We start from the raw sequence: 112136 nt of genomic DNA on the forward strand, positions 1-112136 counted from the left end.
GGATGAATCTGGAAAAATTGGCTCACGAAGTCGTCCTGTTCATACCGCCATAGGCTGTTCATGTCGGAATCTGCGCCACAGGGGTGGCAGGTCCTCGGGCAAGGGCCGGTAGGCACCGATCTCGCCCCAGGTGCCAGGGCCGTGGAAATCGCTGCCGGCGCTTGCCAGCAGGCCGAACTCACGGGTGAGGATCGACAGCGTCCCCACCTGTTCGGGCGGCATCATCCCATTGACCACTTCCAACGCCTGCCCTCCTGCCTGAATATAGTCGGCAATCAGCCGTCTGCGCTTGCTGCGGGTCAGATCGTAATGCATGGGATGGGCCAGGCTCACCCAGGCATTGGACGCACGCAGGGTGGCGACGGTTTCCTCGAGGGTCGGCCAGTGCAGCTTGACGTCGCCCAGCTTGCCCGCGCCCAGCCACTTGCGAAACGCCTCGCCGCGGTCCTTGACGAACCCGGCACGCACCATGAATTCGGCGAAATGCGGCCGTGCCGGGGCATTGCCGCTGTCGCCCAGTTCCTGCTGCACCGCTCGCGCGCCTTCCAGCGCCCCCGGCATGCCCTTGGCCGCCAGCTTGCGGTCGATTTCCTCGGCGCGCAGCCAGCGCCCGCGATGCAGGCCCTCGATCGCCTCGAGCAACGGCGCGGCGTCGAGAGGGAAGTCATAGCCGAGCACATGAATGGTCGCGCCACCCCAGGTGCACGACAATTCCACGCCACTGACCCAGCCCATGCCGCGCTCGGCGCAGGCCTGGCGCGCCTCGGGCAGGCCATCGATGGTGTCGTGGTCGGTGAGCGACAGTGTGCGCACCCCGTGCTCATGGGCCCGGGCGACCAGCGCCGTGGGCGACAGGGCGCCGTCGGAGGCCGTGCTGTGGCAGTGCAGATCAACATTCATGGAGGAGCGCTTTCGCAGGAATCGATGTTTGTTATTATGCCGTCACATCCCGCTTCTGGCTGCCACTGTGAAACAATTCATCGATTTCATCCCGCTGCTGCTGTTCTTCATCGTCTACAAGCTCGACCCGCGACCGGTCGAAATCGCCGGCCACGGCTTCGAATTCGGCGGGATCTACAGCGCCACGGCGATGCTCATCGCCAGCTCGGTGGTGGTCTACGGCGCGCTGTTCCTGCGCCATGGCAAGCTGGAAAAGGGCCAGTTGCTGACCCTGGTCGCCTGCCTGGTGTTCGGTGGCCTGACCCTGGCCTTCCACAGCGAGACCTTCCTCAAGTGGAAGGCTCCGGTGGTCAATTGGTTGTTCGCCCTGGCCTTCGCCGGCAGCCACTTCATCGGTGACCGGGTACTGATCAAGCGCATCATGGGCCATGCCCTGACCCTGCCGGACGCCATCTGGACCCGCCTGAACCTGGCCTGGATCGGCTTCTTCCTGGTGTGCGGCGCGGCCAACCTGTTCGTCGCCTTCACCTTCCAGGACTTCTGGGTCGACTTCAAGGTGTTCGGCAGCCTGGGCATGACCGTGCTGTTCCTGGTGGCCCAGGGTGTCTACCTGTCGCGCCACCTGCACGATGCCGACCCCTCCACCTCCAAACCCAAGGACTGACATGCTCTACGCCATCATCGCCAGCGACGTGGAAAACTCCCTGGAACAACGCCTGGCCGCCCGCCCCGCGCATCTTGAACGCCTGCAGCAACTCAAGGCCGAAGGCCGCGTGGTCCTGGCCGGGCCACACCCGGCCATCGACAGCAACGACCCGGGCGCTGCCGGTTTCAGCGGCAGCCTGATCGTCGCCGAGTTCGACTCGCTGGCCGCCGCCCAGGCCTGGGCCGATGCCGACCCGTATATTGCCGCGGGCGTGTATGAGCGGGTCGTGGTCAAGCCGTTCAAGCAAGTCCTGCCCTGATCCAGAACCGCAGCGCCTCATTCGCGGGTAAACCCGCTCCCACAGGTGTCGCACACCGCTGTGGGAGCGAGTTTACCCGCGAATGAGGTTGACTCGATACCCGCCTCATCTAATCCGACAACCGGCCGACAACCTCCTGAACCGATTCGAATCAGGAGTTCCAATGCGTCAAGGCCCGATGTCCCTGTTGCTTTGCCTGTTGCTGCTGTCCCCTTTCGCCACGGCCGAGCAGCCGCTGTCGCTGGAAGCCGGGGCGCGGATCACCGACTTGCAGCAGCGCCTGGAAGAGAGCGAGAAACAGCGCGACGCGCTGACCCAGCAACTGCAACGTCAGGACAGCGAGCGCGAGAGCGCCCAACTGACCCGCCTGCGCCAGGACAACCAGCGCCTGAAACTGGCGGTCAAGGAGCTGCAGGCCGGCGCCAGCGCCCCCCAGCAGTGGCTGACCGAGCAGCAGCAATGGTTCCTGGTCGGCGCGGTCGTTGCACTGTTGTCGGCCGTCTGCGGTATCTTAGCCAGCGGCGGACACAGAAGACGCCGTCAATGGTTGAATTGAGTGAGACATGAGCGAGCTGTTACTGATTGATGATGACCAGGAACTGTGCGAGCTGCTCGGCAGCTGGCTGACCCAGGAAGGGTTCGCGGTACGCGCCTGCCACGACGGCCAGAGCGCGCGTCAGGCCCTGGCCGCCCATGCCCCGGCGGCGGTGGTGCTGGATGTCATGCTGCCCGACGGCAGCGGCCTGGAACTGCTCAAGCAACTGCGCAGCGAACACACCGACTTGCCGGTGCTGATGCTCTCGGCCCGCGGCGAGCCATTGGACCGCATCCTTGGCCTGGAACTGGGCGCCGACGACTACCTGGCCAAGCCCTGCGACCCTCGCGAGCTCACCGCCCGCCTGCGCGCGGTGCTGCGCCGCAGCCACCCCAGCGCGCCCGGCAGCCAGGTCGAGGTCGGCGACCTGGTGTTCAGCCCGGTGCGCGGCGTGGTCAGCATCGACCAGCGCGAGATGACCCTCACCCTGTCCGAAAGCCGCATCCTCGAGGCGCTGCTGCGCCAACCCGGCGAGCCGCTGGACAAGCAGGAGCTGGCGCAGATTGGCCTGGGCCGCAAGCTGACCCTGTACGACCGCAGCCTGGACATGCACGTCAGCAACCTGCGCAAGAAGCTCGGCCCGCACCCGGACGGCCGCCCGCGTATCGTCGCGCTGCGTAGCCGGGGTTATTACTACAGCCTTTGACAGGCAACACGATCTCTGTAAGCGGCCTTGTGTCGCGATGGGGCGCGAAGCGCCCCCAGAATCGCGGCGGCATGCAAAATTGCCGGGGCTGCTGTGCAGCCCATCGCGACACAAGGCCGCTCCTACAGGGTCCGCGCGGTGGCTACCGACATCTTTACCCAGCCTTTACCCTCGCCTGACCGCCCTTGACCTTGATCTCCCTAGACTGGGCTCATCCGGTAACCACCGGCCCATGACAGGAGAGACGCCATGCGCAAGACCCTTATCGCCCTGATGTTCGCCGCCGCCCTGCCGACCGTGGCCATGGCCATGCCTGAAGGTGGTCCGCGCCACGACGGCCCGCATCACCGCGGTGATGCGCCTTTCGCCCAGCTGGACCTGAGCCGCGAGCAACGCCAGCAGATCGGTAAACTGATGGGCGAGCAGATGCAGCAACGCCGCGAAATCACCGAGCGCTACATCAACAAACTGCCCGCCGGCGAGCAGAAAGCCCTGAAAGACGAGCTCAAGGCCAGCCACGACAAGACCGACAGCCAGGTCCGCGCGCTGCTCAAGCCCGAGCAGCAGAAGAAGTTCGACGACCTGCAGAAGGAACGCGCCGCACGCAAGGCCGAATGGAAGGAATTCCAGGCCTGGAAGGCTGAAAAAGCCGGCAAGGCCCAGTAAGCTGTCCACCGATGCCCGACCCGCGCCCCAGCGGGTCGGGCTTTCGTCATTTCCTGGAGGTGCTCGTCTTGCGTTCACTGTTCTGGCGCATCCTGGCCAGCTTCTGGCTGGCCATCGCCCTGGTCGCCGGCCTGTCGATCCTGCTCGGGCACATGCTCAACCAGGACACCTGGATTCTCAGCCGCCACCCCGGCCTGAGCAACCTGGCCAGCCGCTGGGCACAGCACTATGAACAAGAGGGCGTGGAGTCGGCCCAACGCTTCCTCGAGCGCCGCAAGCACCACTACAAGATCGATGTACAGGTGCTCGACGACAGCGGCGAGGCCGTGGTGCCCGGGACCTTCCCACGCCGTGCCGCCGCCTTCGAGGCGCGCCAGCACAACGATGAGCGCCGCCTGCCCTGGCGCCGCCTGACCGAGGAATACACCAGCCCCGGCAGCGGCGAGACCTACCTGCTGATCTACCGCATTCCTCACCCCGAACTGGCCGCCTGGCATCGCGAAAGCCTGATCTGGCCGCTCAGTGCCCTGGGCATAGCCCTGGTGGTGCTGACCCTGTTCAGCCTGCTGGTGACCCTGTCGATCACCCGTCCGCTCAGTCGCCTGCGCGGCGCCGTGCATGACCTGGGGCAGACCAGCTACCAGCAGAACAGCCTGGCGCGCCTGGCGGTGCGCCGCGACGAATTCGGTGTGCTGGCCAACGACTTCAACAAAATGGGCGCGCGCCTGCAAAGCCTGATCGGCAGCCAGCGCCAGTTGCTGCGCGATGTCTCCCACGAACTGCGCTCGCCGCTGGCGCGGCTGCGTATCGCCCTGGCCCTGGCCGAACGCGCCGAGCCCGAACAGCGCCAGGCGCTATGGCCGCGCCTGACCCGCGAGTGCGACCGCCTGGAAGATCTGATCAGCGAGATCCTGGTGCTGGCCCGGGTCGATGCCGAGCAGGCCCACGCCGAGCCGGTGGATCTCAATGCCCTGCTCGGCGGCGTGCGCAAGGATGCCCAACTGGCCGCGCCGGAACAGGACGTGCGACTGGAGGCACAGCCAGGCCTGACCCTGCACGGCTGGCCAACTTTGATCGAACGGGCGCTGGACAATTTGTTGCGCAATGCCCTGCGCTTCAACCCGAGCGGCCAGCCGATCGAGGTGCATGCCCGGCGCGAACAGGATCGCATCGTGCTGAGCGTGCGCGATCATGGCCCGGGAGTGGCGGCAGAGCACTTGGCGCAGCTGGGCGAGCCGTTCTTCCGGGCGCCGGGGCAGGACACAGCGGGGCATGGGTTGGGGCTGGCGATCGCGCGCAAGGCGGCGGAGCGCCATGGTGGGACGCTGGTATTGGCCAACCACCCGCAGGGCGGGTTCATTGCGACGCTGGATTTTCCCTGCGAGAGTGCTATTGGCTGACGAATCCTGGGGCTGCTTTGCAGCCCCAACAGTCACTCGCCCCAGGCGCTGACGTACTGCGCGGTTTCCAGCACCGGCGCCGTGCGCGGCTCACCCAACGGCGTGCCGACATACAGGTAGCCGATCACCTCTTCATTGGCCTCAAGCCCCAACCCCTCGTGCACATGGGCATCGAAGGCCATGTCGCCGGTACGCCATACCGCGCCGATGCCCTGGGCATGGGCGGCGATCAGGATGCCATGGGCCGCGCAACCGGCCGCCAGGCGCTGCTCGATCTGCGGCACCTTGAAATGTTCCTGCAAGCGGGCAATCACCACGATCAGCAGCGGCGCGCGCAACGGCATGGCACGGGCCTTGTCCAGCGCGGCCTGGGTCGCATCGCCCTTGGCCTGCACGGCCTCGGCAAACAGCTCGCCGAGCTTTTCGCGGCCCTGCCCCTCGATGGTCAGGAAACGCCAGGGCCGCAACTGGCCATGGTCCGGCGCACGCAGCGCAGCCAGGAACAATGCCTCGCGTTGCGCGGCGTTGGGCGCAGGTTCGGTCAGGCGTGGCACGGAAACACGGTTGAGCAATGCGTCGAGAGCCTCCATGGGCTACCCTCCTGGCAGATTGAAAGTGCGGCCATTCTCAAGCGGCAAGCATCAAGCTGCAAGCCACAAGAAAAAGCAGCCTTCGCAAGCCGCATTGGCGCTTGGCCCTTGCAGCTTGCAAGTTGCGGCTTAAAATGGCGCCCTTTCCGTAACGAGTCAGAGCAGATCACATGGCGTTGCCGACCTTAAGGATCATTGGTTTCATCATCGGCATCTTCCTGATCACCCTGGCAGTGAGCATGGTGGTGCCCATGGCGACCCTGGTGGTCTTCGAGCGCACCGGCGACATGCCGTCGTTCCTCTGGGCCAGCCTGATCACCTTCATCGCCGGCCTTGGCCTGGTCATTCCCGGTCGCCCCGAGCACGTGCACCTGCGTCCCCGCGACATGTACCTGCTGACCGTCAGCAGCTGGCTGGTGGTATGCGTGTTCGCCGCCCTGCCCTTCCTGCTGACCCAGCACATCAGCTACACCGACGCCTTCTTCGAGAGCATGTCGGGCATCACCGCCACCGGCGCCACGGTACTCAGCGGCCTGGACACCATGTCGCCGGGCATCCTGATGTGGCGCTCGATGCTGCACTGGCTGGGCGGCATCGGCTTCATCGGCATGGCGGTGGCGATCCTGCCACTGCTGCGCATCGGTGGCATGCGCCTGTTCCAGACCGAGTCCTCCGATCGTTCGGAAAAGGTCATGCCGCGCTCGCACATGGTCGCCAAGTCGATCGTCGCGGTATACGTCGGCATCACCGTGTTCGGCAGCCTGGCCTTCTGGTGGGCTGGCATGAGCCCGTTCGACGCGATCAACCATGCCATGTCGGCGATTTCCACCGGCGGTTTCTCCACCTCCGACCAGTCGCTGGCCAAGTGGGATATCCCCGCGGTGCACTGGGTTGCGGTGGTGGTGATGATCATGGGCAGCGTGCCGTTCACCCTCTACGTGGCCACCCTGCGCGGCCATCGCCGGGCGCTGATCAAGGACCAGCAGGTCCAGGGCCTGCTGGCCATGCTGGTGGCCACCTGGCTGGTGCTCGGCACCTGGTACTGGGCGACCACCGACCTGCACTGGCTCGACGCCCTGCGCCACGTGGCACTGAACGTCACCTCGGTGGTCACCACCACCGGCTTCGCCCTGGGCGACTACAGCCTGTGGGGCAACTTCTCGCTGATGCTGTTCTTCTACCTCGGCTTCGTCGGTGGCTGCTCCGGCTCCACCGCCGGGGGGATCAAGATCTTCCGCTTCCAGGTCGCCTACATACTGCTCAAGGCCAACCTCAACCAGCTGATCCACCCGCGCGCGGTGATCAAGCAGAAGTACAACGGCCACCGCCTCGACGAAGAGATCGTGCGCTCGATCCTGACGTTCTCGTTCTTCTTCGCCATCACCATCTGCATCATCGCCCTGCTGCTGTCGCTGCTGGGCGTGGACTGGATGACCGCGCTGACCGGCGCCGCCGGCACCGTCTCCGGCGTTGGCCCGGGGCTCGGCGAAGTCATCGGCCCGGCCGGCAACTACGCGACCCTGCCCGATGCCGCCAAGTGGATCCTCGCCGGCGGCATGCTGCTAGGCCGCCTGGAGATCATCACGGTGCTGGTGTTGTGCATGCCGGCGTTCTGGCGTCACTGACCGCCAGGCGCAAGCGGTATTCGCTCGGCGTGGCGTCGAACCAGCGGCGGAACGCCCGGTAGAAGTTGCTCGGGTCGGCAAAGCCCAGCAGGTAGGCGGTTTCCAGCAAGGTGGTGCCGGGCTGCGCCAGGTATTGCTCGGCCAGTTCGCGACGGGTGTCGTCGAGCAGGGTCTGGAAACTGGTGCCCTCGTCCTGCAGCCGCCGCTGCAAGGTGCGTTGCGACAGGTGCAGGGCCTGGGCCACAGTTTCGCGCTTGGGTTCGCCCTGGGGCAGGATGCGGCACAACACCTGGCGCACCCGGTGGGTCACGCGGCTTTCCGAGAAGCGCGCCAGGTATTCCCCGGCAAAGCGGTCGTGCAGCACCGCCATCGCCTCGTTGGCCGTAGGCAAGGGTGCTTCCATGTCGGCGCGCTCGAACACCAGCGCGTCATGGGCCGCGCCAAATTGCAGCGGGGCATGGAACGCCGCCTTGTACGGCTCGACACTGCTGGGCTGGGCGCCCTGGATCAGCACCCGCCGCGGCTGGATCGGCCGCCCGCTGAGCCAGGTGCACAGCGCCAGGGCGCAAGCCAGCGACGCTTCGCCACTGTGACGGGTCGGCGGCAGGTGATCGCCGTGCACGGTCAGGACCAGGGCATAACCTTCGGGCTCCAGGCGAAAACTCAGGTCCGAGCTTTCGGCGATGATCCGCTGATAGCGCACCAGCCGGGCGAACCCTTCGGCCAGGGTGCGGCTGGACATCAAGGCATAACCGACCACATGGAACGACGCCGGGCGCACCACCCGCGCCATGTTCAGGCCGATGGCCTGGTTGCCGGACAGCTCCACCGCCAGTTGCCACAGGCGGGTCATGGAATCCTGGGTGAAACGCGCATCCGGGTCGTCGAGGGCGGCGAAATCCAGCCCCAATTGCTTGAACATGGCCGGGCAATCGAGCCCCTCCAGCTCAAGCGCCTTGACGATCCCTGATGCCCAGCTGGCTGACGTGGTTCTCTCGCTCATGACAGGCTCTTGTGCCGACCGCTCCTGCGGTGAATCGAAAGGATACTCAATTGGCGCTTATTGTCACTGGCCACTGCCCCCAATGACTCTAGACTCGATTCAGGCTCCACGCCGTATATCCTGACGCCACGCCCGCAGATCCGGAAAGCACGCCATGACCAGCACCGCGCAGTTCCGCAGTTTTGCCGAGTTCTACCCGTACTATCTGGGCGAGCACAGCAACCCCACCTGCCGACGCCTGCACTTCGTCGGCACCGCCCTGGTGATTGCCCTGCTCGCCTACACCGTCGGCAGCGGCAAGTGGCTGTTGCTGCTGGCCGTGCCCCTGGCCGGCTACGGCTTCGCCTGGGTCGGACATTTCTTCTTCGAGAAGAACCGCCCCGCCACCTTCAGCCATCCGTGGTACAGCCTGATCGGCGATTTCGCCATGTTCCGCGACATCCTGCTGGGGCGCATCGCCCTCTGATTGCAGGCTCGGCGGCAGCAACTGACTTGCTGATCTTTCTCGATCTGGCGCGATCCCTGTGGGAGCGGGCTTGCCCGCGAACACCGGCGCAGCCGGTGCCAGCCACCGCGTAGCCTGCTTCACCAGTCAAGCTGGCCTCTACAAGGAACGCCCGGCTTGCCCCGCAATACCACCGCGATTCGTTCAGGCCGTCTCGCCCAGCGCCGCCAAGCGTCGCGCCGTTTCCCGTGCCTGGGCCTCGGCGAACCGGTACAGCTCGATCTGCCCGTCCCAATGCTCGATCAGCGCCGTGCACGACTCCACCCAGTCGCCACAGTTGAGGTATTGCACCGCACCGACCTGACGGATCTCAGCGTGGTGAATGTGCCCGCACACCACGCCCTGGAAGCCACGCCGGGTGCACTCATGGGCAATGGCGTCCTCGAAGTCACTGATGAAGTTCACCGCGCCCTTGACCTTGTGCTTGAGGTAGGCCGACAACGACCAGTAGCCATACCCGTAACGGGCGCGCCAATGGTTGAGCCAACGGTTGAGGACCAGGGTAACCTCGTAGGCGCGATCACCCAGGAACGCCAGCCAGCGGTGGTAGCGGGTAATCACATCGAACTGGTCGCCATGGATCACCAGCAAGCGCCGACCATCGGCGGTCAGGTGCTCGGCCTCGTCCACCAGCTGGATATTGCCGAGCATCAGCTTCGAATAACGGCGCAGGAACTCGTCATGATTGCCGGTGACGTAGATCACCTCGGTGCCGCGCTTGCTCATGGTCAGCAAGCGGCGGATGACGTTGGTGTGGGCTTGCGGCCAGTAGATGCCGCTGCGCAGCTTCCAGCCGTCGATGATATCGCCGACCAGGTAGATGCGATCGGCCTGGTAACCCTTGAGAAAATGCGCAAGGTGTTCAGCCTGGCAATCCCGGGTGCCCAGGTGCACATCGGAAAGCCACAGGGTACGGACACGCTGCTTGCGTGACGGGCGGGCGGGTTCGGCGTGGGTCATGGGCAGGCTCCGGCGCTGTTTGCTGGAGACTGGCAGCCGCAGGTGACAGGTTGGTGGCAATCCGGTGACGATCCGAGCGCCGGTACTGGGTGTACACTGCGCGTCTGCCCACGAGGATCGACCATGACCACCGGCCCGCTGCTTTCGCTGCGCCATTACCGCCATGACCTGATCGCCCACAGCCATGAACACGCGCAATTGGTGTTCGGCCTGGGCGGGCGCCTGGAATTCGAGGTGCAGGGCCGCGGCGCGCAGATCATTCGACAAGACCTGATGGTGGTCCCGGCCGGTGCCCACCACACCTGCGGCAGCCCGGCCGGCAGCCATTGCCTGGTGCTGGATGTCCCGGGTGGGCAATGGCTCGACCTGCACCTGGGCGAGCATGTCGACGGCAGCCGCCGCCTGCTCGACCGCCCCGGCCCCTTGGGCCTGAACAGTCGCCAGCAGCAGTTGGTCGACTGGCTGGCGGCAAGCCCGGTGGACGACCCGTTGATTGCCCGCCAGGGCGCGGTGCTGTTGCTGGCCAGCCTCAACCCGCAAGCCGGAGCCCCGGTACTGACCAGCAGGCGCCTGCCCTATGCCGCCTTCGACCGACATATCGAACAGCACGCCGCCTACCCATTGCAGGTCGCCGACCTGGCGCGGCTGGCCGGGCTGTCCAGCGCGCGACTGCATGCGCGCTTTGCCAGCGAGTGCGGCGTGACGCCAATGGACTATATCCGCCAGCAGCGGCTATCGATGGCCCGGCGCCTGTTGCGTGAGACGCTGTTGCCGGTGGGCGAGGTCGCGGCGCGGGTGGGGTATGGCTCGCAGAGCGCCTTCAGCGCGGCGGTGATGCGGGTGTTCGGGTGCACACCGTTGGCGTTGCGGCGCGAGTCTGGCGACAACTGACGCAAGACGCGCGACAGACACGGGCAGACCGGGCTCTTACACTGAGCGCCACGATTTTCTCTCCCTGTGTCGGCCTCTTCGCGGGTAAACCCGCTCCCCACAGGCCAGTGCGAAACCTGTGGGAGCGGGTTTACCCGCGAAGAGGCCAGCACAGGGACCTGCGCATGCAAAGGACCACCATGAACCACCGCACTGCCCTCGGCGCCCTGCATATCGGCGCGCTGTTCTTCGGCCTGACCGGCGTCTTCGGCAAGCTGGCCGCCAGCGCCAGCCCCTCGATCATCGTCTTCGGCCGCGCCGCCTTCGCCGTGCTCGCCCTGGGCCTGTTCGCCAGCCTGGCCCGCCAGGCCTGGACGCCACTGCGTGGCCAGGACCTGCGCCGCCTGCTGCTCGGCGGCGTGCTGCTGGCCGGGCACTGGGTGAGTTTCTTCATCGCGGTCAAGGTCGGCGGCGTGGCCATCGCCACCCTCGGTTTCGCCAGTTTCCCAGCTTTCACGGTGATCCTCGAAGGCCTGCTGTTCCGCGAGCGCATTCGCCGCAACGAAGCGCTGCTGGTCATCCTGGTGAGCATCGGCCTGGTGCTGGTCACCCCAGCGTTCGACTTGGCCAGCGAGGCCACCAGCGGCCTGCTCTGGGCGTTGCTGTCGGGCCTGCTGTTCTCGCTGCTGTCGTTGACCAACCGCGCCGGCTCCGGGCGTCTGCCGGCGGTACAGGCGGCGCTGTGGCAGAACCTGGTGGTAAGCCTGTGCCTGCTGCCTTTCGCCGCCCCCGGCCTGGGTGCCGTGGCACCGCTGGATTGGCTGTGGATCGCCCTGCTCGGCATTTTCTGCACCGGCGTGGCCCACAGCCTGTTCGTCGCCAGCCTGGCGGTGATCAAGGCACGCACCGCGGCGGTGGTGTTCGCCATGGAGCCGGTCTACGGCATCGCCGTGGCCTGGGTGGTGTTCGCCGAAACCCCGACCTTGCGCATGCTCGCTGGCGGCGCGCTGATCATCTTCGCCATCGTGCTGTCCAGCCGCCTGGCCGCCGAACAGCCCGCCCGCCAAGCCGTGGCCGAAGGCACCTGATCAACGATCGTTGTGACCGAGGTCGCGCTGCGGGTCGATCTGGTCACGCACTCGCTGCTTGAGCACCTTGGCCTCGGGGAAGCCGCCATCGGCCTTGCGCTCCCAGATCTGCACACCGTCGCAGGTGATGTGAAACACCCCGCCCGTGGCAGGGGCCAGGGCCACCTGGCCCAAGTCGTCGGCAAAGGTGCTGAGCAACTCCTGGGCCAGCCAGGCGGCGCGCAGTAACCATTGGCACTGGGTGCAATACGTGATGACAATTTGCGGCTTGTTGTCGGCCATGTCGGCGAACTCCGTGGGAAGGGCCGCTTATACTAGCGGTCTTTACCCCAGGTTTGAGACTCACGATGCGTCGCTTGCTGTTCTGCTTCCTGTTGCTCACCTCTTTCATCGCGCAGGCTACCGAAGCGGCCCGGCCGAAGATCGGCCTGGTGCTGTCCGGCGGCGCCGCCCGGGGCCTGGCGCATATCGGCGTGCTCAAGGCCCTCGAGGAACAAGGCGTGCGTATCGATGCCATCGCCGGCACCAGCATGGGCGCGGTGGTCGGCGGGCTGTACGCCTCCGGCTACAGCATCGCCGAGCTGGAGAAACTGGCCACCACCCTCGACTGGCAACAGGCGCTGTCCGACGCCCCGCCACGCAAGGATGTACCGTTCCGGCGCAAGCAGGACGACCGTGATTTCCTGGTCAAGCAGAAGCTGAGCTTTCGCGACGACGGCAGCCTGGGGCTGCCGCTGGGGGTGATCCAGGGCCAGAACCTGGCTCTGCTGCTGGAAAGCAAGCTGGCCCACACTGCCGACATCCGCGACTTCGATAAACTACCGATCCCGTTTCGCGCCGTGGCCACCGATATCACCAGCGGCGAGAAAGTGGTGTTTCGCCGTGGCCACCTGCCCCAGGTAATCCGCGCCAGCATGTCGATCCCAGCGGTGTTCGCCCCGGTGGAACTGGACGGCCGCCTGCTGGTGGACGGCGGCATGACCGATAACATCCCGCTGGACGTGGTACGCGAGATGGGCGTGGACCTGGCCATCGTCGTCGACATCGGCACCCCGCTGCGCAACCGCAAGCAACTGGCCACGGTGGTGGATGTGCTCAACCAGTCGATCACCCTGATGACCCGGCGTAACTCCGAAGAGCAACTGGCCAGCCTGCGCCGCGAGGACATCCTGGTCCAGCCGCCGCTGGCCGCCTTCGGCGTCACCGACTTTGGCCGCGCCCAGGACATGATCGACGCCGGCTACCGCGCCACCCGCAACCTCGACCCGCGCCTGCTGGCGCTGCGCCAGCCCGAAGGCGACGCCAACCTGGCGGTGGCCCGCTCGCCGCGCCAACGCACGCCAATGATCACCGCGATCAAAGTGGAGAACGACTCCAAGGTCAGCGACGATGTGATTCGCTACTACATCCGCCAGCCCATCGGCGAACCGCTGGACCTCGGCCGGTTGCAAACCGACATGGGCACCCTGTACGGGCTCGACTACTTCGATCAGGTGCAGTACCGGGTGGTGCACAAGGGCGAGGACAACACCCTGGTGATCAACGCCCGTGGCCGCCGCGGCGGCACCGACTACCTGCGCCTGGGGCTGAACCTGTCCGACGACCTGCGCGGCGACAGCGCCTTCAACCTCGGCGCCAGCTATCGGGTCAATGGCATCAACCGCCTAGGCGCCGAGTGGCTGACCCGGGCGCAGATCGGCGACGAACAGGAACTGTACAGCGAGTTCTACCAACCCCTGGATGTCGGCTCGCGGTATTTCATCGCGCCGTACCTGGCCCTCGGTTCGCAGAATGTCGAGGCAACCCTCGACAACGACCCGGTGGCCGAGTACCGCCTCGAACGCTATGGCTTCGGCCTCAATGTCGGCCGGCAGATCGGCACCTACGGCGAGGTACGCCTGGGCGTGGGCAAGGCCTGGGGCAACGCCGAAGTGCGCATCGGCGACCAGGACCTGCCCAAGGTCAGCTTCAACGAAGGCTTCTACGAGCTCAAGTACTCGTTCGACACCTTCGACAACGTGTACTTCCCCCACAGCGGCGAGGACATCGGCCTGACCGTGCGCAAGTACGATCGCTCGCTGGATTCGGACCAGGACTACCGGCAATGGCTGGTCAACCTGGACAAGGCCATCAGCAGCGGGCCGAATACCCTGGTGCTGGGCGGGCGCTACGGGCGCACCCTGGATGAGGCCGAGGTGGTCACTTCAAGCTTCGTGTTCGGTGGCGCGCGGCAACTGTCGGGCTTCCGCCAGGACTCGATTTCCGGGCAGAACATGAGCCTGCTGCGCATGGTCTATTACCGTCGGCTGACGCCACGGGCTTACCTGCCGCTGGACTTCCCGCTGTACCTGGGCGGCTCGCTGGAACGTGGGCGGGCGTGGAACAACGACAACGAGTTCGACAGTGGCTATATCAACGCGGCGAGCATCTTCCTCGGGCTGGAAACGCCGCTGGGGCCGCTGAACCTGAGCTATGGGGCCAACGATGCCCATGAAAAGGCGGTGTACCTTAACTTGGGGCATACCTTCTAAGCTGCAAGCTGCAAGCTGCAAGCTGCAAGAAAAAGCGGATCGCGTAGGTACACAGATCCGCTTTTTCTTGAAGCTTGAAGCTTGCGGCTTGCAGCTTGCAGCTTGCGCCTGCTATCAGGACTTCTCGAGATTATCGAGAATCTTCGCATGCACGCGCATGCACACTTCCATGTCAGCCTCGTCTATGCCGGTGAACAGCTCGAGGCGCAAGGCATTGGCGATGGTCTCGATCTGCTCGATCAAAGGCTTGGCCGGTGGGCACAGCAGGATCTTCTTGGCCCGGCGGTCTTCCATCACCGCCTGGCGCCGCACCAGGCCCTGGCTTTCCAGGCTGTCGAGCAGGCGGGCCAGGGTTGGGCCCTCGACCCCGACGCTCTGCGCCAGCTCGCGCTGGGTCGGCGCCTCGTCAAAGCGCGCCAGGTGCAACAGCACCAGCCAGCGTGCCTGCGAAAGGTTGAGCCCGGCCAGGCGGCGATCCAGTTCGGCACGCCAGCCCCGGGACATCTGGGCCAGCTGCATGCCGAAGCGGTGTTGGTTGTCGGTCAAGGGCATAAGCAACTCAATAAACAGAACTAATTATTAGTCAGCTAATCATGCCCTTGCCGATCCGGCAAGGCTCAGTGCCGAGGAAATCGCTGAGAATCGTGTAAGGGCATGACAAAGATCATCAATTGGCACAAATGCCGGCGATCAGAGCTCGAACTCCGCGGCCAGCGCCGCGCGCACGCAATGCAGCACCCCCTCGGGCACCCGCGCGCCGAACAATGGCGCCACCACCGATACCGGGGGCAGTTCACCCTCGCCGTCGAGGAAGGCGTCCTGCACTTCCATCATCAGGTCCTCCGGCAGGTCGAGGGCCTGCTCCAGGCTCAGCTCCTGGCGGCCGATGGCCTCGGCCAGCAGGCTGTAGACATTCTTCTCGGTGCAGTTGAGCTGGCCGGCGATCTGCGCCGGGGTCATGCCGGCGCGGGCCAGGCTGACCAGTTCATGACGCAGGTCGAGCACCACCTTTGGCGCCTCTTCGGTGCCGCCGGCGCCGTTGAGCACTTCGAGGAAGGCCTGGCCGTAGCGCTCCAGCTTGCGTGCGCCGACACCGCTGACCTGGGCCATGTCGCTGAGGCTGGTGGGCATGCTGCGCAACATCTCCAGCAACGTCGAGTCGGGGAAGATGACATAAGGCGGCACGCTGTGCTCCTCGGCCAACTTGCGCCGCAAGGTACGCAACGCCTCCCACAGTTCGCGCTCCTCGGCGCGCACCAGTTGGCTGGCCGGGCTGCCGCCACTGCCGCCGGAGGCCTTGGCCGCGATCTGCGGCTTGAGATCGCGACGCAACTGCAGGTTCACCTCGCCGCGCAACAGTGGCCGGCAGCTGTCGGACAGGCGCAAGCCGCCATAGCCCTCCAGGTCGATATCCACCAGGCCGCGGGCCACCAGCTGGCGGAACAGCGAGCGCCACTCGGCCTCGGCTAGGGCCTTGCCGACGCCGAACACCGAGAGTTTCTCGTGGCCGAAATTACGGACTTTTTCGGTGTCCTTGCCCAGCAGCACATCGACCAGGTGGCCGACGCCATAGCGCTGGCCGGTGCGGAACACCGCCGACAGCGCCTGACGGGCAGGTTCGGTGGCGTCCCAGGTCTGCACATTGTCGACACAGTTGTCGCAATGCCCGCAGGGTTGCTCCAGCACTTCGTCGAAGTAGGCCAGCAGCGACTGGCGGCGGCAGCGGGTTTCCTCGCACAGCGCCAGCATGGCGTCGAGCTTGTGTTGCTCGATGCGCTTGTGCCGCTCGTCGCCCTCGGAGTTCTGCAGCATCTGCTTGAGCATCACCATGTCCTGCAGGCCGTAGGCCATCCAGGCGTCCGATGGCAGGCCGTCACGGCCGGCCCGGCCGGTTTCCTGGTAATAGGCCTCGAGCGACTTGGGCAGGTCGAGGTGGGCGACGAAGCGCACGTTGGGCTTGTCGATGCCCATGCCGAAGGCGATGGTGGCGACCATGATCAGCCCTTCCTCGTTGAGGAAGCGGTGCTGGTTGGCGGCGCGGGTCTCGGCGGCCAACCCGGCGTGGTACGGCAGGGCCGGGAAGCCCTGCTCGCAGAGGAAGGCGGCGGTCTCGTCGACTTTCTTGCGCGACAGGCAGTAGACGATGCCGGCATTGCCGCGGCGCTCGCCGAGGAAGGCCATCAACTGCTTGCGCGGCGCTTCCTTGGGCACGATGCGGTAGAAAATATTCGGCCGGTCGAAGCTCGACAGGAAACGCTCGGCGCCCTGCAGGTGCAGGCGCTGGACGATCTCCTCGCGGGTGCGCATGTCGGCGGTGGCGGTCAGGGCGATACGCGGCACATGGGGGAACAGCTCGGCCAACTGGCCCAGTTGCAGGTACTCGGGGCGGAAATCGTGGCCCCATTGCGACACGCAGTGGGCCTCGTCGATGGCGAACAGGGCGATGTCCAGGCCGCGCAGGAAGTCCAGCATGCGCGGCTGCACCAGGCGCTCGGGGGCCAGATAGAGCATCTTCACCTCGCCGCGGCGCAGGCGCCCGGCGAGGTCGCGCTGCTGCTCGGCGCTCAAGGTGGAGTTCAGCGCGGCGGCGGCCACGCCCAGCTCGTCGAGAGTGGCGACCTGGTCGTCCATCAGCGCGATCAGTGGCGACACCACCACCGTCAGGCCCGGACGCAGCAGCCCCGGTACCTGGAAGCACAGCGACTTGCCGCCGCCGGTAGGCATCAGCACCAGGGCATCGCCGCCGCCCGCCACACATTCGATGATCGCGGCCTGGCGCCCACGGAAACTGTCGTAACCGAAGACATCCTTGAGGACGCGCTGAGCCTGTTCGAGCATTTGCCACTCCAAAATCGCCGTACCATCCTGGACTCAGGCTGGACGATAAATCCGCCGCGCACACACCGAATGCGTAAGCGGTTTTTGCCGGCTGGCGCGAAAATCGCCAGCCGGCACGAAAAACCGCAGAGTATACCCGACTGCCACGCCCCCCGGCATGCCCCGGTGACAGACGTTCCCTTTGCCCTGGAAAGCCTGCAAGGTGCTAGAATTCAGCATCGTTTATTCCCCAAGGTAGCCCTGTAATGTCCTTCGCCGAGCAACTGACCCGCCTGCAAGCCTTCCTCGACGCCGATGAGCTGCACGAAGAAGCGCTGGACTACGTCGCCGCCCACGGCTACCTGACCGCGCTGTCGATCTGCTCGGAGGAAGTACCAGAACGCGAATGGATCGACGCCCTGTTCGCCGAAGAACCCCACTACGCCAGCGATGCCCAGCGCACCGAGATCGAGGCCACCCTGGTTGCGCTCAAGGGCCACATCGCCCGTCAGCTGGCCAGCGACGAGGAGTTCGACCTGCCCTGTGAGCTGGACCTGACCGACGAGCCGGACGATTCCGACCTGCGCGGCTGGTGCATCGGCTTCATGGAGGGCGTGTTCCTGCGTGAAGAGGCCTGGTTCGAGAACGCCGAGGAAGAAGTCAGCGAAATGCTCCTGCCGATCATGGTCGGTTCGGGCCTGTTCGACGAACAGCCGGAATTCGCCGACATTGCCAGCAACGCCAACCTGCAGGACGACATGATCGTGCAGATCCCCGAGGCGTTGAGCGCGCTGTTCCTGCTGCTGCACGCGCCGGAAGAAAAGCCTGCCCTGCTCAAGCCGCGCCACCACTGATCAGCGGTGGTGCGCTACCTGCTGCTGGCCGTCGGCTGGCTCAGCGTCGCGCTGGGGGTCGTGGGGATCTTCCTGCCGGTACTGCCCACTACCCCATTCCTGCTGCTCGCGGCGGCCTGCTTTGCCCGCAGTTCGCCGCGTTTTCATGCCTGGCTGGTCAACCACCCGAAGCTCGGGCCGTGGATCCGCGACTATCTCAGCGGCGAGGGCATCCCGCTCAAAGGCAAGGTCTACGCCATTGGCCTGATGTGGGCGAGCATCGGCCTGTCCTGCTACCTGGTGCCGTTGTTCTGGGCACGCGTGTTCATGCTGAGCAGCGCGGTACTGGTCAGCGCCTGGATCCTCAAGCAGAAGACCCTGCAGCGACCGTAGCGAGCACAATACTTATCCTGTGGGAGCGGGCTTGCCCGCGAAGCAGGCAACGCGGTGCCTGGCACCGGCTATGCCGGTGTTCGCGGCTGAAGCCGCTCCCACAGCGACCGCGCCGACCTCAGGGCATGCACCACACCTGTGGGAGCGGGCTTGCCCGCGAAGCAGGCGACGCGGTACCTGGCACCGGCTACGCTGGTGTTCGCAGCTGAAGCCGCTCCCACAGCGACCGCGCCACCCTCAGGGCATGCACCACACCTGTGGGAGCGGGCCTGCCCGCGAAGCAAGCGACGCGGTGCCTGGCACCGGCTGTGCCGGTGTTCGCGGCTGAAGCCGCTCCCACAGGGACCGCGCCGACCTCGGGGCATGCCCCACACCTGTGGGAGCGGGTTTACCCGCGAAGCAAGCGACGCGGTGCCTGGCACCGGCTGCGCCGGTGTTCGCGGCTTCCCACAGGGACCGCGCCGACCTCGGGGCATGCCCCACACCTGTGGGAGCGGGCTTGCCCGCGAAGCAAGCGACGCGGTGCCTGGCACCGGCTACGCTGGTGTTCGCAGCTGAAGCCGCTCCCACAGCGACCGCGCCACCCTCAGGGCATGCACCACACCTGTGGGAGCGGGCCTGCCCGCGAAGCAAGCGACGCGGTGCCTGGCACCGGCTGTGCCGGTGTTCGCGGCTGAAGCCGCTCCCACAGGGACCGCGCCGACCTCGGGGCATGCCCCACACCTGTGGGAGCGGGTTTACCCGCGAAGCAAGCGACGCGGTGCCTGGCACCGGCCGCTGCGCCGGTGTTCGCGGCTGAAGCCGCTCCCACAGGGACCGCGCCGACCTCGGGGCATGCCCCACACCTGTGGGAGCGGGTTTACCCGCGAAGCAAGCGACGCGGTGCCTGGCACCGGCTGCGCCGGTGTTCGCGGCTAAAGCCGCTCCCACAGGGACCGCGCCGACCTCGGGGCATGCCCCACACCTGTGGGAGCGGGTTTACCCGCGAAGCAAGCGACGCGGTGCCTGGCACCGGCTGCGCCGGTGTTCGCGGCTAAAGCCGCTCCCACAGGGATCGCGCCGGCCTCAGGGCATGCCCCACACCTGTGGGAGCGGGTTTACCCGCGAAGCAAGCGACGCGGTGCCTGGCACCGGCTGCGCCGGTGTTCGCGGCTAAAGCCGCTCCCACAGGGATCGCGCCGGCCTCAGGGCATGCCCCACACCTGTGGGAGCGGGTTTACCCGCGAAGCAAGCGACGCGGTGCCTGGCACCGGCTGCGCCGGTGTTCGCGGCTAAAGCCGCTCCCACAGGGATCGCGCCGGCCTCAGGGCATGCACCACACCTGTGGGAGCAGGCTTGCCCGCGAAGCAGGCGACGCGGTACCTGGCACCGGCTACGCTGGTGTTCGCGGCTGAAGCCGCTCCCACAGGGATCGCGCCGGCCTCAGGGCATGCACCACACCTGTGGGAGCAGGCTTGCCCGCGAAGCAGGCGACGCGGTACCTGGCACCGGCTACGCTGGTGCCGCTCCCAGTGTTCATGGCTAAAGCCGCTCCCAGCACCACACCTGTGGGAGCAGGCTTGCCCGCGAAGCAGGCGACGCGGTACCTGGCACCGGCTACGCTGGTGTTCGCGGCTGAAGCCGCTCCCACAGCGACCGCGCCGGCCTCAGGGCATGCACCACACCTGTGGGAGCGGGTTTACCCGCGAAGCAGGCAACGCGGTGCCTGGCACCGGCTGTGCCGGTGTTCGCGGCTGAAGCCGCTCCCACAGGGACCGCGCCGGCCTCAGGGCATGCACCACACCTGTGGGAGCGGGTTTACCCGCGAAGCAGGCAACGCGGTGCCTGGCACCGGCTGTGCCGGTGTTCGCGGCTGAAGCCGCTCCCACAGCGGCCGCGCTAGCTTTAGCAGTTGAGCAAGACCGTTGCTCCCACAGGGAAAAGCGTAACAGCCGCTTACACCGTATCCACCTTCAACGAATGGTCATTGAGCATGCCGTTGATGATGGTCGCGGTGTCATGCCCCGCCGCGATCACCCCGCCGGCACCGGCCGCAACCCCGTAATGCTGGGCCAGGTCGACCCCGGCCAGGTCGATGGTCTGGGTTGGCGCGGCCCCCGCGACGCTGCTGACCTCGATGGTCGACACCACGTTGCCGCCCGTGCCGCTGACCTTGAAGTGCAGGTAGTCGTCCAGTGACGCGCTGGTGGCATTCTCGCCTTGCAGCAGCTGCGACAGGTCGAGGCGGTCGCTGCCTGGGGTGAAATCGGTCACGGTATCGTGCCCGGTATCGCCCTTCTGCCAGACGAACACATCGTTGCCACTGCCCCCGGTCAAAGTGTCGTCGCCCCGCCCGCCAATCAGGATGTCATTGCCCGCGCCGCCCCTGAGCACATCGTTGCCCGCCCCACCATTGAGCAGGTTGTCGCCATCGTTGCCGATCAACGTGTCGTTGTAGTCCGAACCGATCAGGTTCTCGATGCCCGTCAGGGTGTCCTGCCCAGCGCCGACGGTGTTCTGTGGCCCGACATGGCCCAGGTCCACGGTCACCCCGGCAGTGGCCCGGGCGTAGCTGGCGGTGTCGTTGCCAGCGCCACCATCGAGCAGGTCGTTGCCCGGCCCGCCGATCAGCAGGTCGTTGCCGTCGCCACCGTGCAGGCTGTTGTTGCCCGCCCCCGCCACCAGCACATCGTTGCCTGCGCCGCCATTGAGCGTGGTATCGCCGTTGCCGGCCACCAGCACATCGTCACCACTGGTGCCGGTCAGCGTGTTACCGGCCTGGTAGGTGATGTCCACCGCGCCCGTGGCCGTGCCGCCGTGGTTGTCACTGACGGTGTAGCTGCCATGGTAGGGATCGTTGGTCGCATTGCTGTAGTCCACCACCAGGCTCAGCTTGTAGTTCTCGGCGGCCTTGCTGTTGCCGGCGGCGTTCTCGGTGTTGATCACATGGATGCTGTACACCCCGTCATGGCTCGCGGTGAAGCTGCCGCCGTCGGCGATGGTCTGGTAGCTGCCGCTGGCGTCCTTCCACTCCATCATCAGGTTGCCAGCCGGACGGTCGTGATCGAGGGTCAGGGTCTCGCCCTTGCGCAGGGTAACGGTCAGGGTGTCCTCGTCGTTGGCGTTGCTGGTACTGATCGAACCCAGGTAGCCGGCCACCACCAAGGCTGCGGTCATGCTGCCGTTGAGGCTGGTGAATTCGCTGCGCGCCAGGTCGCGGAACTGGTTCTCGCTGCGATTCTGGGTGCCGTCGAAGCTGATGGTGCGGGCCTGGGCGCCGGCGGTGAAACCTGCGCCCTTGTCGGCGAAGTTGGTGTTGAAGGTGATCGGTGCCGCGCTCAGGCGATCATGGTCGGCATCGCTGTCGTTGGCCAGCAGGGCTTCGGCTGGCACCGTCAGCGTGGCCCCGCTGATATTGCTGATGATGTGATCGGCACCGGCCACTGGGGCGGTGTTGGTATTGATGTTCACCGTCAGGGTGGCGCTGCGGGTATCGCCGTCGTTATCGCTGGCGGTGAAGGTGAAGTGCTCCACCTGACTGCTGCCGTTGTCCTTGGGCGGGGTGTAGGTGAACTCGCCGTTGTCCATGTTCACCAGCAAGGTACCGCCCAGGCTGGTCTTGATGTTCAAGCTGTTGGTGCCGGTATCGAACATGGCCTTGTCCGCGCCACCGCTGACCGTGTAGCCACCCTGCCCACCATTGGCTTTCGGGTCGTAGGTGTAGGTGGTGCCATCGACCAGCAGCGCCTTGATGAAACCGCCGTCGGCGCCAAAGTCGCCACCGCTCATCAGGCTGCCGGTGATCGGCGCGCCCTGCACGGTGCCGGTGAGCACCGCATTGAGCTGGTTGAGGTCGGTGACCACCACCGAGTTGGTGTCGGTATGGCTGCTGCCGTCGTAGGCCAAGGGGTTGAGGTTGCCGGCATTGACACCGGTACCCATGCCGATGGCATAGGACTTGATGCCATTGTTGTCGAGGAAGGTTTCCCAGGCGGTCTCGCGCACCGCCGTCATCGAATGGCCGGAAGTCGGCTCGCCGTCCGAGAAGAAGTAGCTGATGTTCTGCGCCCCTACCAGCTTGCCGGAGGTGCTCCAGGCTTCCTGGGCCTTGGTCGCCGCCGAATCGTAGTAGGTCGAGCCATTGGCCGTGAGCCCGGCGATCAGGCTCTTGGCCTCGCTGATCGTGACCCAGACCGGGGTCTGCACCGTCGCGCCGGTGGAGAAGGTGACCACCTGGACCTTGATGTCGCCCATCTCGTCATACTTGTCGAGCAGCGCGTTGATCGCCTGCTTGGCCAGGTCCAGGCGGGTCAGGCCCGGCACACCCGAGGCGGAGTCCATGCTGCCGGACACATCGATCACCAGCAGGATGTTGGAATCCACCTGGCCCGGGGTGATGCTGCGCACCGCAGAGGCGACATTGGGCACATCGTCGACGATATTGATGGCAATGGTGCTGGTGACACTGTTGCCCAGGGCGTCGGTGGCCTTGTAGGTAAAGTACTCGTTGACGGTATTGGCACCGTCGTCGGCACCGCCCGGGGTTTTCGGCGCCGAGGTCAAGGTATAGGTGTATGAGCCATCGGCATTGAGCTGGATCTGGCCGTACTGGCCCACGGCATTGCCGACCAGGCTGTAGGTCAGCGCGCCGACACCTCCGGTGACCGATCCGACCAGGCTGCCGGACGCGGTCTCACTGCTGGAGCCCGGTTCACTGCCGGTGACGGTGCCCGCAGCCAGGTCGTTGCCATCCTTGAACAGATCCAAGGCCTTCTCGTAGACAGTGACATCGTTGTCGACAGCCGCCACCAGCTTGCTGTCCTGGACATTGATGGTCAGGGTGGTGGTGCTCTCGTCGCCGTCGGCATCGCGAATGGTGTAGACGAACACATCCGCAGCCCCCGCCGGCGCCACGCTGTCGGGATTGGCGTGGTAGATGGCATTGCCTTGGCTGTCGAGGGTCAGGTAGCCGTACTGGCCGACAATCTGCTCGCCCACATGGCCGCTGGCCGAGGTGGCGGTATCGCTACCGGCGCGCACGCCAACCACATACTGGCCATCGCTGCGCACATCGGCGCCGATCACGTCGTTGTCCAGTACATTGCCGCTCACTGTGCTGCCTTCGGCGACCGAAATCACATCACAGTGGGCCTTGGGCATGTCATCGACAATGCTGACGACCAGGGTGCTGGTGGTGGAGTTGCCCAGCGAATCCTTCACCTGGTAGGTGAAGCTCTCGGTCACCACATTCGGGCCATCGTTGGCATGTACCGGCGAGTTCGGCGCCGAGGTCAGGGTGTAGGTGTAGGAGCCGTCGGCATTGAGCTGGATCTGGCCGTACTGGCCAAGCGCATTGCTGACCAGGGTGAAGGTCAAGGCACCGATACCACCACTCACCGAGCTGGCCAGCGAACCGCTGGTGGTTTCGCTGGTGGCGTGCGGGTCGCTGCCGGTGACCGTGCCGGGCGCCAGGTCGCTGCCATCCTTGACCAGGTCCAGGGCTTTCTCGAAGACCTTGACGCTATCGTCCGGGCAGACGACCAGCGAAATATCGTGGACATCGATGGTGATGGTGGTGGTGCTTTCGTCACCGTCGGCATCACGGATGGTATAGACGAACACATCGGTCGCGCCGGGCGGTGCCACACTGTCAGGGTTGGCATGGTAGGAGGCGTTGCCCTGGGCATCCAGGGTCAGGTAGCCGTACTGCCCTACGACATGGCTGCCCAGCTGGCCGATGGCGGAGGTGGACGTATCGGTACCGGCACGTACGCCAACCACGTACTGCCCGTCGGCCCGCACATCGGCGCCGACCACGTCGTTGACCAGCACGTTGCCGCTGACCGTGCCGCCTTCGTAGACATTGGCAAAGTCGCTGTGGGCCTTGGGCACATCGTCGACGATGCTGATGACGATGGTACTGGTGGTGGCGTTGCCCAGCGAATCCTTGACCTCGTAGGTGAAGGTCTCGGTCAGCACATTCGGACCGTCATTGACATGGTTGGGCGAGTTGGCCGGAGACGTCAGGGTATAGGTGTAGGTGCCGTCGGCATTCAGCTGGATCTGGCCGTACTGGCCCGTGGCGCTGCCGACCAGGCTGTAGGTCAGCGCGCCGACCCCGCCACTGGCCGAGCCCGCCAACGAGCCGCTGGCCGTCTCGGCGCTCGAACCCGGCTCGCTGCCGACCACGGTGCCCCCCGCCAGGTCGTTGCCATCCTTGTTCAGGTCGAGGGCCTTCTCGTAGACGGTGACCTCGCTGTCAGGCCCGGCAATCAACGAACAATCGCGTACATCGATGGTGATGGTGGTCGTGCTTTCGTCGCCGTCGGCATCGCGCACGGTGTAGACGAATACATCCGTGGCGCCGGGTGGTGCCACGGCGTTGGGGTTGGCGTGGTAGGTGGCGTTGCCCTGGGCATCCAGGGTCAGGTAGCCATATTGGCCGACCACGTTGCTGCCCAGCTGGCCGATCGCCGACGTCGAGGTATCGGCCCCGGCGCGCACGCCAACCACATACTGGCCATCGGCACGCACATCGGCGCCTGAGCTATCGTTGTCGAGCACGTTGCCGCTGACGGTCCCGCCTTCGACGACACTGGCCGCGTCGGCTTCGGCCTTGGGCAGGTCATCGATGATGTTCACATCCAGCGTATTGCTGGCACTGCTGCCGTCGGTGTCTGTCGCAGTGACGGTGAAATGCTCGCTGAGGCTGTTGGCGCCATCGCCGCTGGCATGGGTTTCGGTGGTAGTGAGGGTGTAGCTGTAGCTGACCACGCCGGTGGCCGGGTTGTAGCCGGTGATGGTCAGGGTGTTGCCCAAGGCCGTGGTGATTGATTGTGGGAAGCCCACTGCCACACCACCGCTGACTACGCTGATGCCGCCCACGCTCAGGGTTTGCAGGCCGTCTGGCGCCGTCACCGTGAAACTGCCGCTCTGGGTCAGCGCGCCTGGGTTCGGCGCGCTGCCGTCGGCCAGGTTCTTCTCGTAGACGGTCAGTTCACCGCCGTTCACATCCAGGCCACCCAGGGTGACCGGGTCATTGAGGTTGGTGACGTTGAGGGTCAAGGTCGCCGTGCTGGTGTCGCCGTCGGCATCCTTCAAGGTGTAGGTGAAGGTCTCCACCCCATTACCGCCACCGTGCAGGTTCTTGAAGTCCGTGTCGTTGGGGTTGAGGGTGTAGGTGTAGGAGCCGTCCGCAGCCAGCACCAGGGTGCCGTAGGTGCCGACGAAGGTGCCGGCCACCACCGGGCCGCTGGCCACACGGTCGGCGCCCTGTACGTCGTTGCCCAGCACGTTGCCCGTGAGTTCGAGGTGTTGCTCGGTGGCTGGAGTGGCGTTGCTGTCATCCACGGCCTTGGGCACATCGTCGACGATGTTCACATCCAGCGTACTGCTGGCACTGCTGCCGTCGGTGTCCGTCGCAGTGACGGTGAAGTGCTCGCTGAGGCTGTTGGCGCCATCGCCGCTGGCGTGGGTTTCGGTGGTGGCAAGGGTGTAGCTGTAGCTGACCACGCCGGTGGTCGGGTTGTAGCCGGTGATGGTCAAGGTGTTGCCCAAGGCCGTGGTGATCGACTGCGGGAAGCCCGCTGCCACGCCACCGCTGACTACAGTGATGCCGCCCACGCTCAGGGTTTGCAGGCCGTCCGGCGCTGTCACCGTGAAACTGCCGCTCTGGGTCAGCGCGCCTGGGTTCGGCGCGCTGCCGTCGGCCAGGTTCTTCTCGTAGACGGTCAGTTCGCCGCCGTTCACATCCAGGCCACCCAGGGTGACCGGGTCATTGAGGTTGGTGACATTGAGGGTCAGGGTCGCCGTGCTGGTGTCGCCATCGGCATCCTTCAAGGTGTAGGTGAAGTTCTCCACCCCATTGCCGCCACCGTGCAGGTTCTTGAAGTCCGTGTCGTTGGGGTTGAGGGTGTAGGTGTAGGAGCCGTCCGCAGCCAGCACCAGGGTGCCATAGGTACCGACGAAGGTCCCTGCCACCACCGGGCCGCTGGCCACACGGTCGGCACCTTGCACGTCATTGGTCAGCACGTTGCCCGTGAGTTCGAGGTGCTGCTCGGTGGCTGGAGTGGCGTTGCTGTCATCCACGGCCTTGGGCACATCGTCGACGATGTTCACATCCAGCGTATTGCTGGCACTGCTGCCGTCGGTGTCCGTCGCAGTGACGGTGAAGTGCTCGCTGAGGCTGTTGGCGCCATCGCCGCTGGCGTGGGTTTCGGTGGTGGCAAGGGTGTAGCTGTAGCTGACCACGCCGGTGGTCGGGTTGTAGCCGGTGATGGTCAAGGTGTTGCCCAAGGCCGTGGTGATCGACTGCGGGAAGCCCGCTGCCACGCCACCGCTGACTACAGTGATGCCGCCCACGCTCAGGGTTTGCAGGCCGTCCGGCGCTGTCACCGTGAAACTGCCGCTCTGGGTCAGCGCGCCTGGGTTCGGCGCGCTGCCGTCGGCCAGGTTCTTCTCGTAGACGGTCAGTTCGCCGCCGTTCACATCCAGGCCACCCAGGGTGACCGGGTCATTGAGGTTGGTGACATTGAGGGTCAGGGTCGCCGTGCTGGTGTCGCCATCGGCATCCTTCAAGGTGTAGGTGAAGTTCTCCACCCCATTGCCGCCACCGTGCAGGTTCTTGAAGTCCGTGTCGTTGGGGTTGAGGGTGTAGGTGTAGGAGCCGTCCGCAGCCAGCACCAGGGTGCCATAGGTACCGACGAAGGTCCCTGCCACCACCGGGCCGCTGGCCACACGGTCGGCACCTTGCACGTCATTGGTCAGCACGTTGCCCGTGAGTTCGAGGTGCTGCTCGGTGGCTGGAGTGGCGTTGCTGTCATCCACGGCCTTGGGCACATCGTCGACGATGTTCACATCCAGCGTATTGCTGGCACTGCTGCCGTCGGTGTCCGTCGCAGTGACGGTGAAGTGCTCGCTGAGGCTGTTGGCGCCATCGCCGCTGGCGTGGGTTTCGGTGGTGGCAAGGGTGTAGCTGTAGCTGACCACGCCGGTGGCCGGGTTGTAGCCGGTGATGGTCAGGGTGTTGCCCAAGGCCGTGGTGATCGATTGTGGGAAGCCCGCCGCCACACCACCGCTAACTACGCTGATGCCGCCCACGCTCAGGGTTTGTAGGCCGTCCGGCGCCGTCACCGTGAAGCTACCACTCTGGGTCAGCGCGCCTGGGTTCGGCGCGCTGCCGTCGGCCAGGTTCTTCTCGTAGACGGTCAGTTCACCGCCGTTCACATCCAGGCCGCCCAGGGTGACCGGGTCATTGAGGTTGGTGACATTGAGGGTCAAGGTCGCCGTGCTGGTGTCGCCGTCGGCATCCTTCAGGGTGTAGGTGAAGGTCTCCACCCCATTACCGCCACCGTGCAGGTTCTTGAAGTCCGTGTCGTTGGGGTTGAGGGTGTAGGTGTAGGAGCCGTCCGCGGCCAGCACCAGGGTGCCGTAGGTGCCGACGAAGGTCCCCGCCACCACTGGGCCGCTGGCCACACGGTCGGCACCTTGCACGTCGTTGGTCAGCACGTTGCCCGTGAGTTCGAGGTGTTGCTCGGTGGCTGGAGTGGCGTTGCTGTCATCCACAGCCTTGGGCACATCGTCGACGATGTTCACATCCAGCGTACTGCTGGCACTGCTGCCGTCGGTGTCCGTCGCGGTGACGGTGAAATGTTCGCTGAGGCTATTGGCGCCATCGCCGCTGGCGTGGGTCTCGGTCGCAGTGAGGGTGTAGCTGTAGCTGACCACACCGGTGGCGGGGTTGTAGCCGGTGATGGTCAGGGTGTTGCCCAAGGCCGTGGTGATCGATTGTGGGAAACCCGCCGCCACACCACCGCTAACTACAGTGATGCCGCCCACGCTCAGGGTTTGCAGGCCGTCCGGCGCCGTCACCGTGAAGCTGCCGCTCTGGGTCAGCGCGCCTGGGTTCGGCGCGCTGCCGTCGGCCAGGTTCTTCTCGTAGACGGTCAGCCCGCCGCCGTTCACACCCAGGCCACCCAGGGTGACCGGGTCATTGAGGTTGCTGACGTTGAGGGTCAAGGTCGCCGTGCTGGTGTCGCCGTCGGAATCCTTCAAGGTGTAGGTGAAGGTCTCCACCCCATTGCCGCCACCGTGCAGGTTCTTGAAGTCCGTATCGTCGGGGTTGAGGGTGTAGGTGTAGGAGCCGTCCGCGGCCAGCACCAGGGTGCCGTAGGTGCCGACGAAGGTCCCCGCCACCACTGGGCCACTGGCAATGCGGTCGGCACCTTGCACGTCGTTGGTCAGCACATTGCCCGTGAGTTCAAGATGCTGCTCGGTGGCCGTCACAGCATTGCCGTCATTCACTGCCCTGGGCACATCGTCGCGGATGATCACGTCCAGCGAGCCGCTGGCCACGTCACCATCGCTGTCGCTGACCAGCACCGGGAAGTGCTCGCCCAAGGTATTGTTGCCAGCACCGTCGGGGTGCTGCTCGGCGCCGGTCAGGGTGTAGCTGTAGCTGACCACACCGGTAGTCGGGTTGTAGCCGGTGATGGTCAGGATGTTGCCGAGCCCGGTGACGATCGACTGGCCGACACCGGTCACCACCCCCGCCGTGACCACATTGATGCCACCTACACTCAGGTTGAATACACCGTCGGCGGCGACCACGGTAAAGCTGCCGGCCTGGGTCAACGCCGCTGGGTTGCTGGCCGAGCCCTGGGGCAGGTTGGCCTCGTCCAGGGTCAGTTCGCCAGGGCTGACCGCCAGGCCATCGAGGCTGACCGGATTGTCCGCCCCTGGCGGCAGGCCATTGTCATTGTTCAGGTCGAGCGCGCCCAGGTAGCGGTTGGCAAGCTCGGGGATGCCATTGAAGCCGGCGGTAGGGAAACCAATGGTCGGGTCCACTCGCCCGGCCACTTCGGAGAGGATCACAAAGCTGTGGCCGCCGCCCAGCGCCCCCGCCACGCCCGCCGGATTGCCACCGGCGGCGGTCGCTTCGGCTTCTTGGGTGGGGTCGGCACCCGCGGCGATCGCTTGCTGGATGCGCTCGACATCGCTGAGCTGGCCGTCGTTGGGCACCAGGTCCGGGGTCTGCACATGGGGCGCACGGTTGGCCAACAGTTCCGGGGTCATTTCCAGGCTGCTGTCACGCCCGAGGGTCAATTCGGCGCCGTTGTGCAGCCGCACCGCCACCGCGCCAGCACTGCTGGTCTGCAGTTGCTCGCCGGCAAACAACCGGTCGCCCTCCACCAGCAGGCGGCGATGACCGTCATCACCAACCGCGAATACCTGGCCAACGACTTTGCTGACCACACCGACTAATTTAGCCATGAGCGTACGCCTCCCCTGCCGATGGGCTTTTCGCAGATCAAGGCGTGTCGGGTAATTCGCGCCACGATCCAGCAGTGAATCGCGACTGTCACATTCGTGGGACCCCACGCTCCTTGTGACGATTGCGGCGTAAGCGGTGATGGAGAATGGCCATTATCGAGTGCCATTTTTTTGTCGCCAAATTCCGCTTTTGCCCTCCTCCCCTATCTCCTTAGCTGCAAAAAATCTGGAACTTTCCGCGAAGCCCGAAAACCGCCAGTCCCGACCAGTTCCCGCAGCCACTTGAATGAAACAATGTCCCGGATTCCTTAGACCGCATAAGTTTTTTTTCGCATATAGCTTATGAAAAAATCTTCTTAGCTCGCCCGATAAATGTTCTTAGCTCTGTTGTTACAAACCTGAAACGGTTTGATATCCATTTTTCGTCATTTTTTTGGCGAACTGCAGGACTTATTCGAGACCAGGGAGATGTACCCCATGCGCGCTTTAACCCCCATCACCAGTGCGATTTTGTTGGCCATGGCGTGTGCCAACAGTCAGGCGATGTCGATCACCGAGGCTGTCCAGAACGCCGTGGACCAGCATCCTGAAATCAGCGCCAGCCGTAACAGCCGCCTGTCGGCCGACGAGGATGTGAAGTTCGCCCGCGGGGGGTACTACCCAACCGTTGACCTGGTGGCCGGCTACGGCCGGCAGCGCTCGGACAACACCAATACCCGTACCTTCGATGCCGACGGCAGGCGCAACCACAACAAAGAGACGCTCAACTACACCCAGTCCGAGCTGCGCCTGCGGCAAATGCTGTTCGACGGTTTCAACACCGCCAACGAAGTCGGCCGTACCGAAGCGGTGGCCAACTCCCGCGCCTACTACACCCAGGCCACCGCCGAGACCGTGGCCCTGCGCGCCGTCGAGGTCTACCTCGAAGTGCTCAAGCGCCGCGAACTGGTGACCCTGGCCCGCAACAACCTGCAAGCACACCTGCGGGTCAACGACCAGATCGGCCTGCGTAGCGAGCGCGGCGTGGGTAGCACCGCCGACCTCGACCAGTCCCGCGCCCGTCGCGCCCTGGCCGAAAACAACCTGGACACCGCCGAGGTCGACCTGGCCGATGCCGAAGCCAACTTCTTCAGCGTAGTCGGACGCATGCCCGACGAGCTGGAAGCACCGAGCACCATCAAGGCCGAGGTGCCGGCCGATATCGCCGCCGCGCGCCAGGGCATGCTGGAAAACAACCCCTACCTCAAGTCGGCCCAGGCCGACGTGCAGTCCGCCGAACAGCAATACGAAGTGGCCAAGTCGCCCTTCTACCCACGCCTGGACGCAGTGCTGGCCACCGGTGCCAACAACAACCTCGGCGGCCAGAAAGGCCATGACAACAACGACTGGCAGGCCGGCGTCGAACTCAGCTACAACCTGTTCCGCGGCGGCAGCGACAAGGCCCGCCTGCAATCGGACGCGCACAAGATCAACCAGGCCATGGACATCCGCAACAATGCCCTGCGCGAACTCAACGAGAACCTGAGCCTGGCCTGGAACGCCATGAACAACGCGCGCAAGCAGACCCCGAGCGCACGCGAGTACGCCGAGACCACCCAACGCGTGCGCGCCGCCTACCAGGACCAGTTCGGCCTGGGCCAACGTACCCTGCTCGACCTGCTCGACAGCGAGAACGAACTGTACAACGCCAATCGGCGCTACACCGAAGTGCGCTACACCGAAGAGTTCTCCATGTACCGGCTGCTGGCGAACATGGGTGAGCTGCTGAGCAAGCAGCGTATCTCGCTGCCGCCCGAAGCCATCGCCAAGAGCGAAGTACGCAACGAGGCAAGGTTGCCCGATATGCGTTGAGGCCTGGACGAACAGGGAAGCCCTGCCAGCGCCCGGTTCCCGTCCACCGCGACAGGAGTAGGCCATCGTGACCAGTCTGCAAAGCGCGCAACCGCGCCTGGATGTTGATGATCCGTTGCTCGATGGCCTGCTGATCCTGTGCAAGCTGCACGGCTGCCCGGCCAGCCGCGCCAGCCTGTGCAGCGGCCTGCCCTTGGCCCAGCAGCGCCTGGACCTGGCCCTGCTGCCGCGCGCCGCTGCCCGCGCCGGGCTGCAGGCGCGGGTGCTGCAACGCGAGCTGGCGGCGATTTCCGCCCTCAACCTGCCGGTGCTGCTGATTCTCAACGACGGTCGCAGCGCCGTTCTGCAGCGTTGGGGCGACAATGGCCGGGCATTGCTGCTGCCATGCGAGGCCGAAGGTGGCGAGCAGTGGGTCGAACATGAAGCCCTGGCCGCGGCCTACAGTGGCCAGGCCCTGTTCGCCCGCCCACGGCACACCCTGGAAGATGTGCGCGCACCGTTGATTCCACGGGTCAACGCCTGGTTCCGCGATACCCTGCGCCACTCCCGCTGGCTGTACGGCGACGCCTTGCTGGCCAGCCTTTTGATCAACCTGCTGGGCTTGATGGTGCCGCTGTTCGTCATGCAGACCTACGACCGGGTGGTGCCCAACCAGGCGCTGTCGACCCTGTGGGTGCTGGTCGCGGGCCTGTTCATCGGCACCGCCTTCGAGCTGGTGCTGCGCATGGTCCGCGCCCACCTGCTGGACCAGGCGGGCAAGAAGACCGACCTGATCCTCTCCGCCACCCTGTTCGAACGCATCACCGGCATGAGCATGAAGGCGCGCCCGGCCACCATCGGCGGATTCGCCCAGAGCATCCACGACTTCCAGGGCCTGCGTGAATTCCTCACCGCGGTCACCCTGACCAGCATTATCGACCTGCCCTTCGTCGCCCTCATGCTGCTGGTGATCGGCCTGCTCGGCGGTTGGCTGGTGCTGATTCCGCTGGTCGCCTTCCCGGTGGCGGTGGGGCTGGCACTGTTCATCCAGGTGCGCCTGCGCGACACCGTGCAGAAGAGCCTGAGCCTCGGCGCCGTGCGCCAGGCCCTGCTGATCGAGACCCTCGGCGGTCTGGAAACCCTCAAGGCCTGCGGCGCCGAAAGCGAGCGCCAGTACCAGTGGGAACACACCAACGCCGCTATCGCCCGCCTCGACGCCCACGCCCGCAACCTGTCGTCGCTGGCCAGCAACGGCACGCTGTTCATCCAGCAGTTCTGCGGCATGGCCACCATCGTCGCCGGGGTCTACAGCATCATCGCCGGCAATCTCAGCGTCGGCGCCCTGGTGGCCAGCTACATGCTCGGTAGCCGGGTGCTCGCCCCGCTCGGCCAGATCGCCGGGTTGATCACCCGCTACCAGCAGGCGCAAGTGACCATGCGCAGCACCGATGCGTTGATGAGCCTGCCCCAGGAGCGCGAAGCGCGGCAGCAGGCGCTGGAGCACACCACGCTGCGCGGCGCGGTGGCCGTCAGCCATGTCACCTTCCGCTACCCCGGCCAGGTCGCGCCGGCGCTCAACGGTGTCAGCGTCAGCCTCAAGCCCGGCGAGCGCATCGGCATCATCGGCCGCAGTGGTTCGGGCAAGAGCACCCTGGCACGCCTGTTGATGGGGTTTCACCACCCCGACGAAGGCCAGGTGCTGCTGGACAACCTCGACCTGCGCCAGCTGGACATCGCCGACCTGCGCAGCCAGCTCGGCTACGTGGCCCATGACCTGCCGCTGTTGGCCGGTAGCCTGCGTGACAACCTGACCCTGGGCGCCCGGCATGTCAGCGACGCGCGCATGCTCGAGGTGGCCGAGCTGACCGGCGTGAGCGAGCTGGCCCGCCAGCACCCGCAAGGTTTCGACCGCCCGGTGGGCGAGCGCGGCCAACTGCTGTCCGGCGGCCAGCGCCAGGCGGTGCTGCTGGCCCGGGCGCTGCTGCTGGAGCCGGCGATCTTGATCCTCGACGAGCCCAGCAGCCACATGGACAACAGCAGCGAGGAGCAACTGCGCCAGCGCCTGCTCGACTGGGTCCCGGGCAAGACCCTGCTGCTGGTCACCCATCGCACCTCGATGCTCAGCCTGGTGGACCGACTGCTGGTGCTGGACAACGGCAAGGTCGTCGCCGACGGGCCGAAGGATGCGGTCATCGACGCGCTGCGCAAGGGCCGCATCGGCGCGGCGCTGTGATACCACAACCATCCCTGTAGGAGCGGGCTTGTCCCGCGATCAAGGCAACGCGGAGCCTGGCACGGGCCACGCCCGTGATCGCGGGACAAACCCGCGCCTACAGCAGACCAGTTTCCAGGAGGCAATGTATGTCCCTCAGCCACAGCATACGCAGCTACCTCCACGGCACCGACAGCCGCGCCGAGCGCGACTACATGCCGGAGCTGGTCGGCGCCACCTTGCAGGACTCGCCCAGCCTGTCGCGCCTCACCGTGTGGCTGGCGGCGATCCTGCTGCTGGTGGCCCTGGTCTGGGCCAATTTCGCGGTGCTCGACGAGGTCACCGTCGGCGAGGGCAAGGCCATCCCTTCCAGCAAGGTGCAGGTGGTGCAGAACCTCGAGGGTGGCATCGTCACCGAGATCTTCGTGCGCGAAGGGCAGATGGTCGACAAGGGCGCCACCCTGCTGCGTCTGGACGACACCCGCTTCAAGTCGAACAAGGGCGAGAGCGAAGCCGACCGCTATGCCCTCACGGCCCAGGTCGAGCGCCTGTCGGCCGAGGCCGAGGGCCGCCCGTTCGTGCTCTCCGACGAAGTGCGGGCCAAGGCGCCACAGGTGGCCGAGGACGAGATCGCCTTGTATGAATCGCGCCAGCGGCGCCTGGCCAGCGAAAAGCAGACCCTCAACGAACAGCTGCGACAAAAGACCCAGGAACTCGCCGAGTTCCGCTCCAAGGTCGACCAGTACCGCTCAGCGGTAGGCCTGCTGCAGCAAGAGCTGGACATGTCCACGCCGCTGGTCGGCAAGGGCGCCATCTCGCCGGTGGAAATCCTGCGCCTCAAGCAACGCAGCGTCGAGGCCCGTGGCCAGTTGAACGCCACCAACCTGGCGATCCCTCGCGCCGAGGCGGCCATCGCCGAGATCCGCAGCAAGGTCCAGGAGTCCGACGCCAGCTTCCGCTCCGACGCCGCCAAGGAACTCAACGACAAGCGCACGGAACTGTCGAAGATCACCGCCAGCAGCATCGCCATCGACGACCGGGTCAACCGCACCACGGTGGTCTCACCGGTGCGTGGCATCGTCAAGCTGCTCAAGGTCAACACCATCGGCGGCGTGGTGCAGCCCGGCAGCGACCTGGTGGAAATCGTGCCGATCGAGGATAACCTGCTGATCGAGGCCAAGGTGCGGCCGCAGGACGTCGCCTTCCTGCACCCGGGGCAAACGGCGATGGTCAAGTTCAGCGCCTACGACTACACCATCTATGGCGGGCTGAAGGCCAAGCTGGAGCTGATTGGCGCGGACACCGTCACCGACGACAAGGGCAACGCGTTCTACCTGATCCAGGTGCGCACCGACAAGAACCACCTGGGCGGCGACAACAAGCCGTTGCTGATCATTCCGGGGATGGTCGCCACGGTGGATATCATCACTGGGCAGAAGAGCGTGCTGGACTACCTGCTCAAGCCGGTGCTCAAGGCCCGCACCGAGGCGCTGCGCGAGCGGTGATGGTTAGCCATGGCCATGGTTGCGCTCAAAGGTTTCGCTGCCCATCGCCCTGATCTGCCCCTCGATCAACGCCTCGAATGGCTTGAGCAACCCGTCGAATGCTGCCGGTGCCTCCAGTACATCCAGCGCTTGCACGATTGCCTCCAAGGTCGACACCGCCCCCGGCTCCGGTGCCTTGCGCAGCCGGTAGCGGGAGGGTTTGACCTCACCCAGGGTGACCCGTGGCAGGGCCTCCAGCAGCGGGTTCAGGTACAGCAGCTTGCGCGCCTTGCGCCAGGTGCCATCGGGCACGATCAGCAGCAACGGCGGTGCGTCGGCGCTTGCATACGCCTGCAGGATCGCCGCCTGGTCACCGGGAAATAGCAATGCCGGGCGATAGCCCGGTGTCGCCAGCAAGGCAGGCAGGTCTTCGAACACCTCGCCGACTCTCAGTTCGGCATTGACCAGGCCCAGGGTTGCCAGGCGCGCGGTGTTCAACGCGTGGGCGGTTTCACTGGGGTGCTGTAGCACGACCACGCGGGTGCGGCTGTCGAGCTGTGGGATCAGCGGGCAAAGGCAATGGGCGAGCGGACGCTGGCAGCGCTCGCAGCGGGGTCTAGGCATAGGGGTCTCCGTTGGCCGAGGGATTTTGCCACAGGCTGGGGTTTTGGGCCCGCTTTGTGGCCCATCTCGGACAAACCTGCTCAGCCCCTGTGGGAGTGGTTCAGCGGGGCACCGAACCACCGCTAACCAGGCGACGCGGTGCCTGGCACCGGCTATGCCGGTGTTCGCGGCTAAAGCCGCTCCCACAGGGGTGGGAGCGGCTTTAGCCGCGAATGGGCCTGCAAACCAGGCCTTATCGGTTGAACCGCTCCGCCAGGCTGTGCAGGTACTCCGCCATGCGCTCCAGGTCCTGGCTGATCTCGGCCCCCTGCTTGGCCTGCCCGGCGCTCTCGTCGCACAGATGCGCAATGCGCACGATCTGCTGGTTGATGTCTTCCGCCACATGGCTCTGCTGCTCGGAGGCCGTGGCCATCTGCTGGCTCATGCCGGTGATGCGGCTGACCGCCTGGGCGATCCCGGCCAGGGCTTCCTGCACCGCCTCGACGCTATGCACGCTGTCGCTGGAAATCTGCTGCCCGCGACTGGCGCTGGCCACCGCCCGGTCGGCGCCGGAGCGCAAGGTCGAGATGATGTGGTGGATTTCCTCGGTGGAGGCGCGGGTGCGCTGGGCCAGCGAACGCACCTCGTCGGCGACCACCGCGAAGCCCCGGCCCTGCTCGCCGGCCCGCGCCGCCTCGATGGCGGCATTGAGCGCCAGCAGGTTGGTCTGCTCGGCGATCGAGGTGATCACATCCACCACGCTGCCGATCGACTGGGTCTGCTCGGCCAGGGCATTGACCGCCTGGCCGATATCGCTCACCGCCTCGTTCATGCTGCCCATGGCGCGCAAACTCTGCTCGGCCAGGTCGCTGCCCTTCTGCGCCAGTTGGTCGGCGTCACTGGCGGCGTGGGCGGTGCTCTGCACGTTATGGGTCACCTGCTGGATGGTCGCGGCCATCTGCGCGATGGCGGTGGCCGACTGGTCGGTCTCGCTGCGCTGGCGGTCGAGCATCTGCGCTTGGGCATCGGACAGATCGGCGGACTGTGCGGCCCGCGACTTGACGCCGATACCAGCATCCACCAGGCGGGTCAGCGCGGTCTGCAGGCGTGCCTCTTCGCTGATGATCGCCAGGTCGAGCTGGCCCTGCAGGCCCGGGTTGTCGCTGTAGGTCAGCGCCACCAGCGGGCTGGTGAAGGCCTTGGGATGCTCCTGCAGGGTACGCCGGATCGACTGGTTCTGCCGGTGCTCGACCACGTACCAGGCCGCCAGCAGGCTGGCCATCAACACGCCGAGGGCCGCATAAGGAGGCAGCCACAGGTAGCCGGCGGCCGAAGCCAGGCCGGCGCCGATCAACGGCCAGCCATGGCCGATGCCATGGGCCAGGCGCGCCACCACGGGGACTGCCGAACGCCCGGCACGCAAACGCGCGTAGAGCTGTTCGGCACGGCGGATCTGCTCGCGGGTCGGCACCGAGCGCACCGACTCGTAGCCGCTGATGCGACCGTTCTCGTACACCGCCGTGACATAAGCGCTGACCCAGTAGAAGTCGCCGTTCTTGGCGCGGTTCTTGACCACACCCATCCACGGCTTGCCTTGCTTGATGGTGTCCCACATATGACCGAACACCGAGGGCGGCATGTCCGGGTGGCGGACCAGATTATGCGGCTGGCCCACCAGTTCGTCGTAGGTGAAACCGCTGATGGCCACGAATGCGTCGTTGCAGTAGGTGATGCGGCTGTTCAGGTCGGTGGTGGAGATCAGCCGCTGGTCTTGGGGGAAGGTTCTTTCGTGCTCAGTGACGGGCAAATTCATGCGCATCGTTGGCGGTCCCTTGCTTATCCAGATGAATGGGAAAATCATCAAAGCAAGTAGATATTTAGCAGAAGGCCAGCACGCCAGCGGTCAAGTTTTGTAGGAAATTTGCCAGTCCTGACGGAACGGTATCAACCCAACCGTGGTCAACCGACGTTCAGCTGGCTCTTGAGCAGGTCGCGGAACGTCTGGATCAAGGGTTCCCGGCTGCGGCCACGGCGAATGATCAGGGAGAACGGCGCCTGGTAGCCGAAGGTCGCCGGCGACAACACCCGCAGGTCGCCCTTGTCGACCCAGGCCTGGGCATAGTGCTCGGGCAGGTAGCCGATGTAGGCGCCGGAGAGAATCAGAATCAACTGTGCCTCCATGCTCTCCACAGTGGCCGCGCTGTGCTTGAAGCCATGCCGGGCCAGCTCGGCCTGGCTCCAATAGCCGCGGCCAACCATGCGCTGCTGGGTGATCACCGGTTCGGGGATGCGCCGCTCAGCGAACAATGGGTGGCGGCTGCTGCAATACAGCCAGTGCTGCTCACGGTACAGCGGCTGGTACACCAGCCCGCTCATGCGCGAGGAAAACGCACCGATGGCCAGGTCCAGGCGGTTGTCTTGCACGCCCAACTGCAATTCATAAGGGCTGGAGACCGACAGGTGCAAATGCACCGCCGGGTGCTCCTGGCTGTAGGCGCCAATGGCCTCGGCCAGCGGCAGCGCGCGGTCACCGACGGTGGAGTCGATCACCCCGAGGTTGAGGGTGCCGCGCAGCTCGCCCTTGAGCGCGGCGGCGTACTGCTCGAAACCGTCCAGCTCACCGAGCAGGCGCAAGGTTTCCTGGTGGAACAGCTCGCCTTTGCTGGTCAGGCTGAAACCACCCCGGCCGCGATGGCACAACACCAGGCCCAGGGCGCTTTCCAGCTGGCTCATGTAGGTGCTGATGGCCGAGGTCGACAGGTTGAGGTCGCGCTGGGCGTTGGCGAACCCTTGGTGGCGCACCACGCTGGCGAAGATGCGCAGCAGTTTCAAGTCGGGCAGCGAAGAGGCCATGACGCGAGGTTCCACGGGCTGAAGGTAGCCAGAGTCTAACCCGCCTCGCAGCGATAGTTCAGAAATTCCTGAAGTAAGTATTTGTCGGTAGCGATTCTTCCCGGACACTACCTTGCGCAGACTGCGGCGAAATGCCCCTGCCCGCCGGCATCACCCGACCAGGAAGGCGCGCGGCGGCACAGGTTCGAACAAACAGAACAATCGACCGACTGATGAGGCCCACCGTGGACAAGATTCTCCACCAACCACTGGGCGGCAACGAAATGCCGCGTTTCGGCGGCATCGCCACCATGCTCCGTCTGCCCCACCTGCAAAGCGCCGAAGGGCTCGATGCCGCCTTCATCGGCGTGCCGCTGGACATCGGCACCTCGCTGCGCTCGGGCACTCGCTTCGGCCCCCGGCAGATCCGCGCCGAATCGGTGATGATCCGCCCCTACAACATGGCCACCGGCGCCGCGCCGTTCGACTCGCTGTCGGTCGCCGACATCGGCGACGTGGCGATCAACACCTTCAACCTGCTGGACGCCGTGCGCATCATCGAAGAGGCCTACGACGAGGTCCTCGAGCACAACATCATCCCGCTGACCCTGGGTGGCGACCACACCATCACCCTGCCGATCCTGCGCGCCCTGCACAAGAAGCACGGCAAGATCGGCCTGGTGCACATCGACGCCCATGCCGACGTCAATGACCACATGTTCGGCGAGAAGATCGCCCACGGCACCACCTTCCGCCGCGCCGTGGAAGAAGGCCTGCTCGATTGCGACCGCGTGGTGCAGATTGGCCTGCGCGCCCAGGGCTACACCGCCGACGACTTCAACTGGAGCCGCCGCCAGGGCTTCCGCGTGGTCCAGGCCGAGGAGTGCTGGCACAAGTCGCTGGAACCGCTGATGGCCGAGGTGCGCGAAAAAGTCGGCGGAGGCCCGGTGTACCTGTCGTTCGACATCGACGGCATCGACCCGGCCTGGGCGCCCGGCACCGGCACCCCGGAGATCGGCGGCTTGACCACTATCCAGGCGATGGAGATCATCCGCGGCTGCCACGGTCTGGACCTGATCGGCTGCGACCTGGTGGAGGTTTCCCCGCCTTACGACACCACCGGCAACACCTCGCTGCTGGGGGCCAACCTGCTGTTCGAAATGCTCTGCGTGCTGCCGGGCGTGGTGCGACGCTAGCCGTCAAGCACCGTCCTTTGTAGGAGCGGCCTTGTGCCGCGAAAGGGGCGCATAGCGCCCCCGGTTTTCAGCGTTTTCGCAGAGAACGCCGGGGCTGCCTTGCAGCCCTTTCGCGGCACAAGACCGCTCCTACACACAGGGCGTTGCGCTGCATGCAATTGCTTGACCCCGGCAGGAGCCATTCGGGAGGGCCATAGAGGCCCGCCAACACCACAAAGGACCGCCGGGCGCCGTGAACCGTCCAGGCGGCCGATCTCGCCATAATAAAGATAATCGGGAGACCCCCAATGGCCTTGGACATCATCGTTGTACTGATCTATGCCGCCGGCATGCTCGGCCTCGGCTGGTATGGCATGCGACGCGCGAAGACCCATGAAGACTACCTGGTGGCCGGGCGCAACCTCGGCCCGACCCTGTACATGGGCACCATGGCCACCACCGTGCTCGGCGGCGCCTCCACCGTGGGCACCGTGCGCCTGGGCTATGTCCATGGTATTTCCGGTTTCTGGCTATGCGCCGCCCTGGGGCTGGGGATCATCGCCCTCAACCTGTTCCTGGCCAAACCCCTGCTGCGCCTGAAGATCTTCACCGTCACCCAGGTACTGGAACGCCGCTACAACCCGATGGCGCGCCAGGCCAGCGCGGCGATCATGCTCGCCTACGCGCTGATGATCGCGGTCACCTCGACCCTGGCCATGGGCACCGTGCTGCAGGTGCTGCTCGACGTGCCGTTCTGGATGGCCCTGCTGTTCGGCGGCGGCGTGGTGGTGGTGTACTCGACCATCGGCGGCATGTGGTCGCTGACCCTCACCGACATCGTCCAGTTCGTGATCAAGACCGTGGGCCTGATGTTCATCCTGCTGCCGGTGTGCCTGTACAAGGCCGGTGGCTGGGACGCCCTGGTGGCCAAGCTACCGGCGGCCAGCTTCAGCTGGACCACCATCGGCTGGGACACCATCATCACCTACTTCCTGATCTACTTCTTCGGCATCCTGATCGGCCAGGACATCTGGCAGCGGGTGTTCACCGCCCGCGACGAGAAGGTCTGCCAGCGCGCCGGCACCACCGCCGGTGTCTACTGCGTACTGTACGGCCTGGCCTGCGCCCTGATCGGCATGGCCGCCCACGTGCTGATGCCAGACCTGGCCAACCCCAACAACGCCTTCGCCGAGATGATCAAGGGCCAACTGCCCGAAGGCATCCGTGGCCTGCTGATGGCCGCCGCCCTGGCCGCGATGATGTCCACCGCCAGTGCCGGCCTGCTGGCCGCCTCCACCACCCTCACCGAGGACCTGCTGCCGAAACTGCGTGGCGGCAAGCAGTCGAGCCTGGGCATCAACCGCCTGTTCACCCTGCTCACCGGCCTGGTGGTGCTGGGCATCGCCCTGGCGGTGAACGATGTGATCAGCGCCCTGACCTTGGCCTACAACCTGCTGGTGGGCGGCATGCTGATCCCGCTGATCGGCGCGATCTTCTGGAAGCGCGCGACCACCGCCGGGGCCATCGCCAGCATGTCGCTGGGCTTTGCCACCGCGCTGCTGTTCATGTTCAAGGATGGCCTGGAAGCCAACACGCCGATCTACTACAGCCTGGCCATCGGCCTGGTGAGCTTCGTGGTGGTCAGCCTGGCTTCGCACAAGCCGGTGGCGACGGTGAACCTGGCCTGAGGCCACTTCCACGCCAACCCCTTGTAAAAGGGGCCTTGCCAGTAAAACGCAAAAGGCCGCCGCATCCACAAGATGCGGCGGCCTTTTTGGCGGTGGTCAGCGCCGACGCGGCTGGCGCTTGCGCTGTTCTTCGTCGGTCGGGATCGGCACCGGCTGCAGCGGTGGCGGGAGCAAGCCCAAGGCGACGGCGAGGTCGTGGAGCCAGTTGTACATGCGTTGGTTCATATTGCCCCCTTGACGGGTCAGCCTCACGGTCAATCAATTCTGCGATGCTTCATACAGATCATAGTCCCATGTCCTGTATTGCGCATGCCTCTGTACTTACACATATGGGCGATTTTGACCCGGATCAAGCGCTGATGGCAGCTTCCGACGGTCGGTCAATCGTTTCGCTTTGTTGCAAGTCGATCCAGGCCTGCAAGTTCGCCCCGCGCATGCCCTGGCGCCACATCAGCCAGGTCTGCGCCTGATCGAACGGCGCCTGCAACCGATGCACCCGCACCCGCTCATGCCCCGGCAGGCTGTCGAGCATCGATTGTGCCATCAACGCCACCCCCGCACCGGCAATCACGCAGGCCAGCATGCTCTGATAAGACTCGATCTCCATCACCCGCCCCATGGGCGTATGGGCATGGGCGTACCAGGCCTCCAGGCGCATACGGTAGGAGCAACCCTGGCGGAAGGTGAATACCGCCTTGCCCGCCACATCCTTGGCCGTCAGCACCGACGGGTGCTCAGGGCTGGTAATCAGCACCAGCACTTCCTCGCACAAGGGCACGCCATCCAGCCCGGCCAGGCTTGGAGGCCCGTCCACCAGCGCCGCATCCAGGGCATGGTTGAGCAGGCCCTCGAACAGCTCGCCGCTGGGCGCGGCACGCACTTGCAGGTTCACCGCCGGATAGGCCTGGTGATAACGCGCCAGCAACGCCGGCAGATGGGTGGCCGCGCTGCTGTACATGGTGCCGAGCACGAAGTCGCCGGCCGGCTGACCGCCCTGCACCGCCGCCATGGCCTCGTCGCGTAGGGCCGCCAGGCGGTTGGCGTAATCTAGCAGCACCTTGCCCGCCGGCGACAGCTGCAAGCGCTGGCGCTCGCGCAGGAAAAGGTCCACGCCTAGCTGCTCTTCTAGCTGGCGCAGGCGCGTCGACAGGTTCGACGGCACCCGGTGCAGGCGCTCGGCGGCGCGGGTCAATGAACCTTCCTCGGCCACAGCCTGGAAGATGCGCAGTTGGCTGAACTCCACGACATTCTCCAAAACAGAATAACTTGATCATGATTATTCAATTTTATTGAAAGTCAATCCGCCCTACCCTGCCAACCATCGCACTCTTTCGAGCAGGAGAGCTTCCATGTCGCCCTTCATGCAACTGCTGGCCAGCGCCGTGGCGCTGATGATGGCCATGGGCATCGGCCGCTTTGCCCTTACCCCGCAACTGCCGCGGCTGATTGCCGAGGGCCAGTTCGACCTGACCGCCGGTGGCCTGATCGCCGCCGCCAATTACCTGGGCTACTTCCTTGGCGCGGTGGATGGCATGTTTGCCCGCCAACCGGCCCAGGTGCGCCTGCGCCTGCACGGTGGCCTGTGGCTATGCGTGCTGTTGACCCTGGCGTCCTGGGCCGCTGACGGCTTCTGGAGCCACCTGTTGCTGCGCTTCGGCACCGGCGTGGCCAGCGCCTGGGTACTGGTGATGATCACCAGCCTCAGCCAGCAACTGGCCAATGCCCATGGACGGCAAAGACTCGGTGCCCTGGTGTTCGCCGGCCCTGGCGTCGGCATCGCGCTGACCGGCTTGCTGGCCCTGGCCGCCCATGTCCGGGGGCTGGACTCGGCAGCGCTGTGGCTGGTCTATGGCGTGGCTGCCCTGGTGATGCTGCTGGCGCTGCTGCCGTGGCTGCCACGGGCACTGGAAACCGCGCCCGTGACGGTGCCCAGCGGGCCTATCGAGGGCACGGGCATCGGCCGCCTGGGGCTGGTCTACGCACTCTACGGTCTCGGCTACATCCTGCCCGCGACCTTCCTGGCGCAGATGGCCAATCAGCAGTTTCAAGGGCAATGGCTGGCCGACCTGTTCTGGCCGGCATTCGGCCTGGCCGCGGCGCTTGGGGTAGTGGTAGCCAGCCTGCGTCGCCCCGGCCGCAGCCAAACCTGGCTGACCGCCACGCTGTGGCTGCAGGGCCTGGGGGTACTGGCGTGCCTGTTGGGCGGAGGTATCGGCCTGGGCCTGGGCGTGCTGCTATGCGGCGGGCCATTCCTGGCCTGCATGCAACTGGTGATGCAACGCTCACGGGAACTGGCGCCCCATGCCACGCAACGTAACGCCGGGCTGCTGACCGCGTGCTTTGCCCTGGGGCAGTTGAGCGGGCCGTTGCTGGCGGCGTTGAGCAGCCATTTCAGTGGAGGCTTGCAACCGGCGCTGGTGCTGGCGGCGCTGGGGTTGGGGCTGGCCGGGGTGTTGGTGCTGGCCGGTGGTGTGTCGCGCTCGGCGGTCTGCGCCCACCTTGGGCAAACTCGCTGAACCAGTGTTCGCCGGCCTTGCCGGCGAACGGCTCCCCCCTGGGGTCTGTATGAAAAGTCTTGAGACGAAGGTCAGGCAAGGCGAAAACAGCCGAGGAACGGTCGGAGTCGCGCACGACTTTACGGGTTGTAAATGAGCATTCCGAGGCTGTTTTCAACGCAGCATCACCGAGTATCAAGGCTTTTCGTACAGAGCCTAGCCCACGACCTTGCGCAACTGCTGGCGTACCCAGCCCTCGGCACTGACCATGATCACCCCCAACAGCACCATCACCGCGCCGATCACGAAATTCAGGCTCAGCGGTTCATCCAGCAGCAGCACGCCAAAGGTCACGCCGAACAGCGGCGTGATGAATGAGAACACCGCCAGGTTCGACGCCAGGTACTTGCGCAGCAACCAGAACCAGGTCATGTAGCTGATGAACGACACCACGATGCCCTGGAACAACACGCTGCCCACCGCCAAAGGCGTCAGCGCGACATCCATGATCTGCCCGCTGAACAAGGCGATCGCCACCAACCCGACGAACCCCACCGCCAGTTGGTAGAACAAGGTCAGGGTCACCGGCGCCTCCGACAGCCGCGAGCAACGCACCACCACGGTGGTCGCGCCCCAGGCCAACCCGGCCAGGATCGCCAGGCCGTCGCCCAGCAGCATCCGCCCATCCAGTTGGGCAAGGGACACGCCCCCGGCGAAGGCCAGGGCGATGCCGCAGAAGGCCAGCAGAATGCCCAGCCACTGCAGTAGGCGCAGGCGCTCACTGGGTATCATGAAATGCAGCCCCAGGGCGGTGAAGATCGGCGCGGTGTAGAGAAATACCGACATGTGCGCCGCCGACGTCAGCTTCAGCCCTTCGGCGATGAACAGGAACTCCAGCCCGAACAAGGCCCCCGCCAGCAGCCCGGCGCGCCAGGTGATGCCCACCTGCCCCCAGCCATCACGAAAGCACACCAGCAAGCCGACCAGCAGCGCGGCAATGCCATTGCGCAGGGCCGCCTGCATCACCGGGGCGATATCCACCGCGGCCGACTTGATCAGCACCTGCTGGCAACCCCAGACCAGGCACAGCCCCAGCATGACCTGAAAAGCGAAGGCGTCTGGGTTCTTGCGGGCCGCAATCATGTGCGCCCCCTTGGCTGCTGCAACATCATGGGCAAGGCTCGGCAGTGGAATGGATCCCGATTATTAGACGCCGAGCCCTGCCGACACCAGCCTAAATTGCGCCCCCGGCGATTCGTGCCTCGGCGGATACGCGGTCGAAGGTGATCTCGTCCAACGCGTCGTCCTGTTGGTCCAGCACCTGGCGCGGGTGCTCGAAGCCGGGGATGCTGCTGTCGATCATGCTGAGCAGGCGCGAACCACGCTCGGTAAGGACGAAGTTCTCGCCGTTGCCGCCGTCGTCCTCAGGTCGACTGGCGATGTACTCGCGCTGGAAAAGCAGCTTTTCGTACTCGCAGGCGCGGGTCTTGAGGTGGTCCAGATCACCTGGCGCCTGGCCCTCGGCGGCCAGGGCCGCGGCATGTTGCTCGGCGTAGGGGCGTGGGGTGAAGCTGTGACCGGCGCCGTTCTGCACCTCGTGCAGCAAGCGCTCGATCAGGTCCCAGTCGTAAGTCTTCATGGAAAGGCCTCCTGCTGTGGCCAGATGGACTACACAGCGTGGGACTGGCACCTAACGGCGAGCGTTCCAACGAAAATCCGGTCGAGCTGTCCGGCGGTGAGCGGCGAGACGGCGTGATTGCGGGTCACCTTCTGCGCACGTTCGCACTCATGCCAGATCGTCCAGCAGATCGCGAATGAAGCTGGAGAAACTGTCGGCCACGGCGTGCGCCGTGCGGCTGACCGGGTCGATTTCGACAACCTCCCAGCCCTTTAGCGTATCGAAACCGCAACAGTAGCCTTGCAAGTCGTCGCCAAACAGGACGATGCCCGCCAGAGAGTCGTCCTCATCGGCATAAATCTGCCCTGGCGCGAGCAAGCCCTCGTACAGCATGAACGCGGACGATCCGATCTCGCCCCATCCCAGGGTCTGGAGGAAAGACACATAGTCGCTGGGGACTTGGGGATAGCTTTTACTCAGTTCGGCCAGGCTGTCGACATGGCTGCGCGTCAGGCTGGCGAGCAGGCCACCCGTTGTGTGGGGCTGTAGGTCGTCATACATGAGGTTCGACACCTGAGTGAAAAGAGGGAGACGAGGTCGGGGAATAGACTGAACTTCCAGCCAATACGGCACCTCCACCCTGTACAGCCATTGCCGGAGGTCGAAGGAATGAAACTGCTCTTGTCTGTCGCCTGCCTGGGCAGCCTGCTGTGCGCCTTGCCCACCTGGGCCTGCACGCCTGAACAGGCCACGCAAAAACGGGAGGAGCTGGCTGGGCTGGTCAGCCAACTTACCGAGCAGAACCCGCAAAAAGCCAAGGAGATCAATGACGAGCTCCAGGGCATGAAACTCGAATCAGCGAGCAAGGACCTGCCGGACAAATGCCAGCTGATCGATAAACGCATCCATGAACTGAAAGCGGCGGAGAAAAAAACCTGACCCGCCTCGAGATCAGCGTCGCTGCTGGGCCTGCATGTACTGGCGCAACAACTGGTTGATGCGGGTTTGGTAACCCGCGCCCTGCTCCTTGAACCAGGCCAGAACGTCAGCGTCCAGGCGGATGGTCACGGTCTGCTTGGCGGGCACGCGCAACTCGGCGCGGCTGAAGAAATCATCGTCGAGCTCGGGAATGTCCGAGGTATCGACGGGTGGCTGTTGCTCCTCAGGGGTTGCGGATGGTTTCGACATAGCGCTGTTCCTCACGTCGAGTTGCTCGTCTGGCGGAAATGACTCGGATCACATCACCCTGCCTTTCGGTGTAGGCCACCACACAGACCCAGGCATTGATCCAGCCCATGCTGATCCAGCGCGGTTCCTCGTACGCGAACCGCTCATCACGCAGCACCAGCATCGGCTGGCGAAACATGAGCGTAACATCGTCGAAGTCGACGCCATGCTTGCGGATGTTGATCAGGTTCTTTTGCTGATCCCACTCAAATCGGGTTAAGCAATCGTATTTACATACGTACATACGCTACGCCTCCTTAGCTACAAATGCCATAGGCGTCTGGTGGGCTGGCGACAAAATGCCGGGGCAAAAAGGTAGTTTGGGAAATGAGCTACAAGCACCTGGGGAAGGCGCGAAGTTACCCGCCATCATTGCGATGGCGGGCTGACCGCAAAGCGCTTACTCAGCGGCTGGCTTGCGCTTTTTCAACGGGGCCAGGCCATCGGCGCTGGCCAGCGGGGCATTGCTCCTGGGCTTGGCGGTCGGCTTTTTCTTGGCGGCGCCCTTCTTGTCGGCACCGGTCTTCTTCTCGACCTTTTTCTTCTTGCTGCCGGCGGCCTTGCCCGAGGCCTTGACCTTCTTCGGCCCATTGTAGGTGCCCTTGACCTCCTTGATGACGCGGCGCTCGAACTGCTGCTTGAGGTAGCGCTCGATGCTCGACATCAGGTTCCAGTCGTTGTGGGTGATCAGCGAGATCGCCAGGCCTTCGCCACCGGCACGGCCGGTACGCCCCACACGGTGCACGTACTCATCGCCGCTGCGCGGCATGTCGAAGTTGATCACCAGGTCGAGGCCGTCGATGTCCAGGCCGCGGGCGGCGACATCGGTGGCCACCAGCACCTTGGAGCTACCCTGCTTGAAGCGCTCGAGGGCCTGCTTGCGGTCCTTCTGGTCTTTCTCGCCGTGCAGCACGAAGGCCTTCACGTCCTTGGCCACCAGGTGGCCGTAGATGCGGTCGGCCAGGGCGCGGGTGTTGGTGAAGATGATCGCCTTGTCGAAGGTCTCGTTGGCCAGCAGCCACTGGACGATCTGCTCTTTATGCTGGTCGTGGTCGGCGGTGATGATCTGCTGGCGAGTACCCTCGGCCAGTTGCGAGACGCTGTTGAGCATCAGGTGCTCAGGGTCCTTCAACACCTTGCCGATGATGTCGCGCAGGGCCGCGCCGCCGGTAGTGGCGGAGAACAGCAGGGTCTGCTCGCGCTGCTCGCACTCCTTGCACAGGCGCTCCATGTCTTCGGCGAAGCCCATGTCGAGCATGCGGTCGGCTTCGTCGAGGATCAGCATCTGCACGTGGGACAGGTCGAGGTTGCCGGCGTTGAGGTGCTCCAGCAGGCGGCCCGGGGTGCCGATCAGCACATCGGGGACCTTGCGCAGCATCGCGGCCTGTTCCTTGAAGTCTTCACCGCCGGTGATCAGGCCAGCCTTGATGTAGGTGAACTGGGAGAACAGCTGCACTTGCTTGAGGGTCTGCTGGGCCAGCTCGCGGGTCGGCAGCAGGATCAGCGAGCGGATCTCCACCCGTCCACCTTTCAGGTCGACCAGGCGGTTGAGCAGCGGCAGGACGAAGGCGGCGGTCTTGCCGCTGCCGGTCTGCGCGGTCACCCGCAGGTCACGCCCTTGCAGGGCCAGGGGAATGGCCGCTGCCTGCACCGGCGTCGGCTCGACAAATTTCAGCTCGGCCACGGCTTTGAGCAGGCGTTCGTGCAGGGCGAATTGGGAAAACACGGGGGTAACCTCGGGCAAGTGCGAAAAATTCAAGTTGCATAGGGTAACGTTTTCCGCCGCCAGAACCGAATTTCTTTTGGCAACTTTGCGCCGATCCACGCTCTAATGTCGCCTCGTACCGCAATACAGACCGTTTTCAAGCCCATGGACATCCAACGCTTCTGGCGTGACGCCCTCGACCTGTGGGGCACGCTCGACCAACACCCCGCGCTGCACGCCGCCCTTGGCCTGGTCGTGCTGCTGTTCGTCTCGCTGCTGATCGGCCGCCTGGCGCGCTTCCTGATCCTGCACTCCACCCGCCTGCTGGCGCGCCAGGCGGCGCTGCGCTGGCTCGACGACCTGCGCCACAACAAGGTACTGCACCGCCTGGCCCAGACCACCCCGTCGCTGGTGGTGCAGTTCGGCCTCAAGCTGGTGCCGGAGCTGTCGGCCACCGCCCAGCACTTCCTCGGCAACGTCGCCCTGGCCGTGACCCTGTTGTTCATGACCCGCGCCCTGTCGTGCCTGCTCGACGCGCTGCTGGACATCTACGCCCGCACCGAACACGCCCGCACCCGCTCGATCAAGGGCTACATGCAGCTGGCCAAGATGATGCTGTGGATCTTCGCCGCCATCATCATCGTCGCCACCCTGATCGACCGCTCGCCGCTGTTGCTGCTGTCGGGCCTGGGCGCCATGTCGGCGGTACTGTTGTTGGTGTACAAGGACACCTTGCTGTCGTTCGTCGCCAGCGTGCAACTGACCAGCAACGACATGCTGCATGTCGGCGACTGGATCGAGATGCCCCAGGCCGGCGCCGATGGCGACGTGGTGGACATCACCTTGCACACGGTGAAGGTGCAGAACTTCGACAAGACCATCGTCTCGATCCCCACCTGGCGCCTGATGAGCGAGTCGTTCCGCAACTACCGCGGCATGCAGCAATCGGGCGGGCGGCGGATCAAGCGCAGCCTGTTCATCGATGCCGCCGGCGTGCGCTTTCTCAACGCGGAAGAAGAGCGCCGACTTGGCCAGGTGCGCCTGCTGGGCGACTACCTGAGCCAGAAACGTCAGGAGTTGCACCAGTGGAACGAGGCCCTGGGTCCGGTGGCGGAGCTGTCGGCCAACCGCCGCCAGCTCACCAACATCGGCACCTTCCGCGCCTTCGCCCTGGCCTACCTGAAGAACCACCCCAACGTGCACCCGAACATGACCTGCATGGTCCGCCAGATGCAGACCACCGCCGAAGGCGTGCCACTGGAAATCTACTGTTTCACCACCACCACGGTGTGGGCCGAGTACGAGCGCATCCAGGGCGATATCTTCGACTACCTGCTGGCGGTGCTGCCGGAGTTCGGCCTGAGCCTGTATCAGCAGCCTAGCGGCAATGACATGCGCGCGGGCCTCGCCGCCCGGCCGCAGGCACAACCGCAGCCGCGCAGCCTGGAGACGCTGAGCGACGCGTGATCCCCCAGGGCGCCCATGGGCGCCCTTTGCTTTTTGCCCCACAGGCCCACTACGCTAGGCGCAAAACGTCATCAAGGAAGATCGACGGACCTTCCCCTGATGACCGATCAACGCCACTCGCAGCCACCGTGAGCGAACCATGCGTCAGGATCTGTCCCTCAGCCCGCCCCACGCCAACAACGACACTACCCCTAGGCGCAAGGCCCTGGCCGCCGCCAGTCTCGCCCATGGCGTGCATGACGGCCTCACCGATGTCATCTACGTGCTGTTGCCCCTCTGGCAAGTCGCCTTCGGCCTCAGCTACGCCCAGGTTGGCCTGCTACGCGGCGCCTACGCCGGGATGATGGCGGGCTTTCAACTGCTGGCCAGCAAAGGTGCCCGCCGCTGGGGGCGCGAAGCCCTGCTGATCCGGGGCACGGCGCTGGCCGGGCTGGCTTACCTGCTCGCCGCCCAGGCCAGCGACCTGAGCCTGTTGCTGATCGCCCTGATGCTCGCCGGCCTCGGCGCCAGCACCCAGCACCCGCTGGCCAGCGCCCTGGTCGCCGATGCCTACGACGGCAGTGGCAGGGTCAAGCACGCCTTGGCCCAGTACAACTTCGCCGGCGATATCGGCAAGGCGGTGATTCCTGGGCTGAGCGGCCTGGCGCTGGTGTACCTGTCCTGGCAGGCCAATGCCACGCTGCTTGGCCTGCTCGGGCTTGGCGCGGCGGCGCTGCTGTGGGGGTTGTTGCGCCAGCCGCCTGCGCAGGCCGAGCCTGCCGCCAAACCTACGCGCCAGCACCAGGCCGGCACGCCCTCCGGCCTGATGGCGCTGATCGCCACCGGCACCCTCGACAGCGGCGTGCGCATGGGGTTTCTGACCTTCCTGCCGTTCCTGCTGCAGGCCAGGGGCGCGGCCACCGCCCAGATCGGCCTGGCCCTGGCGCTGCTGTTCATCGGCGGTGCATTCGGCAAGTTGTTCTGCGGCTACCTGGGCGCGCGCCTGGGCCCGGTGCGCACGGTGATCTGCACCGAGTTGCTGACGGCCGTGCTGATCCTGGTGGCACTGCTGCTGCCACTGCTGGCGCTGATGCTGGTCATGCCGCTGATTGGCGTGGCGCTCAACGGCACGTCTTCGGTACTGACCGGCCTGGTGCCGGATTTCGCCGGTCGCGCAAATCGCGAACGGGTGTTCGCCGGCTACTACACCGGTACCGTGGGTGGAGGCGCGCTGGCCCCGGTGCTGATCGGCGCGATGTCCGACCATGCCGGGGTGACCCTGGGGCTGGTGGCGCTGGCCGGCACCTTGGCGCTGACCTTGCCGCTGTGCCTGGTGATACACCGTGGTATGCGTCACCAGGTCTGAGCATGGCGCGATTCAGGCCGCGCCCGGCGCCCCCAGACGTTGCCCACCCAGACGGCTCAGCCAGACCGACGCCAGGATGATCCCACCGCCCACGGCCAAGCGGCCCAATGGTTCGTCCTGGTTCCAGATCAGCAGGTTGAGCAGCAGGCCCACCGGCACATGCAGGTTGTTCATCACCGCCAAGGTGCCGCCGGAAACCAGGCAAGCGCCCTTGTTCCACCAGTAAAGGCCCAGGGCAGTCGGGCACAGGCCGAGGAACAGCAGCACCAGCCATTGGGTGTCGGTGCTCGGCAGGTGCTGGGCATTGCCGAACAGCAGGAACGCCGGCAGCACTACCAGCAGCGCGCCCAGGTAGAAGTAGCCGAAACGCCGGTAGTGCGGCAGGTCGCTGGGGTGACGCGCCACCAGGTGGCGATACAGCACCTGGCCGGCGGCGTAGGTGAAATTGGCCAGTTGCAGCAGCAGGAAGCCCATGAAGAACTCGCCGGTGACCGTGTCGAAGCGGATCACCGCGGCGCCGGCCACCGCCACCAGCGCGGCCAGCAGCGCCCAAGGGTTGAAGCGACGGTTCAGGGCGTCCTCGATCAGGGTCACGTGCAGCGGCGTGAGGATGGTGAACAGCAGCACCTCGGGTACCGTCAGCACGCGGAAACTCAGGTACAGGCAGACATAGGTGATGCCGTATTGCAGGGCGCCGATCAGCAGCATCGAACGCATGAAACGCGGCTCGACCTGGCGCCAGCGGGTCAGCGGCAGGAACACCAGCCCGGCCAGCAGCACCCGCGCCAGCACGGCGAAGTAGCTGTCGACGTGGCCGGCCAGGTATTCGCCGATCAGGTTGAAGGAGTACGCCTGGATCAGCGCGACGATTATCAGGTAGCCCATGGTTGGTCCTCGTGGAGCAAGGCGGCGACCTTAGCGGGTTGGGTCTGGGCAGTTCAACCATTGGAAATGTGGGGGCAGTAATGCCCTCTTCGCTGGCAAGCCCACTACCACAGGCCTTGAATGCAGTGCGTTCTCTGTTGGAGCAACTGTCTTGCTCAACTGCTAAAGCTAGCGCGATCCCTGTGGGAGCGGCTTTAGCCGCGAACACCGGCGCAGCCGGTGCCAGGCACCGCGTCGCTTGCTTCGCGGGTAAACCCGCTCCCACAGGTGGAGTGCATGGCTTGAGGTCGGCATAAAAAAGCCCGGCCATGAACTGGCCGGGCAGGCACACCCAAAGGAGCAACAAGGTGTCAGGGTTGGGAATTCGTCGTGGCTCAGGCCACTGCGGCCAGCCTGGCCTTGGCCTGGTTCAGGCCCTTCTCGTGGAACTCGCCGCTCATGTTCAGGCCCTCGGCGTGGATGAAGTCCACGTCATGGATACCAATGAAGGCCATTACCTGGCGCAGGTAGGGCTCCTGGTGATCGCTGCTGGCACCGGCATGGATGCCGCCGCGGGCGGTCAGGACAATGGCGCGCTTGCCGGCCAGCAGCCCTTGTGGGCCGGTGGGGGTGTACTTGAAAGTGATGCCGGCGCGCAGCACATGGTCCAGCCAGGCTTTCAGCGTACTGGGGATGGTGAAGTTGTACATCGGCGCGGCCATCACCAGCACATCAGCGGCCAGCAGTTCGTCGGTCAACGCGTTGGAACGCTCCAGTGCCTCACGCTCGGCGGCGCTGCGCTGTTCCTCGGGCTTCATCCAGCCGCCCAGCAGATTGGCGTCCAGGTGTGGCACCGGGCTCACCGCCAGGTCGCGTACCGTGATCGCGTCCGCAGGATGCGCCGCCTGCCACTGCTGGATGAAATCCTGGGTCAGCTGGCGAGAAACGGAATCCTGCTGGCGGGCGCTGCTTTCGATGATCAGTACGCGGGACATGGGGTGCCTCCATCGGCGCTAAAGGGGTGTGATGCGATGGAGGTGAGATTAAAGGTTGACCTATCGATAAAAAAGCGTAAAAAGTGGGTTCAATCTATCGATTAATCAGTTTATTCCGCCTTGGCAGTCGAGCACGATGCGCAGCTTGATGATCTGCCGGTTGAACTTGGCCGTCACATCCAGGCTCTTGCCGGCCGGCACGTTGACCCGTCGCACCCGCGGTGCCTCGGGCCCGTTGCGGAAGGTGACCTTGCACGCCGCCGGGACCTGCCCATAGTTGTTCAGGGTGATAGCGCCGATGTCGTAGGCGGTGTCATAGGCGGTGTAGTCGACCTTGACCCCGGTCAGTTCCTTTTCCACGTCGATGGGATAAGCCTGGACCGCGAAGGGCAGGCACAGCAGCAAGGCCAGACAGCATTTCTTCATAGGGCGCTCTCCTTGAGAAGAGCGCAGCTTAGGACAACAGGAGCCATAGATGAAAGCGCCGCGCGTAACCCTGGATCAGTGGCGAACCCTGCAGGCGGTGGTCGATCATGGCGGGTTCGCCCAGGCCGCCGAGGCCCTGCACCGCTCGCAATCGTCGGTGAGCTACACCGTGGCGCGCATGCAGGAGCAACTGGGCGTGCCGTTGCTGCGCATCGACGGACGCAAGGCAGTGCTGACCGAGGCCGGCAGCGTGCTGCTGCGCCGCTCGCGGCAATTGGTCAAGCAGGCCAGCCAGCTCGAGGACCTGGCCCATCACATGGAACAGGGTTGGGAGGCGGAAGTGCGCCTGGTGGTCGATGCCGCCTACCCCAGTGCCCGCCTGGTCCGCGCCCTGAGCGCGTTCATGCCGCAAAGCCGTGGCTGCCGGGTGCGCCTGCGCGAAGAGGTGCTGTCCGGGGTCGAGGAAGTGCTGCACGAAGGCATCGCGGACCTCGCCATCAGCAGCTTCAACATTGGCGGCTACCTGGGCACCGAACTGAGCCCGGTGGAGTTCATCGCCGTCGCCCACCCCGAGCATGCCCTGCACCGCATGGGCCGCGAAATCACCTTCCAGGACCTGGAAAGCCAGTTGCAGGTGGTCATCCGCGACTCCGGCCGCGCCCAGCCACGCGACGTCGGCTGGCTCGGCGCCGAGCAGCGCTGGACCGTGGGCAGCCTGGGCACCGCCGCCACTTTCGTCAGCAGCGGCCTGGGCTTCGCCTGGCTGCCCCGGCACATGATCGAGCGCGAGCTGCGCGAAGGCGTGCTCAAGCCGCTGCCGCTGGATCAGGGTGGCAGTCGCCACCCGCTGTTCTACCTTTACTCGAGCAAGGAAAAAACCCTGGGCCCGGCCACGCAGATCCTCATCGAACTGCTGCGCAATTTCGACACCGCGCCCCTGGACGTGCCCTTCGCCGCCCCCCCGCAAGCCTGAAAGGACCGCGCCCATGGCCTGTTTCGAACACGACGGATGCCTGCTGCATTACGAGGAACACGGCCAGGGCGAACCCCTGGTACTGCTGCACGGGCTGGGCTCGAGCAGCCAGGACTGGGAACTGCAGGTACCGGAGTTCAGCCGCCACTATCGAGTGATCCTGATGGACATCCGTGGCCACGGGCAGTCGTCCAAGCCGCGCCGGGGCTACCAGATCCAGACCTTCAGCGACGACCTGCTGGCCCTGTTGCGACAGCTGGACTGCGGCCCGGTGCATATTGTCGGGCTGTCCATGGGCGGCATGGTCGGCTTCCAATTCGCCGTCGACCACCCCGACCGGCTGCGCAGCCTGTGCATCGTCAACAGCGCCCCCGAAGTGAAACGGCGCACCCGCAGCGACTGGCTCTGGTGGCTCAAGCGCTGGAGCCTGGCGCGCCTGCTCAGTGTCCAGACCGTGGGCCAGGGCCTGGCCGCGCGGCTGTTCCCCAAGCCGCAACAGGCCGAACTGCGGCGCAAGATGGCCGAGCGCTGGGCGCGCAACGACAAGCGCGCCTACCTCAAGAGCTTCGACGCCATCGTCGACTGGGGCGTGCAGGAACGCATCGGCCAGATCCGCTGTCCCACGCTGGTGATCGCCGCCGACCAGGACTACACCCCGGTCGCCCTGAAAGAGCGCTATGTTGCCCTGATGCCCAACGCCAGGCTGGCGGTCATCGTCGATTCGCGGCACGCTACGCCCCTGGATCAACCTGAAGCCTTCAACCGTACCGTGCTGCCATTCCTCGCAGCCGCCTCCACCTCTCAAGGATCTTTGAGCCCATGCTGAAAAAACTTCTGCTCACCGCCTGCTCGGTTGCCTTCGCCACCAGCGTCATGGCCTCGGACAAGACCCCGCACGTGCTGCTGGACACCAGCTTCGGCCAGGTCGAAATCGAGCTGAACGCAGAAAAAGCCCCGATCAGTACGAAGAACTTCCTCGAGTACGTCGACAGCGGCTTCTACAACAACACCATCTTCCACCGCGTGATCCCGGGCTTCATGGTCCAGGGCGGTGGCTTCACCGACCAGATGGTGCAAAAGAACACCAAGGAGCCGATCCGCAACGAGGCCAGCAATGGCCTGCAGAACACCCGCGGCACCCTGTCCATGGCCCGCACCTCCGACCCGAACTCGGCCACCAGCCAGTTCTTCATCAACGTTGCCGACAATGATTTCCTCAACCCGGGCCGCGACCGTGGCTACGCAGTGTTCGGCAAGGTCACCAAGGGCATGGAGGTGGTCGACCAGATCGTCAACTCGCCCACCACCATCAAGAAAGGCATGCGTGATGTCCCGGCCGACCCGGTGTACATCAAGTCGGCCAAACGTATCGACTGACCACGCGCCGCACAGGGACGTGTGCCGGGTCAAACAGGAGTGTTGTCACCCATGCTGTACCGTCGTTTCGAGCAGTTGATCGATATCTTCCGCGAGGCGCCCAGCGAGGCGCCCCCCGGCAAAGTCTGGCCCTTCTACCTCTACTACCTGCGTCAGGTCTGGCCGAGCTTCCTCGCCTTGCTGATCGTCGGCCTGATCGCCTCGCTGATCGAGGTGGCGCTGTTCAGCTACCTGAGCCGCATCATCGACCTGGCCCAGGGCACCCCCAACGCCAATTTCTTCAGCGAGCACAGCGGCGAGCTGATCTGGATGGTGGTCGTGGTGCTGGTACTACGGCCGGTGTTCTTCGGCCTGCACGACCTGCTGGTGCACCAGACCATCAGCCCAGGCATGACCAGCCTGATTCGCTGGCAAAACCATACCTACGTGCTCAAGCAGAGCCTGAACTTCTTCCAGAGCGACTTCGCCGGGCGCATCGCCCAGCGCATCATGCAGACCGGCAACTCGCTGCGCGACTCGGCGGTGCAGGCGGTGGATGCCTTGTGGCATGTGCTGATCTACGCCATCAGCGCACTGGTGCTGTTCGCCGAGGCCGACTGGCGCCTGATGCTGCCATTGCTGGTGTGGATCGCCTGCTACATCGGCGCGCTGTACTACTTTGTGCCGCGGGTGAAGGAACGCTCGGTGATCTCCTCGGACGCCCGCTCCAAGCTGATGGGGCGCATCGTCGACGGCTACACCAACATCGCCACCCTCAAGCTGTTCGCCCACACCGACTACGAGCAGCAGTACGCCCGCGAAGCGATCAGCGAACAGACCGAGAAAACCCAGCTGGCCTCGCGGGTGATCACCAGCATGGACGTGGTCATCACCTCGCTCAACGGCTTGCTGGTGGTCTTCACCACAGGCCTGGCCCTGTGGTTGTGGAGCCAGTCATCGATCAGCGTCGGCGCCATTGCCCTGGCCACTGGCCTGGTGATCCGCATCGTCAACATGTCGGGCTGGATCATGTGGGTGGTCAACGGCATCTTCGAGAACATCGGCATGGTCCAGGACGGCCTGCAGACCATCGCCCAGCCGGTCACCGTCAGCGACAAGCCCCAGGCGCCGGCGCTCAAGGTCAAGCATGGCGCGGTGCGCTTCGAACATGTGGGCTTTCACTACGGCAAGGGCAGCCAGGTGATCGACGCGCTCAACCTGGACATCCGCCCCGGCGAGAAGATCGGCCTGATCGGCCCCTCTGGCGCCGGCAAGTCGACCCTGGTCAACCTGCTGCTGCGCCTCTACGACGTGCAGGCCGGGCGCATCCTCATCGACGGCCAGGACATCGCCGAGGTCAACCAGGCCAGCCTGCGCGCGCAGATCGGCATGATCACCCAGGACACCTCGCTGCTGCACCGCTCGATCCGCGACAACCTGTTGTACGGCCGCCCCGACGCCACTGACGAGGAAGTCTGGGAAGCAGTGCGCCGGGCCCGGGCCGACGAGTTCATCCCGCAGCTGTCCGATGCCCAGGGCCGCAGCGGTTTCGATGCACATGTCGGCGAACGCGGGGTGAAGCTGTCCGGCGGCCAGCGCCAGCGCATCGCCATTGCCCGGGTGCTGCTGAAGAACGCGCCGATCCTGATCATGGACGAGGCCACCTCGGCGCTGGACTCCGAAGTCGAGGCAGCGATCCAGGAAAGCCTGGAAACCCTGATGCAGGGCAAGACGGTGATCGCCATCGCCCACCGCCTGTCGACCATTGCCCGCATGGACCGGCTGATCGTGCTGGACAAGGGCCATATCGTCGAGAGCGGCAGCCACAGCGAGTTGCTGGCCCAGCGCGGGTTGTACGCGCGGTTGTGGCATCACCAGACCGGCGGGTTCGTCGGGGTGGATTGATAGCTGCTTCCGTCCGCACCGGCCGCTTCGCGGGTAAACCCGCTCCCACAGGTTCTTCGCAATATCTGTGGGAGCGGATTTACCCGCGAAAAGGCCGGCACTGACAACCTTCAGTCCCGACGATAAGGCAACATCCCCCGCGCCTCTTCGGCATACGCCCTGACCCCCACCCGCTCCTGCGCCAGAAACTCTTCCACCGCCCGCCGCAACCCCGGATGGCACAGGTAATGCCACGAGCGCGTGATCACCGGTTCGAAGCCACGGATCAGCTTGTGCTCGCCCTGGGCACCGGCATCGAAACGCTGCAAGCCTTCGTCGATGGCAAAGTCCATGCCCTGGTAGAAACAGGTCTCGAAGTGCAGCCGGTCGAACTCATCCAGGCAGCCCCAGTAACGGCCATACAAGCTGTCGCCGCCCACCAGGCTGAACGCCATCGCCACCTCGCGCCCGTGCTGTCGGGCGATCACCACGCGGATGGCCTCGGGCATGCGCTCGGCGACCAGGCTGAAGAACGCGCGCGTCAGGTAAGGCGCCCGGCGCCGTATCGCATAGGTGTTGGCGTAGCAGCGATAGACAAAGTCCCACTGCGCCTCGCTCAGCTGGTCGCCCCGGTACCAGGCGAAATCGATCCCCTGCCCGGCCACCTGCTCACGCTCCTTGCGCATCTGCTTGCGCTTGCGCGAGCTGAGGCGGTCGAGAAAGTCCTGGAAATCCCGGTAGCCGGGGTTGCGCCAGTGGAACTGGCAGCCCAGGCGCTCCATCCAGCCGGGTAAACCGGCCATGGCTTCATCCAGCGCCGGGTCGGTGAAATTGATGTGCGCTCCGGACAACCCGCCCTTGTCCAGATACTCCGGAATCGCCTGCAACAACAACGCCCCCTCGGCCGGATCGGCGGCCAGCAGCCGCGGCCCGCTCACCGGGCTGAACGGCACCGCGCCGAGCAGTTTCGGGTAGTAGGCAATACCGGCGCGCTCGCAGGCATCGGCCCAGCCGTGATCGAACACGTACTCGCCGAATGAATGCCACTTGCGGTACGCCGGCAGCAACGCACGTACCTCACCGTCACGCTCCAGTACCAGATGCTCGGCGGCCCAGCCCGTATCGGGCGCCACGCTGCCACTGTCCTCCATTGCCGTGAGGAAAGCATGCCGCAGGAACGGCTGGGCGTCCGCCACCAGGGCGTCCCAGGTGGTCGCCGGCAGGTCGCGCAGGTGGGCAAGGCTGTGGAGGCTGATCACAATTCCGACTCGCAGGAAAGAGAGCGCCAGTATTACCAACTCGCGCGTGACGCTCAAATGACAAGCTGCTGACTTAACAACAGTGCCACTGTTTAGACATTATTCTGTCATTCGCCCCCGCAATACTTGCGCCTGTTTTCCGGAACCCCAGAACCTGTCTAGTCAGGCCCTTTCCGAAGACATGCCAACTTGGGGGCGGGCGCTTGAGCCTCCCCACTTTTTCCAACAGGGAGAACCTTATGCGTCTTGTTTCTACACTTACCGGGGTGAGCCTCACCGGCATGATGCTGGCTCTGAGTACTCCGGCCAGTGCTGCTGTCGACGCCAAGCTGCTCGAAATGCTCCGCGCCAATGGCTCGATCAACCAGGCGCAGTACAACGAACTGCAGGGCGACCTGGCAAAGGAAACCAAGGAAAAGGCCGACCAGAAAGCCCAGTCCGAGCGTCTGAGCTCCTTCGAACAAAAAGTGGCATGGGCCGCCAAGACCCAGATCAAGGGTGATGTGCGCCTGCGTTACGAAGACGTCAACGTCGACAACCCCAACAGCCGCAGCGGCAACCAAGACCGCGAGCGCGTGCGGGCCCGTGTCGGCTTCTACAGCGAGATCAACCCGCAGGTCGACGCTGGCGTGCGCGTGGCCACCGGCAGCAGCTCGGATGCCCGCTCGACCAACCAGAGCCTGGACAACTACTTCGACAAGAAATCGCTGTGGGTCGACCTCGCCTACCTCGACTGGCACCCGACCGCCGTGCCCAACCTGCACCTGATCGGCGGCAAGATGATGCAGCCGTGGGTGAGCATGGGCGACATCATCTGGGACAGCGACATCAACCCTGAAGGCGTGGCCGTCACCTACAAGACCAACCTGGGCGCCGCCGAGCTGTTCGGCAGTGCCGGCCACTACACCCTCAAGGACAACGTCGACGGCGACGGCGTGCAGTTCAAGCACGACGCCCAGTTGTACCACGGCCAGTTGGGCACCAGGTTCAACGCCGCCGATACCGTCAAGGTCACCGTGGGCGGCAGCATCTACGGCTTCGACAACGACAAGAAGTCGGCCGTGCTGCGCAGCTTCGGCAACACCACCGACGAGTTCAACCTGGTGGAGGGCTTTGGCCAGGTGGACTTCACCGGCTTCGCCATCCCGCTGTCGGCCTACGGCCAGTTCGTCAAGAACACCGAAAGCACCGACGGCGAAGACAAGGCCTGGCTGGCCGGCCTGAAGACCAAGCTCGGCGCCTGGAGCCTGGACTACAACTACCGCGATGTGCAGCGCAACGCCGTGGTCAGCCTGTTCACCGACTCCGACTTCGGCGCCGGCTTCACCGGCTCGCGCGGGCACAAGTTCAAGGTCGGCTACGAGATCGACAAGAACTTCTCCCTCGGCGCGGCCTACCTGATGGCCAAGACCGACCTGTCGCAGTTGCCGAACCGCAATGCCGATGTCGACACGCTGCAAGTGGACCTGGAAGCCAAGTTCTAAGCGCAACGCGCCTTTGCTTTACCTGAAGCGGGAAATGCTGACCCCATCCGGCATTTCCCGCTTTTTTGCCTGTTAGAAAGCTGGGGCTGCTTTGCAGCCCTTTCGCGGCGCAAGGCCGCTCCTACAGGTGATCGCATTTCCCTGTAGGAGCGGCCTTGTGTCGCGAAAGGGCCGCAAAGCGGCCCCAGCATTTTCAAGCCGAAAATCAGCGCTTGCGCAGGACCACGCTCCCGATCGAATACCCAGCACCGAATGAACTCAGCACCCCCAGCGAACCCTTGGCCAGGTCGTCCTGGTACAGGTGGAAGGCAATCACCGAACCCGCCGAACTGGTGTTGGCATAACGGTCCAGGATCACCGGCGCATCTTCCTCGGCCACTTCGCGCCCGAGCAGTTTCTTGACGATCAGGTGGTTCATGCTCAGGTTGGCCTGGTGCAACCAGAAGCGCTTGACGTCCGACGGCTGCAGGTCGTTCTCGGCCAGGTGCTGGCCGATCAGCTCGGCGACCATCGGGCAGACTTCCTTGAACACCTTGCGGCCTTCCTGCACGAACAGCTTGTCGCGGGCGCCGATGCCCTCTTCCGCGGCGCGGTTGAGGAAGCCGAAGTTATTGCGGATATTGTTGGAAAACGCGGTCAGCAGCTTGGTGCTGACGATATCGAACTGGTGCTTCGAAGTCGCAAGGTCCGCCCGCTCGATCAGCACGGCGGTGGCGGCATCACCAAAGATGAAGTGGCTGTCACGGTCGCGGAAGTTCAGGTGGCCGGTGCAGATCTCCGGGTTGACCACCAGCACCGCGCGGGACTGCCCCAGCTGCACGCTGTTGGCGGCGGTCTGGATACCGAAGGTGGCCGACGAGCAAGCCACGTTCATGTCGAAGGCGAAGCCCTGGATGCCCAGCGCCTGCTGCACTTCGATGGCGATGGCCGGATACGGACGCTGCAGGTTGGAACAGGCGACGATCACGCCATCGACATCGGCGGCGGTGCGACCGGCACGCTCCAGGGCCTGGCGGGCAGCAGCCACGCCCATCTCGCAAAGGATCGATTGCTCGTCGTTGCCGCGCTCGGGCAGGCGCGGCTTCATGCGCTGCGGGTCGAGAATGCCGGCCTTGTCCATGACGAAGCGGCTCTTGATGCCCGAGGCTTTCTCAATGAATGCGGCATCGGACAGCGGCGCCGCCTCGACTTCGCCGCGCTCGATGGCGGCGGCGTTGTCACGGTTGAAACGCTGTGCCCAGGCGTTGAAGGATTCCACCAATTCTTCGTTGGAGATGCTCTGGGCCGGGGTGTACAGGCCGGTGCCGCTGATCACGACGTTGTGCACGGTCGTTCCTCTGTCAGAGGCCATCGCCAAACGGGCGCTGGCCGAAAATAAAGGTCGGTACTGGCACCTTGGTACCAGTTTGTAGGCGAGGGCTGCGCCCTCGTTCGCGGCACAAGGCCGCTCCTACAGCATCGGCGTTTGCCTGTAGGAGCGACCTTGTGCCGCGATCGGCCGCACAGCGGCCGCAAATTCCTGCAAGTTTGCCACAACTTGGGGAGGTTAGGCTTCCACCTGACTCCACTGTTTGCTCAGTCGCTTGTCGGAAACCGGCACCTTGGTCCCCAACTGCTGGGCGAACAGCGACACCCGGTATTCCTCCAGCAGCCAGCGGTACAGTGCCAGTTGCTCGTCGCGCTTGCCTTCCTGGGCGTGCTTGTCGACACGGGCCTTGTACTGCGCCCAGCAATTGGCCAGCTCGCCGCTCCATACCCGATCCTTCTGCACCTGCGAACCCAGTTTCTCCAGGCGTAGTTCCACTGCCTTGAGGTAACGCGGCAGCTCCTTGAACCAGACGCCAGGCGTCTCGCGTACAAAGCCTGGGTACACCAGGTTGGCCAACTGCTGCTTGATGTCGTTGAGCGCCACCGCCTGGGTCAGGTCGATCTTGCCCTTGAAGCGTTTTTGCAGGCCGTGCCACAGCTTCAGCACCTCGAGCGTCTGGCGGGCCAGCCGTTCGGCATGCTCGGCCCAGCTGCCACGCTTGCGCTCGGCCAGCGACGCCAGGCCGGCACCATCGCGCGGCAAGGGGTCTTCGCCCTCCAGCACACAGCTGTCCAGGCTGGCCAGCAGGATGTCCTCGACCAAGGCCTCGACCCGGCCCAGCTCGCGGTACAGCAACCCCAGCTCGGTCAGCCCCGGCAGCTTGCCGCGCAGGAACTTGGCCGGCTCCGCCAACTGTTGCAGCAACAGGCGCTGCAAGGCGCGACGGTGCTGGAACTCGGCCTCGGCCTGGGTCGAGAAGCGTCCCTCGCGTACCGTGCCATTGTCCTCGACCAACGCCGGATAGACCGTCATCGACAGCCCGGCGATCTTCTGCTGGGCGGTCTGCGCCACTTCGGCGAAAGCCTTGGCCTGCACCGGCTGCTCGGCCTTGTCTGTGCGCGGCAGGGCCAGCGCGGCCTGGCTGGCGGCGGCGAAGCGCGCGGTCAATTCGGCCAGGTCGCGGCCCTCACCGAGGAACTTGCCCTGGGCGTCGACCACCTCGATGTTCATGCGCAAATGGCCTTCCACCAGGCTGGCGGCCTCGGCCCAGGCTTCGTCGGACACCCGCGCGCCGGTCATGCGCAGCAGCTCCTGGCCCAAGGCTTGCGGCAGCGCACACTGGCCGAAGCTCATCCGCGCCAGCGCCGCCTTGACGAAGTCCGGCACCGGCACGAAGTTCTTGCGCAGGGCCTTGGGCAGGTTGCGCACAAGGGCAATGCATTTGGCTTCGAGCAAGCCCGGTACCAGCCACTCCAGGCGCTCGCCCGGCAGGTTCGGCAGCAATGGCGCCGGCACCCGTACGGTCACGCCATCGCGTGGGTGGTTGGGCTCGAAGTGATAGCTCAACGACAAGCTCAACTCGCCCACCTGCAGGTGGTCCGGGTACTGCGCGGCGGTGACCTCGCTGGCCTCGCGGGCGAGCACGTCTTCTTCGCGCATGATCAGCAGATTGGCATCCTTCTGGCTGTTCATGCGATACCAGCTGTCGAAGGTCGCGGTCTGGTGGATCTCCTCCGGCAGGCGCGCCTCATAGAAGGCGTACAGTGTTTCTTCGTCGGCGAGGATGTCGCGCCGGCGGGCCTTGGCCTCCAGCTCGTCGAGCTGCTCGAGCAGGCGTTTGTTGGCCGCCAGGCACTTGGCCCGCGACTGGATTTCACCACCGACCAGGCCTTCGCGGATGAACAGCTCGCGGGAAGTGACCGGGTCGATCGGGCCGAAATGCACCGGGCGACGGCCCACCAGGATCAGCCCGTACAAGGTGATCTGCTCGTAGGCCACCACCTGCCCGCGTTTCTTCTCCCAGTGCGGCTCGAAGTGGTTCTTCTTGATCAGGTGATTGGCCAGCGGCTCGATCCAGTCCGGCTCGATCTTGGCCACCACGCGCGCGTACAACTTGGTGGTTTCCACCAGTTCGGCGGCCATCACCCACTGCGGGCGCTTGCGGCCGATGCCCGAGGACGGGTGAATCCAGAAACGGCGCTGGCGCGCGCCCTGGTAGTCACCCTCCTCGGTCTTCTGGCCGATCTGGCTGAGCAGGCCGCTGAGAATGGCCTTGTGCAACGGCTGGTAGTTGCACGGTTCCTTGTTCACCGCCAATTGCAGGTCACGGCAGATCAGCGCCAGCTGGCGATGGGCGTCACGCCACTCGCGCAGGCGCAGGTAGTTGAGGAAGTTCTTCCGGCACCAGTTGCGCAGCGGGTTGGCGGTCAGCGCCTGGCGCTGCTCTTCGAAGCCGCGCCAGAGGTTGACCAGGGCGGCGAAGTCGGAATCGACATCCTTCCATTGCGCATGGGCCTGGTCGGCGGCCTGCTGGCGCTCCGGCGGGCGCTCGCGCGGATCCTGCACCGACAGCGCCGAGGCGACGATCAGCACCTCCTGCAAGCTGCCCTGGCGAGCGCCTTCGAGCAGCATGCGGCCCAGCCGCGGGTCGATCGGCAGGCGCGCCAATTGGCGCCCCAGCGGGGTCAGCTGGTTCTCGCGATTGACCGCCGACAGCTCCTGCAACAGGTTGAAACCGTCGCTGATGGCCTTGCCATCCGGCGGCTCGATGAACGGGAACGCGTCGATGGCGCCCAGGCGCAGGTGCAGCATCTGCAGGATCACCGCGGCCAGGTTGGTGCGCAGGATCTCGGGGTCAGTGAACGCCGGACGGCCGTTGAAATCTTCCTCGCTGTACAGGCGGATGCAAATGCCCGGCTCGACCCGGCCGCAACGGCCTTTACGCTGGTTGGCGCTGGCCTGGGACACCGCCTCGATGGGCAGGCGCTGGACCTTGGCGCGGTAGCTGTAGCGGCTGATGCGCGCGGTGCCGCTGTCGATCACGTAGCGGATGCCCGGCACCGTCAGCGAGGTTTCCGCGACGTTGGTCGCCAGCACCACGCGTCGACCGCTGTGAGACTGGAAGATCTTCTGCTGCTCGGCCGGCGACAGCCGCGCATACAGCGGCAGGATCTCGGTATGACGCAACTGGGCCTTGCGCAGGATCTCGGCGGCGTCGCGGATCTCGCGCTCGCCCGGCAGGAATACCAGCACGTCGCCCGGGCCTTTGCCCTGGCTGCGCTCGTGCTGGGCGATTTCATCGAGGCTGGCGAGGATCGCCTGGTCGACGGAGAGGTCGTCCTCGACCTGGTTGCCCTCCTCGTCCTGCTCGCTGGTCAGCGGGCGGTACCAGGTGTCCACCGGGTAGGTGCGCCCCGACACCTCGATGATCGGCGCGCCGTCGAAGTGCTTGGAGAAACGCTCCAGGTCGATGGTCGCCGAGGTGATGATCAGCTTCAGGTCCGGGCGGCGGTGCAGCAGGGTCTTGAGGTAACCGAGCAGGAAGTCGATGTTCAGGCTGCGCTCGTGGGCCTCGTCGACGATGATCGTGTCGTAGCGCTCGAGGAAGCGATCGTGCTGGGTCTCGGCCAGCAGGATACCGTCGGTCATCAGTTTGACCAGGGTGTTCGAATCGCTCTGGTCCTCGAAGCGCACCTGGTAGCCGACCAGCGCCCCCAACGGCGTGCCCAGCTCTTCGGCGACCCGCGCCGCCACGCTGCGCGCGGCGATCCGCCGGGGCTGGGTGTGGGCGATCAGGCCATGGCTACCGCGGCCCAGCTCCAGGCAGATCTTCGGTAGCTGGGTGGTCTTGCCGGAACCGGTCTCGCCGGCGATCACCAGCACCTGGTGCTCGGCCAGGGCCTTCTTGATCTCGTCGCGCTTGGCGGCGATCGGCAGGCTGTCGTCGTAGCGAATGCTCGGCACGCTCTGCTGGCGCGCGGTGACCTGGGCGCAGGACGCCTGGACCTTTTCCACCCATTGCGCGAGCTTGCCCTCGTCGGGGCGCTTGCGCAGTTCGTGCAATTGCCGACGCAGACGATGGCGGTCGGCGATCATGGCGTGGTCGAGGTTGTTCAGCAGTTGTTCGATGGCGTGGTCTGTCATGGGGCTTTTTAATGATGCAGGCGAGCGCTGCTTTTTCATGATCGGCGTGCGTAAGAAGCGCGATTGTCGCAGATTTGCCGTTGGCTTGCTGGCTGAGCCGCGCCATCGCGGGACCAGCCCACACAAAAACCGACCCCAGGCACAGGAAGAGCGCATGGAAGCGGGTGGCTCGGATGTTTTTCAATCACGATTACCGCTCGAAAAAGCGGGATCGCTCACACAACAACCGCATGCCAACAAAGGTGAAGAAGTTCAACCAGCCAAAGCCATCGAGCAACAGGAAGTCGCGCGAACCCAGCTGGGTACAACTGCTAACGCCCATCGCCATGCAGGCGACGTAAAGGAAAACCCTGAGTCGCGCTGACCTGAACACCCAATCAGCAAGGGTCGAGGCAATTAACACGTAGAGGACCAAATAGAACGTAGACATGAGCACCCTCGATCAAAGGATCAGCATGACGCTGCTCGACTGAGGGCCGATACCACCACTGACACTCGCGAACAAAGACACCAACACATCGCCAGCGTGAAATGTCGGCAGCCGTTGTTGAACTCCCCAGGCGGCCAAAGCACCAGCCACGGTCCCCGCCAGCGCTCCAGCCGTCGCACTGGCAACGCCCAGTACTACAACCCCTGTTGCTTTGCCGGCCCCCCAACCAACAAGACTGGAAACCGTGTTTCTCTGCTGATTCAAATCATCACCTTGCTGCCGAGTCAGCGGGCGGGATACCGCCACCCGCATATGACACGGCCGCTCCTTCGCCTGCATACGCTCATAAAGCGTCACCACGTTCTCCATCACCTGATAATGCCCGCGATGCACGAACGGCAAGGCCAATTGCCTCAGCTGGCAGCACGTTCCTGGCTGGATGGTGAACTCGCTGACGTCGAATACGATCGCGTGACGGGCAATGACCTGGTACGTCCTGTCGAGCTGCATGCTTGATCCTGCCGCCAATGCTCCATGAACCAGCAACATTGATCCCCGCCGCTCAATTCGCCTATCAGCCCGCAGGCGGTACTGCTGTAGGAGGGTTCTTTTTCCCCATCACAAGGCCATCGCGGACAACCCCCATGCCATCTGCAATGTTTAGCCAACCGCGGAATGAAGGTTGCCATTCACTGCTTTAACCAACCTAACGGCCCATGTGAGTATCCAAGGCATGCCTCCCGTCCCGTTGATCGCCCGCCCGCTGCCCTCTCCTTCGCTGCCGAAGGCCCGGGCCCGTGCTGGCGAGAACCCGCTGGTGCACATCATTCTCGCCTTCTGGGCCCTGTGGCATTGCCGCCACGCGCGCCCACCAGATACTTCGCTCGCCACGCACTGAACCCGTGCCGGCCTTGTCGCCGGCCCTCCAGTATGACTGGCCGTGGCCTTCACGGCGGTCCTGTGCGCCCGTGGGCGCGAGCGAATCCACCATGCACTTTGCCTCCGCAGAGCAAGCCAGGCGTTTCCTGGCCGACAACCCTGATATCGACTTGATCGAACTGTTCATCCTCGACGCCAACGGCGTGCCGCGCGGCAAGCTGCTGCACCGCGACGAATTACTGGCCGTGTACGAGAGCGGCCGGCCGTTGCCGAGCACCATCCTCGGCCTCACCGTCAACGGCGACGATGTGGAAAACTCCGGCCTGGTCTGGGATGTCGGCGATATCGACTGCCGCGCCTACCCCCTGGACGGCAGCCTGGTGCGCCTGCCCTGGCGCCGCGTGCCGACCGCCGCCGTGCAGGTCAGCATGCACCCCAGCGAGGGCCTGCCGGCCAGCGTGGCTGACCCGCGCCATGTGCTGCTGAAGGTCATCGACGCGCTCAAGGCCGATGGCTACCACCCGGTGATGGCCTGCGAGCTGGAGTTCTACCTGCTTGACCAGCAGCGCGATGCCCAGGGCCGCCCGCAACCGGCGCTGGACAGCGACGGCGCGCGCCCACGGGCCACCCAGGTCTATGGGTTGCGCGAGCTGGAGCAGATCGAGCCGTTCCTCGCCGACCTCTACGCCGCCTGCAAGGCCCAGGGCATTCCGGCGCGCACGGCGATTTCCGAATACGCTCCGGGCCAGGTGGAAATCACCCTGGAACACGGTGACGCCCTCGCCGCGATGGACCAGGCGGTACGCTACAAACGCCTGGTCAAAGGCGTGGCCAATGCCCACGGCATGCAGGCCTGCTTCATGGCCAAGCCGTTCGCCCAGCTGGCCGGCACCGGCATGCACATGCACCTGAGCCTGGCGGACGCCGAGGGCCGCAACCTGTTCGCCAGCGAGGACAAGGCTGGCACGCCATTGCTGCGTCAGGCGGTGGCCGGCATGCTGCGGCATCTGCATGAATCGCTGTTGCTGTTCTGCCCCAACGCCAACTCGTTCCGCCGCTTCCAGGCCAACAGCTATGCCCCGTTGGCGCCGACCTGGGGCGTCGACAACCGAACCGTCAGCCTGCGGGTACCAGGAGGCCCGGCCAACAGCCGCCATGTGGAACACCGTATCTGTGGCGCCGACGCCAACCCCTACCTGGCGGCCGCGGCCATTCTCGCGGCCAGCCATGCGGGGATCCGCCAGCAGCTGGATCCCGGCGCGCCCGTGCAAGGCAATGGCTACGCCCAGGCCGGCGAACACCTGCCCACCGACTGGCTGACCGCCCTCGATGCCCTGGACCAGTCCAGCTGGGCCCGCGAGGCACTGGGCGAGGCTTTCCTCGCGATCTATCTGAAGGTCAAGCGCGCCGAGTACCGTCAGTTCACGGCCGAAGTCGGCGAACAGGACTGGCGCTGGTACCTGCACCAGGCCTGAGTCGCGCATTACAACAAGGAACACTCATGAACGCAGCAGTGAACAACGGGCCGGCCCAACGCGCGCCGTCCTACTACAGCGCCACCCTCAACGACGACACGCTCTACCCCACCCTCAAGGGCACCGTGCAGGTGGATGTGGCGATCATCGGTGGCGGCTTCACCGGCGTGGCCACCGCGGTGGAGCTGGCCGAACGTGGCCTGAAGGTCGCCATCGTCGAGACCCACCGTATCGGCTGGGGCGCCAGCGGGCGCAACGGCGGCCAAGTTACCGGCAGCCTGTCGGGCGACGAGGCAATGCGCACGCAGATGCGTGATCGGCTCGGCGCCGCGGTCGACGACTTCATTTGGCACCTGCGCTGGCGCGGGCACCAGATCATCGAGCAGCGCGTCGCGCGCTACGGCATCCAGTGCGATCTCAAGCACGGCCACCTGCATGCGGCGATGAAGCCTTCACACATGAATGAGCTGCGCGCCTTCGAAGCCGAGGCCCAGCGTCGCGGCATGGGCGACCAGGTGCAATTGCTCGACCGCGCCGCGGTGGCCAGCCACCTGCAGAGCCCGCTGTACCTCGGGGCACTGAAGAACCTGCGCAACCTGCACCTGCACCCGCTCAACCTGTGCCTGGGCGAGGCCCGTGCCGCCCATGAGCTCGGCGCGCTGATCTTCGAAAACTCCGAAGTGCTCGACATCGTCCACGGCCCGCGCCCCGCCGTGGTCACCGCCCACGGGCGGATCGAGGCACGCCAGGTGATGCTCGCCGGCGATGTCTACCACAAACTGGAAAAGCGTCAGCTCAAAGGCAAGATCTTCCCGGCCATGGGTGGCATCGTCACCACCGCGCCACTGGGCGAACTGGCCGAACAGATCAACCCCCAGGACCTGGCGGTGTACGACTGCCGCTTCGTCCTCGACTACTACCGCCTGACGGCCGACAAACGCCTGCTGTTCGGCGGTGGCGCCAACTATTCCGGGCGTGATTCCAGGGATATCGAAGCCGAACTGCGCCCATGCATCGAGCGCACCTTCCCGGCGCTCAAGGGCGTACCGATCGCGTTCCAGTGGAGCTGCGCCATGGGCATCGTGGTCAATCGCATCCCACAGCTGGGCAAGCTGTCGGACAACGTCTGGTACTGCCAGGGGTATTCCGGGCATGGCATCGCCACCAGCCACATCATGGGCGAGATCATGGCCGAGGCGCTGACCGGAACCTTGGAGCAGTTCGATACCTTCGCGGCGTGCAAGCACATCAAGGTGCCGATGGGCGATGTGCTGGGCAATCCGCTGTTGGCGGCGGGGATGTGGTACTACCAGATGCTGGAAAAACTGCGCTGAAGCATTCGCGGGTAAACCCGCTCCCACAAAGCCTATGTGGGAGCGGGTTTACCCGCGAAGAGGCCAACAAGGCCAATAGCGTTGCAGAGGGTCAAGCGATCTTCTTCAGCCCTTGCTTCTTCAACTCTTCGTCACGCAACTCACGACGCAGGATCTTGCCGACGTTGGTTGTCGGCAGGGCATCGCGGAACTCGATGGCCTTGGGCACCTTGTAGCCGGTGACGTTGGCGCGCATATGCTCCATCACCTGTTCCTTGGTCACGGTCATGCCCGGCTTGACCACGATGAACACCTTGATCACTTCGCCCGACTTCTCGTCCGGAATGCCGATGGCCGCGCATTGCAACACGCCCGGCAAGGCCGCGAGTACGTCTTCGAGCTCGTTGGGGTAAACGTTGAAGCCCGAGACCAGGATCATGTCCTTCTTGCGATCGACGATGCGCATGTAGCCATCCGGCTGGATCAAGGCAATATCGCCGGTCTTCAGCCAGCCTTCGCTGTCGATGATCTCGGCGGTCGCTTCATCGCGCTGCCAATAGCCCTTCATCACCTGCGGGCCCTTCACGCACAGCTCACCGACCTCGCCCAGGGGCAGTTCCTGGCCGTTGTCGTCGATGATCTTGCACAGGGTGGACGGCACCGGGATGCCGATGGTGCCGACCTGGTTGGCCTCGGCCGGGTTCACCGCCGCTACCGGGCTGGTTTCGGTCATGCCGTAGCCTTCGCAGATAGCGCAGCCGGTGACCGCCTTCCAGCGCTCGGCCACGCTCAGTTGCAGGGCCATGCCGCCGGACAGGGTGATCTTCAGCGACGAGAAGTCGAGGTTGCGGAACGCTTCGTTGTTGCACAGCGCCACGAACAAGGTGTTCAGGCCGACGAAGCCGCTGAACTTCCACTTGCCCAGCTCCTTGACCATGGCCGGCAGGTCGCGCGGGTTGCTGATCAGCACGTTGTGGTTGCCGATCAGCATCATGGCCATGCAATGGAAGGTGAACGCGTAGATGTGGTACAGCGGCAACGGGGTGATGAGGATCTCGCAGCCTTCGTGCAGGTTCGCCCCCATCAGCGCGCGGCACTGCAGCATGTTGGCCACCAGGTTGCGGTGGGTCAGCATCGCGCCCTTGGCCACCCCGGTGGTTCCGCCGGTGTACTGCAGCACGGCAACGTCGTTGGGCTGCGGGTTGGCCTCGGTGACTGCCCCGCCCTTGCCCAGCGCCAGCGCGTCGTTGAAGCGCACGGCACCCGGCAGGTTGTAGGCCGGGACCATTTTCTTCACGTATTTGATCACGCTGTTGATCAACAGGCGCTTGAGCGGTGGCAACAGGTCGGCCACTTCGGTGACAATAACGTGTTTGACCTGGGTCTTGGGCACGACCTTTTCCGCCAGGTGCGCCATGTTGGCCAGGCATACCAGGGCCTTGGCCCCGGAGTCGTTGAACTGATGCTCAAGCTCGCGGGCGGTGTACAGCGGGTTGGTGTTGACCACGATCAGCCCGGCACGCATGGCGCCGAACACCGCGACCGGGTATTGCAGGACGTTGGGCAGTTGCACGGCGATGCGATCGCCAGGCTTGAGGTCGGTGTGCTGTTGCAGCCAGGCGGCGAAGGCGCCGGACAAGGCATACAGCTCGCCGTAGGTGATGGTCTTGCCCAGGTTGCTAAAGGCCGGTTTGTCGGCAAAGCGTTGGCAGGATTGCTTGAGCACCGCCTGGATATTGGGGAATTCGTCAGGATTGATTTCCGCCGTAATTCCGGCTGGGTACTTATCCTTCCAAAAATGTTCGATCATGGAAGCCCGCTCCTTCAGCAACAGCGAATTCGGTACGCGTCGATGCGCTTATTATTGATATGGGATGACGGTTCATTGCAAACCGGATCATCTGAAAGCGCGCCGAGAGTAACAGCTTTGCCAGGGGTCGCCTAGAGGCCAAAGCGGCCCACACGGTCACAAAAATGACTCAAAGAAGAATACAGGTCATTTTTAGAGTATTTGTACAAAATGTCGCGAATCCAGCTGAAAACCCTGTGCTAGAGCTGTCCTTATTCAGCCATGGGCGCGGCGTCGCGCCGCCCCCATGGCATGCAGTCAGGCGATGTCCCGTAGCTCACGCCTGAGGATCTTGCCCACCGGCGTCATCGGCAACGACTCACGCAGCACGATGTGCTTGGGCACCTTGTAGCCGGTGAAGTTGGCCTTGCAGAAGGCCTTGAGCTCATCGACGCTGACCCCGCCCGCACGCGGTACCACGAACAGCTTCACCGCCTCGCCGGAACGCTCGTCGGGCACACCGATGGCCGCGCAACTGGCCACTTGCGGGTGGCTCATCACGACATCCTCGATCTCGTTGGGGTACACATTGAAACCCGAGACGATGATCATGTCCTTCTTGCGGTCGACGATCCGGGTAAAGCCATCCGGGTCGATCACCGCGATATCGCCGGTCTTGAACCAGCCCTCGGCGTCCAGCGCCTGGGCCGTGGCCTCGGGCTGGCGCCAATAGCCCTTCATCACCTGCGGCCCTTGGATGCACAGTTCACCGCGTTCGCCCACGGGCTGCTCGTTGCCCTCGTCGTCGATCACCTTGAACGCGGTACCCGGTACCGGGATGCCCACCGTGCCCAGGCGCGCCAACTGCCCGTAGGGGTTGGTGCTGGCCACCGGTGACGTTTCGGTAAGTCCGTAGCCTTCGACGATGCGACAGCCCGTGAGCGCTTCCCAGCGCTCGGCGGTGGCCTTGACCAACGCGGTGCCACCGGAGTTGGTGACCTTGAGCGCCGAGAAGTCCAGCGCCTTGAAGCCTGGGTGGTCCATCAGCGCGACGAACAACGTGTTCAACCCCAGCAGCGCCGAGAAGCGCCACTTGCCCAGTTCCTTGATGAAACCTGGAATATCCCTCGGGTTGGTGATAAGCACGTTGTGGTTGCCGGTGACCATCATGCACATGCAGTTCGCGGTGAAGGCATAGATGTGGTACAGCGGCAACGGCGCGATCATCACCTCCTGCCCTTCCTTGATCAATGGCTGGCCGTCAGGGCCATGCTGGCCGAAGCACGCCAGCACCTGGAGCATATTGGCCACCAGGTTGCCGTGGCTGAGCATGGCGCCCTTGGCCAGGCCCGTGGTGCCGCCGGTGTACTGCAGCACAGCGACGTCATCGTGCATCTGTGGTACCGGCGTGTGCAGCAGCCCGCGCCCCTGGCGCAGCACCTGCTTGAACGACACGGCCTGGGGCAACTGATAGGCGGGCACCATCTTCTTCAGCTTGTCGACCACGGTATTCACCAGCCAGCCCTTGGCCGCCGGCAACAGATCGCCCATCTTCGCTTCGATCAGGTATTCGATGCCGGTGTCCGGCAACACCTCCTGCACACGCTTGCCGAACATGTTGAGGAACACCAGCGCACGGGCACCGGAATCCTTGAATTGGTGGCGCATCTCGCGCTCGGTGTACAGCGGGTTGGTGTTGACCACCACCAAGCCGGCGCGCATGGCACCGAACACCGCGATGGGGTATTGCAGGACATTGGGCATCTGCACCGCGATGCGATCACCCGGTTGCAGATCGGTGTGCTGCTGCAACCAGGCGGCGAAGGCTGCCGAATGGCGATCCAGCTCAGCGTAGCTGAGGGTCACGCCCAGGTTGCTGAACGCCGGGCGATCGGCAAAGCGCTTGCAGGAGCGCTCGAAGACGTCGACGACGGACCTGTATGCATTCATGTCAATGGTGGAAGGCACGCCCGCCGGGCGCTTGTCATTCCAGAAATCGGCTTGCATTTATTGTTGTTCCTCTGCCGGGACCGTCCCTGACCTGATCGCCTGATGGCGAAAAGGCGTTCAGCCGACGTTAGCAGTAATGCCGGAGGTGGCAAATACGCCAAGTGCCGCCATTAACATTGTGAATCTCTTTTCTGCCCTTCCTGCAATTGCCCGCTTTGCGCATACACTGTTGGCAACCCCAGCGCGCAAGGACCCGCCATGCCCCATGACGCCTTCTGGCTGCCCGCCAGCGAGCACTGCAGCCTGTACGTGCACCAATGGCTGCCGGCCACGCCGGTCAAGGCCGTGGTGCTGCTGGCCCATGGCATGGCCGAGCACGCCGGGCGCTACCAGCGCCTGGGCCATGCGCTCAACACCGCCGGATTCGCCCTGTTCGCCCCCGACCTGCGCGGCCATGGCCGCACCGCCGAGCTGGGCAGCCTGGGCTTGTTCGCCCGGCACAATGGCTGGAATGCCGTAGTCAATGACCTGGGCCTGCTGGCCCAGCACATCGGCCAGCAGTTTCCCGGCACGCCGTTGTTCCTGTTCGGCCACAGCATGGGCAGCTACATCGCCCAGGCCTACCTGCTGCACCACAGCGCCAGCCTGCAAGGGGCGATACTCAGCGGCTCCAACTTCCAGCCCGCCGTGCTGTACCGCACGGCGCGCCTGATCGCCCGGCTCGAAGCCTGGCGCCAGGGGCCCCTGGGCAAGAGCGCGCTGATCGACTGGCTGTCGTTCGGCTCGTTCAACAAGGCGTTCAAGCCCAACCGTACCGCATTCGACTGGCTCAGCCGCGATGCCGCCGAGGTGGACAAGTACATCGCCGATCCGCTGTGTGGCTTTCGCTGCAGCAACCAATTGTGGCTCGACCTGCTCCAGGGCCTGGCGCAAATCAGCCAACCCCGGCACCTGGCGCAGATCGATCCGAACCTGCCGTTGCTGGTAATTGGCGGTGAATGTGATCCGGTGAGTGCCGGCAAGCGTCTCACCGATCTGGCCGACGCCCTGCGCGCGACCGGCAACCGTCATGTACAGTTGCGCCTTTACCCCGGTGCACGGCACGAAGTGCTCAACGAAACCCATCGCGACGAGGTCACCGCCGACATCATCGGCTGGCTGGAGCAGGCGCTGGCCCTTGGCCGCCCTGCCCGCAGCGAATGATAGGCGCCCTCGCCCGCCCCACAAGGAAGCCCCTGATGACCCAGGTCAGCAATACCCCTTACGAAGCGCTCGAAGTCGGCCAGAAAGCTGAATACCAGAAGTCCGTGGCAGAACGCGACATCCAGTTGTTCGCCGCCATGTCCGGTGACCACAACCCGGTGCACCTGGATGCCGAGTTCGCCGCCAAGAGCATGTTCAAGGAGCGTATTGCCCACGGCATGTTCAGCGGCGCGCTGATCAGCGCCGCGGTAGCCTGCACCCTGCCGGGCCCCGGCACCATCTACCTGGGCCAGCAGATGAGCTTCCAGAAGCCGGTGAAGATCGGCGACACCCTGACCGTGCGCCTGGAAATCCTCGAGAAACTGCCCAAGTTCAAGGTACGCATCGCCACCAACGTGTACAACCAGAACGACGAGCTGGTGGTCGCTGGCGAAGCCGAGATCCTCGCGCCACGCAAGCTGCAGACCGTCGAGCTGGTGAGCCCGCCGAATTTCGTCGCCAGCTGACCGACCCCATCGCGGGGCAAACCCGCGATGCATTCAAACGTTCAGCCCAGCTCGCGCAAGCGCCGCTCGATATGCCGGCGCTCCGGCCCCTGGCGAGTCAGCGCCAGGGCCTGTCGCCAGGCTTCGCGGGCTTGCTCGAGGTTGCCCAGTTGCCAATGCAGCTCGGCCCGCGCGGCATGGGCCAGGTGATAATCGCCCAGCTCACCCGCTGCGAGGATCGCCTCGACCGCCTGCAACCCCACCTGCGCGCCATCGCGCCTGGCCAACGCCGCCGCCCGGTTCAGCGCCACCACAGGCGACGGCCAGTGCCGCTGCAGCACATCATACAAACCGACAATCTCATGCCAATCGGTCGCCTCGGCACTGGGCGCCTCGGCATGCACCGCGGCAATCGCTGCCTGCACGCTGTAGGGGCCAAATTGGCGGCTGCGCAGCGCCTGTTGCACCAACTGGCAACCTTCGTCGATCTGCGCGCGGTCCCACAAGCTGCGGTCCTGTTCGTCAAGCAGCACCAGTTCACCGCTGGCATCGCTGCGCGCCTGTTGCCGCGAAGCTTGCAACAGCATCAGCGCCAACAGCCCGAGCACTTCGGCATCGGGCAGCAGTTGCGCCACGAGCCGGCCCAGGCGAATGGCCTCGTCCATCAGTTCACGGGTGGTCACATGCTCACCCGAGGACGCCGAGTAGCCTTCGTTGAACACCAGGTAGATCACCCGCAGCACACTTTCCAGGCGCTGCGGGAGTTCGGCCAGCTCCGGCACCTGGTACGGAATCTTCGCATCACGGATCTTGGCCTTGGCCCGCACGATGCGCTGGGCAATGGTTGCCGGGCTCTGCAGGAAGGCGTGGGCGATCTGCTCGGTGGTCAAGTCGCACACCTCGCGCAGGGTCAGCGGCACCTGGGCATCGGCGGCCAGCGCCGGGTGACAGCAGGTGAAGATCAACCGCAGGCGGTCGTCGGCCAGCAACGCCTGTTCACTCGGGTCACTCGCCTCGCCCTCGAGCAACATGATCAGGTCTGCCTGGGAGCGATCGAAACGCGCCCGCCGACGCAAGCCGTCGATGGCCTTGAAACGGCCGGCGGAGACCAGCCAGGCCCGTGGATTATCCGGGATGCCATCGCGTTGCCAACGCTCGACGGCGATGAAGAAGGCATCGTGCATGGCCTCCTCGGCCAGGTCGAAGTCCCCCAGCAGGCGAATCAGGGTCGCGAGGATGCGCCGGGAGTCGCGCCGGTAGACCGCCTCGACCTCCTGACGCACAAGCATTTCCGTGGTCATCGGATGGGCATTCCCTGCTGCGTCATGCGGGTTGTCCTCGCTCCCATTCAGGGTTGCAGTTCACGCACAGGCCGGACCTCGACGCTGCCAACCCGCGCTGCCGGGATGCCCTTGGCGATATTCAGCGCCTCGTTGAGATCCCGGGCATCGACCAGGTAGAAGCCGGCCAGCTGCTCCTTGGTTTCGGCAAACGGGCCGTCGGTCAGGCTCATCTGCCCACCTCGCACGCGCACCGTGGTCGCGGTCTGCACCGGCTTGAGCGCCTCGGCCGCCAGCATGCGCCCGCTGCCCTGGATGGATTCGGCGTAGGCCATGCACTCGGCGTCTTCAGGGCTGTCGGGCAAGCTGTGCAGCAGCGTTTCGTCACAATAGACCAGGCACAGGTATTTCATGATCGTCTCCAGCAGGTCGGGCGGGTGATAGGCGATGGGCGGTATCAAGGCTTGAGGTTGAACAGGGCCTTCTGCGTTTCCATGTCGATCGGCGCCGACCAATGTTCATGGATCACCTGCCATTGACCGCCGCTGCGCCGGTAGGCGACGGTGGCACGCATGAAGCCGCACTGGCTTTCATCGTCGGACGGGCCGCAGCGGTTGAGCCAGTGGGCCAGGCCCAGGTCACCGTCGGCATGCACGGTCAGTTGCGCCAGTTCGAACACCATCGGCCCGGTGCAATAGCCCATGCACATTTCCCAATGCGCGCGGTAGGCGGCCTTGCCTTTGAATTGCAGGGCCTGGATGGCATCGAAGGCCAGGATGTCGTCAGCGTAGGGTTGGACAATGCGCTCGATGTCACGCTCGCGCACGGCCTGCATCCATTGCTCGATCAGTTGGCGGATCTCGGTTTCAGCTGCAGCATTCATCGGTGCGTTCTCCCAGGGCTTGCCTGCTTGGCGCCGAGCACATGCTGGCACCTTCAACACTGGTCGAACGGCAAGATCGTCAATCGACAACCCACCTGAAAAAACTACCTCAGGCAGGCACGGCCTGGATGAACTCGCGGTACCCCGACAAAATCACATACCCAGCGAAATAGCAGAAAATCGCCGCCGACAGCAGGTATGACCAGGTCAGCAGGCGATCACCCAGCAGCCGCCCGCCATGGCTGGCGATACCGCACAACGAGGCGCACCAGAACAGCCCCGCGGCAAAGAAGCCGCCGAGAAACAGGCCAGCATCAAGCGCGCTACCGGCACCGGACCTGGAAATCAACACGCCACCCACCGCGGCAAACCAGAGGATCGCACTGGGTGACGACATGGCCAGGAAGATGCCGCGCAGGAACTCGCGCCAGCCCGACTCGACCACCACCTCGCCCCGCGCCTCCAGGTGCCCGCCACGCCAGGCGGCCAGCAACATCTTCAACGCGAACCACACCAACAGTGCCGAGCCACCGAGCCACAATGTCCAGCGCACGCTCTCGAACTGCAGCAACACGGTCATGCCCGCCAGCGCCGCGATGGCATAGATCAGGTCGCCGACACAGGTGCCAAGCCCCAGCCAGAATCCTTGCAGGAAGCCCCGTTGCATGGCCAGGGTGATCATGGCGATGTTGGCGATGCCGATGTCCAGGCACAGGGACAGGCTGAGAAGAAATCCGTTGGAAAAGGGCATGGGTGGCTCGGCTGCGAACAAGAGTCAGCGGATTGAACCCGAATGCAGCCTGGCGGTACAGCGGCAATCCACGGCTCAGACCATCGCCGCCTGCTCGAAGACCTCGTCGGCCCATTGATTGAGGCTCTTGCCCGCGGCGCGGGCGGCAATGCTGGCCGCGGCGTGTACCTCGGGACGGATGCGCAGCATCACCTTGCCCGAGGCCGGCTTCTCAGGCGTGATGCCCTGCTCGGCACAGTCAGCCAGGTAATCATCCAGCGCCTCGCGAAACGCCTCATGCAACTCGGGCACGGCACTGGCGTGAAAACTGATGATGTCCCGCAGGCCCAGCACGCGGCCCACGAAGATATCGTCGCGCGCGTCGTACTCGATACGCGCCGCATAGCCTTTGTAGCGCATGCAACTCATGGTCGGACTCCCGCCCGCAACAGGAACTCGCGGGCTTCTTCTATCTGATATCGCCTGGCCTCCTTGCCAGGGTGAGGACGATGGCAGCGCCAGCACTGCCCAGCCAACAGGATCTTGACCCTCGAACCCTGACGTTCGACGACCTGGCCGCCAAGGTGCAGCACCAGCGCCTCGATTTCGGCAAACGCCAGCGAAGTCGTGGTTGGTGTCCTGAATAGAATGTCCAGAATCTTGCGATATCGAGTGTTCATCGGAAAATGCTATCAAATAAAGATAGCACCTTCCCTCGCGACATTCATTCAGGATTTTTCACCCCGCCAGCACCTGCGCATAACGTTCGCGATCGATGTTGGCGCCGCTGAGCACCACCGCGACCCGCCTGCCGGCTTGCCGTTCGCGCTCCTGCAGCAACGCGGCCAGGGCCGCCGCACCTGCCCCCTCGGCAGTGTTGTGGGTGGTTTCGTGATACAGGCGCATGGCCTCGGCAATCTCCTGGTCATCCACCCGCACGATACGCGCCGCGTGTTCGCGCACCAGGGCAAACGCCTGCGGATGCGGCACGCGACAGGCCATGCCGTCGGCGAAGGTGTCGGCGCTGGCGGTGGTGACGATACGCCCCTGCTCGAAGCTGCGGGCATAGGCGTCGGCGGCACTGGAGACCACACCGACGATTTCGGTGGACAGCCCCAGCAGGTTGCGCGCCTGGATCAGCCCACAGATGCCCGAGCCCATGCCGATCGGCACGTACACGCAATCCAGGTCGGTGACCGCCTCGAACAGCTCCAGGGCATAGGTGGCCACGCCACGCACCAGTTCCGGATGGAACGACGGTACCATCGCATAGCCGCGCGCCTCGGCCAGCCGCGCGGCCTCTTCACGGGCAACGTCGAAGTCCACGCCATGCTCCACCAGTTCGGCCCCCAGGGCGCGCATGGCGGCGTTCTTCTCCCGCGAGTTGCCTTCGGGCACCACGATCACCAGCGGCAAGCCGGCCTGGCGCGCCGCCAGGGCCATGCTCTGGCCATGGTTGCCACGGGTGGCGGTGACCAGCCCACGGGGTACCCGGCCACTGGCCAGCAGCGAGCGCACATAGACCAGCCCACCGCGCACCTTGAACGCACCGGTGGGGGCATGGTTCTCGTGCTTGACCCACACCGTGCACCCCACCCGCTCGGCCAGCAACGGCCAGGCGTGTTGCGGGGTCGGCGGAACATGCTGGTGAACGAAGGCGGCGGCTTCGCGCAGGGCGGCCAGGTCGAACATGGCGGGCTTCCTTATCGGTAGTGGGTTGAACCGATCCTAAGGGCCGGGCATTGTATGGGTCCAAACTTATATTGCATGGGCGACAATTTCGTGTGGCTTCCCACCCTGCCGGACAACCAGCAACCGCGCTACCTGGCGCTGGTCGATGCCATTGCCGCCGCCATCGAGCAGGGTGAACTGAAGATTGGCGAGCGCCTGCCGCCACAGCGACGCCTGGCCTGGGCCCTGGGCCTGAACCCGAGCACCACGCAGCAAGCCTACCGCGAGGCGGCCGCGCGGCATTTGGTAGCCGGCGAGGTCGGGCGCGGCACCTACGTGCTGGCGGGCAGCAAGGAGGCGACGCTGTTCCGCCTCAAGCAGCCAGACCGTTGCCAGCAGGTGATCGACCTGTCGACCAACGTCCCCGTAGCCGACCCACATAACCGCGACCTCGAACACAGCCTGCGCAGCCTGCTCGAACAGGATGAAGTCACGTTGCTCGACCATTACCTGGACCCCGAGCAACTGCTGCTGGGGCGGATTCAGGGAGCCCGCTGGCTGGCCAACCGCGGCCTGGACCTTGCGCCAGAGAATCTGCTGCTCTGCGGTGGCGCGCAACAGGCCCTGATCCTGGTGTTGCAGTCGTTGTGCCAGGCGGGCGAAGCGGTGCTGGTCGAGGCTCTGACCGCCCCAGGCATCAAGGCCGCCTGCCGCCAACTGCGCCTGCCGGTGCACGCTGTAGCCCTGGATGAACAAGGCCTGCGCCCGGACGAACTGGACCGTGTCGCCCGTGCCAGTGGCGCGCGCGTGCTGGTGACCACCCCAACCTTGCACAACCCGACCGGGGCCTGCATGGACGAGGCCCGGCGCCAGGCGCTGGCGCAAGTCGCCAAGCGTCACCAACTGCTGGTCATCGAGGATGACGTCTATGGCGCCTTGACCGACCGGCCGCCGCTCTACCCCTTGCTCGAAGGCCGGGGCGTGCTGATCAGCAGCTTGTCCAAGACCGTGGCCGCCGGCCTGCGCCTGGGCTGGATCGTCGCCAGGCCAGCGCTGTTGGAACAGATCGACCCCCATGCCCAGGCCACCCACTGGTCGGTATCGCCGCTGAACCTGCGTATCGCCTGCCAGTGGATCGCCGACGGCAGCGCAGCCCGGCGCCTGGCCTGGCAGCGGGAGGAACTGGCCGAACGTTGGCGCCTGGCGCGGACTATCCTGGGCGATGCGCTAGCAGTCGAAGGCATGCCATCACCCCATGCCTGGCTGGCCACCTCGACAGATGCCGAGACACTGGTTGCCCGCTGCCGCACACAAGGGGTGGAGATTGTCCCGGCCAGCGTGTTCGCGGTGGGTACCGACAAGGTGCCGGCAGTGCGGGTCAGCCTTTCGGCGGCGCGCAGCCGGGCCCAGCTGAAACAGGGCCTGGAGCTGATACGCCGACAACAATCACCGTAGGCGATCGCCCAGCCCTGTGTGGCTGCGCTGGCGCCCAGGGAGCTGTTATCCCTGTGGCAGCGGGCTTGGCGGACCGCCGCGAAGCAGACCCCGCGGTGCCAGGCAGCGGCTTCGCCGGTGTTCGCGGGCAAGCCGCTCCCACAGGACAACGCTCATAAAACAAGGCCTCAATTGAGCCGGCAACCCTCGCCCATCGCACGATACTGCAAGGTATGCACTTGGCCCTGGTGGTCCTCGTAGGTCATGGTGGCAGGCACCACGTCGCAAACGTTGGGGATGGTCGACAGGCTGATGACACGCTTGATGTCGAGGTTGGTGGAGTAGTCGTACTGCTCGACCGCAGGTTGGCTGGAGGCGGTCTTGGCCTCATCGGCGAGGGCGAACGAGGACATACCGACCAATGCAAGAATCAGTAGGGCTTTCATGGGTGTTGACCTTGATGGCTATCAAGCTGATCGCGTGACTTCTGAAGCCGTCAATGGCGCGGAGAAGTTGTCATCGACTGCGAAGATGACACGAAGTACCGATCCCGCTTTATCGTACTGCTGGGGGGATGTGGGAAATTTTACTCCCCGATCGCAATAGTTGAACCCCGAACTCGGACATTCACCCTTGTCGGATTTGCAACAATCTGCGACAAAGCGCGGCCCACCAGGACAGGTATCCCAACGCCCCATGAACTGCACCCGCCTCCCCGCCCTCCAGCGCCGCCTGCTGGATCACTTCTACCGCCAGCACGGCTCACGCATGCGTGCCACCGGCGAAGGCGAGCAGTGGGTGGCCCGCGCGGATGAAATCATTGCTGGGCTGAACCTGACGCCCGTCACTGGCGGCCAGTGGCTGACGGCTCTGTTCGTCGCCCCGCCATGGCGGGGCCAACGCGTGGCCTCGCGCTTGGTCGACACTGCGCTGCAAGATGCGCCCGGCGCCACCTGGCTGTTCTGCCACCCGGACCTGGCGCCCTTCTACCAGAACCTGGCCTTCACCCCCGCCGTCGACCTGCCCGAAGCCCTGGCCTCGCGCCTGGCCCGCTACCAGCGCAGCAAGCCGCTGATCGCAATGGTCCGCGGTCAGTCGTCGGCAATATCAAGCCCGGGGAACAGCACCTCGGTGTAGCCGAACTTGCTGAAATCCTGGATCCGCGAGGGATACAGGCGACCGATCAAGTGATCGCATTCGTGCTGCACCACCCGTGCGTGAAAGCCGTCGGCGAATCGGTTGATCGGCTTGCCCTGGGGGTCGATGCCCGAATAGCTGATGTGCTTGTAGCGCGGCACCACGCCGCGCAGGCCCGGCACCGACAGACACCCCTCCCAGCCGTCCTCGACCTCCATGGCCAGCGGCGTGATCACCGGGTTGAGGAGGATGGTCCGCGGCACCGGCTCGGCATCCGGGTAGCGCTCGCTACGCTCGAAACCAAAGATCACCATTTGCAGGTCGATGCCGACCTGCGGCGCGGCCAGGCCCACACCACCGACATGGGCCATGGTTTCGAACATGTCGTCGATCAGTTGCTGCAGCTCGGCGCTGCCGAGCATGTGCTCAGGTACCGGTGGGGCAATGCGCAGCAAGCGCTCATCGCCCATCTTGAGAATGTCGCGGATCATCAGGTGTTGGGCTCGCGGGTCTGGGGTTCGGGAGTTACCGGGTGCTCATGACCGAGCACGGTAACGGTCTGTTGCGGATTGTCCTCGTTGAAGGTTTTTTCGCCAGGGTCCTTGCCCTCGGCCGACATATGCTCGATCACCGCGTTCATCTCCGCGCCCAGCAACAGCACCGCGGCGGAGATGTAGAAGTACAGCAGCAGCACGATGATCGCGCCGATGCTGCCATACATGGCGTTGTAGTCAGCGAAGGTCTTCACGTAGTAGGCAAAGCCCAGCGAAGCGACGATCCATACCACCACCGCCAGCACCGAGCCGGGGGTGATGAAGCGGAATTTCTGCTTTACGTCGGGCATCACGTAGTAGATCAGCGCCACCGCGACCATCATCAGGATGATGATCGCCGGCCAGCGCAGGATGGTCCAGACCACCACCACCGCCTCTTCCAGCCCCACCTGCGAGGCAATCCACTCCATCACCTGCGGGCCGAGCACCATCAACGCGGCGGCGGCCAACAGCATGCCGGCGACGCCAACGGTATAAATGATCGACAACGGGATGCGTTTCCACACCGGGCGCCCTTCCGGCACGTCATAGGCGGCATTCATCGCGCTCATCATCAGGCGCACGCCGGCCGAGGCGGTCCACAGGGCGATGACGATACCCACCGACAGCAGGCCGCCCTTGGACTGCTGCAACTGGTCGATCACCGGGTTGACCTGCTCCAGGGCCTGGGGCGGCAGTACCAGTTCCGACTGCAGGCGCAGCCAGGAAAAGAAATCCGGCAGGTGCAGGAAGCCGATCAGGGCAATCAGGAACAGCAGGAAGGGGAACAGCGAGAACAACATCTGGTAGGCCAGCGCGGAGGCATAGGTGGACATCTCGTCGTCGAGAAACTCCTTGACGGTGCGCACCAGCACGCGGTGCAGGGGCAGGCCGCGCAGGTCGGGGAAAATCATAGCGTCTCCTTTCGCCGCTTGAACTCGGAGGGTCGGCCAAGACCATAAGCAGGCCTGGCAATGCAGACAAGTCTAATAGACCGTGCCGCAACTGTGACGGCTCAATGGCACATGCAGGAAAACGGCTACCCGGGAACATGATGATGACTGCAGGAACCAGCCGTGCTGGCTCCTGCAGTTCAATCAGGCAAGCATCACGGCTTCTTCACGGCATCCTTGACCTTGCCCACCGCCTGCTGCGCCTCGCCCTTGAGTTCCTGGGCCTTGCCTTCGGCGCGCAGTTTGTCGTTGCCGGTCACCTTGCCGACGCCCTGCTTGATGTTGCCCACGGCCTCGTTGGCCAGGCCCTTCGCTTTGTCCTTGGTGCCACTCATGGGATGTCTCCTGGAGGGAAAGGCACGGGAAATCGTGCCGACATCAGATCGACCTTCGGCCCTTCGTCAGAGTTTCAATGGGTTTGGATAAAGCCAGCCCAATGGTAATCGGCGGATGTTTTGGCGATATCCCTGGGCACGGGCTTGCCCCGCGATCAGGCCACCCGCACAATATCGGGCCTTTCTGGCGTCAACCCGCAGGAACCTGCATGAAACTCGACAAACCCACCGCCATCGCCCGGCGCAACGAAGCGCTGGCCCGGCCGGTGCTCAGCCGCGACAACACCTTGTTCGCCATCCTCGACCCCAAGCGCAACCTGTGGTGGTTCGAAGTCCCGGTGGCCTTGCTGCGCAAGGGCCAGCCCGACTGGATCAACCTGCTGCTGCATACCCCGGAAACCGACGAACTGCAGCACCTGAAGGTGCCCACCAACTTCCTGCGTGCTCACCAGGAGCAAATGGAAGTGCGCAACCCTGGCAAGCGCCGCTCGACCATCAGCCTGGCCCTGAGCGCCGATCGCGACTCACGGCTGCGCGACACCCGCCCGGGCGGCGAGCAGCTGGATTTCAGCACCTTCGTGCAGAACTGATCAGGCCCGCTCGATGCGATCGTCATGGATGACGATCCGGCCCTGCTTGAACAGCGCGCCGATGGCCTTCTTGAAGTTGCCCTTGCTGACGTTGAACATCTGGCTGATCAGCGCCGGGTCGCTCTTGTCGCATACCGGCAGCACCCCACCATTGGCCTCCAGGCGCTGCATGATCTGCTCGTGCAGGCTGTCGGCCAATGCCTGGCCCACCGGCTGCAGGCTCAGGGCGATCTTGCCGTCGTGGCGCACTTCCTTGATGAAGCCTTTCTCGTGCATCCCTGAGCGCAGGAACTTGAACACTTCGTTCTTGTGGATCAGGCCCCAGTGGCGGTTGTTGATGATCGCCTTGAAGCCCATCGGCGTCTCGCCGGCCACCAGCAACTCCACCGGCTGACCGACCGTATAGTCGACTGGCGTGCGGTCCAGGTAGCGGTCGAGCTTGGCGGTGGCGGTGATGCGCCGGGTGCGCTTGTCCAGATAGGCGTGCACCACGCAGTAGTCGCCGATCTTCAATGGCCGCGACTCTTCCGAGTACGGCATCAGCAGGTCCTTGGACAGACCCCAGTCGAGGAAGATACCCGCGCCGTTGATGTCCTTGACCTTGAGGCTGGCGAACTCGCCCACCTGCATCTTCGGTTTCTCGGTGGTGGCGATCAGCTGGTCTTCGCTGTCGAGGTAGATGAACACATTGAGCCAGTCATCCAGCTCCAGCTCGGCGTCCTTGGGGAAGTACCGCCGCGGCAGGAGGATTTCGCCGTCGGCGCCGCCGTCCAGGTACAGGCCGAACTCCACGTGTTTCACGATTTGCAAACTGTTGTAACGCCCAAGCAGAGCCATTTCCGAAGATCCTCAAGACAAGGCGGCTATTCTAACACCTGACCCGCCCGGCCGCCCGAGCGTACATTCGCCGGAACCGCCGAGCCCCCCTTGCGTCTACCGCCTGGCCAGCCCTGCAAGGATCCGCACATGCCCTATCGCCCGACCCACGCCCTGCTCCTGCTGATCGGCTTCGCCCTGGCCTTGGCCGCTTGCAGCCGCATCGACCTGGCCTACCGCAACCTCGACCGCCTGGTACCGTGGTCGCTGGACGATTACCTGGACATGAACCGCGAGCAGAAGCAGCTGCTCGACGAACGGCTCAAGGCGCACCTGGCCTGGCACTGCAAGACTCAATTGCCGGGCTACCTCGACTGGCTGGACCGGGTACGGCTGATGGTGGCCAACGATGCCGTCACCGACGACGCCCTACGCCAGCGCACAGCCGAGGCTCGCCAGGCCATCGGCCGGGTCGCCGAACAGATCACCCCCTCCGCCAGCGAACTGCTGCGAGGCATGAGCGACGCCCAGGTGGCCGAAATGCGCCGGGCGTTTCACCAGGACATCGAGCAGCGGCAGAAAGCCTATGTCGAGACACCACTGCCCGAACAGATCGAAAACCGCGCCAAACGTATGCGCAAGCGCCTCGAGCCCTGGCTGGGCGAACTCAATGCCGACCAGCGGCAACGGGTAATGAGCTGGTCCCAGGCGCTGGGCGACCAGAATCGCCAGTGGATCGCCAACCGCGCCCATTGGCAGCAGCAACTGGTATTGGTGATGGACCAGCGCGCCACGCCCAGCTTCGAGCCACGCCTGGCGCAGTTGCTGCAGCGCAAGGAAAGCCTGTGGACGCCCGAATACCGCCTGGCGTTCCAGAACAGCGAGCAACAGGCGCGCAGCCTGGTGGTGGACCTGGTGAGGCAGAGCAGCCCGGCGCAGCGACAATTCCTGCAACAGCGGCTGGGCAAGGTGCGCGCGGACTTCAGCGAGCTCAAATGCCTCAAGTCGCCGTAGGCGCCAGCCTTGCCAACGAACGCGAGCGCCCTCTCAACGCTCCTTGCGCCGATACGGAAACACGTCGATCACCTTGCCCGCGCCAATCGCCTGTTGCAGCCCCTTCCAGTAATCAGCGTCGTACAGCTCGCCATGCAACCGGCTGAACAGTCGGCGCTGGCCGATATCGGCGAACAGAAACGGCGGGAACTCCTCGGGGAACACGTCATGCGGCCCGATCGAGTACCACGGCTCGCCAGACATCTCGTCTTCCGGGTAACGCGGCGGTGGGATATGGCGGAAATTCACCTCGGTGAGAAAGCTGATTTCGTCGTAGTCGTAGAACACCACCCGGCCATGGCGGGTGACACCGAAGTTCTTCAACAGCATGTCGCCGGGGAAGATATTCGCCGCCGCCAGTTGCTTGATCGCCAGCCCGTAGTCTTCCAGCGCCTCCAGCACCTGGGCCTCGCTGGCCTGCTCCAGGTACAGGTTCAGTGGGGTCATGCGCCGTTCGGTCCAGCAGTGGCGGATCAACACCGTGTCGCCCTCCAGGGCCACGGTGGACGGCGCCACTTCCAGCAGCTCCGCCAGGCAGTCAGGGTCGAACTTGGCGCGGGGGAAGCGAAAATCAGCGAATTCCTGGGTATCGGCCATGCGTCCGACACGATCGACACTTTTCACCAGCCGGTACTTTTCGATCACCGTGGCCCGGTCGACAGTCTTCGACGGCGAGAAACGGTCCTTGATGATCTTGAACACGGTATTGAAGCCCGGCAGGGTGAACACGCTCATGACCATGCCACGCACGCCCGGGGCCATGACGAAACGGTCGTCGCTGCTGGCCAGGTGGTTGATCAGCGCGCGGTAGAACTCCGACTTGCCATGCTTGTAGAAGCCAATCGAGGTGTACAACTCGGCGATGTGCTTGCCCGGCAGGATGCGCTTGAGGAAGTTGACGAACTCAGCCGGCACCGGCACATCGACCATGAAGTACGAGCGAGTGAAGGAAAAGATGATCGACACCTGCGCCTCGTCGGTGATCAGCGCGTCGGCCTCGATGCCATGGCCTTCGCGGTGCAGCAGCGGGATCACCAGCGGCCATTGCTCGTCGGGAGTGTATAAACGCCCCACCAGGTACGCCCCCTTGTTGCGGTAGAGCACCGAAGTGAACAGCTCCACCGCCAGGGTCGGGTCCTTGCAGACCCAGTCGGGCAGGCATTCGCGCAGTTGCTCCTCCAGCCGCGCAAGGTCGCCTTCCAATTCGCCGTACCGCACGTTGAATGCATAATCGGCGAAGATTGCCCGCAACAGGCCTTTCAATCCCTGGTGTGGCGTATAGGTGCGGGTCTGCGCGGCGCGTTCGTGGCCGCGCATCGACGGGCGGGTGGTGTGGATGAACATGCAACCGTCACTGATCAGGTCATGGCTGAACAGGCTGCAGAACAGCGAGTTGTACCAAGTCTCGGACAGCTCATCGTCCAGCCGCGGGTCGATCAGGCGGATATAGGCGTTCTTGACCAGCGGCCATTGCTCGATATCGAGCAGCACGGCATCGTCGAAGGCCTTGCGCAGCCAGCCGTTGACCTCGGCGACCTTCTCTTCGTAGAGGTTGATGCGTGCCGCCGCGGCATCCTGGATAGCCTGCCAGCGCGCCTGTTCGAAGCGCTCGCGGGCACCGAGGGTGATGCGCCGGAAGTGCTCACGGTAATCGTCGAAGCCGTCGAGGATCATCCGGGCGATCTCGGCGGCGGGCCAGGATTGGGTCATGCGCGTGCCTCTGGGCAATGGTCACCGCAATAGCTTAGCCGGGTCGGGAATAGCTGTTCGCCGGCAATGCTGTCCAAGGCAGTCATACAGCAAGAAAGCACAAGAATCTGCCCTGCGCATTCACGTAGACTCGCGCCCCTGCCCCACCGCCGGAGACCACCCGTGAGCCCCATCGCCCTCGCCCGCCTGCTGACCCTTGCCGCCGTCTGGGGGGCCAGCTTTCTGTTCATGCGCATCATCGCCCCAGAGCTCGGCACCGTGCCGACCGCCTTCTTCCGCGTATCGATCGCCTGCCTGGGGCTGATCGCCATCCTCGCCACCGCACGCGTGCGCTGGGACTTCGAAGGCAAGCTCGGCGCCTGCCTGGTGCTGGGCATGATCAACTCGGGCATCCCGGCCACCTTCTACTCGGTGGCCGCGCAGGTGTTGCCCGCCGGCTACTCGGCGATCTTCAACGCCACCACGCCGCTGATGGGGGTGCTGATCGGTGCGTTGTTCTTCCGCGAGGCCATGACCCTGCCCAAGCTCTGCGGGATCTTCCTTGGCTTGTTCGGCGTCGGTATCCTCAGCGGCGCCGGGCCGGTGGCGCTGGACATGGCCCTGGTGCAAGGTGCCCTGGCCTGCCTGGCGGCGACCACCTGTTATGGCTTTGCCGGGTTCCTGGCGCGGCGCTGGGTCGGCACCCTGGACAGCCGCCTCTCGGCCCTGGGCAGCATGCTCGGCGCCACCCTACTGTTGAGCCCGCTGTTCGCCTGGAGTGCGCTGAGCCAACCGCCGGCCAGCTGGGGTGGCTGGCAGGTATGGCTGTCGTTGCTCGGGCTGGGTCTGCTGTGCACGGCGTTCGCCTACATCCTGTACTTCCGCCTGCTGAACGAGATCGGGCCGGTGAAAGCCAGCACCGTGACGTTCCTGATTCCGGTGTTTGGCGTGCTGTGGGGTGCGTGGCTGCTGGATGAGCCACTGTCGATGGCCCACTTGTATGGCGGGGTGTTGATCGGCGCGGCGCTGTGGCTGGTGCTGCGCCCGGCACGATCGTGACGTGGGAGCGGGGTTGCCCGCTCCCACCGATTCACCTCAAGCCTCAGCCGTGCGCAACGCCGGCTTGCGGAACACGAACAGCAACCCGACCACGATCAGCCCCATCCCCAGCAGGCTCAGCGGCGCCAGGCGATTGCCGAAGATGATGAAGTCCATCACCGCGGTCACCGCCGGCACCAGGTAGAACAGGCTGGTGACATTGACCAGGTTGCCCCGGGCGATCAGCCGATACAGCAGCAGCGTGGCGAGCAGCGAGACCACCAAGCCCATCCACAGCAAGGCGCCGAGGAAGCTCACGCTCCACTCGACATGCAGCGGCTGGAACGGTGCGAACACCGCGCACAGGGCAAAACCCGCGAGGTACTGCAACGGCAAGGTCCCCATCGGGTTGTCGGTGATGCGCTTCTGCAGGATCGAGCCGCAGGTCATGCTGGCCAGCGCCAGCAGGGCGAACAGCATCCCGGCCAGGGACACCCCGCCCAGATTGATGCCCTGGTAGACCACCATCACCAACCCGCCCAGCCCGAGCCCCAGGCCGAACAGCCGACTCCAGGAGCGTTGACGCTCCATCAGCACCACGGTGAGGATCGGTTGCACTCCCATGACCGTGGCCATGACCCCGGGCGTGACATGGGTGTTCAACGCCAGCAAGTAGAAGATCTGGTAAGCGCCCAGCAGCACGCAACCCGTGCCCAGGGCACGCAGGATGCCGCTGCGGCTGCGCGGCCAGCGCAGTCCGAGCAGTGGGCCGATCAGCAGCAGGCCGGCCAGGGCCAGCGCTGAACGCAGCAGGAGGAAGGCGAAGGGGCTGGCCTGGGCCAGGCCGAGCTTGGAGACGATCGCCCCGCTGCTCCACAGCAGGACGAACAGGCTGGTAGTGGCCGCCGAGGCCACGGATGCTTTGGAAAGGACAGACATGTATTGCCACCTGTATGGGCAAGGAAAGCCGTACGGGCGGAACTATCGCGTCATCAGGGATAGCCGACCGTGTTCAGTGCGTTGCGCGTGCGGTGGGGATGCGGCCAGCGGCCGATCAGCCCAGCACCACGACTGCGCGAGGGGGCGCAGCTACGCCGCCTACCACGCCACTGACAGGTGGTGGATAGTGACTGATCATGGCCGGCTGCTGGCTGCCACGCACGACAACGCCCGCGACAGGCGCGAGAACGTAGGCGGTGGTGGAAGGGATGACGGGCATGAACAGGTCTTCTGGAAAGTCAATGGACTGGACTATAGCGGTGGATTCTTCGCGGGTAAACCCACTCCCACAAGTATCTCGCTGGATTAGCTGCCATGGAGTACTTGTGGGGGTGGGTTTACCCGCGAAAAGGCTGGACCTGCCCGGGAAGATGCCTGCCCCGATCAGAACAGCCAGCGATACAGCGCGTAGGCCACCACCACCGCCAGCACTGGCCGCAAGATGCGGTAGGCCTTGGGGTTGGCGCGCTTGAACTGCTTGACCCGGGTGCTGATGACATTGCTGAAGCGCTTGCTCCAGGCATAGGCCTGGTTGATCCCGCCAACGCGCTCGTCGTCAGTGTTCTGCGGCGCGGTGGCGCGGCCGAGGAAGGCGCTGACCTTGCGGTTGATGCGGGTCATCAACGGGCTGTTGAGCGGGCGCTCGACGTCGCAGAACAGGATCACCCGGGTAACGTCGGTCTCGTTCTTGACCCAGTGCACGTAGGTCTCGTCGAACATCACGTCCTCGCCGTCACGCCAGGCGTAGGGCTGGCCGTCGACGTAGATGCGGCAGTTGTCCGAGTTCGGCGTGGTCAGGCCCAGGTGATAGCGCAGGGAACCGGCGAACGGGTCACGGTGCGGGTTGAGGTGGCTGCCGCCGGGCAGCAGGGCGAACATCGCGCCCTTGACGTTGGGGATGCTGCTGACCAGTTCGACGGTCTTCGGGCAGAGCATTTCGGCCGACGGCAGCGGCTTGTCGTACCACTTCAGGTAGAAACGCTTCCAGCCCTTCTTGAAGAACGAACCGAAGCCGGCATCGTTGTCTTTTTCCGCCGCGCGGATGTAACCCTCGTCGAACAGGCGCATGGCCTCCTCGCGAATCACCTGCCAGTTGTCCTTGAGCACATCCAGCTCAGGGAAGCGCTGGCGGTCCAGGTAGGGCTTGGAGGGCACGCCGGAAAACAGGTACATCAGGGCGTTGTAGGGGGCGAACAGCGCCGAATGGTTGACGAACTGACGCAGCACCGGCAAACGCGCCTTGCCGCGCAGGTGCACGAACAGCACGCTGGAGATGAACACCAGCAGGACACCCGCCTTGGCGAGGAAGGAAAAGGTCATGCAACACTCCTTGGAGGGGAAATCAGGCCATCCCCGGATAGCCGGACATGATAAACCCATCAGGAGCCGCTGCAAGCCAGAAGCTGCAAGCGACAAGCCCCAAGCTGATCCGTGTCAATACGGCCATTCTTTAGCCTGCGGCTTGCAGCTGGTCGCTTACTGCTGGTTCTCCTGTTCGCTGAACATATCGCTGAACAGCATGCTCGACAGGTAGCGCTCGCCGGAGTCCGGCAGGATCACCACGAGAGTCTTGCCCTGCATCTCCGGCTTTTCGGCCAGGCGCACCGCCGCGGCCATCGCCGCGCCGCAGGAAATACCGCAGAGGATCCCCTCCTCCTGCATCAGACGAATGGCCATGGCCTTGGACTCTTCATCGGTCACCGTCTCGACCTGGTCGACGATCGACAGGTCGAGGTTCTTCGGCACGAAGCCGGCGCCGATGCCCTGGATCTTGTGCGGGCTGGGCTTGAGCTCTTCACCGGCCAAGGTCTGGCTGATCAGCGGCGAGCTCAGCGGCTCTACCGCCACCGACAGGATCGACTTGCCCTGGGTGTGCTTGATGTAGCGCGACACGCCGGTGATGGTGCCGCCGGTGCCCACACCGGCCACCAGCACATCCACCGCGCCGTCGGTGTCGTTCCAGATTTCCGGACCGGTGGTCTTTTCATGGATGGCAGGGTTGGCCGGGTTGTCGAACTGCCCCGGCAGGAAATACTGCGCAGGGTCGGAGGCGACGATCTCGTTGGCCTTCTCGATGGCGCCTTTCATGCCCTTGGCCGGCTCGGTGAGCACCAGCTCCGCGCCCAGGGCCTTGAGTACCTTGCGACGCTCCAGGCTCATCGACGCCGGCATGGTCAGGATCAGCTTGTAGCCGCGCGCGGCGGCGACGAAGGCCAGGCCGATGCCGGTGTTGCCCGAGGTCGGCTCGACGATGGTCATGCCCGGCTTGAGCTTGCCGCTGCCTTCGGCGTCCCAGACCATGTTCGCCCCGATCCGGCACTTCACCGAATAGCCTGGGTTGCGCCCCTCGATCTTGGCCAGGATGGTCACCCCACGCGGGGCGATGCGGTTGATCTGCACCAGCGGCGTGTTGCCGATGGAGTGTGCGTTGTCGGCGTAGATACGGCTCATGGCGGGGTCCTTGAATGCATGGACTGGCGGGTGGACCTAAAAGGGTAAGCCTGCTGGCGGGGAGCGTAAAGCCTGTCTGGCCAGCTGGGGTGACGGACCATTCAGGGAATGAATACCCGGTCTGCGTTTGCACGCGGCGGGTGCGGGGTTATAGTCGCGGACAAATCACAAACAGATGTTGTCCGAGCCGGCCCTTTCGCGGGCACGCCCGCTCCCACAAGGATCGCACCGTCCCCTGTGGGAGCGGGCGTGCCCGCGAAAGGGCCCTCGCTGACACCCGTGCAGAGGATCGGTTCATGAAGTTCGAAGGCACCCGCGACTACGTCGCCACAGACGACCTGAAGCTGGCGGTCAATGCAGCCATCACCCTGGAGCGCCCGCTGCTGGTCAAGGGCGAACCGGGCACCGGCAAGACCATGCTCGCCGAGCAACTGGCCGCCTCCTTCGGCGCGCGCCTGATCACCTGGCACATCAAGTCCACCACCAAGGCCCACCAGGGCCTCTACGAGTACGACGCGGTCAGCCGCCTGCGTGACTCGCAGCTGGGCGTGGACAAGGTCCACGATGTGCGCAACTACCTGAAGAAGGGCAAGCTGTGGGAAGCCTTCGAGGCCGACGAGCGGGTGATCCTGCTGATCGACGAGATCGACAAGGCCGACATCGAGTTCCCCAACGACCTGTTGCAGGAACTCGACAAGATGGAGTTCTACGTCTACGAAATCGACGAGACCATCAAGGCCAGGCAGCGCCCGATCATCATCATCACCTCCAACAACGAAAAAGAGCTGCCCGACGCCTTCCTGCGCCGCTGCTTCTTCCATTACATCGCCTTCCCCGACCGCGCCACCCTGCAACAGATCGTCGATGTGCACTACCCGAACATCAGCCAGTCGCTGGTCAGCGAAGCGCTGGACGTGTTCTTCGACGTGCGCAAGGTCCCGGGCCTGAAGAAAAAACCGTCCACCTCGGAGCTGGTCGACTGGCTCAAGCTGCTGATGGCCGACAACATCGGTGAAGCGGTGCTGCGCGAACGCGATCCGACCAAGGCTATCCCACCGCTGGCCGGGGCCCTGGTGAAGAACGAGCAGGACGTGCAACTGCTCGAACGCCTGGCCTTCATGAGCCGGCGCGGCAACCGCTGACAGGAGCCGGGCCATGCTGCTCAACCTGTTCAATGAAATGCGCGCGGCCAAGGTGCCGGTGTCGGTGCGCGAACTGCTCGACCTGCACCACGCCCTGCAAAAGGGCGTGGTGTTCGCCGACATGGACGCCTTCTACTACCTGGCCCGCGCCATCCTGGTGAAGGACGAACGCCACTTCGACAAGTTCGACCGGGCGTTCGCCGCCTACTTCAAGGGCCTGGAAAACCTCGACCGGCATATCGAGGCGCTGATCCCCGACGAGTGGCTGCGCAAGGAGTTCGAGCGCTCGCTCACCGACGAGGAACGCGCGCAGATCCAGTCCCTGGGCGGGCTGGACAAGCTGATCGAGGAGTTCAAGAAGCGCCTCGAGGAGCAGAAGGAACGCCACGCCGGCGGCAACAAGTGGATCGGCACCGGCGGCACCAGCCCGTTCGGCTCGGGCGGTTTCAACCCCGAGGGCATCCGCGTCGGCGAGGCCGGCAAGCGCCAGGGCAAGGCGGTGAAGGTGTGGGACCAGCGCGAGTACAAGAACCTCGACGACCAGGTCGAACTGGGCACGCGCAACATCAAGCTGGCCCTGCGCCGCCTGCGCAAGTTCGCCCGCGAAGGCGCCGCCGAGGAGCTGGACATCGACGGCACCATCGACCACACCGCCCGTGACGCGGGGCTGCTGAACATCCAGATGCGCCCCGAGCGGCGCAACACGGTCAAGCTGCTGTTGCTGTTCGACATCGGCGGCTCGATGGACGCCCATGTGAAGGTGTGCGAGGAACTGTTCTCGGCCTGCAAGACCGAGTTCAAGCACCTGGAGTACTACTACTTCCACAACTTCATCTACGAGTCGGTGTGGAAGAACAACCTGCGCCGCACCTCGGAGCGCTTCTCCACCTTCGACCTGCTGCACAAGTACGGCGACGACTACAAGGTGGTGTTCGTCGGCGACGCGGCCATGGCGCCCTACGAGATCACCCAGCCGGGCGGCAGCGTCGAGCACTGGAACGAAGAAGCCGGGTACGTGTGGATGCAGCGCTTCATGGAGAAGTTCAGGAAGATCATCTGGATCAACCCGTACCCCAAACAGGCCTGGGACTACACCGCCTCGACCCATCTGGTGCGAGACCTGATCGAGGACAGGATGTTTCCGCTGACCTTGCAGGGGTTGGAAGACGGGATGCGTTACCTGTCCAAGTGATATCGCCTTGTTCGCGGGTTTACCCGCGAAAGGGCCAGCAGCTTCACCGCCAACGGTGCAGGTATAGCTGCTGCTCGCGCCAAGCCTCATCCTGCACCACCGCCCGAAAGCGCACCGCAGCCCCCGGCATGCACTGCGCCAACTGTGCCAGCGCCAACGGCGTCAACGCCCCCAGCCGTGGATACCCACCGATCGTCTGCCGGTCATTGAGCAACACGATCGGCTGCCCATCCGGCGGCACCTGCACGGCGCCTAGCGGAATCCCCTCGGAGATCATCGGTGCGCCCTGGTAGACCAGTTGCGGCCCAAGCAGGCGAATACCCATGCGGTCAGCACGGCTGTCCAGCGTCCAGTCACGGTTGAACGCCTCGAACAGGCTGGTGCCACCGAAATCGCCGATCTGCGCGCCCATCACCAGATCCAATACCGGTTTCTCGGCATACACCGGCCGCAGCGCTTCGGGCACGTGGGAGCGGGTTTGCCCCGCGATGGCCCCGGCAGCATGCAGTACCTCCCCTTTCAGCAGCGCCCGGCCCTGGCCGTCTAAACCACCCAGTTCTTCCCGTACCACGGTGGAACAACTCCCCAGCACCGACTCGCCCACGAAGCCGCCCGGCACCGCCAGGTAAGCACGTATCCCTTGGCGAGGCTGACGCAGCGCCAGGCGCTGGCCCTTGCCCAGGTTGAAGCTTGTCCAGGGCGCCACAGCCTGCCCGTCGACCTGCGCATCCAGGTCGGCTCCGGCCAGCGCCATCACGCAGTCCTGCTCGGCGACCACGCTGAAGCCGCCAAGCGCGACCTCAACCACGGCGCTGTCCAGGGCATTGCCCAGCAACCAGTTGGCCCAGCGCATCGCCACCCAGTCCAGCGCGCCGCCCTGGGTCACGCCCAGGTGGCGCACACCGAAACGCCCGGCATCCTGCAACAGGCACAGCGCGGTGCTGGCCTCGACTCTCAATTGGCTCATGCCTGGGCCTCCAGCGGGCTGTCGTCACCACCCAGGTTGATGAATTCGGCCCGCTCGACGGCCACGAAACGCACCCGATCGCCAGGCTGCAGCAGGCTGTAACCCTCGCGTTCGCGGTCGAACAGGCGCACCGGTGTGCGACCAATCAGGTTCCAGCCGCCCGGCGACACGGCCGGATAGGCGGCCGTCTGGCGCTCGGCGATGCCAACGCTGCCCGCCGCCACGCGCTTGCGCGGAGTGCTCAGGCGCGGCGTGGCCAGGCGTTCGTCGACCAGGCCCATGAAGCCGAAGCCCGGCGCGAACCCCAGGGCGAACACCGGGTAGTCGCGGCCACAATGCAGACAGATCACCTCGGCCTCGCTCATCCCGCCGCGCGCGGCCAGCACCGGCAGCTCGGGGCCGACACTGGCGTGGTACCACACCGGGATTTCGTGCCGGCGCCCGGCCTGGCCGGCATCCGGCCGCAGCCCCTCCAGCGCCTGCAGGATGCGTTGACGCGCCTCGCCCGGCGCCAGGTCGAACTGCACCATCAGCGTGGTGTAGGACGGCACCAGGTCGATCAACTGCTGGCCGAACGCATCCCGCAAGCGCTGGCTGGCGGCGAGGACCCACGGCATGTTGCCTTCATCGATGGCATCGAACAGCCGCACCATCAGGCTGTCGATGGCCACCACCTCGATACGTGGCGTCATGCTTGCTCCAGCGCATCCAGGGCCTGGCGGATCTGGCGCACGGCGGCTACCGAGCCGTCGTTGTCGCCGTGCACGCACAGGGTGCTGGCGCTCAAGCGCACATCGCTGCCGTCGTCCGCCACCAGGGCCTCGCCCTTGGCCAGGCGCAAGGCCTGCTCGACCACCAGGGCCGGATCGTGGTGCACAGCGTTGGGCAGGCGCCGCGACATCAGGTGGCCGCTGGCGGTGTAGCCACGGTCGGCGAAAGCCTCGAACCACAGCGGCACGCCGATTTCGTCGCCCAGGGCCTGGGCGGCGCGGTCGTCGGCAGTGGCCATCAGCATCAACGGCAGGCCGCTGTCGAACGCCGCCACTGCTTCGAGCACGGTGCGCAGGATGTCCGGGTTGGCCATCATGTCGTTGTACAGCGCGCCGTGCGGCTTGACGTAGGCCACCCGGCCACCGAGCACCTTGCAGATGCCGTCCAGGGCACCGATCTGGTAATGCAGCAGGTCGCGGATCTCGTCGCTGCTACAGGCCATGGAACGGCGGCCGAAACCCATCAGGTCCGGGTAGGCCGGGTGCGCGCCAATGGCCACCCGGTGCTCCAGGGCCAGGGCCACGGTGCGGCGCATGGTGCCCGGGTCGCCGGCATGGTAGCCGCAGGCGATGTTGGCGCAGTCGATGAACGGCATGACCTTGGCATCCTGGCCCATGCGCCAGTTGCCGAAGCTCTCGCCCATGTCGCAATTGAGTAGCAGGCGTTTCACTTCGCGGGCTCCTGTTTCGATGTTCATGCTGCCTACCTTAGCGCGCCTGGAGTTGTTTGCCGCGGGTTTCCGGCAGGCTCAGCGCCGCCAGGATCACCACGCCGTAGGACACCGCGGCGAAGGCACCGATCCCCAGGCCCAGCGGAATCTTTTCACCCAGCAGGCCGATCAGCAACGGGAACATCGCCGCGATGACCTTGCCGATGTTGTAGCAGAAGCCCTGCCCCGAGCCGCGCACCCGGGTGGGGAACAGTTCGGTGAGGAACGACCCCATGCCACTGAAGATGCCCGAGGCGAAGAAGCCCAATGGGAAGCCCAGCCACAGCATCACGTTGTCGCTGACCGGCATCTGTGTATAGAGCAGCACGATGACGAACGAGCCCACGGCGAACAGGATGAAGTTCTTCTTGCGCCCCAGCAGGTCGCACAGGTAGGCGCTGACCACATAGCCGATGTAGGAACCGACGATGACCATCGCCAGGTAGCCGCCGGTGCCCAGCACGCTCAAACCGCGTTCGTTCTTGAGGAAGGTCGGCAGCCACGAGGTGATGGCGTAGTAGCCGCCCAGCGCGCCGGTGGTCAGCAGCGAGGCGCGGATCGTGGTCCAGAGCATGCCCGGGGCGAAGATCTCGTAGAAGTGCGACGGAACCTCGGCGCTTTCGGCGGCCTTGGCCTCGCGGTACACCTCCGGGTCCTTGACCAGGCGGCGGACGAAAATCACGAAGAGCGCCGGCAACAACCCGAGCAGGAACAGCGCGCGCCAGGCCTGTTCGGGCGGCAGCCAAGTGAACAGCAGCGCATAGAGGATCGCGGTCAGGCCCCAGCCAATGGCCCAGCCCGACTGCACCATGCCCACCGCCTTGCCGCGGTCCTGGGCACGGATCACCTCGCCGATCAGCACCGCCCCGGCGGTCCATTCGCCACCGAAGCCGAAGCCCATCAGGGTGCGGGCGATCAGCAACTGCTCGTAGCTCTGGGCGAAGCCGCAGAGGAAGGTGAAGAAGGCGAACCACAGCACGGTCAGTTGCAGGGTGCGCACCCGACCGATGCGGTCGGAGAGAATCCCGGCGATCCAGCCGCCCAGGGCCGAGGCGATCAAGGTGCTGGTGTGAATCAACCCGGCCTCGGCGGTGGTGATGCCCCAGAGCATGATCAGGGTGGGGATGACGAAACTCAGCATCTGGGTGTCCATGCCGTCCAGGCCGTAGCCGATCTTGCAGCTCCAGAAGGTGCGGCGTTGCTGGGAGTCGATGTCGCGATACCAGGCGAAGGGGCCGCTCGAAGATCGGGCGGGGGCCTGCTGCTGCACGCCGGTCGGGTTCATGATTGCCTCGGCTTGTTGGTATTGTTCTACGGGCGACGTCGGGGTCGCGGCCTGGACGCCATGTTCGAAGGCCGCAGCCCTGGCCGTCCAACGAGAAAAACCGCCGGTCTGGAACAAGAAAAACTGATCATGAACCTTCGATTCCTCGAAACCTTCGTCTGGGTCGCCCGGCTCAAAAGCTTTCGCCTCACGGCCGAGAAGCTGTTCACCACCCAGGCGTCGGTGTCCAGCCGTATCGCCGCGCTGGAGGCCGACCTGGGGGTCAAGCTGCTGCTGCGCGACTCGCGCGGCGTCAGCCTGACGCCCGAGGGCGGCAAGGTGCTGGAATACGCCGAGCGCATGCTCGACACGGCCAAGGCCATGAAACAGTCGCTGGACAGCGACCGGGCCAAGACCGGGCGCATCCGCCTGGGGGTGATGGACACCGTCATCCATACCTGGATGAGCGCGCTGGTGGCCGACCTGGGTGAACGCTACCCACAGATCGAGATCGAGCTGGTGGCCGACACCGCGCTGAACCTGCGCGAGCAGCTGCAAAAGGGCTTTCTCGATGTGATCCTGCAGACCGACCTGCTGCGCGAGCAATCGATCCGCAGCCTGGACCTGGCCCGCTACCCCATGGGCTGGCTGGTCGCCACCGGCTCGCCGCAACATCGCGCCTACGCCTCCCTGGCGGACCTAGCCCGTGAGCGGATCGTCACCTTCTCGAAGAATTCCCGACCGCACCAGGAAGTACTCAGCCTGTTGCAAGGCGCTGGGGCTGATGCGCCGCGGTTGAACTGCGTGAACTCGGTGGCGGCGATCACCCGGCTGTTGCGCGATGGCTTCGGTATCGGCGCCCTGCCGCCAGCCCTGGTGGACGGCGAATTGAGCCGTGGCGAACTGGTGTTGCTCGCCGGCCTGCAACCGCCGCCAAGCCTGGAGCTGGTGGTGGCCTGGCAGACCGGGGTAGCGCTGGTGGACGAGGTGGTGGGGGTTTGTCGGCAGGTGCTGGAGCGCTATGCGCGGGATGTGGGTGAGCAGCGGATTGTGTTGGTCTGAAGGCTTCTTCGCGGGTAAACCCGCTCCCACAGGTACAAAACAGCAGTAAACCTGTGGGAGCGGGTTCACCCGCGAAAAGGCCCGAGCAGGCGACGCTTAACGCCAGCTCTCTTTGACCGCCTTGCGCCGCCCGCCGAGGATCACCCAACCCACTAGCAACAATAGGCTCTCGACCACGAACGCCAGCACGAAGCCGGCGCCAATGCCCCAGCCGATCGCTTCGGGCACCAGCAGAATTTGGTAGCTGTAGCCCTTGAGCGTCTCGTCGCGCAACGTCGGTTCCGGCTGCACCAGCACGTGCCAGGTGCGGCTCAGCCACGAGCCCTGCAGGGCCTGCCATTCATGCTCCAGCGCCTGGTTGCGGATCAACAGGCTGTCGATGCTGTTGGCATCGCTGTTGAAGACCGGGTCGTCACTGCTGCGGTAGTGCCGCACCAGCGCCTGCAGGTCGCCATTGAAGAAACGTTGCGCGGTCTGGCGGAAACCATCGAGCGCCTGGCGCGACTCGAGCAGGTGCGCCTCGACCCGCTGGCTGTAGTCCTTGACCAGCCCGGGCACCTGGATACCGGCCAGCAGGCCGAAGGTGAACAAAAGCAAGCGCAGGTAACTTCTGAACATGCCGGGTCCTTAGCTCTGCCCGTGGGCGACGCACTCACCGTGACGCCACAGGGCCCATTGCCCCGGCGCGTAGCGCTGCCAGGTCTCGTTCTCGGTCAAGGCCTCGGTGGCGATCACCGTGACCACATCATTGGGGGTGGTTTCGGTATGAAAGTCGACGATCAGGTCGACATCCTTCAGGCGTGCCGGGCCAAACGGCGCGCGGCGGGTGATGTGCACCAGCTTGGTCGAGCAGAAGCAGAACAGCCAGTCGCCATCGCTGAGTAGGCAGTTGAACACGCCCTTGCCGCGGTACTCGGCGCAAGCCTCGACCAGTACCGGCAGCAGTTGCTCGACCTCGACCGGTTCCGGGAAGGCTTCGCGCACGCGGTTGAGCAGGTCGCAGAACGCGGCCTCGCTGTCGGTGTCGCCAATCGGCCGGTAGAAGGTGCGCCGGCCGCTGAAATCGCCCAGCTGGCCGTTGTGCGCGAAGCACCAGTTGCGTCCCCACAGCTCGCGCACGAACGGGTGGGTGTTGGACAGGCAGACCTTGCCGACGTTGGCCTGGCGGATATGGCCAATGACCACTTCGCTCTTGATCGGGTAGCGCTGCACCAGGTTGGCCACTTCCGACTCGCTGCTCGCCGCCGGGTCCTGGAACAGGCGCAGGCCACGGCCTTCGTAGAAGCCGATGCCCCAACCGTCGCGGTGCGGCCCGGTGCGGCCACCACGCTGCATCAGGCCGGTGAAGCTGAAGACGATGTCGGTGGGGACGTTGGCGCTCATACCCAGCAGTTCGCACATGTTCGCGGCTCCAGGCTTACAGACGTGGCTCGACCCGGCCCTGGCCGGGGCCGGCGCGGCGCACCGGGGCGGCTGGCGGCTCGTCGCGGTAGCGGTCCTGGCGGTTGGCGGCCATCGGCGCCTCGGCCTTGGCCTCGTCGTCGTCCTGCTGCTGGCGTTGGGCCGCGGCCTCGCGCTGGGCGCGACGCTCGCGGGCGCGCTTTTCCAACGGCCAGCGGATCAGCACGAAGACGATGTACAGGGCAAAGGCGAGCATGCCGTACATGGCCAGGTCCGAAGCGGCGCGCCAGGCGTTGTTGCCGACCTTGAAGGCGACGTCCAGCGCGGTGATGGCAATGGCCGGGGCGAAGCTTTCCTTGACCGGGTCGACGATGGTCGGGGCAAACAGCAGCACGGCGATGATCACCCGCAACGGCTCACGCAGCCAGCGCCACATCCAGCCGGTCAGCTTGAAGCCCACCAGCAGGCAGCCCAGGGCGGCAACGGCGTACAGGCCCCAGGCGAGGGTATAGTCGTGTTCGGTCATGGTGTTCGTGCAAGCCAGGCAAAGAGACGCCTATGATAAACACTTTTCCCGGCGCAGGCGCCCCCCCAGCCTGTCAGGGCCTCTTCGCGGGTAAACCCGCTCCCACAGGATTTCACCGCTATCAAGGGCAGTGCAATCCTGTGGGAGCGGGCTTGCCCGCGAAAGGGCCGGCCCATGCGACCCTAAACAAGAGACCTAGCATGCCAATCAAGCCCCCTGTCGCGCGCCAGGAGCACGCCAACGATCCCTACGCCTGGCTGCAGCAGCGCGACACCCCTGAGGTCCTGGCCTACCTGGAAGCGGAAAACGCCTACCAGCAAGCTGTCCTGGCCGACCAGGCGCCACTGCGCGAACAGCTGTTCGAGGAGATCAAGGGCCGCATCCTCGAAACCGACCTGTCGCTGCCCTCGCCCTGGGGTCCGTACCTCTACTACACCCGCACCACCGCCGGCGACGAGTATCCGCGCCACTACCGCTGCCCGCGCCCGGCCGACGACAGCAACACGGTGGACGAAAGCCGCGAGCAACTGCTGCTCGACCCCAACGCCCTGGCAAACGGCGGCTTCCTGGCGCTGGGCGCGTTCAACGTCAGCCCCGATCACCGCCTGCTGGCCTACAGCCTCGACACCAGCGGCGACGAGATCTACACCCTGTACGTCAAGGACCTGGCCAGCGGCACGCTGACCACCCTGCCCTTCGACGACTGCGACGGCAGCCTGACCTGGGCCAACGACAGCCAGACGCTGTTCTTCGCCGAATTGGACGACACCCACCGCCCGTGGCGCCTGCGCCGCCATACCCTCGGTGAGGCCGATGCCCGCACGGTGTTCGAGGAGCCTGATGGGCGCTTCTTCCTGCACTGCTACCGCGCCAGCTCCGAACGCCAGCTGGTGCTGCTGCTCAACAGCAAGACCACCAGCGAGGCCTGGGTGCTGGATGCCGCCACCCCGCAGGCCGACTTCACCTGCCTGGCGCCACGGGTCGAAGGCCACGAATACTTCCCCGACCATGGCCAGCTCGATGGCGACTGGCGCTGGTTCATCCGCAGTAACCAGGATGGCATCAACTTTGCCCTGTTCCATGCGCCAGCGGACAAGGTACCGACCCGCGCGCAGTGGCAGGTGCTGGTAGCGCACCGCGACGACATCATGCTCGAAGGAGTCAGCCTCAATGCCTCGGCGCTGTCGCTGAGCCTGCGCGAAGGTGGCCTGCCGATCATCGAGGTGCGCCCCCAGGGGCTGCCGGCCTATCGCGTCGAGTTGCCGGACGCGGCCTATAGCCTCTACGTGCAGGACAGCCTTGAGTTCGCCAGCCCCCGCATCCGCCTGCGCTACGAGGCACTCAACCGCCCGGCCCAGGTGCGCCAGCTGGAGCTTGCCACGGGGGCTCAGCAAGTGCTCAAGCAAACCCCGGTGCTGGGTGCGTTCGATGCCGACGACTACATCAGCCAGCGCCTGTGGGCGGTGGCCAAGGATGGCACGCGGGTGCCGATCAGCCTGGTGCGCCGCCGCGCCGACGAAGGCAAGTGCGTGCCGCTGTATCTCTATGGCTACGGCGCCTACGGCGAAAGCCTCGACCCGTGGTTCTCCCACGCCCGCCTGAGCCTGCTGGAGCGCGGCGTGGCCTTCGCCATCGCCCACGTGCGCGGCGGCGGCGAACTGGGCGAAGCCTGGTATCGGGCCGGCAAGCAGGAACACAAGCACAATACCTTCGACGACTTCATCGCCTGCGCCGAGCACCTGATCGCCGAGGGCGTGACCAGCCGCGATCGCCTGGCCATCAGCGGCGGCAGCGCCGGTGGCCTGCTGATGGGCGCGGTGCTCAACCTGCGCCCGGAACTGTTCCGCTGCGCCATCGCCGAAGTGCCGTTCGTCGACGTGCTCAACACCATGCTCGACCCCGACCTGCCGCTGACCGTCACCGAGTACGACGAATGGGGCAATCCCGAGGAGCCGAAGGTGTACGCACGGATCAAGGCCTACGCACCGTATGAAAACGTCAAGGCCCAGGGCTACCCGGCCATGCTGGTGATCGCCGGCTACAACGACAGCCGCGTGCAGTACTGGGAAGCGGCCAAATGGGTGGCGCGTCTGCGCACGCGCAAGACCGACAACAATCTGCTGCTGCTCAAGACCGAAATGGGCGCCGGCCACGGCGGCATGAGCGGGCGCTACCAGGGGCTGCGCGACGTGGCGTTGGAGTATGCGTTCGTCTTCAATGAGCTGGGCGTGGTGTAAAACGCGATTTTCGTTGTCATAGCGTTCGCACTGGCGAGGGCGCTGCCGTCGCCAGGCCCCAAGGACACTACCCGACAAGAAGAACATCCCATGCCCGACGCCCAGCACCTCACCGCCGAAATCCGCGACATGCTCATGGACTGCGGCCTGTTCGACAGCCTGCCGCCCGGCGACTTCCAGGCCGCCGCCGGTTACTTCGCCATCGCCACGATGAGCGAGGGCCAGATCATCTTCACCGAAGGCGACGCTGGCACCTTCATGTGTATCCTCCACCGCGGCCAAGTCTCGGTACGCAAGACCGACGGCAGCGGCGCCTTGGTAGAGATCGCCACACTGCGCAAGGGCCGCGCCTTCGGCGAGATGGCCGTGCTCGACGGCGAGCGCCGCTCGGCCACCTGCGTGGCCGCCAGCGATTGCCAACTGCTGACCCTGGGCAAGGATTCGCTGGAAAAGATGCTCCACGAAGCGCCACGCATCGCCGCGCGAATCATTCGCGCCCTGGCCGTGGCGCTGTCCAGGCGCTTGCGCATGCAGGACGGTCAGCGCCTGTCGCAACAGGTCTAGTCGGCCTTGGGCTCAGGCGTTGGCGGATTCGCTTGCAACCCCGGTAACGGCTGATCCTTCGGCGGCCCCGGCACCGGCATGGGGGGCAACAAGGGCGCGCCAGGCTGATTGGCGCCTGCCTTGGGCGGCGTGCTGGGGGTGATCTGCGGGTATGGCGTAGGCGTCGGCGTGCCGGGGGCGCCCGGCACGGGCGTCAGTGGCCGCTGTTGCTGGCCGGCGGCCCCAGCCAACGGCGCAACAGCCAGCAGCAAGACGACGAGGATCACACGCGGCATCTGCAACCTCCTATCAGAACCTTCCTACAGGCTACGCCTAACCACGCATTTTCGCCTGTCCGCCTGCCCCGCAGGCGCGCTAGACTCGACGGTATAACCGTCATTGGCCTGATCAGAAAAAGGTAACACCATGAGCTCCACCTCCGACGCCACCGCCCGCCTCGACCGCATCCTCGCCGACGCCAAGCGCGACAAGGAAATGGGCTACCGCGACAAGGCGCTGAAGATGTATCCCCACGTCTGTGGCCGCTGCACCCGTGAGTTCTCCGGCAAGCGTCTGTCGGAGCTGACCGTGCACCACCGCGACCACAACCACGACAACAACCCGCAGGACGGCTCCAACTGGGAGCTGCTGTGCTTGTACTGCCACGACAACGAGCATGCCCGTTACACCGACCAGCAGTATTTCAGCGAAGGCTCGCTGAGCACGCCGAAGGTTGCCGTGGCTACCCACAACCCCTTCGCCGGCCTGGCTGCGCTGATGAAGAAGGACTGACCGTCGATTCCCGCCCCCGGTGTGTCGGCGAGCCCGTATAATCGCGCTCTTTTTTGCGAAGGGCCCCGACACGTGGCGAACAAACGGTACAGCTGCATTGGCCTGTTCAACCCCAAATCGGCCGAGAACGTCGGTTCGGTGATGCGCGCGGCAGGTTGTTATGGGGTCAATTCGGTGTTCTACACCGGCAAGCGCTATGAACGCGCCCGCGACTTCGTCACCGATACCAAGCGGGTGCATTACGACATTCCGCTGATCGGCATCGACGACCTGCAACGCATCATTCCCCTGGGCTGCACACCGGTTGCGGTAGAGCTGGTGGACGGCGCGCGGCCGTTGCCCGAGTACACTCATCCGGACCGGGCGATCTATATCTTCGGGCCAGAGGACGGTTCGTTGAGCGAGGACGTGCGTGGTTGGTGCGAAGAGACAATCTACATTCCGACCCAGGGGTGCATGAACCTGGCGGCGACAGTGAACGTGGTGCTGTATGACCGCATGGCCAAGGGGCTCAATACCCGCTCGGGGCCTAAGTTCAAGTAGGCCTGTAGGCCCTTTCGCCGGCATGGCCGGCTCCTACAGGCGTGATGCGCGAGCCTGCTCTATGAGCCGCTCGGCGGCCGTTGCCGTTGCCGTTGCCGTTGCCGATCAAGAGGCTAGCGCCAAACCCAGCAAGCGACAGCTGCGCCAGCCCAGGCGCCGCCCGTACCTTCGCGACTTCAGGAGGCCGAACGCAGGCCTTGCGGAGGGAGGTGACGGGCATGGATGCCCGTCAAGCGCTGCGCCCCAGGATGGGGCGTTCAGCGCGGCCCTCCCGGGAGCAAGGCCGGAGTAAGGGAACCCGGAGCGAAGCGGAGGGCCGGATGAATGGAGCGCAGCGTTTTTTGGTTACTTTTTGTCGCGTTTGACAAAAAGTGACTCGCCGTTGAACTGACCCCCGAAAGTTGGACGCCTGACCCCAAGCGGAGGGTGTTCCATGACGAAATACGACCTAGCGCTCAAGCAAGCACTCATCGAGGAGTGTCTTTCTGCCCGGAGTGTTCATGAGGTGGCACTGAGGCATAGCCTGAGTGCATCGCTGCTGCGCCGTTGGATAAAGGGCTATGAGCAACACGGTGCTGCAGGTCTGGCTACCAAGTACAGCCACTACGACGCCCAGTTCAAGTTGAAGGTTTTGCAGTGCATCGAGCAAGACGGACTGTCAGCCCAGCAAGCCTGCATACAGTTTGATATTCGTGGCCCGAGTAGCATCAGGCAATGGAAAAGGTTGTACGATGAAGGCGGACTAGAAGCACTTCACCCGCATCGTGCCCGAGAATCCAGTATGCCCCGCAAAGCATCAGAACAACCCAACGTAAGCCCTGCTAAGCCTGCAGATGCTGAGTTGACACCTAAGCAAATGCTCGAAGAGCTGGAGTATTTACGTGCGGAGAATGCCTATCTAAAAAAGCTCGATGCCTTGATCCAAGCGGATCCACGCACTGCGCAACCAAGAAAGCGCAGGCTGTCCAAGGATTGAGGCATGAACATCGACTGGCTCTGCTGTTACGTGCTGCAGGGCTGGCACGCAGTACCTTCTATTACCAAAGCAAAGCCTTGGTGGCCGACAAGCATGCGGCCCTCAAAGAACGCATCAAGAGTGTCTATCACAGGCATAAGGGGCGGTACGGCTATCGCCGCATCACCGCCGTGCTTGGGTGCCATGGCGAGGTGATCAATCACAAGAAGGTGCAGCGGTTGATGCAGTTAATGGATCTGAAATCGCTGGTAAAAGTGAAGAAATATCGCTCCTACCGAGGTTCCGAAGGGCTTGTTGCATCTGATCTGCTCAAGCGTGAGTTCAAGGCGGAAGCCCCTAATCAGAAATGGGTAACCGATGTGACAGAGTTCAAGGTGAAAGGGCAGAAGCTGTTTCTTTCGCCTGTGATGGACCTGTACAACGGCGAAATTCTTGCCTATCAGATCAATCCGCGCCCTGAGTTCAAGATGGTGTCGGCGATGTTGGAGCAAGCTTTCGAGCGGCTGAACCCAGATGACAAACCGATATTGCACTCCGATCAGGGCTGGCAATACCGACAGCCCGCTTATCGACATATGCTGGGCAGAAAGAAAATACAACAGAGTATGTCGCGTAAGGGTAACTGCCTGGACAATGCCGCGATGGAAAGCTTCTTTGGCACACTCAAGAGCGAGTTTTTCTATTTGCAATCGTTTGAGAGTGTTGAACAACTGGCGTCAGGCCTTGAGGACTACATCGCCTACTACAACCAAGAGCGTATAAGTCTAAGACTGAATGGCTTGAGTCCGGTACAATTTCGGACCCAAGCGCTGAACCCATAGCGTACCCCGTCCAACTTTCGGGGGTCAGTTCACGTAAAGGCGAAAAGGTGATTGTGCGTCGATATATCAAATGAATGCGCTTACAACTATAAAAACCGACGCCGATTGACTTTGACTTTGACTTTGACTTTCAGAGCGTGGGTTTTGAAAGTTATACGCTCATTCATTGGCGATGGCGACGCATAGTCACCTTTCCGCCCTTACGGCCAGCCCTTTCAAGGTGTTGAGAGTTGGCGTCCGACTTAGACTCGCCGGGGTCGCTTTGCGACCCTTTCGCGACACAAGGCCGCTCCTACAGGTGACCGTGCCGTCCTGTAGGAGCGGCCTTGTGTCGCGAAAGGGCTGCAACGCAGCCCCGGCAATCTTGAATTGAAGCGGCCACATCCGAAAAAACGCAAAGACCTTGAAAGGGCTGGCCCTTACGGCGGCTCACTTTTTGAAGGATCAAGTAAGCAAAAAATCCTCGCTCCATTCATCCGGCCCCTACGCTTCGCTCCGGGGTCCCCTCGCTCCGTTCTTGCTCCCGGGAGGACCGCGCTGAACGCCCCATCCTGGGGCGCAGCGCTTGACGGGCATCCATGCCCGTCACCTCCCTCCGCAAGAACTCCGCTCGGCCTCCTGAAGTCGAAATTGGTGGTGCCTGAACTATCGCGCACTTAGAAGCAAAATCAAGAACACAACAGCAACAGCAACAAACTCTAATTAGCCGCGCATGCTCGGGACACACTCGAAGTTGGCCGAGGTTGCCGCCCAGGCAATTAAAATGAACGCTCGTATGCCAACCACCGTCTGCTGAATATCACCAGCCTCAGGAGACCTGGCAATGCACGATATCCATCCCACAACGAATCCACAGCAACACAATGTCCACGGCCTGGAACGCGCCAGCTCCCTAGCCGGTGGTGCGCTGATGATCAGCAAAGGCCTGCGCCAAGGCGGCCTGCTGGGCATGCTGCAAGTGGCCGTGGGCGGCCTGGCCCTGGCCCGCGGTGTGAGCGGTCATTGCTCGACCAAGGCCTGGTGGCAGCGCCATCGCGCCGAATACCTGCGCCTGCATCGGGATATCGAATGCGGGGCGGCCGAACTCAAGGCCCTGCAGGCCAGCGCCGAGGCCGCGACCCGTACCGCGACGGTGACCGGCGGATGAGCGCAGCCCAGGGCATATGAGTACCAGAGCGCGGGAACAGACTTGCCCCACGATCAAAGTCCCGCGCCTAGCGCAACACCTTGCTCTGCAACACCTCGGACTGGCGCCCGAGCACGTTCTCGCTGATCTGCACGAACTCCTCGGTACTGACGCTGGACAGACGCATCAGCGCCCGCGCGACATCGTCCAGCGAACGCTTGTCATGGTTGTGCAGGCGAATCTCGCGGTCCAGCGCCTGCAGCAGCAGCACACCGCGCGCCACTTGCGCGGGGCTGGCCTTGGCGCCCTTGAGGTGGTTCACCTTGTCACCCAGCTTGTGCAGACGCGCCTGCGCGGCCTCGTAGCGATCATCGCTCATGCCCCCGGCACGGCGCAGCAGCTCGGTGGCGTAGTAGTCAGCCAGGCTCTCGCCCAGCCAATCACTGCCGTCACGGTCGTTGATCTGGGCGAACAGTTGCACCAGTTCGCGTAGCAGAGGGCTGGCGCCGTTCTCGCTGACCAACGGCCGACCACTGTGCAGATACAACGAGTTGTTGCCCGGCAGCACGCCACGCCACATCTCGTCACGGGCGCCGACCAGCAACAGCTTGGACGGGTTGCGCGGGAACACCGCCTGTAACTGCGGCCAGACGAAGGTCAGCAAGGTCAGCGTATCCATGCGCCGCATCCCCTGCCCCTGCGGCGCGGCGACGGTCACGTCGGTGTCGCCCAGGCGAGCGCGGCGGCTACCAAGGTGGCCGGCGAGCATCCAGCCGGTGGGGCGGTCGAACAGACGCGAGACATCATCGATGCGGAATTTCTGCCGACCAATACGTGGCCAGGCGGTTTCGACACTCTTCCAGCCCGCCGGCAGATCGAAGGCCAACCGCGCCACCAGCTCGGTGCCGTCCTGCTGGTCGAGGCGCGCCGGTGGTACCAACTGGTCGCCACGGAACAACGCCCAATGCGGGGTGATCCGCGCCTCATGGGCGCCCCCCTTGGGTTGCTGGTCGAGCAGCACGCGGTAGCTGAGGCTGGTCTTGCCCGGTGCGGGACGCCACACGCCACGCCCATTCTGTACCTGCCATTGGCCATCAGCCAGGAAGTCGCTGTAGGCGCCGCTCTTGCCCAGGTCGAAGTCCAGGCTGCGCACCGCGCTGCCCTCGGCCAGGGTCAGGCGCACTTCGGCCTGGCCGCTTTGCGGCAGCAGGCGTACCTGGTAGTCGAGGTCGACCTTCTTCGCCAGTGCCTGCGTACTGAGCAGCAGGCCAAGCACCATCAACAGCGGGCGACGCATAGCGAAACTCCTTGTAGCCGCGAGGCTCAACCCGCGCGAAAGATCAGGTGGTCTTCCCAGTCGTCTTCATCCACATCGTTTTCACTGAGCATGCGCCCCGACCGGGAAATGCGTTGCTCATGCACCTGCTGGCGATCCCCGCTCACCAGGTGATGCCAGGCTGGCAGGTCCTTGCCCTCGCTGACCAGGCGGTAACCACAGGTCGGCGGCAGCCACTTGAACTGGTCGGCCTTGCCCGGGGTCAGCTGGATGCAGTCAGGCACCTGTTCGAAGCGATTGGGGTAATCGCTGCAGGCGCAGCTGTCGAGGTCGAGCAGCTTGCAGGCGATACTCGTGTAATAGACGCTGTTGTCCTCTTCATCCTCGAGCTTCTGCAGGCAGCACAGGCCACAGCCGTCGCAGAGCGACTCCCACTCCTGGGGGTCGAGCTGGTCGAGGGTCTTGCGCCGCCAGAAGGGCGCGGTATCGGCGATCATCACACGGTTTCCTGCAGTCAACTTCAATCCGCGGCGCGCGGCGGCGCCAGTCTAGAGGCAGTCCGGCGGCATTGCCAGACCGCTTGTCAGTGCTCGCCGGACACAGTAGCGTGCGCTCTTCGACCCCGCCCTTGCAGGAGCAGCCATGAGCGCCACCCCACGCATCGCCGACTATGCCATCAACGAGCAGTTCATCAACCGCTGGTCGCCCCGCGCCTTCAGCGACGAGCCGATCAGCCAGGAAACCCTATTGAGCTTCCTCGAGGCCGCGCGCTGGGCGCCTTCGGCCTACAACTCGCAGCCTTGGCGCTTCCTCTACGCCCGCCGCGACACGCCGAGCTGGGCGCGCTACCTGGCGATCCTCAACGAGTTCAACCGCAGCTGGGCGCAGCACGCCTCGGCGCTGGTGCTGATCATCTCCAAAACCACCTTTGCCGCGCCAGGCACCGAAGAAGAGAAGCCGGCCCTGTGGCACACCTTCGACACAGGCTCCGCCTGGGGCCACCTGGCGCTGCAGGCCAGCATCAGCGGCTGGCACACTCACGGCATGGCCGGTTTCGACCAGGACCTGGCCCGTCGCGAGCTGAAGATCCCCGAAGGCTATGCGCTGCACGCGATGGTGGCGATCGGCAAGCTGGGCGACAAGGCGACCCTGGCCGAAGGCCTGCAGGCCCGCGAAGTGCCGAGCCCGCGCCGGCCGCTGAGCGAACTGGCGGCCGAGGGTGAGTTCAGCCTGTAATTCTCTGTCGCCTGGACCGGCCTCTTCGCGGGCAAGCCCGCTCCCACAGGGATATCACCACTTTCAAGTGTGGGAGCGGGCTTGCCCGCGAAGAGGCCGCTACAGCTCGACTCAATAACCGCGAGTGAAATCCACCTCGCCCCGCAGCGCCTGCTCCGCCGCATACGCCCGCGCATTCTCGACGAACAACCGCACCATCGCCAGCGGCGAGGTGGGTGCCGAGCTGTGCCCGGTCAGCAGCAACCCCCAGGCGGTCCAAAACGGATGGCGCTGTGGCAACGGCTCCTGGCGGCAGACATCGATCACCGCCCCGGCCAGGTGCCCCTGCTTTAGCGCCTCGACCAGATCGGCATCGACCACCGCCACACCGCGCCCGGCATTGATGAACAGCGCGCTGGGCTTGAAGCGCTTGAACAGTGCCGCAT

General features: G+C 64.8%; 104 protein-coding genes and 1 pseudogene (2 of these 105 only partly in view). 47 read left to right on the forward strand and 58 right to left on the reverse strand.

Annotated elements, in window-relative coordinates:
• Both HU772_RS17590 and HU772_RS17595 read right to left on the reverse strand, forming a co-directional pair.
• Positions 1 to 26, reverse strand: partial view of an L-threonylcarbamoyladenylate synthase gene (locus tag HU772_RS17590; RefSeq protein ID WP_217858729.1) — the beginning only. It extends 604 nt beyond the left edge of the window; 26 of the gene's 630 nt are visible here — the first part of the coding sequence; it begins with the start codon at positions 24 to 26; its stop codon lies off the left edge, out of view.
• A gap of 13 nt (positions 27 to 39) precedes the next feature.
• Positions 40 to 900 carry a PHP domain-containing protein gene (locus HU772_RS17595; protein WP_186661782.1) on the reverse strand — a complete coding sequence of 287 codons (861 nt, stop codon included), beginning with the start codon at positions 898 to 900 and terminating at the stop codon, positions 40 to 42.
• A 67-nt stretch (positions 901 to 967) separates the two neighbouring features.
• Here HU772_RS17595 and HU772_RS17600 point away from each other — a divergent pair, with 67 nt between their 5' ends.
• The 6 genes from HU772_RS17600 (at position 968) to HU772_RS17625 (ending at position 5172) form a co-directional block, all read left to right on the forward strand.
• A complete protein-coding gene (locus HU772_RS17600; RefSeq protein ID WP_186661784.1) occupies positions 968 to 1564 on the forward strand; it encodes a septation protein A in 597 nt (198 codons plus the stop codon).
• 1 nt (position 1565) lies between these two features.
• Entirely contained in the window at positions 1566 to 1865 is a 300-nt protein-coding gene (locus tag HU772_RS17605; protein WP_186661786.1) for a YciI family protein, read from the forward strand.
• Positions 1866 to 2028: 163 nt separating this feature from the next.
• A complete protein-coding gene (locus tag HU772_RS17610) occupies positions 2029 to 2421 on the forward strand; it encodes an SH3 domain-containing protein (RefSeq protein WP_186661787.1) in 393 nt (130 codons plus the stop codon).
• A 7-nt stretch (positions 2422 to 2428) separates the two neighbouring features.
• Positions 2429 to 3106: a response regulator transcription factor gene (locus HU772_RS17615; RefSeq protein WP_186661788.1), complete on the forward strand. Its 678-nt coding sequence runs from the start codon at positions 2429 to 2431 to the stop codon at positions 3104 to 3106.
• Between the two features lie 249 nt (positions 3107 to 3355).
• Positions 3356 to 3772 (forward strand): Spy/CpxP family protein refolding chaperone, encoded by a 417-nt coding sequence (locus HU772_RS17620; RefSeq protein ID WP_186661789.1) that lies wholly within the window; start codon positions 3356 to 3358, stop codon positions 3770 to 3772.
• Between the two features lie 11 nt (positions 3773 to 3783).
• The gene (locus HU772_RS17625) at positions 3784 to 5172 is read left to right on the forward strand and encodes a sensor histidine kinase (RefSeq protein ID WP_186661790.1); all 1389 of its coding nucleotides are present in this window, start codon (positions 3784 to 3786) and stop codon (positions 5170 to 5172) included.
• 32 nt (positions 5173 to 5204) lie between these two features.
• On the opposite strand, the gene HU772_RS17630 is transcribed toward HU772_RS17625, so the two are convergent.
• Positions 5205 to 5762 carry an NAD(P)H nitroreductase gene (locus HU772_RS17630; RefSeq protein ID WP_186661791.1) on the reverse strand — a complete coding sequence of 186 codons (558 nt, stop codon included), beginning with the start codon at positions 5760 to 5762 and terminating at the stop codon, positions 5205 to 5207.
• A 170-nt stretch (positions 5763 to 5932) separates the two neighbouring features.
• Here HU772_RS17630 and HU772_RS17635 point away from each other — a divergent pair, with 170 nt between their 5' ends.
• The gene (locus tag HU772_RS17635; RefSeq protein ID WP_186661792.1) at positions 5933 to 7387 is read left to right on the forward strand and encodes a TrkH family potassium uptake protein; all 1455 of its coding nucleotides are present in this window, start codon (positions 5933 to 5935) and stop codon (positions 7385 to 7387) included.
• On the opposite strand, the gene HU772_RS17640 is transcribed toward HU772_RS17635, so the two are convergent.
• Entirely contained in the window at positions 7344 to 8390 is a 1047-nt protein-coding gene (locus HU772_RS17640) for an AraC family transcriptional regulator (protein ID WP_186661794.1), read from the reverse strand. The two genes, HU772_RS17635 and HU772_RS17640, sit on opposite strands and share 44 nt — an antisense overlap.
• Before the next feature lie 154 nt (positions 8391 to 8544).
• Between HU772_RS17640 and HU772_RS17645 the strand changes: the two genes are divergently transcribed.
• Positions 8545 to 8856 (forward strand): Mpo1-like protein, encoded by a 312-nt coding sequence (locus HU772_RS17645; RefSeq protein ID WP_186661796.1) that lies wholly within the window; start codon positions 8545 to 8547, stop codon positions 8854 to 8856.
• 183 nt (positions 8857 to 9039) lie between these two features.
• Here the strand turns inward: HU772_RS17645 and HU772_RS17650 are convergent, their stop codons facing one another.
• Positions 9040 to 9855: a UDP-2,3-diacylglucosamine diphosphatase gene (locus tag HU772_RS17650; protein ID WP_186661798.1), complete on the reverse strand. Its 816-nt coding sequence runs from the start codon at positions 9853 to 9855 to the stop codon at positions 9040 to 9042.
• A 123-nt stretch (positions 9856 to 9978) separates the two neighbouring features.
• Here HU772_RS17650 and HU772_RS17655 point away from each other — a divergent pair, with 123 nt between their 5' ends.
• A complete protein-coding gene (locus HU772_RS17655) occupies positions 9979 to 10746 on the forward strand; it encodes a helix-turn-helix transcriptional regulator (protein WP_186661800.1) in 768 nt (255 codons plus the stop codon).
• Between the two features lie 179 nt (positions 10747 to 10925).
• Positions 10926 to 11813: a DMT family transporter gene (locus HU772_RS17660; RefSeq protein ID WP_186661802.1), complete on the forward strand. Its 888-nt coding sequence runs from the start codon at positions 10926 to 10928 to the stop codon at positions 11811 to 11813.
• Here HU772_RS17660 and HU772_RS17665 read toward each other — a convergent pair whose 3' ends face one another.
• Positions 11814 to 12095 carry an Rdx family protein gene (locus HU772_RS17665; RefSeq protein WP_186661803.1) on the reverse strand — a complete coding sequence of 94 codons (282 nt, stop codon included), beginning with the start codon at positions 12093 to 12095 and terminating at the stop codon, positions 11814 to 11816. It lies immediately after the preceding gene.
• A gap of 65 nt (positions 12096 to 12160) precedes the next feature.
• On the opposite strand from HU772_RS17665, the gene HU772_RS17670 reads away from it, so the two are divergent.
• Positions 12161 to 14344 (forward strand): patatin-like phospholipase family protein, encoded by a 2184-nt coding sequence (locus tag HU772_RS17670; RefSeq protein WP_186661805.1) that lies wholly within the window; start codon positions 12161 to 12163, stop codon positions 14342 to 14344.
• Positions 14345 to 14458: 114 nt separating this feature from the next.
• Here HU772_RS17670 and HU772_RS17675 read toward each other — a convergent pair whose 3' ends face one another.
• Positions 14459 to 14896: a MarR family transcriptional regulator gene (locus HU772_RS17675; protein WP_186661806.1), complete on the reverse strand. Its 438-nt coding sequence runs from the start codon at positions 14894 to 14896 to the stop codon at positions 14459 to 14461.
• 138 nt (positions 14897 to 15034) lie between these two features.
• Entirely contained in the window at positions 15035 to 17182 is a 2148-nt protein-coding gene (recQ, locus tag HU772_RS17680; protein WP_186661807.1) for a DNA helicase RecQ, read from the reverse strand.
• A gap of 245 nt (positions 17183 to 17427) precedes the next feature.
• On the opposite strand from recQ, the gene HU772_RS17685 reads away from it, so the two are divergent.
• Both HU772_RS17685 and HU772_RS17690 read left to right on the forward strand, forming a co-directional pair.
• Positions 17428 to 18015 (forward strand): YecA/YgfB family protein, encoded by a 588-nt coding sequence (locus tag HU772_RS17685; protein WP_134690972.1) that lies wholly within the window; start codon positions 17428 to 17430, stop codon positions 18013 to 18015.
• 9 nt (positions 18016 to 18024) lie between these two features.
• Positions 18025 to 18387, forward strand: a complete 363-nt coding sequence (locus tag HU772_RS17690; protein WP_186661808.1) for a YbaN family protein — start codon at positions 18025 to 18027, stop codon at positions 18385 to 18387.
• 1935 nt (positions 18388 to 20322) lie between these two features.
• On the opposite strand, the gene HU772_RS17695 is transcribed toward HU772_RS17690, so the two are convergent.
• Positions 20323 to 29637 (reverse strand): retention module-containing protein, encoded by a 9315-nt coding sequence (locus tag HU772_RS17695; protein WP_217858730.1) that lies wholly within the window; start codon positions 29635 to 29637, stop codon positions 20323 to 20325.
• Between the two features lie 477 nt (positions 29638 to 30114).
• Here HU772_RS17695 and HU772_RS17700 point away from each other — a divergent pair, with 477 nt between their 5' ends.
• The 3 genes from HU772_RS17700 to HU772_RS17710 all read left to right on the forward strand — a co-directional run bounded on the left by HU772_RS17700 (position 30115) and on the right by HU772_RS17710 (position 35184).
• Positions 30115 to 31488, forward strand: coding sequence for a TolC family outer membrane protein (locus HU772_RS17700; RefSeq protein WP_186661255.1), 1374 nt, complete (start codon positions 30115 to 30117; stop codon positions 31486 to 31488).
• A 67-nt stretch (positions 31489 to 31555) separates the two neighbouring features.
• Entirely contained in the window at positions 31556 to 33700 is a 2145-nt protein-coding gene (locus HU772_RS17705; RefSeq protein ID WP_186661254.1) for a type I secretion system permease/ATPase, read from the forward strand.
• A 128-nt stretch (positions 33701 to 33828) separates the two neighbouring features.
• Positions 33829 to 35184 (forward strand): HlyD family type I secretion periplasmic adaptor subunit, encoded by a 1356-nt coding sequence (locus HU772_RS17710; protein ID WP_186661252.1) that lies wholly within the window; start codon positions 33829 to 33831, stop codon positions 35182 to 35184.
• A 3-nt stretch (positions 35185 to 35187) separates the two neighbouring features.
• Here the strand turns inward: HU772_RS17710 and HU772_RS17715 are convergent, their stop codons facing one another.
• From HU772_RS17715 to HU772_RS17725, 4 genes and pseudogenes are all read right to left on the reverse strand, one after another.
• The gene (locus HU772_RS17715; RefSeq protein ID WP_186661250.1) at positions 35188 to 35787 is read right to left on the reverse strand and encodes a tRNA-uridine aminocarboxypropyltransferase; all 600 of its coding nucleotides are present in this window, start codon (positions 35785 to 35787) and stop codon (positions 35188 to 35190) included.
• 232 nt (positions 35788 to 36019) lie between these two features.
• Positions 36020 to 37048 (reverse strand): methyl-accepting chemotaxis protein, encoded by a 1029-nt coding sequence (locus tag HU772_RS17720; protein WP_437182446.1) that lies wholly within the window; start codon positions 37046 to 37048, stop codon positions 36020 to 36022.
• Positions 37049 to 37282: 234 nt separating this feature from the next.
• Positions 37283 to 37627 (reverse strand): annotated as a pseudogene (locus HU772_RS25310) (PAS domain-containing protein); the annotation flags it as partial.
• Between the two features lie 98 nt (positions 37628 to 37725).
• Positions 37726 to 38619, reverse strand: a complete 894-nt coding sequence (locus HU772_RS17725; RefSeq protein WP_186661247.1) for a LysR family transcriptional regulator — start codon at positions 38617 to 38619, stop codon at positions 37726 to 37728.
• 224 nt (positions 38620 to 38843) lie between these two features.
• Here HU772_RS17725 and speB point away from each other — a divergent pair, with 224 nt between their 5' ends.
• Positions 38844 to 39794 carry an agmatinase gene (gene speB, locus HU772_RS17730; protein ID WP_186661245.1) on the forward strand — a complete coding sequence of 317 codons (951 nt, stop codon included), beginning with the start codon at positions 38844 to 38846 and terminating at the stop codon, positions 39792 to 39794.
• Between the two features lie 287 nt (positions 39795 to 40081).
• On the forward strand, positions 40082 to 41461 hold the full coding sequence (locus HU772_RS17735) for a sodium:solute symporter family protein (RefSeq protein ID WP_186661244.1): 1380 nt from the start codon (positions 40082 to 40084) through the stop codon (positions 41459 to 41461).
• Between the two features lie 96 nt (positions 41462 to 41557).
• Here HU772_RS17735 and HU772_RS25095 read toward each other — a convergent pair whose 3' ends face one another.
• Both HU772_RS25095 and ptrR read right to left on the reverse strand, forming a co-directional pair.
• Positions 41558 to 41686 (reverse strand): PA1414 family protein, encoded by a 129-nt coding sequence (locus HU772_RS25095; protein ID WP_256660254.1) that lies wholly within the window; start codon positions 41684 to 41686, stop codon positions 41558 to 41560.
• A gap of 124 nt (positions 41687 to 41810) precedes the next feature.
• Complete coding sequence (gene ptrR / locus HU772_RS17740; RefSeq protein WP_186661242.1) at positions 41811 to 42704, reverse strand: putrescine utilization regulator PtrR; 894 nt, start codon at positions 42702 to 42704, stop codon at positions 41811 to 41813.
• Between the two features lie 106 nt (positions 42705 to 42810).
• On the opposite strand from ptrR, the gene HU772_RS17745 reads away from it, so the two are divergent.
• Positions 42811 to 43977, forward strand: coding sequence for a YbfB/YjiJ family MFS transporter (locus tag HU772_RS17745; RefSeq protein WP_186661240.1), 1167 nt, complete (start codon positions 42811 to 42813; stop codon positions 43975 to 43977).
• 195 nt (positions 43978 to 44172) lie between these two features.
• Here the strand turns inward: HU772_RS17745 and HU772_RS17750 are convergent, their stop codons facing one another.
• The 3 genes from HU772_RS17750 to HU772_RS17760 form a co-directional block, all read right to left on the reverse strand.
• Positions 44173 to 45099, reverse strand: coding sequence for a DMT family transporter (locus tag HU772_RS17750; RefSeq protein ID WP_186661239.1), 927 nt, complete (start codon positions 45097 to 45099; stop codon positions 44173 to 44175).
• A 91-nt stretch (positions 45100 to 45190) separates the two neighbouring features.
• Positions 45191 to 45595, reverse strand: a complete 405-nt coding sequence (locus tag HU772_RS17755; RefSeq protein ID WP_186661237.1) for a transcriptional regulator — start codon at positions 45593 to 45595, stop codon at positions 45191 to 45193.
• A gap of 147 nt (positions 45596 to 45742) precedes the next feature.
• Positions 45743 to 46135, reverse strand: a complete 393-nt coding sequence (locus HU772_RS17760; protein ID WP_186661236.1) for an SMI1/KNR4 family protein — start codon at positions 46133 to 46135, stop codon at positions 45743 to 45745.
• 108 nt (positions 46136 to 46243) lie between these two features.
• Between HU772_RS17760 and HU772_RS17765 the strand changes: the two genes are divergently transcribed.
• Positions 46244 to 46513, forward strand: a complete 270-nt coding sequence (locus HU772_RS17765) for a hypothetical protein (protein ID WP_186661234.1) — start codon at positions 46244 to 46246, stop codon at positions 46511 to 46513.
• A 12-nt stretch (positions 46514 to 46525) separates the two neighbouring features.
• Here HU772_RS17765 and HU772_RS17770 read toward each other — a convergent pair whose 3' ends face one another.
• From HU772_RS17770 to HU772_RS17780, 3 genes are all read right to left on the reverse strand, one after another.
• Positions 46526 to 46762 carry a BrnA antitoxin family protein gene (locus HU772_RS17770; RefSeq protein WP_186661232.1) on the reverse strand — a complete coding sequence of 79 codons (237 nt, stop codon included), beginning with the start codon at positions 46760 to 46762 and terminating at the stop codon, positions 46526 to 46528.
• Positions 46737 to 47045 (reverse strand): BrnT family toxin, encoded by a 309-nt coding sequence (locus HU772_RS17775; protein ID WP_186661230.1) that lies wholly within the window; start codon positions 47043 to 47045, stop codon positions 46737 to 46739. The genes HU772_RS17770 and HU772_RS17775 overlap by 26 nt, the downstream gene beginning before the upstream one ends.
• Positions 47046 to 47201: 156 nt before the next feature.
• Positions 47202 to 48527, reverse strand: a complete 1326-nt coding sequence (locus HU772_RS17780) for a DEAD/DEAH box helicase (RefSeq protein ID WP_186661229.1) — start codon at positions 48525 to 48527, stop codon at positions 47202 to 47204.
• Positions 48528 to 48671: 144 nt separating this feature from the next.
• Here HU772_RS17780 and HU772_RS17785 point away from each other — a divergent pair, with 144 nt between their 5' ends.
• The gene (locus HU772_RS17785) at positions 48672 to 49973 is read left to right on the forward strand and encodes a mechanosensitive ion channel family protein (RefSeq protein WP_186661226.1); all 1302 of its coding nucleotides are present in this window, start codon (positions 48672 to 48674) and stop codon (positions 49971 to 49973) included.
• A 139-nt stretch (positions 49974 to 50112) separates the two neighbouring features.
• Positions 50113 to 51318 (forward strand): MFS transporter, encoded by a 1206-nt coding sequence (locus HU772_RS17790; protein ID WP_186661224.1) that lies wholly within the window; start codon positions 50113 to 50115, stop codon positions 51316 to 51318.
• Between the two features lie 12 nt (positions 51319 to 51330).
• Here HU772_RS17790 and HU772_RS17795 read toward each other — a convergent pair whose 3' ends face one another.
• The 3 genes from HU772_RS17795 to HU772_RS17805 all read right to left on the reverse strand — a co-directional run bounded on the left by HU772_RS17795 (position 51331) and on the right by HU772_RS17805 (position 53603).
• The gene (locus HU772_RS17795; RefSeq protein WP_186661222.1) at positions 51331 to 52203 is read right to left on the reverse strand and encodes a carboxylate/amino acid/amine transporter; all 873 of its coding nucleotides are present in this window, start codon (positions 52201 to 52203) and stop codon (positions 51331 to 51333) included.
• 374 nt (positions 52204 to 52577) lie between these two features.
• The gene (locus HU772_RS17800; RefSeq protein WP_186661220.1) at positions 52578 to 53177 is read right to left on the reverse strand and encodes an FMN-dependent NADH-azoreductase; all 600 of its coding nucleotides are present in this window, start codon (positions 53175 to 53177) and stop codon (positions 52578 to 52580) included.
• Positions 53178 to 53282: 105 nt separating this feature from the next.
• Positions 53283 to 53603, reverse strand: coding sequence for a 3-phosphoglycerate kinase (locus HU772_RS17805; RefSeq protein ID WP_186661218.1), 321 nt, complete (start codon positions 53601 to 53603; stop codon positions 53283 to 53285).
• Positions 53604 to 53652: 49 nt separating this feature from the next.
• Here HU772_RS17805 and HU772_RS17810 point away from each other — a divergent pair, with 49 nt between their 5' ends.
• From HU772_RS17810 to HU772_RS17825, 4 genes are read left to right on the forward strand one after another with little or no spacing between them, the layout of a single operon-like run.
• A complete protein-coding gene (locus HU772_RS17810) occupies positions 53653 to 54576 on the forward strand; it encodes a LysR family transcriptional regulator (protein ID WP_186661216.1) in 924 nt (307 codons plus the stop codon).
• 13 nt (positions 54577 to 54589) lie between these two features.
• Positions 54590 to 55402 (forward strand): alpha/beta fold hydrolase, encoded by an 813-nt coding sequence (locus tag HU772_RS17815; protein ID WP_186661215.1) that lies wholly within the window; start codon positions 54590 to 54592, stop codon positions 55400 to 55402.
• The gene (locus tag HU772_RS17820; RefSeq protein WP_186661213.1) at positions 55396 to 55953 is read left to right on the forward strand and encodes a peptidylprolyl isomerase; all 558 of its coding nucleotides are present in this window, start codon (positions 55396 to 55398) and stop codon (positions 55951 to 55953) included. The genes HU772_RS17815 and HU772_RS17820 overlap by 7 nt, the downstream gene beginning before the upstream one ends.
• A 51-nt stretch (positions 55954 to 56004) precedes the next feature.
• On the forward strand, positions 56005 to 57837 hold the full coding sequence (locus tag HU772_RS17825; protein ID WP_186661211.1) for an ABC transporter ATP-binding protein: 1833 nt from the start codon (positions 56005 to 56007) through the stop codon (positions 57835 to 57837).
• A 110-nt stretch (positions 57838 to 57947) separates the two neighbouring features.
• Here the strand turns inward: HU772_RS17825 and HU772_RS17830 are convergent, their stop codons facing one another.
• Positions 57948 to 59075 (reverse strand): GNAT family N-acetyltransferase, encoded by a 1128-nt coding sequence (locus tag HU772_RS17830; protein WP_186661209.1) that lies wholly within the window; start codon positions 59073 to 59075, stop codon positions 57948 to 57950.
• A gap of 239 nt (positions 59076 to 59314) precedes the next feature.
• On the opposite strand from HU772_RS17830, the gene HU772_RS17835 reads away from it, so the two are divergent.
• Entirely contained in the window at positions 59315 to 60559 is a 1245-nt protein-coding gene (locus HU772_RS17835; RefSeq protein WP_186661207.1) for a putative porin, read from the forward strand.
• 205 nt (positions 60560 to 60764) lie between these two features.
• Here the strand turns inward: HU772_RS17835 and HU772_RS17840 are convergent, their stop codons facing one another.
• A complete protein-coding gene (locus tag HU772_RS17840; protein ID WP_186661205.1) occupies positions 60765 to 61886 on the reverse strand; it encodes a beta-ketoacyl-ACP synthase III in 1122 nt (373 codons plus the stop codon).
• A 219-nt stretch (positions 61887 to 62105) separates the two neighbouring features.
• Entirely contained in the window at positions 62106 to 66011 is a 3906-nt protein-coding gene (gene hrpA / locus HU772_RS17845; RefSeq protein ID WP_186661203.1) for an ATP-dependent RNA helicase HrpA, read from the reverse strand.
• On the opposite strand from hrpA, the gene HU772_RS17850 reads away from it, so the two are divergent.
• Positions 65995 to 66375 (forward strand): hypothetical protein, encoded by a 381-nt coding sequence (locus HU772_RS17850; protein WP_186661201.1) that lies wholly within the window; start codon positions 65995 to 65997, stop codon positions 66373 to 66375. The two genes, hrpA and HU772_RS17850, sit on opposite strands and share 17 nt — an antisense overlap.
• 78 nt (positions 66376 to 66453) lie before the next feature.
• Here HU772_RS17850 and HU772_RS17855 read toward each other — a convergent pair whose 3' ends face one another.
• Entirely contained in the window at positions 66454 to 66951 is a 498-nt protein-coding gene (locus HU772_RS17855) for a hypothetical protein (RefSeq protein WP_186661199.1), read from the reverse strand.
• A 479-nt stretch (positions 66952 to 67430) separates the two neighbouring features.
• On the opposite strand from HU772_RS17855, the gene HU772_RS17860 reads away from it, so the two are divergent.
• Both HU772_RS17860 and HU772_RS17865 read left to right on the forward strand, forming a co-directional pair.
• Positions 67431 to 68795, forward strand: a complete 1365-nt coding sequence (locus tag HU772_RS17860) for a glutamine synthetase family protein (RefSeq protein ID WP_186661197.1) — start codon at positions 67431 to 67433, stop codon at positions 68793 to 68795.
• A gap of 26 nt (positions 68796 to 68821) precedes the next feature.
• Positions 68822 to 70129, forward strand: coding sequence for an NAD(P)/FAD-dependent oxidoreductase (locus HU772_RS17865; protein ID WP_186661195.1), 1308 nt, complete (start codon positions 68822 to 68824; stop codon positions 70127 to 70129).
• 91 nt (positions 70130 to 70220) lie between these two features.
• Here the strand turns inward: HU772_RS17865 and fadD1 are convergent, their stop codons facing one another.
• Positions 70221 to 71918, reverse strand: coding sequence for a long-chain-fatty-acid--CoA ligase FadD1 (gene fadD1 / locus HU772_RS17870; RefSeq protein ID WP_186661193.1), 1698 nt, complete (start codon positions 71916 to 71918; stop codon positions 70221 to 70223).
• Positions 71919 to 72215: 297 nt separating this feature from the next.
• Positions 72216 to 73904, reverse strand: coding sequence for a long-chain-fatty-acid--CoA ligase FadD2 (gene fadD2, locus HU772_RS17875; RefSeq protein ID WP_186661191.1), 1689 nt, complete (start codon positions 73902 to 73904; stop codon positions 72216 to 72218).
• A 201-nt stretch (positions 73905 to 74105) separates the two neighbouring features.
• Between fadD2 and HU772_RS17880 the strand changes: the two genes are divergently transcribed.
• Positions 74106 to 75050 (forward strand): alpha/beta hydrolase, encoded by a 945-nt coding sequence (locus HU772_RS17880; protein WP_186661189.1) that lies wholly within the window; start codon positions 74106 to 74108, stop codon positions 75048 to 75050.
• Positions 75051 to 75085: 35 nt separating this feature from the next.
• Positions 75086 to 75556 carry a MaoC family dehydratase gene (locus HU772_RS17885; protein ID WP_186661187.1) on the forward strand — a complete coding sequence of 157 codons (471 nt, stop codon included), beginning with the start codon at positions 75086 to 75088 and terminating at the stop codon, positions 75554 to 75556.
• A 41-nt stretch (positions 75557 to 75597) separates the two neighbouring features.
• Here HU772_RS17885 and HU772_RS17890 read toward each other — a convergent pair whose 3' ends face one another.
• The 7 genes from HU772_RS17890 to HU772_RS17920 all read right to left on the reverse strand — a co-directional run bounded on the left by HU772_RS17890 (position 75598) and on the right by HU772_RS17920 (position 80120).
• Positions 75598 to 76824: an RNA polymerase sigma factor gene (locus tag HU772_RS17890; protein ID WP_225923044.1), complete on the reverse strand. Its 1227-nt coding sequence runs from the start codon at positions 76822 to 76824 to the stop codon at positions 75598 to 75600.
• Between the two features lie 59 nt (positions 76825 to 76883).
• Positions 76884 to 77228: a YciI family protein gene (locus HU772_RS17895; RefSeq protein ID WP_186661175.1), complete on the reverse strand. Its 345-nt coding sequence runs from the start codon at positions 77226 to 77228 to the stop codon at positions 76884 to 76886.
• Between the two features lie 44 nt (positions 77229 to 77272).
• The gene (locus HU772_RS17900) at positions 77273 to 77698 is read right to left on the reverse strand and encodes a YybH family protein (protein ID WP_186661174.1); all 426 of its coding nucleotides are present in this window, start codon (positions 77696 to 77698) and stop codon (positions 77273 to 77275) included.
• A 109-nt stretch (positions 77699 to 77807) separates the two neighbouring features.
• Complete coding sequence (locus HU772_RS17905) at positions 77808 to 78449, reverse strand: LysE family translocator (RefSeq protein ID WP_186661173.1); 642 nt, start codon at positions 78447 to 78449, stop codon at positions 77808 to 77810.
• A gap of 75 nt (positions 78450 to 78524) precedes the next feature.
• Positions 78525 to 78857, reverse strand: coding sequence for a type II toxin-antitoxin system HicB family antitoxin (locus HU772_RS17910; RefSeq protein WP_186661171.1), 333 nt, complete (start codon positions 78855 to 78857; stop codon positions 78525 to 78527).
• Positions 78854 to 79108, reverse strand: coding sequence for a type II toxin-antitoxin system HicA family toxin (locus HU772_RS17915; RefSeq protein WP_186661169.1), 255 nt, complete (start codon positions 79106 to 79108; stop codon positions 78854 to 78856). Before HU772_RS17915 ends, HU772_RS17910 begins: the two co-directional genes overlap by 4 nt.
• A gap of 58 nt (positions 79109 to 79166) precedes the next feature.
• Complete coding sequence (locus tag HU772_RS17920) at positions 79167 to 80120, reverse strand: threonine dehydratase (protein WP_186661167.1); 954 nt, start codon at positions 80118 to 80120, stop codon at positions 79167 to 79169.
• Between the two features lie 90 nt (positions 80121 to 80210).
• On the opposite strand from HU772_RS17920, the gene HU772_RS17925 reads away from it, so the two are divergent.
• Entirely contained in the window at positions 80211 to 81554 is a 1344-nt protein-coding gene (locus HU772_RS17925; protein ID WP_225923046.1) for an aminotransferase-like domain-containing protein, read from the forward strand.
• 167 nt (positions 81555 to 81721) lie between these two features.
• On the opposite strand, the gene HU772_RS17930 is transcribed toward HU772_RS17925, so the two are convergent.
• A complete protein-coding gene (locus HU772_RS17930; protein WP_186661163.1) occupies positions 81722 to 81979 on the reverse strand; it encodes a DUF2790 domain-containing protein in 258 nt (85 codons plus the stop codon).
• Positions 81980 to 82229: 250 nt separating this feature from the next.
• On the opposite strand from HU772_RS17930, the gene HU772_RS17935 reads away from it, so the two are divergent.
• The gene (locus tag HU772_RS17935; protein ID WP_186661161.1) at positions 82230 to 82670 is read left to right on the forward strand and encodes a GNAT family N-acetyltransferase; all 441 of its coding nucleotides are present in this window, start codon (positions 82230 to 82232) and stop codon (positions 82668 to 82670) included.
• Here HU772_RS17935 and def read toward each other — a convergent pair.
• The 3 genes from def to HU772_RS17950 form a co-directional block, all read right to left on the reverse strand.
• Positions 82625 to 83161 carry a peptide deformylase gene (gene def, locus HU772_RS17940; RefSeq protein ID WP_186661159.1) on the reverse strand — a complete coding sequence of 179 codons (537 nt, stop codon included), beginning with the start codon at positions 83159 to 83161 and terminating at the stop codon, positions 82625 to 82627. The genes HU772_RS17935 and def overlap by 46 nt on opposite strands.
• A complete protein-coding gene (locus HU772_RS17945; protein WP_186661157.1) occupies positions 83161 to 84117 on the reverse strand; it encodes a YihY/virulence factor BrkB family protein in 957 nt (318 codons plus the stop codon). The genes def and HU772_RS17945 overlap by 1 nt, the downstream gene beginning before the upstream one ends.
• A gap of 194 nt (positions 84118 to 84311) precedes the next feature.
• A complete protein-coding gene (locus tag HU772_RS17950) occupies positions 84312 to 84491 on the reverse strand; it encodes a CsbD family protein (protein WP_186661155.1) in 180 nt (59 codons plus the stop codon).
• 209 nt (positions 84492 to 84700) lie between these two features.
• Here HU772_RS17950 and HU772_RS17955 point away from each other — a divergent pair, with 209 nt between their 5' ends.
• The gene (locus HU772_RS17955; RefSeq protein ID WP_186661153.1) at positions 84701 to 85081 is read left to right on the forward strand and encodes a hypothetical protein; all 381 of its coding nucleotides are present in this window, start codon (positions 84701 to 84703) and stop codon (positions 85079 to 85081) included.
• On the opposite strand, the gene HU772_RS17960 is transcribed toward HU772_RS17955, so the two are convergent.
• Entirely contained in the window at positions 85082 to 85918 is an 837-nt protein-coding gene (locus HU772_RS17960) for a CvfB family protein (protein WP_186661151.1), read from the reverse strand.
• A 129-nt stretch (positions 85919 to 86047) separates the two neighbouring features.
• On the opposite strand from HU772_RS17960, the gene HU772_RS17965 reads away from it, so the two are divergent.
• On the forward strand, positions 86048 to 86911 hold the full coding sequence (locus HU772_RS17965; RefSeq protein ID WP_186661149.1) for a DUF6279 family lipoprotein: 864 nt from the start codon (positions 86048 to 86050) through the stop codon (positions 86909 to 86911).
• A gap of 33 nt (positions 86912 to 86944) precedes the next feature.
• Here HU772_RS17965 and aceK read toward each other — a convergent pair whose 3' ends face one another.
• Positions 86945 to 88660, reverse strand: a complete 1716-nt coding sequence (gene aceK, locus HU772_RS17970; protein ID WP_186661148.1) for a bifunctional isocitrate dehydrogenase kinase/phosphatase — start codon at positions 88658 to 88660, stop codon at positions 86945 to 86947.
• A gap of 162 nt (positions 88661 to 88822) precedes the next feature.
• Between aceK and HU772_RS17975 the strand changes: the two genes are divergently transcribed.
• Positions 88823 to 89698: a DMT family transporter gene (locus HU772_RS17975; RefSeq protein WP_186661146.1), complete on the forward strand. Its 876-nt coding sequence runs from the start codon at positions 88823 to 88825 to the stop codon at positions 89696 to 89698.
• A 36-nt stretch (positions 89699 to 89734) separates the two neighbouring features.
• Here the strand turns inward: HU772_RS17975 and HU772_RS17980 are convergent, their stop codons facing one another.
• From HU772_RS17980 to cysK, 4 genes are all read right to left on the reverse strand, one after another.
• Entirely contained in the window at positions 89735 to 90616 is an 882-nt protein-coding gene (locus HU772_RS17980) for a DMT family transporter (RefSeq protein ID WP_186661145.1), read from the reverse strand.
• A 115-nt stretch (positions 90617 to 90731) separates the two neighbouring features.
• Positions 90732 to 90896, reverse strand: a complete 165-nt coding sequence (locus HU772_RS25015) for a hypothetical protein (protein WP_186661144.1) — start codon at positions 90894 to 90896, stop codon at positions 90732 to 90734.
• A gap of 164 nt (positions 90897 to 91060) precedes the next feature.
• Positions 91061 to 91996 (reverse strand): aspartyl/asparaginyl beta-hydroxylase domain-containing protein, encoded by a 936-nt coding sequence (locus HU772_RS17990; protein WP_186661143.1) that lies wholly within the window; start codon positions 91994 to 91996, stop codon positions 91061 to 91063.
• A gap of 156 nt (positions 91997 to 92152) precedes the next feature.
• Positions 92153 to 93127, reverse strand: a complete 975-nt coding sequence (cysK, locus tag HU772_RS17995) for a cysteine synthase A (RefSeq protein ID WP_186661142.1) — start codon at positions 93125 to 93127, stop codon at positions 92153 to 92155.
• Between the two features lie 296 nt (positions 93128 to 93423).
• On the opposite strand from cysK, the gene HU772_RS18000 reads away from it, so the two are divergent.
• Both HU772_RS18000 and HU772_RS18005 read left to right on the forward strand, forming a co-directional pair.
• Positions 93424 to 94269 (forward strand): AAA family ATPase, encoded by an 846-nt coding sequence (locus tag HU772_RS18000; protein ID WP_186661141.1) that lies wholly within the window; start codon positions 93424 to 93426, stop codon positions 94267 to 94269.
• Between the two features lie 13 nt (positions 94270 to 94282).
• A complete protein-coding gene (locus HU772_RS18005) occupies positions 94283 to 95461 on the forward strand; it encodes a vWA domain-containing protein (RefSeq protein ID WP_110739188.1) in 1179 nt (392 codons plus the stop codon).
• A gap of 43 nt (positions 95462 to 95504) precedes the next feature.
• Here HU772_RS18005 and HU772_RS18010 read toward each other — a convergent pair whose 3' ends face one another.
• The 4 genes from HU772_RS18010 to HU772_RS18025 are packed head-to-tail and all read right to left on the reverse strand — an operon-like array spanning position 95505 to position 99193.
• Positions 95505 to 96428, reverse strand: a complete 924-nt coding sequence (locus tag HU772_RS18010; protein WP_186661140.1) for a 5-oxoprolinase subunit C family protein — start codon at positions 96426 to 96428, stop codon at positions 95505 to 95507.
• Positions 96425 to 97120 (reverse strand): 5-oxoprolinase subunit PxpB, encoded by a 696-nt coding sequence (gene pxpB / locus HU772_RS18015; RefSeq protein WP_186661139.1) that lies wholly within the window; start codon positions 97118 to 97120, stop codon positions 96425 to 96427. Before pxpB ends, HU772_RS18010 begins: the two co-directional genes overlap by 4 nt.
• On the reverse strand, positions 97117 to 97896 hold the full coding sequence (locus HU772_RS18020) for a 5-oxoprolinase subunit PxpA (RefSeq protein ID WP_186661138.1): 780 nt from the start codon (positions 97894 to 97896) through the stop codon (positions 97117 to 97119). Before HU772_RS18020 ends, pxpB begins: the two co-directional genes overlap by 4 nt.
• Before the next feature lie 10 nt (positions 97897 to 97906).
• Positions 97907 to 99193 (reverse strand): MFS transporter, encoded by a 1287-nt coding sequence (locus HU772_RS18025; protein WP_186661136.1) that lies wholly within the window; start codon positions 99191 to 99193, stop codon positions 97907 to 97909.
• A gap of 129 nt (positions 99194 to 99322) precedes the next feature.
• On the opposite strand from HU772_RS18025, the gene HU772_RS18030 reads away from it, so the two are divergent.
• Positions 99323 to 100234, forward strand: a complete 912-nt coding sequence (locus tag HU772_RS18030; RefSeq protein WP_186661135.1) for a LysR family transcriptional regulator — start codon at positions 99323 to 99325, stop codon at positions 100232 to 100234.
• 96 nt (positions 100235 to 100330) lie between these two features.
• Here HU772_RS18030 and HU772_RS18035 read toward each other — a convergent pair whose 3' ends face one another.
• From HU772_RS18035 to HU772_RS18045, 3 genes are read right to left on the reverse strand one after another with little or no spacing between them, the layout of a single operon-like run.
• Entirely contained in the window at positions 100331 to 100852 is a 522-nt protein-coding gene (locus tag HU772_RS18035) for a DUF2937 family protein (RefSeq protein ID WP_186661134.1), read from the reverse strand.
• Positions 100853 to 100861: 9 nt separating this feature from the next.
• Positions 100862 to 101635 (reverse strand): class II glutamine amidotransferase, encoded by a 774-nt coding sequence (locus HU772_RS18040; RefSeq protein ID WP_186661133.1) that lies wholly within the window; start codon positions 101633 to 101635, stop codon positions 100862 to 100864.
• A 16-nt stretch (positions 101636 to 101651) separates the two neighbouring features.
• A complete protein-coding gene (locus tag HU772_RS18045; protein ID WP_186661131.1) occupies positions 101652 to 102161 on the reverse strand; it encodes an MFS transporter in 510 nt (169 codons plus the stop codon).
• A gap of 200 nt (positions 102162 to 102361) precedes the next feature.
• Between HU772_RS18045 and HU772_RS18050 the strand changes: the two genes are divergently transcribed.
• Both HU772_RS18050 and HU772_RS18055 read left to right on the forward strand, forming a co-directional pair.
• Positions 102362 to 104398: a S9 family peptidase gene (locus tag HU772_RS18050; RefSeq protein WP_186661129.1), complete on the forward strand. Its 2037-nt coding sequence runs from the start codon at positions 102362 to 102364 to the stop codon at positions 104396 to 104398.
• Between the two features lie 90 nt (positions 104399 to 104488).
• The gene (locus HU772_RS18055; RefSeq protein WP_186661127.1) at positions 104489 to 104962 is read left to right on the forward strand and encodes a cyclic nucleotide-binding domain-containing protein; all 474 of its coding nucleotides are present in this window, start codon (positions 104489 to 104491) and stop codon (positions 104960 to 104962) included.
• On the opposite strand, the gene HU772_RS18060 is transcribed toward HU772_RS18055, so the two are convergent.
• Positions 104959 to 105237, reverse strand: a complete 279-nt coding sequence (locus HU772_RS18060; protein ID WP_186661125.1) for a hypothetical protein — start codon at positions 105235 to 105237, stop codon at positions 104959 to 104961. The two genes, HU772_RS18055 and HU772_RS18060, sit on opposite strands and share 4 nt — an antisense overlap.
• Before the next feature lie 130 nt (positions 105238 to 105367).
• Between HU772_RS18060 and HU772_RS18065 the strand changes: the two genes are divergently transcribed.
• From HU772_RS18065 to HU772_RS18080, 4 genes are all read left to right on the forward strand, one after another.
• Positions 105368 to 105733, forward strand: coding sequence for a YajD family HNH nuclease (locus HU772_RS18065; RefSeq protein WP_023632486.1), 366 nt, complete (start codon positions 105368 to 105370; stop codon positions 105731 to 105733).
• A gap of 72 nt (positions 105734 to 105805) precedes the next feature.
• Entirely contained in the window at positions 105806 to 106276 is a 471-nt protein-coding gene (locus HU772_RS18070; RefSeq protein WP_046856681.1) for an RNA methyltransferase, read from the forward strand.
• Between the two features lie 433 nt (positions 106277 to 106709).
• A protein-coding gene (locus tag HU772_RS18075) for an IS3 family transposase (RefSeq protein ID WP_437182400.1) occupies positions 106710 to 108073 on the forward strand; the annotation gives its coding sequence in 2 pieces (ribosomal slippage) (positions 106710 to 107175 and positions 107175 to 108073; 1365 coding nt in all).
• Positions 108074 to 108896: 823 nt separating this feature from the next.
• Positions 108897 to 109220: a YgaP-like transmembrane domain gene (locus tag HU772_RS18080; protein WP_186662165.1), complete on the forward strand. Its 324-nt coding sequence runs from the start codon at positions 108897 to 108899 to the stop codon at positions 109218 to 109220.
• Between the two features lie 67 nt (positions 109221 to 109287).
• Here the strand turns inward: HU772_RS18080 and HU772_RS18085 are convergent, their stop codons facing one another.
• Together HU772_RS18085 and HU772_RS18090 are read right to left on the reverse strand one after the other, a co-directional pair.
• A complete protein-coding gene (locus HU772_RS18085) occupies positions 109288 to 110496 on the reverse strand; it encodes a hypothetical protein (protein WP_186662166.1) in 1209 nt (402 codons plus the stop codon).
• Positions 110497 to 110522: 26 nt separating this feature from the next.
• Positions 110523 to 110972: a YcgN family cysteine cluster protein gene (locus tag HU772_RS18090; protein WP_186662167.1), complete on the reverse strand. Its 450-nt coding sequence runs from the start codon at positions 110970 to 110972 to the stop codon at positions 110523 to 110525.
• A 145-nt stretch (positions 110973 to 111117) separates the two neighbouring features.
• Here HU772_RS18090 and HU772_RS18095 point away from each other — a divergent pair, with 145 nt between their 5' ends.
• Complete coding sequence (locus tag HU772_RS18095; RefSeq protein WP_186662168.1) at positions 111118 to 111711, forward strand: nitroreductase family protein; 594 nt, start codon at positions 111118 to 111120, stop codon at positions 111709 to 111711.
• Positions 111712 to 111822: 111 nt separating this feature from the next.
• Here HU772_RS18095 and HU772_RS18100 read toward each other — a convergent pair whose 3' ends face one another.
• A protein-coding gene (locus HU772_RS18100) for a D-2-hydroxyacid dehydrogenase (protein ID WP_186662169.1) crosses the window boundary here: on the reverse strand, positions 111823 to 112136 show its 3' end. Its footprint extends 619 nt past the window's final position; the window shows 314 of its 933 coding nt (coding positions 620-933); its start codon lies off the right edge, out of view — the gene reads right to left on this strand; the stop codon is at positions 111823 to 111825.

It is taken from the genome of Pseudomonas xantholysinigenes, assembly GCF_014268885.2.
Lineage (GTDB): Bacteria > Pseudomonadota > Gammaproteobacteria > Pseudomonadales > Pseudomonadaceae > Aquipseudomonas > Aquipseudomonas xantholysinigenes.

What these genes read in the sequence shown, in the direction of transcription:
- HU772_RS17755 (WP_186661237.1), bottom strand. Translation starts at nt 45,595, where the DNA reads ATGAAGACTTACGACTGGGACCTGATCGAGCGCTTGCTGCACGAGGTG.
- HU772_RS17785 (WP_186661226.1), top strand. Translation starts at nt 48,672, where the DNA reads ATGGACATCCAACGCTTCTGGCGTGACGCCCTCGACCTGTGGGGCACG.
- HU772_RS25015 (WP_186661144.1), bottom strand. Translation starts at nt 90,896, where the DNA reads ATGCCCGTCATCCCTTCCACCACCGCCTACGTTCTCGCGCCTGTCGCG.
- HU772_RS17850 (WP_186661201.1), top strand. Translation starts at nt 65,995, where the DNA reads ATGGCGTGGTCTGTCATGGGGCTTTTTAATGATGCAGGCGAGCGCTGC.
- HU772_RS17775 (WP_186661230.1), bottom strand. Translation starts at nt 47,045, where the DNA reads ATGTACGTATGTAAATACGATTGCTTAACCCGATTTGAGTGGGATCAG.
- HU772_RS18005 (WP_110739188.1), top strand. Translation starts at nt 94,283, where the DNA reads ATGCTGCTCAACCTGTTCAATGAAATGCGCGCGGCCAAGGTGCCGGTG.
- HU772_RS17885 (WP_186661187.1), top strand. Translation starts at nt 75,086, where the DNA reads ATGACCCAGGTCAGCAATACCCCTTACGAAGCGCTCGAAGTCGGCCAG.
- HU772_RS17630 (WP_186661791.1), bottom strand. Translation starts at nt 5,762, where the DNA reads ATGGAGGCTCTCGACGCATTGCTCAACCGTGTTTCCGTGCCACGCCTG.
- HU772_RS17935 (WP_186661161.1), top strand. Translation starts at nt 82,230, where the DNA reads ATGAACTGCACCCGCCTCCCCGCCCTCCAGCGCCGCCTGCTGGATCAC.
- HU772_RS17930 (WP_186661163.1), bottom strand. Translation starts at nt 81,979, where the DNA reads ATGAAAGCCCTACTGATTCTTGCATTGGTCGGTATGTCCTCGTTCGCC.
- HU772_RS17790 (WP_186661224.1), top strand. Translation starts at nt 50,113, where the DNA reads ATGCGTCAGGATCTGTCCCTCAGCCCGCCCCACGCCAACAACGACACT.
- hrpA (WP_186661203.1), bottom strand. Translation starts at nt 66,011, where the DNA reads ATGACAGACCACGCCATCGAACAACTGCTGAACAACCTCGACCACGCC.
- HU772_RS17660 (WP_186661802.1), top strand. Translation starts at nt 10,926, where the DNA reads ATGAACCACCGCACTGCCCTCGGCGCCCTGCATATCGGCGCGCTGTTC.
- HU772_RS17745 (WP_186661240.1), top strand. Translation starts at nt 42,811, where the DNA reads ATGTCGCCCTTCATGCAACTGCTGGCCAGCGCCGTGGCGCTGATGATG.
- HU772_RS17965 (WP_186661149.1), top strand. Translation starts at nt 86,048, where the DNA reads ATGCCCTATCGCCCGACCCACGCCCTGCTCCTGCTGATCGGCTTCGCC.
- HU772_RS17950 (WP_186661155.1), bottom strand. Translation starts at nt 84,491, where the DNA reads ATGAGTGGCACCAAGGACAAAGCGAAGGGCCTGGCCAACGAGGCCGTG.
- aceK (WP_186661148.1), bottom strand. Translation starts at nt 88,660, where the DNA reads ATGACCCAATCCTGGCCCGCCGCCGAGATCGCCCGGATGATCCTCGAC.
- HU772_RS17900 (WP_186661174.1), bottom strand. Translation starts at nt 77,698, where the DNA reads ATGAATGCTGCAGCTGAAACCGAGATCCGCCAACTGATCGAGCAATGG.
- HU772_RS17835 (WP_186661207.1), top strand. Translation starts at nt 59,315, where the DNA reads ATGCGTCTTGTTTCTACACTTACCGGGGTGAGCCTCACCGGCATGATG.
- HU772_RS18085 (WP_186662166.1), bottom strand. Translation starts at nt 110,496, where the DNA reads ATGCGTCGCCCGCTGTTGATGGTGCTTGGCCTGCTGCTCAGTACGCAG.
- HU772_RS17955 (WP_186661153.1), top strand. Translation starts at nt 84,701, where the DNA reads ATGAAACTCGACAAACCCACCGCCATCGCCCGGCGCAACGAAGCGCTG.
- HU772_RS18065 (WP_023632486.1), top strand. Translation starts at nt 105,368, where the DNA reads ATGAGCTCCACCTCCGACGCCACCGCCCGCCTCGACCGCATCCTCGCC.
- HU772_RS17620 (WP_186661789.1), top strand. Translation starts at nt 3,356, where the DNA reads ATGCGCAAGACCCTTATCGCCCTGATGTTCGCCGCCGCCCTGCCGACC.
- fadD2 (WP_186661191.1), bottom strand. Translation starts at nt 73,904, where the DNA reads ATGCAAGCCGATTTCTGGAATGACAAGCGCCCGGCGGGCGTGCCTTCC.
- HU772_RS17960 (WP_186661151.1), bottom strand. Translation starts at nt 85,918, where the DNA reads ATGGCTCTGCTTGGGCGTTACAACAGTTTGCAAATCGTGAAACACGTG.
- HU772_RS17655 (WP_186661800.1), top strand. Translation starts at nt 9,979, where the DNA reads ATGACCACCGGCCCGCTGCTTTCGCTGCGCCATTACCGCCATGACCTG.
- HU772_RS17725 (WP_186661247.1), bottom strand. Translation starts at nt 38,619, where the DNA reads ATGGCCTCTTCGCTGCCCGACTTGAAACTGCTGCGCATCTTCGCCAGC.
- HU772_RS17855 (WP_186661199.1), bottom strand. Translation starts at nt 66,951, where the DNA reads ATGCAGCTCGACAGGACGTACCAGGTCATTGCCCGTCACGCGATCGTA.
- fadD1 (WP_186661193.1), bottom strand. Translation starts at nt 71,918, where the DNA reads ATGATCGAACATTTTTGGAAGGATAAGTACCCAGCCGGAATTACGGCG.
- HU772_RS17685 (WP_134690972.1), top strand. Translation starts at nt 17,428, where the DNA reads ATGTCCTTCGCCGAGCAACTGACCCGCCTGCAAGCCTTCCTCGACGCC.
- HU772_RS18090 (WP_186662167.1), bottom strand. Translation starts at nt 110,972, where the DNA reads ATGATCGCCGATACCGCGCCCTTCTGGCGGCGCAAGACCCTCGACCAG.
- HU772_RS17675 (WP_186661806.1), bottom strand. Translation starts at nt 14,896, where the DNA reads ATGCCCTTGACCGACAACCAACACCGCTTCGGCATGCAGCTGGCCCAG.
- HU772_RS17910 (WP_186661171.1), bottom strand. Translation starts at nt 78,857, where the DNA reads ATGAGTTGCATGCGCTACAAAGGCTATGCGGCGCGTATCGAGTACGAC.
- HU772_RS17700 (WP_186661255.1), top strand. Translation starts at nt 30,115, where the DNA reads ATGCGCGCTTTAACCCCCATCACCAGTGCGATTTTGTTGGCCATGGCG.
- HU772_RS18080 (WP_186662165.1), top strand. Translation starts at nt 108,897, where the DNA reads ATGCACGATATCCATCCCACAACGAATCCACAGCAACACAATGTCCAC.
- HU772_RS17905 (WP_186661173.1), bottom strand. Translation starts at nt 78,449, where the DNA reads ATGCCCTTTTCCAACGGATTTCTTCTCAGCCTGTCCCTGTGCCTGGAC.
- HU772_RS17945 (WP_186661157.1), bottom strand. Translation starts at nt 84,117, where the DNA reads ATGATTTTCCCCGACCTGCGCGGCCTGCCCCTGCACCGCGTGCTGGTG.
- HU772_RS17645 (WP_186661796.1), top strand. Translation starts at nt 8,545, where the DNA reads ATGACCAGCACCGCGCAGTTCCGCAGTTTTGCCGAGTTCTACCCGTAC.
- HU772_RS18095 (WP_186662168.1), top strand. Translation starts at nt 111,118, where the DNA reads ATGAGCGCCACCCCACGCATCGCCGACTATGCCATCAACGAGCAGTTC.
- HU772_RS17670 (WP_186661805.1), top strand. Translation starts at nt 12,161, where the DNA reads ATGCGTCGCTTGCTGTTCTGCTTCCTGTTGCTCACCTCTTTCATCGCG.
- HU772_RS17635 (WP_186661792.1), top strand. Translation starts at nt 5,933, where the DNA reads ATGGCGTTGCCGACCTTAAGGATCATTGGTTTCATCATCGGCATCTTC.
- HU772_RS25095 (WP_256660254.1), bottom strand. Translation starts at nt 41,686, where the DNA reads ATGAACCAACGCATGTACAACTGGCTCCACGACCTCGCCGTCGCCTTG.
- HU772_RS17820 (WP_186661213.1), top strand. Translation starts at nt 55,396, where the DNA reads ATGCTGAAAAAACTTCTGCTCACCGCCTGCTCGGTTGCCTTCGCCACC.
- HU772_RS17890 (WP_225923044.1), bottom strand. Translation starts at nt 76,824, where the DNA reads ATGCTTGTGCGTCAGGAGGTCGAGGCGGTCTACCGGCGCGACTCCCGG.
- HU772_RS17860 (WP_186661197.1), top strand. Translation starts at nt 67,431, where the DNA reads ATGCACTTTGCCTCCGCAGAGCAAGCCAGGCGTTTCCTGGCCGACAAC.
- HU772_RS18045 (WP_186661131.1), bottom strand. Translation starts at nt 102,161, where the DNA reads ATGACCGAACACGACTATACCCTCGCCTGGGGCCTGTACGCCGTTGCC.
- HU772_RS18020 (WP_186661138.1), bottom strand. Translation starts at nt 97,896, where the DNA reads ATGAACATCGAAACAGGAGCCCGCGAAGTGAAACGCCTGCTACTCAAT.
- HU772_RS17665 (WP_186661803.1), bottom strand. Translation starts at nt 12,095, where the DNA reads ATGGCCGACAACAAGCCGCAAATTGTCATCACGTATTGCACCCAGTGC.
- HU772_RS17990 (WP_186661143.1), bottom strand. Translation starts at nt 91,996, where the DNA reads ATGACCTTTTCCTTCCTCGCCAAGGCGGGTGTCCTGCTGGTGTTCATC.
- HU772_RS17605 (WP_186661786.1), top strand. Translation starts at nt 1,566, where the DNA reads ATGCTCTACGCCATCATCGCCAGCGACGTGGAAAACTCCCTGGAACAA.
- HU772_RS17980 (WP_186661145.1), bottom strand. Translation starts at nt 90,616, where the DNA reads ATGTCTGTCCTTTCCAAAGCATCCGTGGCCTCGGCGGCCACTACCAGC.
- HU772_RS18055 (WP_186661127.1), top strand. Translation starts at nt 104,489, where the DNA reads ATGCCCGACGCCCAGCACCTCACCGCCGAAATCCGCGACATGCTCATG.
- HU772_RS17765 (WP_186661234.1), top strand. Translation starts at nt 46,244, where the DNA reads ATGAAACTGCTCTTGTCTGTCGCCTGCCTGGGCAGCCTGCTGTGCGCC.
- HU772_RS17810 (WP_186661216.1), top strand. Translation starts at nt 53,653, where the DNA reads ATGAAAGCGCCGCGCGTAACCCTGGATCAGTGGCGAACCCTGCAGGCG.
- HU772_RS17720 (WP_437182446.1), bottom strand. Translation starts at nt 37,048, where the DNA reads ATGGCCAGCCTGCTGGCGGCCTGGTACGTGGTCGAGCACCGGCAGAAC.
- HU772_RS18010 (WP_186661140.1), bottom strand. Translation starts at nt 96,428, where the DNA reads ATGAGCCAATTGAGAGTCGAGGCCAGCACCGCGCTGTGCCTGTTGCAG.
- HU772_RS17615 (WP_186661788.1), top strand. Translation starts at nt 2,429, where the DNA reads ATGAGCGAGCTGTTACTGATTGATGATGACCAGGAACTGTGCGAGCTG.
- HU772_RS18040 (WP_186661133.1), bottom strand. Translation starts at nt 101,635, where the DNA reads ATGTGCGAACTGCTGGGTATGAGCGCCAACGTCCCCACCGACATCGTC.
- HU772_RS17610 (WP_186661787.1), top strand. Translation starts at nt 2,029, where the DNA reads ATGCGTCAAGGCCCGATGTCCCTGTTGCTTTGCCTGTTGCTGCTGTCC.
- HU772_RS17895 (WP_186661175.1), bottom strand. Translation starts at nt 77,228, where the DNA reads ATGAAATACCTGTGCCTGGTCTATTGTGACGAAACGCTGCTGCACAGC.
- HU772_RS17800 (WP_186661220.1), bottom strand. Translation starts at nt 53,177, where the DNA reads ATGTCCCGCGTACTGATCATCGAAAGCAGCGCCCGCCAGCAGGATTCC.
- HU772_RS17640 (WP_186661794.1), bottom strand. Translation starts at nt 8,390, where the DNA reads ATGAGCGAGAGAACCACGTCAGCCAGCTGGGCATCAGGGATCGTCAAG.
- HU772_RS17770 (WP_186661232.1), bottom strand. Translation starts at nt 46,762, where the DNA reads ATGTCGAAACCATCCGCAACCCCTGAGGAGCAACAGCCACCCGTCGAT.
- HU772_RS17805 (WP_186661218.1), bottom strand. Translation starts at nt 53,603, where the DNA reads ATGAAGAAATGCTGTCTGGCCTTGCTGCTGTGCCTGCCCTTCGCGGTC.
- HU772_RS17880 (WP_186661189.1), top strand. Translation starts at nt 74,106, where the DNA reads ATGCCCCATGACGCCTTCTGGCTGCCCGCCAGCGAGCACTGCAGCCTG.
- HU772_RS17760 (WP_186661236.1), bottom strand. Translation starts at nt 46,135, where the DNA reads ATGTATGACGACCTACAGCCCCACACAACGGGTGGCCTGCTCGCCAGC.
- HU772_RS18050 (WP_186661129.1), top strand. Translation starts at nt 102,362, where the DNA reads ATGCCAATCAAGCCCCCTGTCGCGCGCCAGGAGCACGCCAACGATCCC.
- HU772_RS17915 (WP_186661169.1), bottom strand. Translation starts at nt 79,108, where the DNA reads ATGAACACTCGATATCGCAAGATTCTGGACATTCTATTCAGGACACCA.
- HU772_RS17710 (WP_186661252.1), top strand. Translation starts at nt 33,829, where the DNA reads ATGTCCCTCAGCCACAGCATACGCAGCTACCTCCACGGCACCGACAGC.
- HU772_RS17750 (WP_186661239.1), bottom strand. Translation starts at nt 45,099, where the DNA reads ATGATTGCGGCCCGCAAGAACCCAGACGCCTTCGCTTTTCAGGTCATG.
- HU772_RS17625 (WP_186661790.1), top strand. Translation starts at nt 3,784, where the DNA reads ATGCCCGACCCGCGCCCCAGCGGGTCGGGCTTTCGTCATTTCCTGGAG.
- HU772_RS17825 (WP_186661211.1), top strand. Translation starts at nt 56,005, where the DNA reads ATGCTGTACCGTCGTTTCGAGCAGTTGATCGATATCTTCCGCGAGGCG.
- HU772_RS18025 (WP_186661136.1), bottom strand. Translation starts at nt 99,193, where the DNA reads ATGAACCCGACCGGCGTGCAGCAGCAGGCCCCCGCCCGATCTTCGAGC.
- HU772_RS17865 (WP_186661195.1), top strand. Translation starts at nt 68,822, where the DNA reads ATGAACGCAGCAGTGAACAACGGGCCGGCCCAACGCGCGCCGTCCTAC.
- HU772_RS18035 (WP_186661134.1), bottom strand. Translation starts at nt 100,852, where the DNA reads ATGTTCAGAAGTTACCTGCGCTTGCTTTTGTTCACCTTCGGCCTGCTG.
- cysK (WP_186661142.1), bottom strand. Translation starts at nt 93,127, where the DNA reads ATGAGCCGTATCTACGCCGACAACGCACACTCCATCGGCAACACGCCG.
- recQ (WP_186661807.1), bottom strand. Translation starts at nt 17,182, where the DNA reads ATGCTCGAACAGGCTCAGCGCGTCCTCAAGGATGTCTTCGGTTACGAC.
- pxpB (WP_186661139.1), bottom strand. Translation starts at nt 97,120, where the DNA reads ATGACGCCACGTATCGAGGTGGTGGCCATCGACAGCCTGATGGTGCGG.
- HU772_RS17695 (WP_217858730.1), bottom strand. Translation starts at nt 29,637, where the DNA reads ATGGCTAAATTAGTCGGTGTGGTCAGCAAAGTCGTTGGCCAGGTATTC.
- HU772_RS17735 (WP_186661244.1), top strand. Translation starts at nt 40,082, where the DNA reads ATGGCCTTGGACATCATCGTTGTACTGATCTATGCCGCCGGCATGCTC.
- HU772_RS17795 (WP_186661222.1), bottom strand. Translation starts at nt 52,203, where the DNA reads ATGGGCTACCTGATAATCGTCGCGCTGATCCAGGCGTACTCCTTCAAC.
- HU772_RS17920 (WP_186661167.1), bottom strand. Translation starts at nt 80,120, where the DNA reads ATGTTCGACCTGGCCGCCCTGCGCGAAGCCGCCGCCTTCGTTCACCAG.
- HU772_RS17595 (WP_186661782.1), bottom strand. Translation starts at nt 900, where the DNA reads ATGAATGTTGATCTGCACTGCCACAGCACGGCCTCCGACGGCGCCCTG.
- HU772_RS17815 (WP_186661215.1), top strand. Translation starts at nt 54,590, where the DNA reads ATGGCCTGTTTCGAACACGACGGATGCCTGCTGCATTACGAGGAACAC.
- HU772_RS18000 (WP_186661141.1), top strand. Translation starts at nt 93,424, where the DNA reads ATGAAGTTCGAAGGCACCCGCGACTACGTCGCCACAGACGACCTGAAG.
- HU772_RS17715 (WP_186661250.1), bottom strand. Translation starts at nt 35,787, where the DNA reads ATGCCTAGACCCCGCTGCGAGCGCTGCCAGCGTCCGCTCGCCCATTGC.
- HU772_RS17650 (WP_186661798.1), bottom strand. Translation starts at nt 9,855, where the DNA reads ATGACCCACGCCGAACCCGCCCGCCCGTCACGCAAGCAGCGTGTCCGT.
- HU772_RS18060 (WP_186661125.1), bottom strand. Translation starts at nt 105,237, where the DNA reads ATGCCGCGTGTGATCCTCGTCGTCTTGCTGCTGGCTGTTGCGCCGTTG.
- HU772_RS18030 (WP_186661135.1), top strand. Translation starts at nt 99,323, where the DNA reads ATGAACCTTCGATTCCTCGAAACCTTCGTCTGGGTCGCCCGGCTCAAA.
- def (WP_186661159.1), bottom strand. Translation starts at nt 83,161, where the DNA reads ATGATCCGCGACATTCTCAAGATGGGCGATGAGCGCTTGCTGCGCATT.